Raw genomic sequence first — 115,343 nt, 5'->3', positions numbered from 1 at the left:
TGTTTCCTGCCGTAAATATCTCATCTGGCTGGTCAACTGCCACATCTTGTTCACCAGTATCCATTATGGCGTCACAGGTCGTCCGGTTTATCGTTATCGTATTCAGGCAGAACATTACTCACTACTTAAACAATATTGCCAATAACGATCACGGTTATCTGTAAGTAATAATTATTACAGTAATGCAAAATACCCCTGGCACAAGTTACATCGTTCATCAGTAAAACTTGTGCCAGATCAAATATAATTCCCCCTCTCTCACCGCTGAAAATTAATATCTCTTCGGATGAACGGTGTTTTTAATTTCAAAACGCTAACAAAAGTTAATTAACTATTATGTCGCCCACATTATGTGTATTTTTACCCACAAATGGGTAGTTAAGAATAATCTATAAACCTGATGATACCTACCCTGAGAACAAAAATTATACCAATAAGTATCAATAAGATAGCAGCAAACAAAACATTAACATCTGCGTAGTACAAACTATAAACCCATCGCCAGAGAGTATTTCTCTCTGAAAAAACCGCTTATCACAGTGCATAAATTTGCCGCTGCTTTAATCAGCCAATATTCACTGTGAGGTATTTACTCAAGCCGGTAACGACCAAACGGATATTTAGTCAAGCTCTGAAAACAGTTCATACAAAACAGAACGTGACTGTGATCTATTCAGCAAAAATTTAAATAGGATTATCGCGAGGGTTTACACATGTTATTTACTATCCAACTTATCATAATACTGATATGTCTGTTTTATGGTGCCAGAAAGGGCGGTATCGCGCTGGGTTTATTAGGCGGTATCGGCCTGGTCATTCTGGTCTTTGTCTTCCACCTTCAGCCAGGTAAACCACCGGTTGATGTCATGCTGGTTATCATTGCGGTGGTGGCGGCATCGGCGACCTTGCAAGCTTCGGGCGGTCTTGATGTCATGCTGCAAATTGCCGAGAAGCTGCTGCGCCGCAATCCGAAATATGTCTCCATTGTCGCACCGTTTGTAACCTGCACGCTGACCATTCTTTGCGGTACGGGCCACGTGGTTTACACCATTCTGCCGATCATCTACGACGTTGCTATTAAGAACAACATCCGTCCGGAACGTCCGATGGCGGCAAGTTCTATCGGTGCACAGATGGGGATTATCGCAAGCCCAGTGTCGGTTGCGGTCGTATCTCTGGTTGCGATGCTGGGTAATGTCACCTTTGATGGTCGCCATCTTGAGTTCCTCGACCTGCTGGCAATCACCATTCCATCGACGTTAATCGGTATCCTGGCGATCGGTATCTTCAGTTGGTTCCGCGGTAAAGATCTGGATAAAGATGAAGAGTTCCAGAAATTCATCTCCGTACCGGAAAACCGTGAGTATGTTTACGGTGATACCGCGACGCTGCTGGATAAAAAACTGCCGAAAAGCAACTGGCTGGCAATGTGGATCTTCCTCGGGGCAATCGCTGTAGTTGCACTTCTTGGTGCTGATTCGGACCTGCGTCCATCCTTCGGTGGCAAACCGCTGTCGATGGTACTGGTTATTCAGATGTTTATGCTGCTAACCGGAGCGCTGATTATTATCCTGACCAAAACCAATCCCGCGTCTATCTCAAAAAACGAAGTCTTCCGTTCCGGTATGATCGCCATCGTGGCGGTGTACGGTATCGCATGGATGGCGGAAACCATGTTCGGTGCGCATATGTCTGAAATTCAGGGCGTACTGGGTGAAATGGTGAAAGAGTATCCGTGGGCCTATGCCATTGTTCTGCTGCTGGTTTCCAAGTTTGTAAACTCTCAGGCCGCGGCGCTAGCGGCGATTGTTCCGGTCGCGCTGGCGATCGGCGTTGACCCGGCATACATCGTGGCTTCAGCACCGGCTTGCTATGGTTATTACATCCTGCCGACTTATCCGAGCGACCTGGCAGCGATTCAGTTTGACCGTTCCGGCACCACCCACATCGGTCGCTTCGTCATCAACCACAGCTTTATTCTGCCGGGGTTGATTGGTGTGAGCGTATCGTGCGTCTTCGGCTGGATCTTCGCTGCGATGTACGGGTTCTTATAAATGCACTTTGCGTGCCGCCCGTGACTGCGCGGCACGCCATTTTCGAATAACAAATACAGAGTTACAGGCTGGAAGCTATGTCAAACAAACCCTTTATCTACCAGGCACCTTTCCCGATGGGGAAAGACAATACCGAATACTATCTACTCACGTCCGATTACGTTAGCGTTGCCGACTTCGACGGCGAAACAATCCTGAAAGTGGAACCAGAAGCCCTGACTCTGCTGGCGCAGCAAGCCTTCCACGACGCTTCTTTCATGCTCCGCCCGGCACACCAGAAACAGGTTGCTGCAATTCTTCACGATCCAGAAGCCAGCGAAAACGACAAGTACGTGGCGCTGCAATTCTTAAGAAACTCAGAAATCGCCGCCAAAGGCGTGCTGCCAACCTGCCAGGATACCGGCACCGCGATCATCGTCGGTAAAAAAGGTCAGCGCGTGTGGACCGGCGGCGGTGATGAAGAAGCGCTGTCGAAAGGCGTCTATAACACCTATATCGAAGATAACCTGCGCTATTCACAGAATGCGGCGCTGGACATGTACAAAGAGGTCAACACCGGCACTAACCTGCCTGCGCAAATCGACCTGTACGCGGTAGATGGCGATGAGTACAAATTCCTCTGCGTCGCCAAAGGCGGTGGCTCTGCCAATAAAACGTATCTCTACCAGGAAACCAAAGCCCTGCTGACTCCCGGCAAACTGAAAAACTTCCTCGTTGAGAAAATGCGTACCCTCGGTACTGCAGCCTGCCCGCCGTACCATATCGCGTTTGTGATTGGCGGTACGTCTGCGGAAACCAACCTGAAAACCGTCAAGTTAGCAAGCGCTCACTATTACGATGAACTGCCGACCGAAGGGAACGAACATGGTCAGGCGTTCCGAGATGTCCTGCTTGAACAGGAACTGCTGGAAGAGGCCCAGAAACTCGGCCTTGGCGCGCAGTTTGGCGGTAAATACTTCGCGCACGACATCCGCGTGATCCGTCTGCCACGTCACGGCGCATCCTGCCCGGTAGGTATGGGCGTCTCCTGCTCCGCTGACCGTAACATTAAAGCGAAAATCAACCGCGAAGGTATCTGGATCGAAAAACTGGAACACAATCCAGGCCAGTACATTCCACAAGAACTGCGTCAGGCTGGTGAAGGCGAAGCGGTGAAAGTCGACCTTAACCGCCCGATGAAAGAGATCCTCGCCCAGCTTTCGCAATACCCGGTATCCACCCGTTTGTCGCTCACCGGCACTATTATCGTGGGTCGCGATATTGCACATGCCAAGCTGAAAGAGCTGATTGACGCCGGTAAAGAACTGCCGCAGTACATCAAAGATCACCCGATCTACTACGCGGGTCCGGCGAAAACGCCTGCCGGTTATCCATCAGGTTCACTTGGCCCAACCACCGCAGGTCGTATGGACTCCTACGTGGATCTGCTGCAATCCCACGGCGGCAGCATGATCATGCTGGCGAAAGGTAACCGCAGTCAGCAGGTCACCGACGCGTGTCATAAACACGGCGGCTTCTACCTCGGTAGTATCGGCGGTCCGGCGGCGGTACTGGCGCAGCAGAGCATCAAGCATCTGGAATGCGTCGCTTATCCGGAGCTGGGTATGGAAGCTATCTGGAAAATCGAAGTAGAAGATTTCCCGGCGTTTATCCTGGTCGATGACAAAGGCAACGACTTCTTCCAGCAAATCGTCAACAAACAGTGCGCGAACTGCACTAAGTAACCTCTTCGGCCCAGCGCCTGGCAGCATGCTGCCAGGTGATCCCCCTGGGCCACCTCTTTTGCGATTGTAATTTCACGCTTGCTGGTGAATAGTCAGTATTTTCCCTGACTTGCGAACTCACCATGACCCGCACACTCAAGCCGTTAATTCTTAACACCGGCGCACTGGCGCTAACGTTAATCCTGATTTATACCGGCATTTCGGCCAATGACAAACTCACCTGGCTGATGGAAGTGACACCGGTGATTATTGTCGTGCCGCTACTGCTTGCCACCGCTAAACGTTATCCGTTAACGCCGCTGCTCTATACGCTCATTTTCTTTCACGCCATCATCCTGATGGTCGGCGGGCAATACACCTACGCGAAAGTCCCCGTTGGTTTTGAGGTGCAGGAATGGCTGGGGTTGAGCCGTAATCCGTATGACAAGCTGGGGCATTTTTTCCAGGGGCTGGTGCCTGCACTGGTGGCGCGAGAAATTCTCGTTCGCGGGATGTACGTGCGCGGACGTAAAATGGTGGCGTTTCTGGTCTGCTGCGTGGCGCTGGCGATAAGCGCGATGTATGAATTAATCGAGTGGTGGGCAGCGCTGGCAATGGGTCAGGGAGCGGATGATTTTCTCGGTACCCAGGGCGACCAATGGGACACACAATCCGATATGTTCTGCGCGCTGCTTGGTGCATTAACTACGGTGATATTCCTTGCTCGCTTTCATTGCCGCCAGCTACGGCGCTATGGCTTAATCACCAGAGCGCCGGAAGCGATTACCTCTTAACGGTGTAACCAGCCTGGCAGCCAGTCGCCGTGGGCGGCAATCAGGTCGTCAATAAGAGCATAGATTTCATCAATGCCCAGCACGGCAGCGGTATGTGGGTCCATCATCGCGGCATGGTAAACACGGTCGCGATTTTCTGTGAGAATGGCTTCCGTCAGCAGCGTCTGTACGTTGATATTGGTTTGCATCAGGGCGGCCAGATGCGAAGGTAGCGTACCGACTTTGGTCGGCTGAATGCCATTAGCATCAACTAAACAGGCCACTTCCACGCAACATCCTTGTGGCAGGTTATCAATCAAACCATCGTTACGGACGTTGCCATAAATCACACTCGGCTCGCCAGTCCAGATAGCGTTCATGATTGTGCTGGCATATTCCCGTGACGGTTTAATATCAATCCGGGAGGCGTTCTTATACTCCTCCAGCTCTTTATGCCAGTTTGCCAATTGTTCGACGCAGCGTTTCGGGTACTCATCCAGCGGCACTTTATAACGCTCAATCAAATCCTCACGACCAGGCTTAATAAACCACGGTGTGTATTCAGCAAAATGTTCTGACGATTCCGTGACGAAGTAGCCCAGCTTTTTGAACATTTCATAACGCACAATATTCTGGCAGCGAGTATTGCCATGAATATTCGGCTTCGGTGCCTGCCCTGCGTCATACGCTGCCAGCAGTTCTGGGTAGAGATTCACGTAACTGCCGTCGGCGGTTTTGCGCTCCAGTTCCAGGTAAAACGCCATATGGTTGATACCCGCGCAACGGTAACGCAACGTAGCTGGGTCGATATTGAGATCACGCGCCAGCTCTTCCGCCGTTCCCTGCACCGAATGGCACAGCCCTACCTGTTTGATATGCGGATAGCGGGCATACATCGCCCAGGTATTCATCGCCATTGGGTTAACATAGTTGAGCATAGTGGCATCGGGGCAGACTTCCGTCATGTCCTCGCAAATTTGCCACAGGTGCGGAATGGTACGTAGCGCGCGCATAATACCGCCCGGCCCCAACGTATCGGCAATGGTTTGTTCCAGACCGTGGCGCTTACAGACCTCAAAATCAGTCACCGTGCAAGGTTCATAACCGCCAATCTGAAATGCCACTACGACAAAATCGGCATCCTGTAAGGCTTCTTTCTGTTGGGTGTGGCAGGTGATTTTGCCACTGGCCCCCGCTGAATCCATCAGCTTGCGCACCACAATGTGCGACTCTTCCAGGCGGATGGGATCAATGTCCATCAGGGCAATATGCGCCGTTTTTAGCGCCTCGCGATGGAACACATCACCAAGAATATTTTTAACGAAAATCGTCGAACCAGCGCCGATAAATGTAATTTTAGGTGCAGACATCATGCAGATCTCCTGGCTTGCTTGAATAACTTCATCATGGCAGGCGAATCTGCAGAAAACCTCCGGCTTCCAGGCTGAGCATTCCCATTAACTCAGATCCTGTGTGAAGCATCAGAAAATCTGAGTTTATGGGAATAAATTAGCTGAAAAGCAGAGTTTTCGGCCTCATGGTACTCGGATGATCCCTTCGCCCCTCAGGCAAGAGGGCGAAAACCGTGCTCCCACTCGCAGTCATATTCCTACACTCCTGCCATAATTCTGATATTCCAGGAAAGAGAGTCATCCATGAATACAGATACTTTTATGTGTAGCAGCGACGAAAAACAGACCCGCAGTCCGCTGTCGCTGTATTCGGAATACCAGCGGATGGAGATTGAGTTTCGCGCACCGCATATCATGCCCACCAGCCACTGGCATGGTCAGGTCGAAGTGAATGTGCCTTTCGATGGCGATGTGGAATACCTGATCAACAATGAAAAAGTGAGTATCAATCAGGGACATATCACGCTGTTCTGGGCCTGTACACCGCACCAACTAACAGATACCGGAACCTGTCAGAGCATGGCGATTTTTAATCTGCCGATGCATCTGTTTCTCTCCTGGCCGCTGGATAAAGACCTGATTAACCACGTCACTCACGGCATGGTGATTAAATCACTGGCGACACAGCAACTTAGCCCGTTTGAAGTGCGCCGCTGGCAGCAGGAATTGAACAGTCCGAACGAGCAAATTCGCCAGCTCGCCATTGATGAAATTGGCCTGATGCTCAAGCGATTTAGCCTCTCTGGCTGGGAACCGATTCTGGTCAATAAAACCTCGCGCACACACAAAAACAGCGTCTCGCGCCATGCGCAATTTTATGTCAGCCAGATGCTGGGCTTTATTGCCGAAAACTATGATCAGGCGCTGACCATCAACGATGTGGCTGAGCACGTCAAACTTAACGCCAACTATGCAATGGGGATATTCCAGCGGGTCATGCAATTGACGATGAAACAGTACATTACCGCGATGCGCATCAACCACGTTCGCGCGTTACTGAGCGATACCGATAAAAGTATTCTCGATATTGCCCTGACGGCAGGCTTTCGTTCGAGTAGCCGTTTTTACAGCACGTTCGGCAAATATGTCGGCATGTCACCGCAACAATACCGCAAACTTAGCCAACAGCGCCGCCAGACGTTTCCCGGCTAAAGACGATATCAGTATCAGCCAAAAAAATAGTTTAGCCGTCGATAATAAGCAGTGAAAATAAATCAAAATAATCACATAACATATTGTTTATAAAAATGAATATTTAAAAAATGTTTGTTTTTCATGCGCTTTACAGCCCGAAAAGGCCGGAAGATACTTGCCCGCAACGAAGATTCCTTCATAACCGGGTAAGCAATGATGAAAGTATTAATTGTTGAAAGCGAGTTTCTCCATCAGGACACCTGGGTCGGTAACGCCGTTGAGCGTCTGGCAGGGGCTTTAAGCCAGCAAAATGTTACCGTGATTAAATCCACCTCCTTTGATGATGGCTTTGCCATTCTCTCTTCAAACGAAGCCATTGACTGCCTGATGTTCAGCTATCAAATGGAACATCCGGACGAACATCAAAACGTCAGACAATTGATCGGTAAGCTTCATGAGCGCCAACAAAACGTGCCGGTCTTCCTGTTGGGCGATCGGGAAAAAGCCCTCGCCGCAATGGACCGAGATCTGCTGGAGCTTGTCGATGAATTCGCCTGGATTCTGGAAGATACCGCCGACTTTATCGCCGGACGCGCCGTTGCCGCAATGACCCGCTACCGCCAGCAGCTGTTGCCGCCACTGTTCAGCGCGCTGATGAAATATAGCGACATCCATGAATATTCCTGGGCAGCGCCAGGCCACCAGGGCGGCGTTGGCTTTACCAAAACACCCGCCGGACGTTTCTACCATGACTACTATGGTGAAAATCTGTTCCGCACCGACATGGGCATCGAACGGACTTCCCTCGGTTCTTTGCTTGACCATACTGGCGCATTTGGCGAAAGCGAAAAATATGCCGCACGCGTATTTGGTGCCGATCGCTCCTGGTCGGTAGTCGTCGGTACTTCCGGCTCTAACCGTACCATCATGCAGGCTTGCATGACCGATAACGATGTAGTGGTCGTTGACCGTAACTGCCATAAATCCATCGAACAAGGCTTGATGCTGACAGGCGCGAAACCGGTCTACATGGTGCCAAGCCGCAACCGCTACGGCATTATCGGGCCAATTTATCCGCAGGAAATGCAACCTGAAACCTTGCAGAAGAAAATCAGTGAAAGCCCGCTGACCAAAGACAAAGTCGGGCAAAAACCGTCTTACTGCGTGGTGACCAACTGCACCTATGACGGCGTGTGTTATAACGCTAAAGAAGCGCAGGATCTGCTGGAAAAAACTTCCGATCGTCTGCACTTTGACGAAGCCTGGTACGGCTATGCACGTTTCAACCCGATCTATGCCGATCACTATGCCATGCACGGTGAACCTGGCGATCACAACGGTCCTACCGTTTTCGCCACCCACTCAACCCACAAACTGCTGAATGCGCTGTCACAGGCCTCTTACATTCATGTGCGTGAAGGTCGTGGGGCGATTAACTTCTCCCGCTTTAATCAGGCATACATGATGCATGCCACCACCTCCCCGCTGTATGCCATCTGTGCATCTAACGACGTGGCGGTGTCGATGATGGACGGCAACAGTGGCCTGTCACTGACCCAGGAAGTGATCGACGAAGCGGTTGATTTCCGTCAAGCGATGGCACGGCTGTATAAAGAGTTCACCCATGACGGTAGCTGGTTCTTCAAACCGTGGAACAAAGAAGTGGTCACCGATCCACAAACCGGCAAAACCTACGACTTTGCTGACGCGCCAACCAAACTGCTGACCACCGTTCAGGATTGCTGGGTAATGCATCCGGGCGAAAGCTGGCACGGCTTCAAAGATATTCCGGATAACTGGAGTATGCTCGACCCAATTAAAGTCAGCATTCTCGCACCGGGAATGGGTGAAGATGGTGAACTGGAAGAAACCGGTGTTCCGGCGGCGCTGGTCACAGCCTGGCTTGGTCGCCACGGCATTGTGCCTACCCGTACCACTGACTTCCAAATTATGTTCCTGTTCTCTATGGGCGTGACCCGTGGGAAATGGGGAACTCTGGTTAACACCCTTTGCTCCTTCAAACGCCACTATGATGCCAACACACCGCTGGCGCAGGTGATGCCGGAACTTGTTGAACAATATCCTGACACTTACGCGAACATGGGGATTCACGATCTGGGTGACACCATGTTTGCCTGGCTGAAAGAAAACAACCCTGGCGCACGGTTGAACGAAGCCTATTCCGGCCTGCCGGTGGCGGAAATCACCCCGCGTGAAGCGTACAACGCAATTGTCGATAACAATGTCGAACTGGTATCCATTGAAAATCTGCCTGGACGCATCGCGGCAAACTCAGTTATCCCGTATCCGCCAGGAATCCCGATGCTACTGTCTGGTGAAAACTTCGGCGATAAAAACAGTCCACAGGTAAGTTATTTACGCTCCCTGCAATCCTGGGACCATCATTTCCCTGGATTTGAACACGAAACTGAAGGGACTGAAATTATTGACGGTATTTACCACGTCATGTGTGTGAAAGCGTAACCACTATTCCGCTGAAGGCGTAATTGTTAAATAACATTACGCCGCCTGGCTTGAGGCCCTTTTAGTATGGCAACGTTTTCATAAAAATTGCTGCAAACAAAAATGTCATACTTTTTGCGCGGTCCCACCCCGCGCTTTTTTTCGCCTGTTATTTATCCTGTAAAAAAATATGTACATGAGAAATTACTATAAAAATTTGTAATATTAGTAAAACTCGTTATTTTTATGCATGTTTATATTCATCATACAATTATATAACCATTTCCCGGTATCGCTTTGCTTTAGCGAGAACTGGTCTTTTATTCGCACTCAGGAGTACATGTATGAGGATTTGCAGCGACCAACCTTGTATTGTTTTATTGACTGAAAAAGATGTCTGGATAAGGGTGAATGGGAAAGAACCTATTAGCCTTAAAGCTAACCATATGGCGTTATTAAATTGTGAAAATAATATTATCGACGTCTCCTCTCTTAATAACACTTTGGTTGCTCATATTAGTCACGACATCATCAAAGATTACCTCCGGTTTCTGAATAAAGATCTCTCGCAAATACCAGTATGGCAACGTAGTGCTACGCCCATCCTCACCCTGCCATGCCTGACGCCAGACGTCTTTCGCGTTGCCGCGCAACATAGCATGATGCCCGCTGAAACTGAGTCAGAAAAGGAACGAACACGTGCATTATTATTCACTGTGCTATCCCGTTTTCTCGACAGTAAAAAATTCCTTTCATTAATGATGTATATGTTACGTAATTGTGTAAGTGACAGCGTTTATCAAATTATTGAAAGCGATATCCACAAAGACTGGAATCTTAGTATGGTAGCCAGTTGTTTATGTCTTAGCCCAAGTCTGTTAAAGAAAAAGCTGAAAAGCGAAAACACCAGTTATAGCCAAATAATCACCACCTGCCGCATGCGTTATGCCGTCAATGAATTAATGATGGACGGTAAAAATATCTCTCAGGTCTCACAATCGTGTGGCTACAACAGTACGTCGTACTTTATTTCTGTCTTTAAAGACTTCTACGGTATGACGCCTCTGCATTATGTTAGTCAGCACAGAGAACGCACTGTCGCCTGATTTTTAACCTTAACGAAGAGCTATATTAATAACGGCATCAGCGATAACCCGGTCGATAATAATTCAACTATCGAATGCAGGCGTATGATATGACGTAATTTATTGTCACGAAGCTCGCCTTCGCAGGAGTTTAATTATGTCTTCGGATGCTGATGCTCACAAAGTGGGCTTAATCCCCGTCACCCTGATGGTGTCGGGGAATATTATGGGGTCAGGTGTTTTTCTGTTACCTGCAAACCTGGCCTCCACTGGCGGGATTGCCATTTATGGATGGTTGGTGACGATTATCGGTGCGCTGGGGCTCTCGATGGTATACGCCAAAATGTCGTTCCTCGACCCAAGTCCTGGTGGTTCTTACGCTTACGCCCGCCGCTGCTTTGGCCCGTTTCTCGGTTATCAAACCAACGTCCTCTACTGGCTGGCCTGCTGGATCGGCAATATCGCCATGGTGGTCATTGGCGTTGGATATTTAAGTTACTTCTTCCCGATTCTGAAAGATCCACTGGTATTAACCATCACCTGCGTCGTGGTGCTGTGGATCTTCGTCCTGCTGAACATTGTCGGTCCGAAAATGATCACCCGCGTGCAGGCCGTTGCCACCGTGCTGGCGCTGATCCCCATCGTCGGGATTGCCGTATTTGGCTGGTTCTGGTTCCGTGGTGAAACCTATATGGCGGCATGGAACGTCAGCGGCCTGGGCACCTTCGGCGCGATTCAAAGTACCCTTAACGTTACGCTGTGGTCGTTCATCGGTGTGGAAAGTGCCTCCGTTGCCGCAGGTGTGGTGAAAAACCCGAAACGCAACGTCCCTATCGCCACCATTGGTGGGGTATTGATTGCCGCCGTTTGCTATGTGCTCTCCACCACCGCGATTATGGGGATGATCCCTAATGCCGCACTGCGCGTTTCTGCCTCGCCATTCGGTGATGCCGCACGGATGGCGTTGGGTGACACCGCCGGGGCCATTGTTTCCTTCTGCGCAGCTGCGGGTTGCTTAGGTTCACTGGGCGGCTGGACGTTGCTGGCGGGTCAAACGGCGAAAGCCGCTGCCGATGACGGACTGTTCCCACCGATTTTTGCCCGTGTAAATAAAGCGGGTACGCCAGTGGCAGGGCTGATTATCGTCGGTATTTTGATGACCATCTTCCAGCTCAGTAGCATTTCGCCAAACGCGACTAAAGAGTTCGGTCTGGTTTCTTCCGTGTCGGTCATCTTTACACTGGTGCCATATCTTTACACCTGTGCGGCGTTACTGCTGCTCGGCCACGGCCACTTTGGTAAAGCACGCCCTGCATATCTGGCTGTTACTACCATTGCCTTCCTCTACTGCATCTGGGCCGTAGTAGGGTCCGGCGCGAAAGAGGTTATGTGGTCATTTGTCACCCTGATGGTCATCACCGCCATGTATGCGCTGAATTACAACCGGCTGCATAAAAACCCGTATCCCTTAGATGCACCAATAAGCAAAGATTAATTCCCCTTAGTCAAGCAAACATAAAAGCCAACCTTAAGAACTTAAGGTTGGCTTAATTTTGCTTTGCGAGCATATGCGCACTTTGTTCGATGGAAACACCGTGATGTTGAAGCGCCTACTAAAAAGACCCTCTTTGAATTTACTCGCCTGGCTATTGCTGGCCGCTTTTTATATCGCTATCTGCCTGAATATTGCCTTTTTTAAACAGGTATTGCAGGCGTTGCCGCTGGACTCGCTGCATAACGTACTTGTTTTCTTGTCGATGCCGGTCGTCGCTTTCAGCGTGATTAATATTGTCCTGACACTAAGCTCTTTCTTATGGCTTAATCGACCGCTGGCCTGCCTGTTTATTCTGGTTGGCGCGGCTGCACAATATTTCATAATGACTTACGGCATCGTCATCGACCGCTCGATGATTGCCAATATTATTGATACCACCCCAGCAGAAAGTTATGCGCTGATGACACCGCAAATGTTATTAACGCTGGGACTCAGCGGCGTACTTGCTGCGCTAATTGCCTGCTGGATTAAAATCAAACCTGCCACCTCGCATCTGCGCAGTGTTCTTTTCCGTGGTGCCAATATTCTGGTTTCTGTACTGCTGATTTTGCTGGTCGCCGCACTGTTTTATAAAGACTACGCCTCGTTGTTCCGCAACAACAAAGAGCTGGTGAAGTCCTTAAGCCCCTCTAACAGCATTGTTGCCAGCTGGTCATGGTACTCCCATCAGCGACTAGCAAATCTGCCACTGGTGCGAATTGGTGAAGACGCGCACCGCAACCCGTTAATGCAGAACGAGAAACGTAAAAATTTGACCATCCTGATTGTCGGCGAAACCTCGCGGGCGGAGAACTTCTCCCTCAACGGCTACCCGCGTGAAACGAACCCGCGGCTGGCGAAAGATAACGTGGTCTATTTCCCCAATACTGCGTCTTGCGGCACGGCAACGGCAGTTTCAGTACCGTGCATGTTCTCGGATATGCCGCGTGAGCATTACAAAGAAGAACTGGCACAGCACCAGGAAGGCGTGCTGGATATCATTCAGCGAGCGGGCATCAACGTGCTGTGGAATGACAACGATGGTGGCTGCAAAGGTGCCTGCGATCGCGTGCCTCACCAGAACGTCACTGCGCTGAACCTGCCTGGTCAGTGTATCAACGGCGAATGTTATGACGAAGTGCTTTTCCACGGGCTGGAAGAGTACATCACTAACCTGCAAGGTGATGGCGTAATTGTCTTACACACCATCGGCAGTCACGGCCCGACCTATTACAATCGCTATCCGCCACAGTTCAGGAAATTTACCCCTACCTGCGACACCAACGAGATCCAGACCTGTACCCAAGAGCAACTGGTAAACACTTACGACAATACGCTGGTCTACGTCGACTATATTGTTGATAAAGCAATTAATCTACTGAAAGAACATCAGGATAAATTTACCACCAGCCTGGTTTATCTTTCTGACCACGGTGAATCGTTAGGTGAAAATGGCATCTATCTGCACGGTTTGCCTTATGCCATCGCCCCGGATAGCCAAAAACAGGTGCCGATGCTGCTGTGGCTGTCTGAGGATTATCAAAAACGGTATCAGGTTGACCAAAGTTGCCTACAGAAACAGGCGCAAACGCAACACTATTCACAAGACAATTTATTCTCCACGCTATTGGGATTAACTGGCGTTGAGACGAAGTATTACCAGGCTGCGGATGATATTCTGCAAACTTGCAGGAGAGTGAGTGAATGAAAATTCTGATTGTTGAAGACGATACGCTGTTATTGCAGGGATTGATTCTGGCGGCGCAAACCGAAGGCTACGCGTGCGATGGCGTGACAACCGCGCGGATGGCGGAACAAAGCCTTGAGGCAGGTCATTACAGCCTGGTGGTACTGGATTTAGGGTTACCCGACGAAGATGGGCTGCATTTTCTCGCCCGAATCCGGCAGAAAAAATACACCCTGCCGGTACTGATCCTCACCGCTCGCGATACGCTGACTGACAAAATCGCCGGACTGGATGTCGGGGCTGACGATTATCTGGTGAAGCCTTTTGCGCTGGAAGAGTTACACGCCCGTATCCGCGCCCTGCTACGACGCCATAATAATCAGGGCGAAAGTGAGTTGATTGTTGGCAATCTGACGCTGAATATGGGTCGCCGTCAGGTATGGATGGACGGTGAAGAGTTGATTCTGACGCCCAAAGAATATGCTCTGCTATCACGGTTAATGCTTAAAGCAGGTAGTCCGGTGCATCGGGAAATTCTCTACAACGACATCTATAACTGGGACAATGAACCCTCGACCAACACCCTGGAAGTGCATATCCACAATCTGCGCGACAAAGTGGGCAAAGCCCGTATCCGCACCGTGCGCGGCTTTGGCTATATGCTGGTCGCGAATGAGGAAAACTAATTGAATCTGATGCGTTTTCTGCGCCGACCAATATCGCTGCGCCAACGGCTGATATTGACCATTGGGGCCATTTTGTTGGTGTTTGAGTTGATCAGCGTCTTCTGGCTATGGCATGAAAGTACCGAGCAGATTCAGCTGTTTGAGCAGGCGCTACGCGACAATCGTAACAACGATCGCCACATCATGCGTGAGATCCGCGAGGCGGTCGCCAGCCTGATTGTCCCTGGCGTCTTTATGGTCAGCCTGACGCTATTTATCTGCTATCAGGCGGTACGCCGCATCACCCGCCCGCTGGCGGAGCTGCAAAAAGAGCTGGAAGCGCGCACCGCCGACAACTTAACGCCCATTGCCATTCACAGCGCCACCCTCGAAATCGAAGCGGTGGTTTCAGCGTTAAACGATCTGGTCAGTCGCCTGACCAACACGCTGGATAACGAAAGGTTGTTTACCGCTGACGTCGCGCACGAACTGCGAACGCCACTGGCGGGGGTGCGTTTGCATCTGGAACTGCTGGCGAAAACGCATCACATTGATGTAGCACCGTTAGTGGCACGACTTGATCAGATGATGGAGAGTGTCTCCCAGCTACTGCAACTGGCGCGTGCCGGACAGTCATTTTCTTCCGGTAATTATCAACATGTAAAACTGCTGGAAGATGTCATTCTCCCCTCGTATGACGAACTCAGTACCATGCTCGACCAGCGCCAGCAAACCCTGCTATTGCCAGAGAGCGCCGCCGACATCATCGTTCAGGGTGATGCAACCCTGCTGCGGATGTTATTGCGAAACCTGGTAGAAAATGCCCATCGTTACAGCCCGCAAGGCAGCAACATTATGATTAAGCTGCAAGACGATGGCGGAGCGGTCATGGCCGTTGAAGATGAAGGACCGGGTATTGATGAGAGTAAATGCGGGGAGTTGAGTAAAGCGTTTGTACGAATGGACAGCCGTTATGGCGGGATTGGTCTGGGGTTAAGTATTGTCAGCCGCATTACACAGTTGCATCACGGGCAGTTTTTCCTGCAAAACCGGCAAGAGACTTCCGGCACGCGGGCCTGGGTACGGCTGAAGAAAGATCAGTACGTGGCAAACCAGATATAAAGAAAGCTGCTGACCACCAGCACGCTGAACACGGTAGTTAAACTTTCATAAACACGGTTTTTCATTGCACTCTCCTCCGTTAACCTGGAGGAGAGTATGCGTGTCAGAGATTAAGTGAACCTTAAGAGTCAATTGTTGGCCTGATGAGACAGCATCCCATCAGGCAATTCGTTTCAGCTTACTCATCAATTCGCGGATGCTGCTGCACCAGGCGGGTACGTTTCTCCTGCAAATCGGCAATCTCGTGGTCAATATCATCGATTTTTTGCTCGATATTATCGTAATGCTCGACGAGAATTTCCTTCGCTTCCTGTATATCTGACGCCGCCGGTGTCGCACCTTTCAACGGACGATTCGCCGTCTCTTTCATGGTTACGCCGGTGATTAAACCAACCACCGCCACTACCATCAGGTAATAGGCAGGCATCATCAGATTCTGCGAGCTTTCGACCAGCCAGGCCGCCAACGTTGGCGTCAGACCGGCAACCAGCACCGAAATATTAAATGCCGCCGCCAGCGCGCTGTAACGGATATGCGTCGGGAACATCGCTGGCAAGGTAGAAGCCATAACGCCCGTAAAGCAGTTAAGGATCACCGCCAGCATCAGTAACCCGGCAAAAATCAGGCCGATGACGTTACTGTTAATCAGAATAAACGCCGGGATCGCCAACACAAACAGTGCAACACTACCAAGTAGCACAAACGGACGACGGCCAAAACGGTCACTCAGCAAGCCCATCACCGGCTGGACAAACAGCATACCGATCATAATGGCGATAATAATCAGCACCCCGTGGTCTTCGGAGTAATGCAGGTTATGCGACAAATAACTCGGCATATAGGTCAGCAACATGTAGTAAGTCACGTTGGTGGCAATTACCAGACCAATACATGTCAACAGGCTGCGCCAGTATTTAGTGGCAATCTCTTTAAACGAGACTTTCGGGCCATCCTGCAAACCTTCGCGGTCGCCCTGTTCCAGTTTATCAACATGCTGCTGGAACGCCGGAGTTTCTTCCAGCGCATGGCGCAGGTAAAGCCCGATAATCCCTAACGGCAGAGCAATAAAGAACGGAATACGCCAGCCCCAGTCGAGGAAGTTCGCTTCGCCGACAATGGTCGAAATTAACACCACCACGCCCGCACCCAGCACAAACCCGGCAATAGAACCGAAGTCCAGCCAGCTGCCCATAAAGCCACGTTTACGGTCAGGGGAGTATTCCGCAACAAATATCGACGCCCCGGTATATTCACCGCCGACCGAGAAACCTTGTGCCATCTTACAGATCAACAGCAGAATCGGTGCCCAAATACCAATCGTGTCGTAGGACGGTATTAAGCCAATACAGAACGTACTGATCGACATAATCACAATAGTGATAGCGAGGATCTTCTGGCGACCATATTTATCGCCCAACATACCAAAGAAGAGTCCGCCAAGCGGTCGAATCAGAAAGGGAACGGAGAAAGTGGCAAGTGCAGCAACCATCTGCACGCTGGGGTCAGCCCCCGGGAAAAAAACTTTACCTAATGCGTAAGCAACAAAACCATAAACACCAAAATCGAACCATTCCATTGCATTACCCAGTGATGCTGCGGTAATGGCTTTACGCAGTTTACCGTCATCAATAATAGTGACATCACGAAGGGTAATCGGTTTTACTTTTTTCCTTTTCAGCATAGCTTTCCTCGCAGAGTTGGCCCATTTCCGCAAACGCCAGAAAAATCAGCGCGACGGCCGCAAAAGGGGAGCGGGAATTGCAGGATGCAATCTCTGTAACAAGCGTAGCGGGTTTGCTTACACCCTCCGGTTAAGGAATGTACAATCAAACCAGTTGACGCCTGAATTGGGCAGTTAATGACCTTTTTACCCTACCAGTGTTTAAATTTGTGATCAACTTCACACATGGATTTCGTTTAGGACTCATTGATGTAACTGATTATTTACGCCAAATTTACAGAGAAGATTTCCTCGACCATTGCCCCCACCAAACGCTGCGCTGAACAGAGTCGTGGCATCCCCAGCGCGACAGTTTGCCAGCGTTGGGTCACTGACCAGCAAACGGGTTGTTTATCTGCCGTGGACCACTTTCCCAGCCAACTTAAAAAATCAGCATGATCCCCACCCGTCGGGGCGGTTGAAGAGGTAAACCACTGATGGTAATAGTGACGCGTGGTCGTTGCCGCATTAATACTCTCTGCCAGATGTTGTGTCGCTTTCTCGCGCAAATCACCCAGCAACAACGCCACCGCTTGCGGGCTTCCTAGACGGCAGGCATCGCCAAATGCCCCCCAGCGCAGTTCCTCCAGAACGATAAAACAGCGCCCAGGCAACGACCAGGCGTTATACGCACCAGCACGCCAGCGGGTAAAAATTTGCTCACTCTGATCACCGGCCTGTACCAGTAATCCTCGTTGCGTTAACGCCTTTTCCTTCCAGCGACAACGGGCTGAAAACAACTCATACAAGGCGGCAATTTGCTGGGGGAGCTCCGGGAAAGCAGAGTGCTGGCGGTGATCCATTTTTTGCAGCAGCGCCAGATGCTGCGCGATCTGCGTCAGCGCCAGATGACCGGGATCCAGCATCGACGCCAGTTTTTCCACCAATGTCAGACGCAGGCTAAGCGGCGCATTTAACATGCCGCCGTTCGTCCATGCCTGAAGCTGCACGCGCGCAAGAAGTTCCTGCATCAGTCGTTCACGAAACTGCTGCTGATGGGCTTGTGGATGGCGGGCATCATCGCCCTGCGCCAGATCCACTAAAAAGCGGGAATGAATCGACTCCAGCACGCGACCGGGGCCGTCCAGTAACGTCTTGGTCAATATCGTTCTGCCGTGAAAAGTGTTTGAATATCATCGCGTAACAGCTGAGCGTCGGTGTAAATCCAGCCATGAGTCATCACAGTCTGCTGCAATTGCTGCTGCATCAGCCTGACCACCGATTCATTTTGTTGACGCAGAGCCAGACTTTCGCATAAACGCGTCTGTAATTCCGTCAAACATGAAGCGAACTCAGCGAAAAAAGTATTCATGCCTGCCGTAACAGATTCATCGACCTGCTCTGCCAGAACTTTAGCCATTTGTTGGCAATAAAGATCGACTTCTGCGCTTAATGCTCGTTGCAACGCACTGTAATCAACCGTCTCTATCGGGGATTTCTCATTTCCCCGTCCCCAGTCGGGCTGATTCAACCAGCGCGAAAAAGTCTCACGCACAACGCCTAAACGCGTGCTCTGCTCGTCCATTGCGTCCTGGCGCGAAATGACTTCACTGAACAGCTGGCGAGTGTTGAAGTGGGGAACTGCGCCGTGAAAAACAGGAAAATGAAACCCAGGACGAAACCCTGACTCGCTCAATTCCATTTTGACTTGTTGCTCAATGGGCCGAATAACATCGGTTAACACCCGGCAAAGAGTGGATTCAAGCTCGGCAAAACGCAGCGTAAAGTCGCGACTGATGGTGTTCTGCGCCGTCTGTAACAGTGTCTCACAGCAGGTACGAATCTCGCTTAATGACCCCGAATCATCCTGAAACAACGCGGCTAACTGGGCATTCACCGCATCTTGCTGTTGACGCAGAAAGAGGTTGGCGGAGGTCAGGGCCAGCTCGATTTCATGTTTAATCTCGCCGCTCACCTGAGCCTGATTGAGTTGAAATAGCTGCAAACTTTCTTCGATCTGGTGGATATTTTGCCGCAATTGTTCACAAGCGACGTTTAACCCGTGCGCACGAAAATCCAGGTATTCCCGCGCCTGCTGCGCGTAATTCAACAGTTTATGCGCGGCAGATCGCAGAGCATACAACGAGGCGTTAGCGTAAGCGGCATGAAGCAACGCCTGAATTGGCTGGGCGAACAGCGAATCTTCCCACAACTGATCGGCAGCATGACGAATATGTTCGAGGTCCGCCAGGTCGGCATGACGCCAGCGCCTGCCGAGCGCGGCATGGGCAAAATCTTCCACCCAGCGTTGTTGCTCTGGCGCGGGTAACTTACCGTTGTTGGCTAACTCATTACGCGCCCGATTCGCCAGGTAGCCCCACATCGACGACACTGGAAATATCTGCTGTGGCGTAATACAGCCTTTCATCAGCGTCCCGGAAATCAGTGCCCGCACCTGGTCGGCGTCGTCACTGTTACGATCCTGTTGATCGAACTTATTGACCAGCACATACAGCGGCACCGATTGCCCCACCGCCAAAATCGCCTCACGGACCTCTTCATCGGAGATCGATTTCAGTTGCGTATAATCCAGCACCGCCAGTACCGCCGAGGCGCGAGCCAGCTGCTGGTTAAGCATTTTTTGCAGATGCGGTTGCCCGGCTTCATTTGGCCCAGGGGTATCCAGTAACGTCAACTGACCGGGATAACTCTCCAGCCCCGCCAGATGGACAAACTCCACTTCAATCACGGGAATATGCTCAATGGCGGCGTAAGCAGAAAAAGGAAAATCGACGTCCAGCGCCTTCGCCAGTCGCACCAAATCATTCAAACTTTTCAGACAATGAAAAATAGGCTGGGCACCCAGATAATATTTTTCGAAAGCGACGCCATTTTCGATCCGCTGCATAAGCGCACGCATATCTTTATCTATTTCCAGCACATCGGTCAGATGCTTAATATCGCAGTCACGCAGGCGCTGTTGTAATTGTTGAATTAAACAGTCGATTGGCGCGACATGTGAAAAATGCAGTACCGGTTCTTTTTGCCCGGGCGTATGGCGAATAAGCGTCGGCAGCGCAGTCATTGGGCGATTGCGATTAGGCAGAACCTCCGTACCAACAATGGCATTAATGGTGGTTGATTTCCCTGCTTTCATAGTACCGACAATTGCCAGCACCATTTCCAGTCGGGAAATTTTACGCAACTCATTATTCAGCATCGCGTGACGTTCGGCGATATTAGGCTGACTCCAGGGTAAAGCCAGTTGTGGCGCATCGTCTCCGGGTACAGAGAGAGGCATTTTTTCTAGTAACTGCAACTGTTGGCGAGAAAGCTGTAACAGGCGTTCAGCCTCCTGACTTAACTCATACAGGGTCTGTGTGTACATAGAAAATTTTTCCTTAAAGCAAATTTTATTACTTTTATTTAGCCAGATTGTTTTTGAGTTCTGTTTTCGGCTTTTATAATTACTGCAAGAAATAATTTTATATTTAGAGTGTTGTTTTTTATTAGAATAAATAACGTCTTCCGATACGTTTAAAACGTCAGAAAGATAAAAATATCATTTGAATTAAAAAAAGAACAAGTAGAGCATTAACCTTATCTTAAATAATAAATGGAGGCAAAAAGATTATTTTCTTTTTGCGTTTCCTTTCAAATGAAAACGATCGTCGTCTAAAATCAGCAGTACCCCCGACAAACTCAGGGATTTTGTGTATAATTGCGGCCTTTTTCGGCAATCTGCCGTTTTTTGGCGCTTTTGCCCTGCTGACTTTTGAGGAAATCCACATGTCATTACCACACTGCCCAAAATGCAACTCCGAATACACCTACGAAGATAACGGCATGTACATCTGCCCGGAATGTGCCTACGAATGGAACGACGCAGAACCTGCACAGGAAAGCGACGAGCTGATCGTTAAAGATGCTAACGGCAATCTGCTGGCTGACGGCGACAGCGTTACCATCATTAAAGATCTGAAGGTGAAAGGTAGCTCTTCGATGCTGAAGATCGGTACCAAAGTGAAAAACATTCGCCTGGTTGAAGGCGACCACAACATCGATTGCAAAATCGACGGTTTTGGTCCGATGAAACTGAAATCTGAGTTTGTGAAAAAGAACTGATTGTATTGCTCAATGTAATATTGGCACATGATCGGTAGGCCGGATAAGGCGCTCGCGCCGCATCCGGCTACGGTGCCGACTGCCTGATGCGACGCTCGCGCGTCTTATCAGGCCTACAAATTCTCGCACCATCCGGCAACGGTGCCTAATGCGACGCTTACCGAGTCTTATCAGCCCCCGCTCATCTGTATAATTTTCGAACTACACTTAACTGGCTTCTCTTAACTGAGGTCACCATCATGCCGTTAAGTCCCTACCTCTCTTTTGCTGGTAACTGTTCCGATGCGATTGCCTATTATCAACGCACGTTGGGCGCGGAACTGCTTTATAAAATCAGCTTCGGCGAAATGCCGAAATCAGCGCAGGACAGCGCCGAGAACTGCCCTTCCGGTATGCAATTTCCCGATACCGCTATCGCCCATGCTAACGTGCGTATTGCCGGAAGCGATATCATGATGAGCGATGCCATACCGTCAGGAAAAGCCAGCTACTCCGGTTTTACACTGGTACTCGATTCGCAACAGGTCGAAGAAGGAAAACGCTGGTTTGATAACCTTGCTGCTAACGGAAAAATCGAAATGGCCTGGCAGGAAACTTTCTGGGCGCATGGCTTCGGCAAAGTCACCGATAAATTTGGCGTGCCGTGGATGATTAATGTCGTCAAACAACAACCAACGCACTAACCCGCCGGGAGGCCCGCCCTCCCGCACTGTCATCGAATTCCCGTTAACTCTTCATCTGTTAGTCACTTTTAGTTAACAAAATCGTCACGATAATCCGCCACGATGGAGCCACTTTTTTAGGGAGGCTGCATCATGCAAACGATTATCCGTGTCGAGAAGCTCGCCAAAACCTTCAATCAGCATCAGGCGCTGCATGCGGTTGATCTGAACATTCATCACGGTGAAATGGTGGCTCTGCTTGGGCCGTCCGGTTCCGGCAAATCCACCCTTTTACGTCATTTAAGCGGTTTGATTACCGGCGATAAATCTGCCGGTAGCCATATCGAGCTGCTGGGCCGCACAGTCCAACGCGAAGGCCGCCTGGCCCGCGATATCCGCAAAAGCCGCGCCAACACCGGCTACATCTTCCAACAATTCAACCTGGTGAATCGCCTGAGCGTACTGGAGAACGTGCTGATTGGCGCGCTCGGCAGCACGCCATTCTGGCGCACCTGTTTTAGCTACTTCACCCGCGAGCAGAAACAGCGCGCGTTACAGGCGCTGACCCGCGTTGGCATGGTGCACTTTGCCCATCAGCGCGTTTCCACCCTCTCCGGCGGACAGCAGCAGCGTGTGGCGATTGCCCGTGCGCTGATGCAGCAGGCGAAGGTGATTCTGGCCGATGAACCCATCGCCTCGCTGGACCCGGAATCGGCGCGCATCGTGATGGACACCCTGCGCGACATTAACCAGAACGACGGCATTACCGTGGTCGTCACGCTGCATCAGGTGGATTACGCCCTGCGCTACTGCGAACGCATCGTCGCCCTGCGCCAGGGGCACGTCTTCTACGACGGCAGCAGCCAACAGTTTGATAACGAACGTTTTGACCATCTCTACCGCAGCATTAACCGCGTCGAAGAGAACGCGAAAGCTGCCTGACATCCCCATCATTGAGGAAAACGAATGAACGCTAAGATAATTGCCTCGCTGGCCTTCACCAGCATGTTCAGCCTCAGCACCCTGTTCAGCCCGGCGCACGCCGAAGAGCAGGAAAAGGCGCTGAATTTCGGCATTATTTCAACGGAATCACAGCAAAACCTGAAACCGCAATGGACGCCTTTCCTGCAAGATATGGAGAAGAAACTGGGCGTAAAGGTCAACGCCTTCTTTGCTCCGGACTACGCGGGCATTATCCAGGGGATGCGCTTCAACAAAGTGGATATCGCCTGGTACGGCAACCTGTCGGCGATGGAAGCGGTGGATCGCGCCAACGGTCAGGTCTTCGCCCAGACGGTCGCGGCGGATGGATCGCCGGGTTACTGGAGCGTGTTGATCGTCAACAAAGATAGCCCGATCAACAACCTGAACGATCTGCTGGCCAAGCGTAAAGATCTCACCTTCGGCAATGGCGATCCTAACTCCACCTCTGGCTTCCTCGTCCCCGGCTACTACGTCTTCGCCAAAAACAATATCTCCGCCAGCGACTTCAAGCGCACCGTCAACGCCGGGCATGAAACCAACGCCCTCGCCGTCGCCAACAAGCAGGTGGATGTCGCCACCAACAACACTGAAAACCTCGACAAGCTGAAAACCTCCGCGCCGGAGAAGCTGAAAGAACTGAAGGTGATCTGGAAATCGCCGCTGATCCCAGGCGATCCGATCGTCTGGCGCAAAAATCTGTCCGAAACCACCAAAGACAAGATCTACGACTTCTTTATGAACTACGGCAAAACGCCGGAAGAGAAAGCGGTGCTGGAACGCCTGGGCTGGGCGCCGTTCCGCGCCTCCAGCGACCTGCAACTGGTGCCAATTCGCCAGCTCGCACTGTTTAAAGAGATGCAAAGCGTGAAGGACAACAAAGGGCTGAACGAACAGGACAAGCTCGCGAAAACCACCGAGATACAGGCGCAACTGGATGACCTGGATCGCCTGAACAACGCGTTAAGCGCGATGAGTTCGGTGAGTAAAGCGGTGCAGTAATGTGCTCGATCGGTCCCCTCTCCCTTGAGGGAGAGGGTTAGGGTGAGGGGGGAAATACGCACGCTGATGCCCTCACCCCGGCCCTCTCCCACAGGGAGAGGGAGAAAACATTAAACGGAGCCAAACATGCAAACCATCACCATCGCCCCACCCAAGCGCAGCTGGTTCTCGCTTCTGAGCTGGGCCATTGTTCTCGCCGTGCTGGTCGTCTCGTGGCAGGGCGCGGAAATGGCCCCGCTCACGCTGATTAAAGACGGCGGCAACATGGCGACGTTCGCCGCCGACTTCTTCCCGCCCGATTTCAGCCAGTGGCAGGATTACCTCACCGAAATGGCCGTCACGCTGCAAATCGCCGTCTGGGGCACTGCGCTGGCAGTCGTTCTCTCCATCCCCTTCGGCCTGATGAGCGCCGAAAACCTGGTGCCGTGGTGGGTTTACCAGCCCGTTCGCCGCCTGATGGACGCCTGCCGCGCCATTAACGAGATGGTCTTCGCCATGCTGTTCGTGGTCGCCGTCGGTCTCGGTCCGTTCGCTGGCGTACTGGCGCTGTTTATCCACACCACCGGCGTGCTCTCCAAACTGCTTTCCGAAGCGGTGGAAGCGATTGAACCCGGCCCGGTGGAAGGCATTCGCGCCACCGGTGCCAATAAGCTCGAAGAGATCCTCTACGGCGTGCTGCCGCAGGTCATGCCGCTACTGATTTCCTACTCACTCTATCGTTTCGAATCCAACGTGCGTTCCGCCACCGTTGTTGGCATGGTCGGCGCTGGCGGAATTGGCGTCACGCTGTGGGAAGCGATTCGCGGTTTCCAGTTCCAGCAAACCTGCGCCCTGATGGTGCTGATTATCGTCACGGTCAGCCTGCTGGATTTCCTCTCTCAACGGTTGCGTAAGCACTTTATCTGATAAGCGAGGCATTGATATCTATGCACTTGTCTACACCTCCGACCAGCTACCCAACACGCTATCAGGAGATAGCCGCAAAACTTGAGCAGGAGCTTCGTCAACACTACCGCTGCGGCGACTATCTTCCCGCCGAGCAGCAACTGGCAGCGCGCTTTGAGGTGAATCGCCACACCCTGCGCCGTGCCATCGACCAACTGGTGGAAAAAGGCTGGGTACAGCGCCGTCAGGGCATCGGCGTACTGGTGCTGATGCGCCCGTTCGATTACCCGCTCAACGCCCAGGCGCGTTTTAGCCAGAACCTGCTGGATCAGGGTAGCCATCCCACCAGCGAAAAACTGCTGTCCGTGCTGCGCCCGGCCTCCGGTCACGTCGCTGACGCGCTGGGGATAACCGAGGGCGAGAACGTTATCCACCTGCGCACCCTGCGCCGGGTCAACGGCGTCGCGCTCTGTTTAATCGACCACTACTTTGCGGACCTCACTCTCTGGCCGACGCTGCAACGCTTCGACAGCGGCTCGCTGCACGATTTTTTGCACGAGCAAACGGGAATTGCGCTGCGCCGCAGCCAGACGCGGATCAGCGCCCGCCGCGCCCAGGCCAAAGAGTGCCAGCGTCTTGAAATTCCGAATATGTCGCCGCTGCTGTGCGTGCGCACCCTTAACCACCGTGACGGTGAAAGCAGCCCGGCGGAGTACTCCGTCAGCCTGACGCGCGCCGACATGATTGAATTCACCATGGAGCACTGAATGCACGCAGATACCGCGACCCGCCAGCACTGGATGTCCGTGCTGGCGCACAGCCAACCGGCTGAACTGGCTAACCGCCTTAAAGCGCTAAACATCACCACCGACTATGACATTATCCGCGCCGCCGAAACCGGCCTGGTACAGATTCAGGCGCGAATGGGTGGCACCGGCGAACGCTTTTTTGCTGGCGACGCTACGCTCACCCGCGCCGCTGTACGCCTTACTGACGGCACGCTCGGCTACAGCTGGGTGCTGGGGCGCGACAAACAGCACGCCGAACGCTGCGCGCTGATTGACGCGCTGATGCAGCAATCTCGCCACTTTCAAAACTTATCAGAAACCCTTATTGCCCCGCTGGACGCTGACCGTATGGCACGCATTGCCGCACGCCAGGCCGAAGTGAACGCCAGTCGGGTCGACTTCTTTACGATGGTTCGCGGAGACAACGCATGACCCTGGAAACCGCTTTTATGCTTCCCGTGCAGGATGCCCAGCACAGTTTTCGTCGCCTGTTAAAGGCAATGAGCGAGCCGGGCGTGATTGTCGCCCTGCATCAGCTCAAACGCGGCTGGCAGCCGCTGAATATCGCCACCACCAGCGTGCTGCTGACGCTGGCCGATAACGACACGCCGGTGTGGCTTTCCGCGCCATTAAGTAACGATATCGTCAGCCAGAGCCTGCGTTTTCATACCAACGCCCCGCTGGTCAATCAGCCGGAACAGGCGACCTTCGCAGTGACGGATGAGGCGATTGCCAGCGAGCAGCTCAACGCCCTTTCCACCGGCACCGCCGTTGCGCCGGAAGCCGGTGCGACGTTGATTTTACAGGTCACCAGCCTGAGCGGCGGACGCATGCTGCGCCTCACCGGCGCGGGTATTGCCGAAGAACGGATGATCGCCCCGCAACTGCCGGAGTGCATTCTGCACGAACTCACCGAGCGCCCGCACCCGTTCCCGCTCGGCATCGACCTGATCCTGACCTGCGGCGAGCGCCTGCTGGCTATTCCGCGAACCACTCATGTGGAGGTGTGCTGATGTACGTTGCCGTGAAAGGGGGCGAGAAGGCGATCGACGCCGCCCACGCCCTGCAAGAGAGCCGACGCCGGGGCGATACCGATTTGCCTGAACTGAGCGTCGCCCAGATTGAACAGCAGCTTAATCTCGCGGTGGATCGCGTGATGACCGAAGGCGGCATTGCCGACCGCGAACTGGCCGCACTGGCGCTGAAACAGGCCAGTGGCGATAACGTTGAAGCAATTTTCCTGCTGCGCGCCTACCGCACGACGCTGGCAAAACTGGCGGTAAGCGAGCCGCTCGACACCACCGAGATGCGTCTCGAACGCCGTATCTCCGCCGTTTATAAAGACATTCCTGGCGGCCAGCTGCTTGGCCCGACCTACGACTACACCCATCGCCTGCTCGATTTCACCCTGCTGGCGAATGGCGAAGCGCCGACGCTGACCACCACCGACAGCGAGCAAGCCCCATCGCCGCACGTTTTCAGCCTGCTGGCGCGTCAGGGGCTGGCGAAGTTTGAAGAGGATAGCGGCGCACAGCCGGATGACATCACCCGTACACCGCCGGTTTACCCTTGCTCTCGCGCCTCCCGCCTGCAACAGCTCATGCGCGGCGACGAAGGCTACTTGCTGGCGCTGGCCTACTCCACCCAGCGTGGTTACGGACGCAATCACCCGTTCGCAGGCGAAATCCGCAGTGGCTATATCGACGTGTCTATTGTGCCGGAAGAGCTGGGATTTGCGGTGAACGTCGGTGAACTGCTGATGACCGAGTGTGAAATGGTTAACGGTTTTATCGACCAGCCGGATGAGCCGCCGCACTTCACGCGCGGCTACGGGCTGGTGTTTGGCATGAGCGAGCGCAAAGCGATGGCAATGGCGCTGGTTGACCGCGCTCTACAAGCCCCGGAGTACGGCGAGCACGCGACAGGCCCGGCGCAGGATGAAGAGTTCGTGCTGGCGCATGCCGACAACGTCGAAGCCGCAGGCTTTGTCTCGCACCTCAAACTCCCGCACTACGTCGATTTCCAGGCCGAGCTGGAGCTACTCAAACGTCTGCAACAGGAGCAGAACCATGGCTAATCTGAGCGGCTACAACTTTGCGTACCTCGACGAGCAGACCAAACGTATGATCCGCCGCGCCATCTTAAAAGCGGTGGCGATCCCCGGTTATCAGGTGCCGTTTGGCGGGCGCGAGATGCCGATGCCATACGGCTGGGGAACCGGCGGCATACAGCTTACCGCCAGTGTGATTGGCGAAAGCGACGTGTTGAAGGTGATTGACCAGGGCGCGGATGACACCACCAACGCCGTATCAATTCGCAACTTTTTCAAGCGCGTGACCGGGGTAAACACCACTGAACGTACGGATGATGCGACGCTTATCCAGACGCGCCACCGCATCCCCGAAACGCCGCTGACCGAAGATCAGATCATTATCTTCCAGGTGCCGATCCCGGAACCGCTGCGCTTTATCGAGCCGCGCGAAACGGAGACCCGCACCATGCACGCGCTGGAGGAGTACGGCGTGATGCAGGTGAAACTGTATGAAGATATCGCCCGCTTCGGTCATATCGCCACCACCTACGCCTATCCGGTGAAGGTGAACGGACGCTACGTCATGGACCCATCGCCGATCCCGAAATTTGATAACCCGAAAATGGACATGATGCCCGCCCTGCAACTGTTCGGCGCGGGGCGTGAGAAGCGTATTTATGCGGTGCCGCCGTTTACCCGCGTGGAAAGCCTCGATTTCGACGATCATCCGTTCACCGTTCAGCAGTGGGATGAACCCTGCGCCATCTGCGGATCGACCCACAGCTATCTCGATGAAGTGGTGCTGGATGACGCCGGAAACCGCATGTTTGTCTGCTCCGATACCGATTATTGCCGCCAACAGAGCGAGGCGAGAAGCCAATGAATCAACCGTTACTTTCGGTCAATAACCTGACCCACCTTTACGCGCCGGGCAAAGGCTTCAGCGATGTCTCTTTTGATTTATGGCCGGGGGAAGTGCTGGGCATTGTCGGGGAATCCGGTTCCGGGAAGACCACGCTGCTGAAATCAATCTCCGCCCGTCTGACACCGCAACAGGGGGAGATTCACTATGAAAACCGTTCCCTCTATGGCATGAGCGAGGCCGACCGCCGTCGCCTGCTGCGCACCGAATGGGGCGTGGTGCATCAGCATCCGCTCGACGGCCTGCGCCGTCAGGTGTCAGCAGGCGGCAATATCGGCGAACGGCTGATGGCGACCGGGGCGCGTCATTACGGCGATATTCGCGCCACCGCGCAGAAGTGGCTGGAGGAGGTGGAGATTCCCTCCAACCGTATCGACGACCTGCCGACCACTTTTTCCGGCGGTATGCAGCAGCGTTTGCAGATTGCCCGCAACCTGGTGACGCATCCGAAGCTGGTGTTTATGGATGAACCGACCGGCGGGCTGGATGTATCGGTACAGGCGCGCCTGCTCGATCTGCTGCGCGGTCTGGTGGTGGAGCTGAATCTGGCGGTGGTGATTGTCACCCATGATTTAGGCGTCGCCCGCCTGCTGGCGGACCGTTTGCTGGTGATGAAGCAGGGGCAGGTGGTGGAGAGTGGGTTAACCGACCGCGTACTCGACGACCCGCATCATCCGTATACCCAGTTGCTGGTGTCATCGGTTTTGCAGAATTGAGTTGCAACACTTTGCGCACTGATCCCCTCACCCCGGCCCTCTCCCGGAGGGAGAGGGAGAAAACCGGCGCAATATTCAACACCGTGCACAAGCGGTCCCCTCGCCCCTTTGGGGAGAGGGTTAGGGTGAGGGGCAATGTGCGCACCGCTCCCAAACATGCGAACCACGAGGCGAAAAATGATTAACGTACAAAACGTCAGTAAAACCTTCATCCTGCACCAGCAAAACGGCGTGCGCCTGCCCGTCTTACAACGCGCCTCGCTCACCGTCAACGCGGGCGAATGCGTGGTGCTCCACGGTCACTCCGGCAGCGGCAAATCAACTCTGCTACGCTCGCTGTACGCCAACTATCTGCCCGACGAAGGGCAAATCCAGATCAAACACGGTGACGAATGGGTAGACCTGGTCACCGCGCCAACGCGCAAAGTGGTGGAAATCCGCAAAACCACTGTCGGCTGGGTAAGCCAGTTTCTGCGCGTCATCCCGCGTATTTCGGCACTGGAAGTGGTGATGCAGCCGCTGCTCGATACCGGCGTTTCGCGTGATGCCTGCGCCGCTAAAGCCGCGCGTCTGCTCACCCGCCTGAACGTGCCGGAACGTCTGTGGCACCTGGCGCCATCGACCTTCTCCGGCGGCGAACAGCAGCGCGTCAACATCGCGCGCGGCTTTATCATCGATTACCCCATTCTGCTGCTCGACGAACCTACTGCCTCGCTGGACGCCAAAAACAGCGCCGCGGTGGTGGAACTGATCCGCGAAGCTAAAACCCGCGGCGCAGCCATCGTCGGCATCTTCCACGACGAAGCCGTACGCAATGACGTCGCCGACCGCCTGCACCCAATGGGAGCCTCTGCATGATTATCAATAACGTCAAACTGGTGCTGGAAAACGAAGTGGTACACGGTTCGCTGGAGGTGCAGGACGGCGAAATTCGCGCCTTTGCCGAAAGCCAGAGCCGCCTGCCAGAAGCGATGGACGGCGAAGGTGGCTGGCTGCTGCCGGGACTGATTGAGCTGCATACCGATAATCTGGATAAATTCTTCACCCCGCGCCCGAAAGTGGACTGGCCCGCCCACTCGGCGATGAGCAGCCACGATGCGCTGATGGTGGCGAGCGGCATCACCACCGTGCTGGACGCCGTGGCGATTGGCGACGTGCGCGACGGCGGCGATCGGCTGGAGAATCTGGAAAAGATGATCAACGCCATCGAAGAGACGCAGAAACGCGGCGTCAACCGCGCCGAGCACCGCCTGCACCTGCGCTGCGAACTGCCGCATCACACTACGCTGCCGCTGTTTGAAAAACTGGTGCAGCGCGAGCCGGTCACGCTGGTGTCGCTAATGGACCACTCACCGGGCCAGCGCCAGTTCGCCAATCGCGAGAAGTATCGCGAATATTACCAGGGCAAATACTCGCTCACCGATGCGCAGATGCAGCAGTACGAAGAGGAACAACTGGCGCTTGCCGCACGCTGGTCGCAGCCGAATCGCGAAACCATCGCCGCAATGTGCCGCGCGCGACAAATTGCCCTCGCCAGCCACGATGACGCCACGCACGCGCACGTTGCCGAATCCCACCAGCTTGGCAGCGTAATCGCCGAATTTCCCACCACGTTCGAAGCGGCGGAAGCTTCGCGCAAGCATGGCATGAATGTATTGATGGGCGCGCCGAATATTGTGCGCGGCGGTTCGCACTCCGGCAACGTGGCGGCCAGTGAACTGGCACAGCTTGGTCTGCTGGATATCCTCTCTTCCGACTACTACCCCGCCAGCCTGCTCGATGCGGCATTCCGCGTCGCCGATGACGAGAGCAACCGCTTTACGCTGCCGCAGGCGGTGAAGCTGGTGACTAAAAATCCGGCGCAGGCGCTTAATCTTCAGGATCGCGGGGTGATTGGCGAGGGCAAACGCGCCGACCTGGTGCTGGCGCATCGCAAGGGCAACCACATTCATATCGATCACGTCTGGCGTCAGGGTAAAAGGGTGTTCTGATGACGGGAAAACTGATTTGGTTAATGGGGGCCTCTGGCTCCGGAAAAGACAGTCTGTTGACGGAACTCCGCCAGCGGGAACAAACTCAGCTACTGGTAGCGCATCGCTACATCACGCGCGCCGCCAGCGCCGGAAGTGAAAACCATATCGCCCTGAGCGAGCAGGAGTTTTTTACCCGCGCGGGGCAGAACCTTCTGGCCTTAAGCTGGCACGCCAACGGCCTGTATTATGGCATCGGCGTCGAGATTGACCTCTGGCTGCACGCTGGATTTGACGTGGTGGTCAACGGCTCACGCGCCCATCTACCGCAGGCGCGGGCGCGCTATCAATCGGCGCTGCTGCCCGTTTGTTTACAGGTTTCGCCAGAGATCCTGCGCCAGCGCCTGGAAAACCGTGGTCGTGAAAATGCCAGTGAAATTAACGCCCGGCTGGCGCGCGCTGCCCGCTATACTCCTCAGGATTGTCTTACGCTCAATAATGACGGCAGCCTGCGCCAGTCGGTCGACAAGCTGCTGACGCTGATTGATCTGAAGGAGAAACACCATGCCTGCTTGTGAGCTTCGCCCGGCTACGCAGTACGACACCGACGCAGTTTACGCGCTGATTTGTGAGCTAAAACAGGCGGAGTTTGACCACCACGCGTTTCGCGTGGGCTTTAACGCCAATCTGCGCGACCCGAACATGCGCTACCATCTGGCGCTGCTGGATGGCGAAGTTGTCGGCATGATCGGCCTGCATTTGCAGTTTCATCTGCATCATGTCAACTGGATCGGCGAAATTCAGGAACTGGTGGTGATGCCGCAGGCGCGCGGTCTGAACGTCGGCAGTAAATTACTGGCATGGGCCGAAGAAGAAGCCCGCCAGGCCGGGGCCGAAATGACCGAGCTTTCCACCAACGTCAAGCGCCACGACGCGCACCGTTTCTATCTGCGCGAAGGCTACGAGCAGAGCCACTTCCGCTTCACCAAGGCGCTGTAACATGAGCCTGACCCTCACACTTACTGGCACTGGCGGCGCACAGGGTGTTCCCGCATGGGGCTGTGAGTGCGCGGCCTGCGCCAGAGCGCGGCGCTCACCGCAGTATCGCCGCCAGCCATGCAGCGGCGTCGTGAAGTTTAACGACGCGATCACCCTGATCGACGCCGGGCTGCACGATCTCGCCGATCGCTGGTCGCCCGGATCGTTCCAGCAGTTTTTGCTGACGCACTACCATATGGATCACGTGCAGGGGCTGTTTCCGCTGCGCTGGGGCGTGGGCGATTCGATCCCGGTCTACGGCCCGCCGGATGAACAGGGCTGCGACGATCTGTTTAAACATCCGGGCCTGCTTGATTTCAGCCACACGGTGGAGCCATTTGTGGTGTTTGATTTGCAGGGATTGCAGGTGACGCCGCTACCGCTTAACCATTCGAAACTCACTTTCGGCTATTTACTGGAAACGGCGCACAATCGGGTGGCGTGGCTGTCTGACACCGCGGGCCTGCCAGAAAACACGCTGAAATTTTTACTCAATAATCATCCGCAGGTGATGGTGATTGATTGCAGCCATCCGCCGCGCGAGGATGTGCCGCGTAATCACTGCGATTTAAACACCGTGCTGGCGCTGAATGAGATTATCCGTTCACCGCGCGTGATTCTGACGCACATCAGCCACCAGTTTGATGCGTGGCTGATGGAAAATACGCTGCCATCGGGGGTTGAGGCGGGGTTTGATGGGATGGAGATTGGGGTGGAGTGATGGGTGAGGGGCGATGCCTGCTCTAGACTCAACATCACCGCCCATACTCATCTTCCATTCTCCGCTCTTCATCTTCTAGCTGCCGACGCTCCTGATCCAGCTGGCGCTGGCGATCGTCCAGCTGCTTGCGGCGATCTTCAAACTGGCGGCGGCGATCGTCATATTGTCTGCGCCGATCGTCGTTCACTTCACGCTGCCAGCCGTCGTCGCGCGAATCTTCATAGTCTCGCCCACGGTCAGGGTTATAAGCATCGTTAATCGCCTGCTGAATATTGCCAATGGTGTCGTCGATAATATCGGCCTGGGCCGGAACGGTGGACAGCGTGAGCAGGGTGAATAAAATAAATAGCGGAAAACGTTTCATTAGCCAACCTCAAAAAGAAACTCTATCCACATTAGTCATTACTCATCCATGCAAGTAGTGGATGAATCTCAATTTTTCCGCTGCTCTATTGCCGTAATCGCCTCCACGCGTTGTTGATGACGACCGCCTTCGTACTGCGCGCCCAGCCACGCATCCACAATCATTTTTGCCAGTTCGAGGCCAACCACTCGTGAACCAAAAGCCAGTGCAACTTCACTGGCGTAATGCGGATAATCAGTGCGCTCTGACGACCTGGTTTCTTTATCAATCCCCTCACTCATTGACTATGAATAAAAGGCTGGCACAGCAACGCAGAATCCTGCGGTGCCAGCGACATGACCGCCCATTGCTCCGGTACGTTTTTTAATAAGAAACACCGGTTGCATTGATTAATTGTGCTCAGTATTTGCCGAAGTACAATATATATAATAAATATATAAAACACCTCATATTATTTACAGAGATAATGAATTCGCGTACTTTTCCCTCTTCAGCACAAATGCCTAATAAAATGGCTCGTTCCGCTCACACTTCCACTTATTAAAGTCGCAAATTCCCAATTATGATAACGCCAGCTTTAAATGACGTATTTTGCATGGATTACATATTTACGACATAAATGATAAATGGAGATTTATATGAATAACTCTCGGTTATTCCGTTTGAGCAGGATTGTTATTGCGTTAACTGCCGCCAGCGGCATGATGGTAAATACCGCTCACGCAACAGATGAAGCGAAAGCCGCGACTCAATATACCCAGCAGGTTAATCAGCATTACGCAAAATCATTACCGTTTAGCGATCGTCAGGACTTTGACGATGCCCAGCGCGGATTTATCGCCCCGCTGCTGGATGAAGGTATTCTGCGCGATGCGAATGGCAAAGTTTACTACCGCGCGGATGATTACAAATTTGATATTAATGCCGCTGCGCCGGAAACCGTAAACCCCAGCCTGTGGCGTCAGTCGCAGATCAACGGCATTTCTGGCCTGTTCAAAGTCACCGATAAAATGTATCAGGTACGCGGCCAGGATATCTCTAACATTACATTCGTTGAGGGCGAGAAAGGCATTATTGTTATCGACCCACTGGTAACGCCGCCTGCCGCAAAAGCCGCACTTGACCTTTACTTCCAGCATCGTCCGCAAAAACCGATTGTTGCTGTGATTTACACCCACAGCCACGCCGACCATTATGGCGGTGTGAAAGGCATTATCTCTGAAGCGGATGTTAAATCTGGCAAAGTGCAAGTGATCGCTCCGGCAGGCTTTATGGACGAAGCCATCAGCGAAAACGTGCTGGCGGGTAACATCATGAGCCGCCGTGCGCTCTACTCTTACGGTCTGTTACTGCCGCATAACGCGCAAGGCAACGTGGGCAACGGCCTGGGCGTGACGCTGGCAACGGGCGACCCGAGCATTATTGCGCCAACCAAAACGATTGTCAGAACTGGCGAGAAGATGATTATCGACGGCCTGGAATTTGACTTCCTGATGACTCCGGGTAGCGAAGCGCCAGCCGAAATGCACTTCTATATTCCGGCCCTGAAAGCCCTGTGTACCGCCGAAAACGCCACGCATACCCTGCACAACTTCTACACCCTGCGCGGCGCGAAAACCCGCGATACCAGCAAGTGGACAGAGTATCTGAACGAAACGCTGGATATGTGGGGTAACGACGCGGAAGTACTGTTTATGCCACACACCTGGCCGGTCTGGGGCAATAAGCATATCAATGATTATATTGGTAAATATCGCGATACTATCAAATACATTCACGACCAGACCCTGCACCTGGCGAACCAGGGTTACACCATGAATGAAATTGGCGACATGATTAAGCTGCCACCTGCGCTTGCCAATAACTGGGCCAGCCGCGGCTATTACGGTTCTGTCAGCCACAACGCCCGCGCGGTGTATAACTTCTATCTTGGCTATTACGACGGTAACCCGGCTAACCTGCATCCGTATGGTCAGGTGGAGATGGGTAAACGTTACGTGCAAGCTCTGGGCGGTTCTGCCCGCGTTATTAACCTGGCGAAAGAAGCGAACAAGCAAGGTGATTATCGCTGGTCGGCAGAACTGCTGAAACAGGTGATTGCCGCCAACCCGGGTGACCAGGTCGCGAAGAATCTGCAAGCGAATAACTTTGAACAGCTGGGCTATCAGGCCGAGTCCGCCACCTGGCGCGGTTTCTACCTGACCGGCGCAAAAGAGCTGCGCGAAGGGGTGCATAAGTTCAGCCACGGCACCACCGGTTCTCCGGACACCATTCGCGGGATGTCGGTCGAAATGCTGTTCGACTTTATGGCCGTTCGCCTCGATAGCGCGAAAGCCGCAGGTAAGAATATCAGCCTGAACTTCAATATGAGCAACGGCGATAACCTCAACCTGACGCTGAACGATAGCGTGCTTAACTACCGTAAAACGCTGCAACCTGAAGCCAACGCCTCTTTCTACATCAGCCGTGAAGATCTTCACGCCGTGCTGACCGGACAAGCCAAAATGGCGGATCTGGTAAAAGCGAAGAAAGCCAAAATTATTGGCAATGGCGCGAAACTGGAAGAAATTATTGCCTGTCTGGATAATTTCGATTTGTGGGTGAATATCGTAACCCCAAATTAATGCCACTCACTTTTGGGGGCGCTTAAGCCCCCAAAAGTATTTATTTTAAAAATACATACAACCAATTAATACATAAAATATATAAGTTATGAATGCGGTGGCTGAATAAAGCTATTTTTATTCATCGAGAAAATAGCCATACTGACGCCTTCAATGGATATTGATATTCACTACAGATATTGTTCGCAGCAGACAGGATGTATTTAATATGCCAACAGTTCTCTCTCGCATGGCGATGCAACTCAAAAACACAGCCTGGATAATTCCCGTCTCCATGGTTTCGGGATGCTCATTATCTCCGGCAATCCCGGTGATCGGCGCTTATTATCCCAGCTGGTTTTTCTGCGCCATTGCCAGCCTTATTTTGACGCTCATCACGAGGCGAATTATTCAGCGGGCAAATATCAATCTGGCATTTGTCGGAATTATTTATACCGCCCTTTTTGCTCTCTACGCCATGCTGTTCTGGCTGGCATTTTTCTAATCTATTTGAGACGCGCTCATGGAAAGTACGCCGAAAAAAGCTCCTCGCAGTAAATTCCCTGCTCTGTTAGTGGTTGCGTTGGCGCTGGTTGCCCTTGTTTTCGTTATCTGGCGCGTAGACAGTGCGCCATCAACTAATGACGCCTACGCGTCAGCAGATACCATTGATGTGGTGCCGGAAGTCAGCGGTCGCATTGTAGAACTGGCGGTCACCGACAACCAGGCGGTGAAACAGGGCGATTTGCTGTTCCGCATCGACCCGCGCCCGTACGAAGCCAATCTGGCGAAAGCCGAAGCCTCCCTCGCGGCGCTGGATAAGCAAATTATGCTCACCCAGCGTAGCGTTGACGCACAACAGTTTGGTGCCGACTCGGTTAATGCCACGGTAGAAAAAGCCCGTGCCGCCGCGAAACAGGCCAGTGATACATTACGCCGCACCGAGCCATTACTGAAAGAAGGTTTCGTCTCAGCGGAAGACGTTGACCGTGCAAGAACGGCGCAGCGCGCCGCAGAAGCCGATCTTAACGCCGTATTGTTGCAGGCGCAGTCAGCCGCCAGCGCCGTCAGCGGCGTGGATGCGCTGGTGGCGCAACGTGCGGCAGTGGAAGCGGATATTGCGTTGACGAAACTGCATCTGGAAATGGCGACCGTTCGCGCGCCGTTTGATGGCCGGGTCATTTCCCTCAAAACCTCCGTCGGGCAATTTGCTTCTGCCATGCGCCCTATTTTCACCCTAATCGACACCCGTCACTGGTACGTGATCGCCAACTTCCGCGAAACCGATCTGAAAAATATTCGCTCGGGTACACCCGCAACGATTCGCCTGATGAGCGACAGCGGCAAAACCTTCGCAGGTAAAGTGGATTCGATTGGCTACGGCGTGCTACCGGATGACGGCGGCCTGGTGCTGGGCGGCCTGCCGAAAGTGTCTCGTTCTATTAACTGGGTCCGCGTTGCCCAGCGTTTTCCGGTCAAAATCATGGTTGAAAAACCTGACCCGGAAATGTTCCGCATCGGCGCTTCGGCAGTCGCTAATCTTGAGCCGCAATAATGAGCGCGCTCAACTCCCTGCCATTACCGGTGGTCAGGCTGCTGGCGTTCTTTCATGAAGAGTTAAGCGAGCGGCGACCAGGCCGCGTGCCGCAGACTATGCAACTCTGGGTAGGCTGCTTGCTGGTGATTCTGATCTCGATGACTTTTGAGATCCCTTTTGTGGCGTTATCACTGGCAGTGCTGTTTTACGGTATTCAGTCGAACGCGTTTTACACCAAATTTGTCGCGATCTTGTTTGTGGTCGCCACGATGCTGGAAATCGCCAGCCTGTTTTTGATCTACAAATGGTCATATGGCGAACCGTTGATCCGATTGATCATTGCCGGACCGATCCTGATGGGCTGTATGTTTTTGATGCGCACCCATCGGTTGGGGCTGGTTTTTTTCGCCGTCGCCATTGTCGCCATTTACGGGCAAACATTCCCCGCCATGCTCGACTATCCGGAAGTGGTCGTGCGCTTAACGCTGTGGTGTATCGTTGTCGGCCTCTACCCGACGTTATTGATGACGTTAATCGGCGTGCTGTGGTTTCCCAGCCGCGCTATCACGCAGATGCATCAGGTGCTTAATGATCGGCTTGATGATGCCATTAGCCACCTGACGGACAGCCTCGCACCGCTACCCGAAACGCGGATTGAAAGAGAGGCGCTGGCGCTGCAAAAACTCAATGTCTTTTGCCTCGCGGACGATGCCAACTGGCGAACTCAGAGCGCATGGTGGCAAAGCTGCGTGGCAACGGTAACCTACATTTACTCGACGCTGAATCGCTACGATCCCACCTCTTTTGCTGATTCTCAGGCAATTATTGAATTTCGGCAAAAATTAGCCTCAGAAATCAACAAACTGCAGCATGCCATTGCCGAAGGTCAGTGCTGGCAAAGCGACTGGCGGATCACTGAAAGTGAAGCGATGGCGGCACGGGAATGTAACCTGGAGAATATCTGCCAGACATTGTTGCAACTGGGTCAGATGGACCCGAATACACCGCCAACGCCCGCCGCCAAACCGCCATCAATGGTCGCCGATGCTTTTACCAATCCAGACTATATGCGCTACGCGGTAAAAACGCTGCTCGCCTGTTTGATCTGTTACACCTTCTACAGCGGCGTGGACTGGGAAGGCATTCACACCTGTATGCTGACCTGCGTGATCGTCGCTAACCCCAATGTCGGTTCGTCGTACCAGAAGATGGTGTTGCGTTTTGGCGGGGCTTTTTGCGGCGCAATTCTGGCGCTGTTATTCACGCTACTGGTCATGCCCTGGCTGGACAATATTGTCGAATTGCTATTTGTGCTGGCACCGATTTTCCTGTTGGGCGCATGGATTGCCACCAGCTCTGAACGCTCTTCTTATATCGGCACACAGATGGTGGTCACCTTCGCGCTCGCCACGCTCGAAAACGTTTTTGGCCCGGTGTACGACCTGGTGGAAATTCGCGATCGCGCCCTGGGTATCATCATTGGTACCGTGGTGTCCGCGGTGATTTACACCTTTGTCTGGCCTGAAAGTGAAGCGCGCACACTGCCGCAAAAACTGGCTGGCGCGCTGGGTATGTTGAGTAAAGTAATGCGGATCCCACGCCAGCAGGAAGTCACGGCTCTGCGCACTTATCTGCAAATTCGTATAGGTCTGCATGCGGCGTTTAATGCCTGTGAACAGATGTGCCAACGCGTGGCGCTGGAGCGTCAACTGGACAGCGAAGAACGCGCTTTACTGATTGAACGTTCGCAAACGGTTATTCGTCAGGGCCGCGATATTCTTCACGCCTGGGATGCAACCTGGAACTCGGCGCAGGCGCTGGATAACGCACTACAGCCGGACAGAGCAGGCCTGTTTGCCGACGCACTGGAGAAATACGCCGCCGGCCTGGCAAGCGCACTCAGCCGTTCTCCTCAAATTACACTTGAAGAGACACCCGCCTCGCAGGCCATCCTGCCGACCTTATTAAAACAGGAGCAATACGTCTGCCAGCTTTTTGCCCGCTTGCCAGACTGGACTGCCCCGGCATTAACGCCCGCCACGGAACAGGCACAAGGAGCCACGCAATGATCAATCGTCAACTTTCACGCCTGCTGTTATGCAGCATTCTCGGCAGCACGACGCTGATTTCGGGCTGTGCCCTGGTACGTAAGGATTCTGCCCCGCATCAACAGCTCAAACCGGAACAAATCAAACTGGCCGATGATTTTCATCTCGCCAGCTCCGGCTGGCCACAGGCGCAGTGGTGGAAACAACTCAATGATCCGCAGTTGGATGCGCTGATCCAACGGACGCTAAGTGGTTCACATACCCTCGCCGAAGCGAAACTGCGGGAAGAAAAAGCGCAGTCGCAGGCGGATTTGTTAGATGCCGGTTCACAATTACAGGTGGCAGCGTTAGGGATGCTAAACCGCCAACGTGTCTCGACGAACGGCTTTTTAAGCCCTTATGCTATGGATGCGCCAGCACTGGGTATGGACGGGCCGTACTATACGGAAGCCACAGTCGGTTTGTTTGCCGGACTGGATCTTGATTTGTGGGGTGTGCATCGCTCAGCGGTTGCCGCCGCCATTGGCGCGCATAATGCAGCGCTGGCAGAAACCGCAGCAGTAGAGCTATCGCTGACCACGGGCGTAGCGCAGCTTTATTACAGTATGCAGGCCAGCTATCAGATGCTCGATCTGTTAGAACAAACACGCGATGTGATTGATTACGCGGTGAAAGCGCACCAGAGTAAAGTGGCGCACGGTCTGGAAGCGCAAGTGCCTTTCCACGGCGCGCGGGCACAGATTCTGGCGGTCGATAAACAAATTGCTGCCGTTAAAGGGCAAATCACCGAAACGCGAGAATCTCTGCGTGCATTGATTGGCGCAGGAGCCAGCGATATGCCGGAGATCAAACCGGTGGCATTACCGCAAGTCCAGACCGGCATTCCAGCGACACTCTCTTATGAGTTGCTCGCCAGACGCCCGGATCTGCAAGCCATGCGCTGGTATGTTCAGGCGTCATTAGATCAGGTGGATTCCGCGCGGGCGCTGTTCTATCCGAGCTTTGATATCAAAGCGTTTTTCGGCCTGGATTCTATCCACCTGGATACCTTATTCAAAAAAACCAGTCGCCAGTTCAACTTTATCCCAGGTCTGAAATTGCCGCTGTTTGACGGTGGACGGTTGAATGCCAATCTCGAAGGCACTCGCGCCGCCAGCAACATGATGATTGAACGTTACAACCAGTCAGTGCTAAATGCGGTGCGCGACGTTGCAGTCAACGGCACGCGTCTGCAAACGCTCAACGACGAGCGGGAGATGCAGGCAGAACGCGTAGAAGCAACGCGCTTCACCCAGCGCGCTGCCGACGCCGCCTACCAACGCGGCTTAACCAGTCGCTTACAGGCCACCGAAGCCCAGTTGCCGGTGCTTGCCGAAGAGATGTCATTACTGATGCTGGACAGCCGCCGGGTGATCCAAAGCATTCAGTTGATGAAATCGCTGGGTGGCGGGTATCAGGCGGCTCCCGTCGTCGAGAAAAAATAAAATGTCAGCCGCGTGATGGCTGTCACGCGGTATTTCGTTTCGTCACGTCAAAACTGACGACAGCCTGTTTTTCGTCAGAGTTTTGAATAAATAGTGCCCGTAATATCAGGGAATGCCCCCAAATAAAATGTGGCATAAAAGATGCATACTGTAGTCGAGAGCGCGTATGCGTGATTTGATTAACTGGAGCGAGACCGATGAAAAAAGTCGTCACGGTTTGCCCCTATTGCGCATCAGGTTGCAAAATCAACCTGGTCGTCGATAACGGCAAAATCGTCCGGGCGGAGGCAGCGCAGGGGAAAACCAACCAGGGTACCCTGTGTCTGAAGGGTTATTATGGCTGGGACTTCATTAACGATACCCAGATCCTGACCCCGCGCCTGAAAACCCCCATGATCCGTCGCCAGCGTGGCGGCAAACTCGAACCTGTTTCCTGGGATGAGGCACTGAATTACGTTGCCGAGCGCCTGAGCGCCATCAAAGAGAAGTACGGTCCGGATGCCATCCAGACGACCGGCTCCTCGCGTGGTACGGGTAACGAAACCAACTATGTAATGCAAAAATTTGCGCGCGCCGTTATTGGTACCAATAACGTTGACTGCTGCGCTCGTGTCTGACACGGCCCATCGGTTGCAGGTCTGCACCAATCGGTCGGTAATGGCGCAATGAGCAATGCTATTAACGAAATTGATAATACCGATTTAGTGTTCGTTTTCGGGTACAACCCGGCGGATTCCCACCCTATCGTGGCGAATCACGTAATTAACGCTAAACGTAACGGGGCGAAAATTATCGTCTGCGATCCGCGCAAAATTGAAACCGCGCGCATTGCTGACATGCACATTGCACTGAAAAACGGCTCGAATATCGCGCTGTTGAATGCGATGGGCCATGTCATTATTGAAGAAAATCTGTACGACAAAGCGTTCGTCGCTTCCCGTACAGAAGGCTTTGAAGAGTATCGTAAAATCGTTGAAGGCTACACGCCGGAGTCGGTTGAAGATATCACCGGCGTTAGCGCCAGTGAGATTCGTCAGGCAGCGCGGATGTATGCCCAGGCGGAAAGCGCAGCCATTCTGTGGGGCATGGGTGTTACCCAGTTCTATCAGGGCGTGGAAACCGTACGTTCTCTGACCAGCCTCGCGATGCTGACCGGTAACCTCGGTAAGCCGCATGCGGGGGTAAACCCAGTTCGTGGTCAAAACAACGTGCAGGGGGCCTGCGATATGGGCGCGCTGCCAGATACTTACCCTGGCTACCAGTACGTGAAAGATCCGGCTAACCGCGAGAAATTCGCCAAAGCCTGGGGCGTAGAGAGCCTGCCTGCACATACCGGTTATCGCATCAGCGAGCTACCGCATCGCGCAGCGCATGGCGAAGTGCGCGCCGCGTACATTATGGGCGAGGATCCGCTGCAAACGGATGCGGAACTGTCGGCAGTACGTAAAGCTTTTGAAGATCTGGAACTGGTCATCGTTCAGGACATCTTTATGACCAAAACCGCGTCGGCGGCGGATGTCATTTTACCGTCAACGTCGTGGGGCGAGCATGAAGGCGTGTTTACTGCGGCTGACCGTGGCTTCCAGCGTTTCTTCAAAGCAGTTGAACCGAAATGGGATCTGAAAACGGACTGGCAGATTATCAGTGAAATCGCCACCCGTATGGGTTATCCGATGCACTACAACAACACCCAGGAGATCTGGGATGAGTTGCGTCATCTGTGCCCGGATTTCTACGGTGCGACTTACGAGAAAATGGGCGAACTGGGCTTCATTCAGTGGCCTTGCCGCGATACTTCAGATGCCGATCAGGGGACTTCTTATCTGTTTAAAGAGAAGTTTGATACTCCGAACGGTCTGGCGCAGTTCTTCACCTGCGACTGGGTAGCGCCAATCGACAAACTCACCGACGAGTATCCGATGGTACTGTCAACGGTGCGTGAAGTCGGTCACTACTCTTGCCGTTCGATGACCGGTAACTGTGCGGCACTGGCGGCGCTGGCTGATGAACCAGGCTACGCACAAATCAATACCGAAGACGCCAAACGTCTGGGTATTGAAGATGAGGCATTGGTTTGGGTGCACTCGCGTAAAGGCAAAATTATCACCCGTGCGCAGGTCAGCGATCGTCCGAACAAAGGGGCGATTTACATGACCTACCAGTGGTGGATTGGTGCCTGTAACGAGCTGGTTACCGAAAACTTAAGCCCGATTACGAAAACGCCGGAATACAAATACTGCGCCGTGCGCGTCGAGCCGATCGCCGATCAGCGCGCCGCCGAGCAGTACGTGATTGACGAGTACAACAAGTTGAAAACTCGCCTGCGCGAAGCGGCACTGGCGTAATACAGTCCTTTCTACAGCCTCCTGTCGGAGGCTGTTTTTTTATCCATTCGAACTCTTTATACTGGTCACTCCCTACCCAATCGTATTATCAAAATGAAAAAAATTATCGCATTGATGTTGTTTTTGACATTCTTTGCCCATGCGAACGGCTCCGAGCCTGGCAGTCAGTATCTCAAGGCTGCAGAGGCTGGAGACCGACGCGCACAATATTTTCTTGCCGACAGCTGGTTTAGCTCCGGCGATTTGAGCAAAGCCGAATATTGGGCACAGAAAGCCGCCGACAGCGGTGATGCTGATGCCTGCGCGCTGTTAGCGCAGATCAAAATCACCAATCCGGTCAGTCTGGACTATCCACAAGCAAAAGTTCTTGCAGAGAAAGCGGCGCAAGCGGGCAGTAAAGAAGGTGAAGTAACGCTGGCGCATATTCTGGTAAATACGCAAGCGGGTAAACCGGATTATCCAAAGGCGATTTCGCTGTTAGAAAACGCCTCTGAAGATCTGGAGAACGACTCCGCCGTCGATGCTCAGATGCTGCTTGGTTTGATTTACGCTAACGGCGTGGGCATTAAGGCCGACGATGAGAAGGCAACCTGGTATTTCAAACGCAGCTCTGCGATTTCACGAACCGGTTATTCCGAGTACTGGGCGGGAATGATGTTCTTAAATGGTGAAGAAGGTTTTATCGAGAAGAACAAACAGAAGGCGCTGCACTGGCTGAACCTGAGCTGTATGGAAGGGTTTGATACCGGGTGTGAAGAGTTTGAAAAATTAACTAACGGTTAATGTAGGCCTGATAAGGCGCGCCAAGCGTCGCATCAGGCATTGATGTCGGATGCGGCGTAAACGCCTTATCCGACCTACAAAATCACCCTAAATCAAGCTATTGCGCAGTCTGGCGTAGGCCTGATAAGACGCGGCAAGCGTCGCATCAGGCATCCACACATTGCCGGGTGTATGTCCCCGGCAATCCTCAATTATTGATCCGCAGTTTTATCAAATTTGCCCAGCACTTCGCGCTCATAAGCCAGCGCTTTCTTACGGTCAAATTTGTGTTCCCACTTGGCAATCACCAGCACCGCCAGCGCATTACCCACCACGTTCAGCGCAGTACGCGCCATGTCGAGGATACGGTCAACACCGGCAATAAACGCCAGACCTTCCAGCGGGATCCCTACGCTGCCCAGCGTTGCCAGCAACACCACAAACGACACGCCCGGCACGCCAGCAATCCCTTTCGAGGTCACCATCAGCGTCAGCACCAGAATGATTTCCTGCCAGATGGACAGGTCAATGCCATACAACTGCGCGATGAAAATAGCGGCAATACTTTGATACAGCGTCGAACCATCAAGGTTAAAAGAGTAACCGGTCGGCACCACGAAACTGGTGATCGACGCCGGTGCACCATAGGCTTCCATCTTCTCAATAATTCGCGGCAGCACGCTTTCAGAGCTGGCAGTGGAGTACGCCAGAATCAGCTCATCTTTCAGAATACGAATCAGGATCCAGACGCTTAACCCGCACAGGCGCGCCACAATTCCCAGCACTACCAGCGCGAAAAACAGAATGGCGAAATGCACCAGCAGCACCAGTTTCGCCAGTGGCCACAGAGACGAGAAACCAAAGTTAGCCACCGTCACCGCAATCAGCGCAAACACACCCACTGGCGCATAACGCATCACCATGTGAGTCACTTTAAACATGGTTTCAGAGATGGAGCGGAACACGGTCACCAGCGGTTCACGATGCGTTGCGGGCAGGGAGGAAAGCCCCAGACCAAACAGTACCGAGAAGAAGATGATCGGTAACATTTCGCCTTTCGCCATCGACGCCACAATATTCGTCGGCACCAGAGACAAAATCGTGCCCATAATACCGTGGGAACTGCTCTGTACCGCTTCTGTAGTGCTCTGATATTTCGAGATATCGACGGTTGCCAGCTGCGACATATCCACCCCGGCACCGGGCTGGAAGACGTTCGCCAGGGTGATCCCCAGAATGATGGCGACAGTGGTGATCACCTCGAAATAGATAATGGTTTTCGCGCCAATACGCCCGAGCTGTTTGGCATCACCAACACCCGCAATACCCACCACCAGCGTGGAGATCACAATCGGCACAACAATCATTTTGATCAGATGGATGAAGATATCACCCGCCGGAGAGAGCAAATTGACGACCAGCCATTCGCGACTGTCGCTATGGTAGTGCAGGTAGCTTCCCAGGAGAATGCCCAGCACCATAGCAAACAGAATCTGCCAGGCCAGGCTGAATTTTATATTTTTCATCAGAATAACTTCCTCAATGGAGCGCCGTTCCCGTTCAGAAACGCGAGAACGTGACATACTGCCAGGGCATGAATTGTGTTGCGTTGGTTTGTAGATTTTTTTAACGCTTATAATCAGTATCATTTGCGCGGTATGTTGCGCAACCCTTTAACAACAGAGCTTTTCGCTGCATTAATGCATAATAACGCGAGTTTATGGTAGGATTAATGAATAACCATTTGTTATGGAAAGATTTTTATTTGTTTAATCTGCAATAATACTGATTGGTGATTATTTTTGGTATATGTTCATTCGATTGTTTTTTATGCAGCTCAATAACATAATCTTCATCACCAAATGATTAATCCGATCTTCGCTGCAACAATTTCGCCATATTAATCGACTCGACCAGCTGTGTCCGGTTGATCCGGGGTGAGTTGAGATCCATCACTTTTTGCCATAATCCGATGGCCTGCGCGTAGTTCGCCTGCATAAACGCATCGGAAGCCAGCAGCATCAGAGCGGTGATTTCGTTAGAGTCCAGCGCGAGGGCTTTGTCGATCATTGCGCGAGTCTGGGCGGTCATATGCTGGCTGGCCTGGTAATACAGCACCGTCGCCAGCGCCGCATACAGTTCAGCGTTCTCACCACGTAGTTGCAACGCCTGACGGTACGCCAGCAGCGAATTGCTGTAATCGTTTTGCCACAGATAATACTCGCCCAGTAACGCCCATTGTTCGCTGTTTTGTGGATTAGCGCGGATTTTATCCTGCAATGCCTGAAGCTGCGCTTCCGGGGTTTGCTGGCTGGCAAACTGATGTAGCGGATCGCGCTGACGCTGATACTCCGCACGTACCGCCTGCCATTTTGGGCTTAACAGATAACTGCCGACACAGAGAAATACCATAAATATCGTGAGTGTTGTCAGCATTTTCACCGGTATTTGAGGCTGTTTCATCGCTTCGCCCTTACCCGCCAGAGGATCAGTATCATCAGCAGTAACAACACCACTGGCAGCGCCCACAACATCAGCGTCTGACCGGTTAACGGTGGGTTATAGCGAACAAAATCTCCGTAGCGTTCGGTCATCCAGCCAATGATTTCGACTTCACTTTTCCCCTCCGCCACCATGCTGTAAACCTGATGGCGCATACTGACTGCCACCGGCGCATTGGATTCCAGTAAGTTCTGATTCTGGCATTGCGGACAACGTAACTGGCTGGCAATAGTTAACGCCTGTTCCTGTTGTTGCGGATTGGCGAATTGCCAGGTGTCTACAACCTGAGCGCGCGCAAAACAGGTAAATAACAGCAGTAGCGTGAGAAGCCCTTTATTCATCGCGCTTCCTCCCCCGCCATCCGCTTAACAATGCGCCCGCAATCATCAACAATCCTCCCCCCCAGATCCAGCGCACACCGCGTTGTACATACAAACGAAAAGCGTAACGATCCGGTCCGGTTTTCTCGCCCATGACCGCATACCAGTCATGGATGCCGTTCCAGCGAATTGCCGGTTCCATCATTTGCTGACGACGTGCTTCGTAAAAACGCCGCTCCGGCGTCAGTTCACCAATGCGTTGCTGATGGTCAAACAGCGCCACTATCGCTTTTTCGCTGGTGTAATTACCTTTGGCTTGCAGATCGAGGCGCTCAAAACGGAAGGTATATCCTGCCAGAGTCACCTGCTGACCCGGCTGTAAATTCAGGCTGATCTCCTGACGGCTGACGCTTGAAACCACGATCCCCGCGGCAAATAACAGCACACCCGCATGCGCCAGCAGCGCCGGAAGCTGCACGCGTTTGCCAGAGACAAACGTCGCCAGCACAATCACCACCAGCATCAACAGACCAAACGGTAACGTCGCGCGGTTAAAATACGGCGCGCCAACGGAGAGGCGTCCCCAGCCCAGCAGGCCGTAAATCATCGGATAAAGCGTTCCCACCAGCACGATCAGTAGCACTGCGCAAAACAGCAACAGCGTAGCGAGGATTAACATTTCCCGCGATAACCCCGAAAAATGCACCGCCGGGCCACCGTCCCGCGCTCGCCAGCCATACAGAGCCAGAGACACAAGGCTAATCAACGCAAACAGGCTGAACAACGGCACGGCGCGGACGTTATCCAGTGCGAACGCATGAACCGAAACCAGAATGCCAGAGCGGACAATTAAGGTGCCCAGCAGCGACAGCATCAGAGTAACTATCGCCAGTAACAGCGACCAGTGGCGGAAAATCCCCCGCTGGCGTGTCAGGGACAAACTGTGCAGCAGCGCAGTGGCAGAAAGCCAGGGTAATAAAGAGGCGTTTTCCACCGGGTCCCAGAACCACCAGCCGCCCCAGCCCAGTTCGCAATAGGCCCACCAGGAACCAAGGATGATCCCCGCAGTTAATGCCCCCCAGCCTGGTAGTGCCCAACGCCAGCAAATTCGGGCGCTGGCAGCATCAAACTCACCGCGCAGTAGACTCGCCAGCGCCACACTCGCCGCCACCATCAAACCACCATAGCCGAGATAAAGCAGCGGCGGATGAAAGATAAGACCGGGATGTTGCAGCATCGGATTGAGATCGCGACCTTCGATTGCTGGCGGAAATATCCGCGCAAACGGATCGGACCACAGCACCACAAACAGTAGCAGTGCGGTGAGCATGAGAGATAAAACGGCTAGCGTCAGCGGAAATAGCGGATCGGTTTGCTGCCGATAATGCCAGGCAAACAGCGCACTCCACGCGGAAAGGAGTAGCACCCAAAGTAGCAACGAACCTTCATGCCCTCCCCACACTGCCGCCAGTTTGAGTTCCCACGACAGCAGGCTGTAGCTATGTTGGGCGACATAAATGACCGAGAAATCGCTGATGAGAAAACAATACGTCAGTACGCCAAAGGCGAGCAGCAGGAGCGCGAACTGCGCCAGAGTGCCGATGCAAGTGAGTCGCATCATGGCAGGCCAGCGCAACCGCACTCCCGCAAAGGTTGTCAACGGGGTCAACACGTTGACCCCAAGACTTAACAACAACGCCAGAAAACCGACTTCAGGAAGGAATACGTCCAGAAACCACCTCTTTTCTGGCTTACGCCACCGTCAACTGCCCAGCGTAGAGAATGAAAAAGCGCAGCATCAACACCCCGACCAGGCTGGCCCCACACGCCGCCAGCACGGCAGGAATCCCGGAACTGCGATTGACCCACGGTTTGAGCAACATTGGCACAATCAGCCCCAGCCCGGCGACACCAAGCCAGAACCACCACGTCCAGAAACCGCCGCCCAATGCCGCCACCAGCGCACGCACTTTACCGTCATCGCCCAGGGCCAGACCGACGAAAAACGCCACCAGCAGGAAGATTTCGCCCCATACCACAGGGATTTCCATACGGTGAACAAAGTGCGCTTCCGTGGAATGCGGGTTACTGCGTTGGCGTATCGCCATAGCGATCAACGCCACCGCCGCACCGGACGAAATGCCGGAGAAGAGGAATAGCACCGGCAGGATCGGGTTATTGAGGAACGGATATGATTTCAGCGCCGACAGCAGAAAGCCGGTATAAGCCCCCAGCAGCACCGCCAGCACCAGCATCAATGTTTCCAGTCCGCGATGAACGGGCGTCAGCAGACTCAGAACCTTTTGTACGATCCCCAGCTTCGGCAACCAGCGTTGTTGCAGGGCAAGCAAATCATGTTCAAAGATTTTCGCCAGCCACAGCACCAGCACCACCATGTAGAGCTGAAACAGCATCACCCCCATCGACATCACCGAGGTAAAACTGTAGTGGAACATCAGCTTCCAGAAGGTCCACGGTCTTGTCAGGTGGAAGACGAGGATCAACAGACCGAGGATCACCGCGCCAGGCCCGACAATCAGCGTGGTGCGCAGCAACGTACTGTCTGCACCGCCCGCCTGCGGGTAGAAGCGACGTAACAGCACGGCCAGCGTCACCAGACCGGCAGAAATACCAATCAAAAACAGGTAGATGGCAATCGGCCAGTCCCACACCAGCGATTCAAAATGAAATGCGGAAGTCTGCGTCATTGGCTCACCTCCCCGTATTTAAACGGTACGCGGTACAGCTTCGGTTTGGTTCCCAGCGCCAGCTTGTAGCGGTAAGTGGGCTTCTGGCGTAGCAGTTGTGAAATCTCACTGTTGGGATCGTCCAGATTGCCAAACGTCAGCGCCTTCGTCGGGCAAGCCTCAACGCACGCGGGGAGCTTACCGGCCTGCAAATTGGTCTTACGGCAGAAATCGCATTTGTCCGCCGTCTTCGTGACCGGATGGATAAAGCGCACACGGTACGGACAGGCGGCGATGCAGTACTGACAACCGACGCAGAGATCCGGGTTAACATCGACAATCCCGCTGGCAGCATCGCGAAAAGACGCACCCGTTGGGCAGACGTCAACGCACGGTGCATGGTCGCAGTGCTGGCAAGACTTACGAAAGAAGCGATATTTCACATCAGGAAATTCGCCCTGCGGCTCGCTACGAATAATTGTCAGGCGCGAGACGCCTTCCGGCACCTTGTTCACTTCCCGACAAGCATCCATACAGGCAGTACAGCCGATGCATAACGACTCGTCATGCACCATGCCGTAACGCACCCCATTGATATTCAACGTTTTCGCCACCACGCGTCCTGCGGTGCCGCTGACGGCTGCCAGCACGCCGACGCCGGTGAGAAACTGGCGACGAGACCAGGTCATGGCTGCTCCTTAAGCAACGGAACAGACGCCGGGTTAAAGTTCGGATTGGTGCGCTGATCGCTGTGGCAATCGACGCAAATCTTAATCCGTCCTTTGTCACTTAACGTCTGCATCGTATCTTGCTGTGGATGCAGGGAATGGCAGCTGGCGCACGCCACTTTGGTTACGTGGACATCGTGCGGCCAGAACGCTTTTTGCAACTGTTCCGGCAGATGGCAGGACATACAGACGCTGTTCTGCTCTCCAACCTTGTACATCGGCTCGTTAAAGCGCATCACATCTTTCACCCCTTCGCGGTGTTGCGGTGATGGCTGGCCGTGACAGTTGGTGCAGGTGACCGGCAGTTTGTTATTTGGGTTGATAACAGAAGCATGTTTGCCATGCATACCTTCGGTATCTGGTTTATGACAGTCCAGACAGGCGGCATCCGGGTTACGCTGCTGGGTAACTTCGTAGCAATCACCAGATGCCTGCGCCGCAGGGGTAGCGGTAATTCCGTTCAGGCTCCACAACAGGCCCGACGCCAGCACCCCGGCAGTTAATAACGAACGTAATACGCTCATATTCACTCCATTGTGTTTTCCGCCCCTTGCGAGGCGGAACGGGGTTATTGGCTTAACAGACCGTTTTTACGTGCCTGCTCTTCCCACTGCGGGATCACCGTTTTGATAAAGTCCTGCTTCTCAGCCTTGATTTGTTCCATGTTCAGGCCAATGGCCTGCTGGGCTTTCTCTTTGGTTGAGATATCCGGGATCTGGATTTCATGGGTGATGCCTTTGGTCGCCAGCAGGCGCGCCAGTTTGGTGCGCGCATCCGCCGCTTTATCCATCGCCGTACCGAGCATCCTCAGACCTTCTTCCGGTGCGTGCATATGAATGCCGTGGGAAGCGATCGCCAGATCCCAACGCCACTGAGCATGACGGATATCGTCCTGAATCGGTTTCATTTCGGCTTCCGTCGCGCCTGCATCCAGCGCCGCTTTCGCTTCGAAGTGAGCGTGAACCAGTTGATCTTCAACCTTGATTTTCAGGTCGTTAATCGACTGCTTACGTTCCGCGACCACTTTTTGCAGGGCAGCTTTGTCCTGGGTATGGCAGTTCGCACAAGTCTGGGCGAAGTTATCAAACGGATTACCAATTTTATGGTCGGTGTAGAGTTTGCCTTCAGCGTTCTGCACTTTTGGCATATGGCAGTCGATACAGGTCACGTTGTTTTTGCCGTGAATGCCCACTGTCCAGGTTTCATATTCCGGGTGCTGCGCTTTCAGCATTGGCGTTTTCGACAGGGAGTTAGTCCAGTCAGAGAAGGCAATTTTGTCGTAATACTGCTCCATATTTTCGACTTTCATGCCGTCATCCCACGGGAATTTAACGGCTTTGTTTTTGCCATCGAAGTAATACTCCACATGGCACTGACCGCAAACCATCGATTGCTGGTCGAAGCGTCCGGCTTTCTCAAAAGGTTTACCAATGGCTTCCATCGCGCGAGCCGCATACGGACGGGAAAGGGTTAACTCCGGTTTGCCTTTGGCGAACTCTGGTGAGGCAGTGTTATGGCAATCGGCACAACCTAAGTTGTTGACGATTTCCGGGCCGCCGCGCGCCCATTTACCGTGGAAGTAGCCATCTTCACCGTCTTTCTGGATCAGACGCGCCACATCCGGGCTTTTACAACTCCAGCATGCCATCGGTAGCGGACCATCTTCAGCGTTTTTCGGCGCACCGGTACGCAGGGTTTCACGAACATCGGTTACCGCAAAGGCATGTCCGCGCGGCTTGTTGTAATCGCGCGAGAAAGGATACCCCGCCCACAGAATCACCAGTCGTGGATCTTCCGCCAGGGCGTCAACACGCTCTGACTGTTCCGAGGTGGCTTTCCAGGAGAGATATTGATCGGGATGCTGCGGAGCGAAGGTTTCATTCTTCGCTTCCACGGTTACAGGTTTCGTGGGAGCGGCCGTTTGTTCAGCGTGAACAGAAGTGAAAAAGAAAAAAGGAATCAACAAGCTGAAGATACGGCGTGCGTTTATTTTTATCCTTGTCATAGGGGCTTCATCCGAATTGCGCCATTGTTGCAATGGCGGTTTTTATTGTTTTCACGACAGTAACCGCACCTACACTGCCATGACATTGCTCGCTCCTATGTGTAACAAATAACCACACTGTGAATGTTGTCTTTAATCAATTGTAAGTGCATGTAAAATACCACTTTAGAGTTAGTCAGTATTTTCCTCTTTTTCAATAGCATGCATAACTGCATGTTCCTCAAAGAATTAATCAACTTTTGTTGGTGGCCTTCAAAAATTACCCTGCCGTTTATTTGCACAATTCTACTTTTGCGTGATCTGTCGCCCAAATACTAAACAAAACTGCCAATACCCCTACATTTAACGCTTATGCCACATATTATTAACATCCTACAAGGAGAACAAAAGCATGAGTCAAATTCACAAACACACCATTCCTGCCAACATCGCAGACCGTTGCCTGATAAACCCTCAGCAGTACGAGGCGATGTATCAACAATCTATTAACGCACCAGATACCTTCTGGGGCGAACAGGGAAAAATTCTCGACTGGATCAAACCGTACCAGAAGGTGAAAAACACCTCCTTTGCCCCCGGTAATGTGTCCATTAAATGGTACGAGGACGGCACGCTGAATCTGGCGGCAAACTGCCTTGACCGCCATCTGCAAGAAAACGGCGATCGTACCGCCATCATCTGGGAAGGCGACGACGCCAGCCAGAGCAAACATATCAGCTATAAAGAGCTGCACCGCGACATCTGCCGCTTCGCCAATACCCTGCTCGGGCTGGGCATTAAAAAAGGTGACGTGGTGGCGATTTATATGCCGATGGTGCCGGAAGCTGCGGTCGCAATGCTGGCCTGCGCCCGCATTGGCGCGGTGCATTCGGTAATTTTCGGCGGCTTCTCGCCGGAAGCCGTTGCCGGACGCATTATCGATTCTAACTCACGACTGGTGATCACTTCCGACGAAGGCGTGCGTGCCGGGCGTAGTATTCCGCTGAAGAAAAACGTTGATGACGCGCTGAAAAACCCGAACGTCACCAGCATTGAACATGTGGTGGTACTGAAGCGTACTGGCGGAAAAATTGACTGGCAGGAAGGGCGCGACCTCTGGTGGCACGACCTGGTTGAGCAAGCCAGCGATCAGCACCAGGCGGAAGAGATGAACGCCGAAGATCCGCTGTTTATTCTCTATACCTCCGGTTCTACCGGTAAGCCGAAAGGCGTGCTGCACACTACCGGCGGTTATCTGGTGTACGCGGCGCTGACCTTTAAATATGTCTTTGATTATCATCCTGGCGATATCTACTGGTGCACCGCCGATGTGGGCTGGGTTACCGGACACAGTTATTTGCTGTATGGCCCGCTGGCCTGCGGCGCGACCACGTTGATGTTTGAAGGCGTACCGAACTGGCCGACGCCTGCCCGTATGGCCCAGGTGGTGGACAAGCATCAGGTCAATATTCTCTATACCGCGCCCACGGCGATCCGCGCGCTGATGGCAGAAGGCGATAAAGCGATCGAAGGCACTGACCGTTCGTCGCTGCGCATTCTCGGTTCCGTAGGCGAGCCAATCAACCCGGAAGCGTGGGAGTGGTACTGGAAGAAGATCGGCAACGAGAAATGTCCGGTAGTCGACACCTGGTGGCAGACCGAAACCGGCGGTTTCATGATCACACCACTGCCTGGTGCTACCGAGCTAAAAGCAGGTTCTGCAACGCGTCCGTTCTTCGGCGTGCAACCGGCGCTGGTCGATAACGAAGGTAACCCGTTGGAAGGGGCTACCGAAGGCAGCCTGGTGATCACCGACTCCTGGCCTGGTCAGGCGCGTACATTGTTTGGCGATCACGAACGCTTTGAACAGACCTACTTCTCCACCTTCAAAAATATGTATTTCAGCGGCGACGGCGCGCGTCGTGATGAAGATGGCTATTACTGGATCACCGGGCGTGTGGACGACGTGCTGAACGTCTCGGGTCACCGTCTGGGAACAGCGGAGATTGAGTCGGCGCTGGTGGCGCATCCGAAGATTGCCGAAGCCGCTGTCGTGGGTATTCCGCACAATATTAAAGGTCAGGCGATCTACGCCTACGTCACGCTTAATCACGGGGAGGAACCGTCACCAGAACTGTACGCAGAAGTCCGCAACTGGGTGCGTAAAGAGATTGGCCCGCTGGCAACGCCAGACGTGCTGCACTGGACCGACTCCCTGCCAAAAACCCGCTCCGGCAAAATTATGCGCCGTATTCTGCGCAAAATTGCGGCGGGCGATACCAGCAACCTGGGCGATACCTCGACGCTTGCCGATCCTGGCGTTGTCGAGAAGCTGCTTGAAGAGAAGCAGGCTATCGCGATGCCCTCGTAACTCTCAATTGCCGGATGCGATCCGGGCAACAAGTCGGAAACGATTTGTAGGCCTGATAAGACGCGACAGCGTCGCATCAGGCATTGATTGCCGGATGCGGCGTATAACGCCTTATCCGGCCTACATAAGGCAAGGGTTACCTGGGCGTTAACCCGCTCCCATAAGGGCGCGGGAATTAAAACAATCCCTACATTACCTCTGGAGAATCTGTGATGAATGGCACTATTTATCAGCGGATAGAAGACAATGCGCATTTCAGGGAGTTAGTCGAAAAACGGCAACGGTTTGCCACCATCCTGTCGATTATTATGCTGGCAGTTTATATCGGCTTTATTTTACTGATCGCCTTCGCGCCCGGCTGGCTGGGCACTCCGCTGAATCCGAACACCAGCGTCACACGCGGTATTCCGATTGGTGTTGGAGTAATTGTGATCTCCTTTGTTCTCACTGGTATCTACATCTGGCGGGCGAACGGCGAATTCGACCGTCTTAATAATGAAGTCCTGCATGAGGTACAAGCATCATGAAAAGAGTTCTGACGGCGCTTGCCGCCACACTCCCTTTCGCAGCTAACGCCGCGGATGCTATTAGCGGGGCCGTAGAGCGCCAGCCAACGAACTGGCAGGCGATTATTATGTTCCTGATTTTCGTCGTGTTTACGCTCGGCATTACCTACTGGGCGTCAAAACGCGTACGTTCGCGTAATGACTACTACACCGCAGGCGGCAATATCACCGGTTTTCAGAACGGGCTGGCGATTGCCGGGGACTATATGTCCGCTGCCTCATTCTTGGGGATCTCCGCGCTGGTGTTTACCTCCGGCTATGACGGCTTAATTTACTCGCTGGGCTTCCTGGTGGGCTGGCCGATCATTCTGTTCCTGATTGCCGAACGTCTGCGTAACCTCGGTCGCTACACCTTTGCCGATGTAGCCTCGTACCGCCTGAAACAGGGGCCTATCCGTATTCTTTCGGCCTGTGGTTCTCTGGTGGTGGTGGCGCTTTACCTTATCGCTCAGATGGTAGGCGCAGGTAAACTCATCGAACTGCTGTTTGGCCTTAACTATCACATTGCGGTAGTGCTGGTCGGCGTGCTGATGATGATGTACGTCCTGTTCGGCGGTATGCTGGCGACCACCTGGGTACAGATTATCAAAGCTGTGCTGTTACTGTTTGGTGCCAGCTTTATGGCCTTTATGGTGATGAAACACGTCGGCTTTAGCTTCAACAATCTGTTCAGCGAAGCGATGGCGGTACACCCGAAAGGTGTCGATATCATGAAGCCGGGCGGATTGGTGAAAGATCCTATCTCCGCGCTGTCGCTGGGTCTGGGGCTGATGTTTGGTACGGCTGGCTTACCGCACATTCTGATGCGTTTCTTTACGGTCAGCGATGCCCGAGAAGCGCGTAAGAGCGTGTTCTACGCCACCGGATTTATGGGCTACTTCTATATCCTGACCTTTATTATCGGCTTTGGTGCGATCATGCTGGTCGGTGCGAATCCGGAATATAAAGACGCGGCGGGCCATCTGATTGGTGGTAACAACATGGCGGCAGTTCACCTGGCCAATGCTGTGGGCGGCAACCTGTTCCTCGGCTTTATTTCAGCGGTTGCTTTCGCCACCATTCTTGCGGTGGTTGCGGGACTGACGCTGGCGGGTGCTTCTGCGGTTTCGCATGACCTGTACGCTAACGTCTTCAAAAAAGGTGCGACCGAACGTGAAGAGCTACGGGTATCGAAAATCACCGTGCTGATCCTCGGCGTGATTGCCATTATCCTCGGCGTGCTGTTTGAGAATCAGAACATCGCATTTATGGTGGGCCTGGCGTTTGCCATCGCGGCGAGCTGTAACTTCCCGATCATTCTGCTTTCCATGTACTGGTCGAAACTGACCACCCGTGGCGCGATGATGGGAGGCTGGCTGGGGCTGATTACCGCAGTGGTACTGATGATTCTCGGCCCTACCATTTGGGTACAGATCCTCGGTCACGAAAAAGCCATCTTCCCGTACGAATACCCGGCGCTGTTCTCTATCAGTGTGGCATTCCTCGGCATATGGTTCTTCTCGGCAACCGATAACTCAGCGGAAGGTGCGCGCGAGCGTGAACTGTTCCGTGCGCAGTTTATCCGTTCCCAGACCGGCTTTGGCGTTGAGCAAGGCCGCGCGCATTAATCTCTCCCCTTCCCCGGTCGTCTGACCGGGGAATACTCTTCCTCTCCAATATGCATCATCTTTTCCCATAATATTAAACAAATAAACTCATTAAAAAAATGAGCGATTTTTGACAGTCGTAGAAAATGATAATGCAGAGAATATGCCTTTTCTTTCTTGTTAATTATAAGGATATTTTATGCGCTATAATGGTTTAAATAATATGTTTTTCCCTCTTTGCCTGATTAACGATAACCACCCTGTCACAAGTCCATCACATACAAAGGAAACAAAATCAGATAATTATAGCAAACATCATAAAGACACGTTAATTGACAATAAAGCCCTCTCTCTTTTCAAAATGGATGATCATGAAAAAGTGATAGGCTTGATTCAGAAAATGAAAAGAACTTATGATACTTTACCATCAGGAAAAATCACTAAAGAAACTGACAGGAAAATTCATAAATATTTTATAGATATAGCTTTATATGCAAGTAATAAATATGACGATAGAATTACGAGAAGAGTTTACCTTAATAAAGATAAGGAAGTGTCAATTAAGGTAGTGTATTTTATAAATAATGTCACTGTCCATAATAATACTATCGAAATCCCACAGACAGTAAATGGTGGTTACGATTTTTCACACCTTAGCCTGAAAGGTATCAGGATTAAAGATGAAGATTTATCCAATTCGGATTTTGCAGGTTGCAGACTACAAAATGCTATTTTCCAGGGCTGTAATATGTATCAAACGAATTTTAATTTTGCCATAATGGAAAAAATAATTTTTGATAATTGTATTCTCGATGACTCAAATTTCGCTCAGATAAAAATGACTGACGGAACTCTAAATGCATGCTCCGCTATGCATGTTGAATTCTTCAATGCAACAATGATTAGAGCTAAAATTAAAAATACCTTCCTTGACTATTCAAATTTTTATATGGCGTACATGGCTGAGGTGAATCTTTATAAAGTAATAGCGCCATATGTTAATTTATTTAGAGCCGACCTTAGTTTCTCTAAACTCGATTTAATTAACTTTGAACATGCTAATCTTTCTCGCGTCAACCTGAACAAAGCAACCCTCCAGAATATAAACTTAATTAATAGCAAACTCTTTTTTACGCGGCTGACAAATACGTTCCTCGAAATGGTTATATGTACCGATTCTAATATGGCTAATGCTAATTTTAATAATGCCAATTTAAGCAATTGCCATTTCAACTGTTCTATTTTAACAAAAGCCTGGATGTTTAATACCCGTTTCTATCGGGTTAATTTCGATGAGGCTATCGTCCAGGGAATGGGCATATCCATTCTCCGTGGGGAGGATAATATTCCCATTAATAGTGATATCCTGATAACACTACAGCAACTCTTTGAAGAGGATTGTGCCACTCATACTGGCATGTCACAAACTGAGCATAATATTCAGGAAGTGTCTATGAATACCACTGAAGATACTATGCAATACGCAGATTGAGATTAAGCCGAAGAATAGCCAATGAATTGACTTTAAAAGAGAGATACTCACGGACTTCTGACTTATTTATTTTAGAATCATGAATGTTAGCCCGAGGTAATCTGAAAAAGGTGCAAAAGATTGCACCTTTTTCAGATTACCTCGGGCCTGGTTACGTCGCTTTCGGCTTACTGATTTTCCTCAATCAACAACGCTTCAAGCAAATCGAGATCGTGCAATAATTTTTGCAGCGTTTCATTGCTGATCTCCCGCGTGGCGCGCAGGTGGTACAGTTCAGCACGTTCAGAACGCAATGCCGCCAGACGGAAGCGACGCTCAAGGTTCTCTTCCTGCACGGAACTTTCAACGTCGTTACGTCCATCGGCGCGACGACGCAGGTTACCAATGACGCGAGAACTGACCTCCGTGAGCAGCTGGTTATCGATATTCTCTTCGGTATCCGCCGCCAGACGCTCCTCCATTTTCTGGATTGCCACAATCGCCACTTCTGCCGTTGCCGCTCGCGCAATACGCTCCTCTTTCAACTGCTGCGAATGGTCTGCGACTTCAATGTGTTGCAGCAAAATGGGCAACATCACCACGCCGACAAACAGCGAGAAGAGAATGACGCCAGCCGCCAGGAACACCAACTCATAGCGCGCCGGGAAGACGTTGCCATCCGGCAAGAGCAGCGGGATAGAGAGCACACCGGCTAGTGTGATCGCCCCACGCACCCCGGCAAAAGACGCAATCAGGATTTCTCGTGTGGTCCACGAACCAAACTCCATCGGCTTCTTCTTCAGAAAACGGTTGCTGAACTTTTTCATCGTCCACAGCCAGCCAAAACGGACCAGCATCAGCGCCGCATAAATCAGAATGATATCGGTAAACAGCATCCAGATTTCGACGTTAGGGTCGATTTCTGCCGCCATCAGCGACGTCTCCAGAATACCCGGCAACTGCAGACCTAACAGCAGGAATACCATGCCGTTGAAGACAAATTCCAGCATCGCCCAGGTGCTGTTTGCGCGCAGGCGCATCGCCAGCGGCGCACGGCGCATTACACCGGAGCGGGTGATGGTCATCCCGGCGGCAACCGCAGCAAGAATACCGGAAACGCCAATATGTTCGGCAATCAGATAAGAAGCGAATGGCAGCAGGAACAGCAGTACAATCTGCGTCGCGGGTTCATCACCGCCCCAGCGGCTGAGGAATCGCAGCGAACGACCATACAGCCAGCTCACCACAAAACCGGCGAGAATACCGCCTATTGCCACTTTCATAAATTCCACCGTTGCACCGCCGACGGTGAAGATCATCGTCCCCATCGCCACTGCCACAGCAAACTTTAATGACACCAGGCCGGAGGCGTCATTCATCAACGCTTCGCCCTGCAAAATACCCATGATTTTTTTCGGGATGCGCCCTTCGCCAACAATACCGGAAAGCGCCACAGCATCGGTCGGAGAAAGCACCGCCGCCAGCGCAAAGGCGGGAATCAGCGGAATGCCCGGCACCACCCAGTAAATAAGGAAGCCAATGCCAACCACGGTGACCACCACCAGCGCCAGCGCGAGGCCGAAAATCTCCCGACCATGTTCGAGAAATTCACGGGTCGGCGTTTTCCAGCCATCTGCGAACAGCAACGGCGGGATAAACAAGACTAAAAAGAGTTCAGGATCAAACTCCACATGCAAACCAAACGTCGGCCACGCCAGTAGCGCACCGATGGCGATTTGCATAAGCGGAAGCGGGATCTGAAAGGGCATGACACGAGTGACCACCCCGGACAGCGAGACCACGAGGGTCATTATCAGTATGGTGAAGAAGATTTCCATGCGTTCCCTGTTTGCGATGTTTTTTTATGATCTGAGAAAGGCGTTATGCCTGAATTCTCATTTTTTCAGAATATCGCAAAAGCTCACACAATGTGCGGAGAAAATAAAAACGGGCAGCCATTGCCACCCGTTTTCAGAATCTTATTAAAGCTTAGATAGCCCAGCCGCCCGCATAGAAGGTCACCAGCGCCACGGCGATAACGACCGTACCGATGTTCAACTTGCGCCATTCGCCGGAAACCAGACGACCAATCACCAGAGTCGCGAAGCCGATCATGATGCCTGTTACGATGTTACAGGTCAGCACGATGAATACCGCCGTAACCAGACCCGCCATCGCATCAACAAAATCAGCAAAGTCGATTTTCGCCACGTTGCTCAGCATCAGCAGGCCCACGTACATCAGCGCCGGAGCCGTTGCGTACCCAGGAACGAGGTAAGAGAGTGGAGAGAGGAACAGAATCAGCAGGAACAACACGCCAACGGTGATAGCCGTCAGACCGGTTTTTCCGCCCGCCGCTGTACCCGCCGCAGACTCGATGTATACCGCTGCCGGTGCTGCCCCCACCAGACCAGAGAAAACACTGCTCATGGAGTCGGTGGTCAGTGCTTTCCCGCCGTCGATAATTTGCCCGTCTTTATCCAGCAGGTTTGCCTGGCCCGCGACGGCCCGGATGGTTCCGGTGGCATCGAAAACAGCAGTCATCACCAGTGCCAGCACGCTCGGCAGAACCACAGGGTTCAGCGCGCCCATAATGTCCAGGCTGCCAATCAGTGAATTGCCGTTTTCATCGCTCAATGAAGGCATGGCGAAAACGCCAGAGAAGTGGACGTTAGGATCGAAGATCAAACCGACAATTGAGATACCGATAATGGTCAGCAGAATGCCACCGGGGACTTTCAGTTTTTCCAGGCCAATGATCACAGCCAGACCTACCAGTGACATAATCACCGGGAAGGTCGCGAAATCACCCAGCGCAACAGGCAGACCATCAAGCGGGTTTTTAATCACCAGACCGACACCATTAGCAGCAATCAGCAGCAGGAACAGACCGATACCGATCCCCGTGCCGTGCGCCACACCGTGCGGCAAGTTGCGCAAAATCCAGCTACGGATACCCGTGGCAGAAATTATCGTAAACAGCACACCCATCAGGAACACGGCACCCAGCGCGACAGGTACGCTAATATGTTGCCCCAGTACCAGGCTGAATGCGGTAAACGCCGTCAGGGAGATAGCGCAACCAATCGCCAGCGGCAGATTAGCCCACAACCCCATCACGATAGAACCGAGTCCGGCAACCAGACAGGTCGCAACGAAAACTGCCGCAGGCGGAAAGCCCGCTTTACCCAACATGCCTGGAACGACGATAACCGAGTAGACCATCGCCAGAAACGTTGTTAACCCGGCAACCACTTCCTGACGGACAGAGCTTCCACGTTGTGAAATTTTAAACCAGGCGTCGAGTGAACCGCCGGTACGCGCTGATGGCGTAGACATAAGAAAACATCCCCTGAGAGTTTAATTTTCGTCAAGATGCGTGGCGGACATTCCCCTGCCAGCGAAACGTTATCTTCCTGTTCCAGGTTTGCGACAATTTGGTGCGTCGCAAAAAAGCAAACGTTTAGCTCCGCGCATACAAAACGGGTGGTAAAAAAAGCAAACGATTATCCGGCGATCATAGCGGCTTTTTCAACCGAAGTTTGCTGCTTTTTTCTCTTTTATGGTCTTGACGATGAAAAACCAGGCAATTGATGCGCAAACGTTATCGTCGATGCGCAAGATTGCAGCGTTATCGAGCCGCATACCGTTCAGGATTGCGATAAAAAATCGTCTGAGATGACAAAAATATTGCGGCTAAAAAGTATACTTTTACACTGACGAAGAAACGCCGGTGACATACAATTAAAGCATCAACACCAACCGGAACCTCCACCACGTGCTCGAATGAGGTGTGTTGACGTCGGGGGAAACCCTCCTGTGTACCAGCGGGATAGAGAGAAAGACAAAGACCGGAAAACAAACTAAAGCGCCCTTGTGGCGCTTTAGTTTTGTTCATCTTCCAGCAAGCGTGCGCCTGTGCCTTCTTCTCCTAAGCGGTCGCCCGGGTTACGCAATGGGCAATCACTGCGCGAAAGGCAGCCACAACCAATACATCCGTCCAGTTCGTCACGCAGCGCCACTAAGGTATGAATGCGCCGATCCAACTCTTCTCGCCATTGGGACGAAAGCTGTTTCCACTCTTTCGCACTTAATGTATGCCCTTCGGGCAACACGCCAAACGCTTCACGAATGGTCGCCAGCGGAATGCCAATACGCTGAGCAATTTTGATGATTGCGACATATCGCAACACATCACGTTTATATCGCCGCTGATTGCCACTATTACGAATACTGCTAATCAACCCTTTGCTTTCATAGAAATGCAGCGCCGATACCGCCACACCGCTGCGTTTTGCCACTTCGCCGGGGGTTAGCAGCGCTTTAATGCGGGGTAATTTCTTTTCCATAAATCGCTTTACCTCAAGTTAACTTGAGGAATTATACTCCCCAACAGATGAATTAACGAACTGAACACTGAAAAGAGGCAGATTTATGTCCCATCAGAAAATTATTCAGGATCTTATCGCATGGATTGACGAGCATATTGACCAGCCGCTTAACATTGATGTCGTCGCAAAAAAATCAGGCTATTCAAAGTGGTACTTACAGCGGATGTTCCGCACGGTGACGCATCAGACACTTGGTGATTACATTCGCCAACGCCGCCTGTTACTGGCCGCCGTTGAGTTGCGCACCACCGAGCGTCCGATTTTTGATATCGCAATGGACCTGGGTTATGTCTCGCAGCAGACCTTCTCCCGCGTTTTCCGTCGGCAGTTTGATCGCACTCCCAGCGATTATCGCCACCGCCTGTAGTTTTATTGCCCGCGCGTTAACTCCTGCGCGGGTGATTGCTCCATCCATTGCATGAACACCTGCGGTGGCATCGCCTTAGCAAAGAACCATCCCTGGCAATAGCGCACGCCGCGTTTACGCAACCAGTTAACCTGATCCTCAGTTTCTACCCCTTCTGCAATCGTTTTCAGCCCCAGGCTGTGCGCCAGCTCGATGATGTGTTCCGCAATCAAATGACTGGTTTTATGGGTGGTCAGCGTCTCAACAAACGATTTATCGATTTTCAAAATATCGACATTCAATGATTTAAGGTTATGCAAGTTAGAGTAGCCAATACCAAAATCATCAATTGCCACTTCGTAACCAGCCTGGCGGAAAGCCAGAATAATTGGTGTCATTTTGTCGACATCAAGAAATGCATGTTCAGTCACTTCAAATTTAATTTGCTGTGGACGCACCGCGTATTGCTCTGTTTTCTGATTGGTTCGCGCTATCAACCGTGACGTATGAAAATCGGAGGCCGACAGGTTAATAGAAACATAGCGATCGGCATGTGTTGCCAGGTACGCGCCCAGATCGCGGAAGACATTATCAATAACATAATCAGTTACCTGTCCGATCATTCTCTCCTTTTCTGCCAGCGGAATAAACTCTGCCGGATTCATTACTTGCCCCTGCTCACCAGGCCAACGTAACAATGCTTCAGCGCCGATACATTTTTCTGTTTTGATATCGATTATTGGCTGGTAATAAAGGCAAAGTTGATGTTTTTCGAGGGCGCGTTGCAATTTGCGTTTGGGAGACAAATAGTTTTGTCGAATACGTAGCCAGAGTAATAACAGAACAAGACTCCCCAAAATGCCGGCGGGTAACGCAAAAATAAGATGATTATAAAAATGTGCTATAAGACGTTGATATGAAGTCGCAACAATGGCTGCAATTGGGCGTTTTGTCGAATAAACTGTCGCATATAAATAGCCATTTCTTTGTACGGTTAAATCATTCAAATGAATCAGCGGAGAAAACGTTGCTGCCGAGGCCTCGTTGCTTAACGAGAAAAAGGTTTTCGTTACCGTATCATACACACCCCATTGCAATGTCGGATCATCAGACATCACTTCACTCCAGAATAGAGGGTTGATGACCGCCACATAATTTCCCCGCTGCATATAGGTCATTTTATAGCCAGAGAAAAAAGGCGTATCGCGGTAATAATAGATAGAAACGTTAGGTTCACGCTTATAATCGGCCGGTGCAATCGTATAACCGTTTACAGGCGCTATCAGCGATGAGCATAAAAAATGGTTATCACGGGCATAGATCAATTCATTAATATAAAGATAGCCACGAATAATATTCAACATTCGCTTTTGATGGGCCGGAGTGCAAACTTGCCCCTGATAGCGTTCTGCTGCATCGCTCACTAAATCTGCCTGGCGAATGACCAGCTCGGATTTATCCAGCGCCAGCTGAGCAAAAGTTTGGAGCTGACTATTCACTTCTGATTTTGCCCAAAGGAAGGCAATCCATAGCGACAGAATGATGGGAAAGAGAACTAAAAAGATAATGCCCGGCAACGCCAGTAATTGGTGTCGTGCATGATGACTCATTGCTATCAATTTCCTGCCTGTTTATACCCGGTCATTGCAAGGCGAGAACCCTGGTTATCGACGTCTTTAGATAAATCTTACGGTATAAATAGCACTTTTGCCTGATTTGAAATTGATACCTTTTTAATCGTCACCTGAATAAAAATAATTCATTGATATTCAAAAATTAATTTCCTGCAGGAATGCAGAGGCGGCGGGAAGATATGCCCTTAATGCCGCTGAAAAAACACATAATCTGTACGGCAATAAAAGTCACGGCCTAATCTGGCTAACAAACAATCAATTGTGATATAGTTCACAAAATTAATGAAACAAACAGAGTGTTTCTTTTTTGTGTTTTGCAAGCCCCGCGATAGCCAGATTGTATCACGCCTCCCGTGAACAACGCCGCGCTGTCCAGGGCATCGGCTCTTTTCAGAGGAATTGTTTGATGGCTACCCTCACCACTGGCGTGGTTCTTCTTCGCTGGCAACTTCTTAGTGCCGTAATGATGTTTCTGGCCAGCACGCTCAACATCCGTTTTCGTCGGTCTGATTATGTCGGGCTTGCAGTGATCAGCAGCGGTCTGGGCGTGGTTTCCGCCTGTTGGTTCGCAATGGGGTTGCTTGGCATCACAATGGCGGACATCACCGCCATCTGGCACAACATCGAGTCGGTGATGATAGAAGAGATGAATCAGACACCGCCACAATGGCCAATGATTTTGACTTGATATGTAGAAGCCTCCATAACGGAGGCTTCTTTTTTTATGGCTGGCAGATGCTTTAATCATCCACCTTAAAACAATATAACCTATTGGTTTAATGACAAATCAGAACGGAATGTCGTCATCAAAGTCCATCGGCGGCTCGTTAGACGGCGCTGCCGGAGCGGACTGCTGCGGGCGAGACTGCGCGCCGCCGCTGAACTGATTACCACCCTGCGGCTGCTGAGGCTGACCCCAACCGCCCTGCGGCTGACCACCACCGATATTGCCACCTGCAGGTGCGCCACCGCCCTGACGACCACCCAGCATCTGCATGGTGCCGCCAACGTTCACCACGACTTCTGTGGTGTAGCGATCCTGACCGGATTGATCGGTCCATTTGCGGGTACGCAGCTGACCTTCGATATAAACCTGAGAACCTTTACGCAGATATTCGCTGGCTACTTCTGCCAGTTTGCCGAACAGCACAACGCGGTGCCATTCAGTCTGCTCTTTCATCTCGCCGGTCGCTTTATCACGCCAGGATTCGGAAGTAGCCAGCGTAATGTTGGCAACTGCGCCACCATTTGGCATGTAGCGTACTTCCGGGTCCTGACCCAGATTACCAACGAGAATAACCTTGTTTACGCCTCTGCTGGCCATGTTCGTGTCTCCTGAAAAAAAATCGTTCTGAATAAGTGTAAACGCGCGATTGTACCATTACCAATAGCGCTTTTACTATGTTGTGACCTCGGTTCAGGGAAACAAACCTGGCCAGACATTGTTACACAACACTCCGGGTAATGCATTCCAATACTGTATATTCATTCAGGTCAATTTGTGTCATAATTAACCGTTTGTGATCGCCGGTAGCACCATGCCACCGGGCAAAAAAGCGTTTAATCCGGGAAAGGTGAATGGATAAGATCGAAGTTCGGGGCGCCCGCACCCATAATCTCAAAAACATCAACCTCGTTATCCCCCGCGACAAGCTCATTGTCGTGACCGGGCTTTCGGGTTCTGGCAAATCCTCGCTCGCTTTCGACACCTTATATGCCGAAGGGCAGCGCCGTTACGTTGAATCCCTTTCCGCCTACGCGCGGCAGTTTCTGTCACTGATGGAAAAGCCGGACGTCGACCATATTGAGGGGCTTTCTCCTGCCATCTCAATTGAGCAGAAATCGACGTCTCACAACCCGCGTTCTACGGTGGGGACAATCACCGAAATCCACGACTATTTGCGTTTGTTGTTCGCCCGCGTCGGCGAGCCGCGCTGTCCGGACCACGACGTCCCGCTGGCGGCGCAAACCGTCAGCCAGATGGTGGATAACGTGCTGTCGCAGCCGGAAGGTAAACGCCTGATGCTGCTCGCGCCAATCATTAAAGAGCGCAAAGGCGAACACACCAAAACGCTGGAAAATCTGGCAAGCCAGGGTTACATCCGTGCTCGTATTGATGGCGAAGTCTGCGATCTTTCCGATCCGCCGAAACTGGAACTGCAAAAGAAACATACCATTGAAGTGGTGGTTGATCGCTTCAAGGTGCGTGACGATCTCACCCAACGTCTGGCAGAGTCGTTTGAAACCGCGCTGGAGCTTTCCGGTGGTACCGCGGTAGTTGCCGATATGGACGATCCAAAAGCGGAAGAGCTGCTATTTTCCGCCAACTTCGCTTGTCCAATTTGCGGCTACAGTATGCGTGAACTGGAACCACGCCTGTTTTCGTTTAACAACCCGGCGGGGGCCTGCCCGACCTGTGACGGCCTTGGCGTACAGCAATATTTCGATCCTGATCGCGTGATCCAAAACCCGGAACTGTCGCTGGCTGGCGGTGCGATCCGTGGCTGGGATCGCCGCAACTTCTATTATTTCCAGATGCTGAAATCGCTGGCAGATCACTATAAGTTCGACGTCGAAGCGCCGTGGGGCAGCCTGAGCGCGAACGTGCATAAAGTGGTGTTGTACGGTTCTGGCAAAGAAAACATTGAATTCAAATACATGAACGATCGTGGCGATACCTCCATTCGTCGTCATCCGTTCGAAGGCGTGCTGCACAATATGGAGCGCCGTTATAAAGAGACGGAATCCAGTGCGGTACGCGAAGAATTAGCCAAGTTTATCAGCAATCGCCCGTGCGCCAGCTGCGAAGGAACGCGTCTGCGTCGGGAAGCGCGCCATGTGTATGTCGAGAATACGCCGCTGCCTGCTATCTCCGACATGAGCATCGGTCATGCGATGGAATTCTTCAACAATCTCAAACTCGCAGGTCAACGAGCGAAGATTGCGGAAAAAATTCTTAAGGAGATTGGCGATCGCCTGAAATTCCTCGTTAACGTCGGCCTGAATTACCTGACACTTTCCCGCTCGGCAGAAACGCTTTCTGGCGGTGAAGCCCAGCGTATCCGTCTGGCGAGCCAGATTGGTGCGGGCCTGGTTGGCGTTATGTACGTGCTCGATGAGCCGTCTATCGGCCTGCACCAGCGCGATAACGAGCGCCTGCTGGGTACGCTTATCCATCTGCGCGATCTCGGTAATACCGTGATTGTGGTGGAGCACGACGAAGACGCGATTCGCGCCGCTGACCATGTGATCGACATTGGCCCGGGCGCAGGTGTACACGGCGGTGAAGTAGTCGCGGAAGGTCCCCTGGAAGCGATTATGGCGGTGCCTGAGTCGTTAACCGGGCAGTACATGAGCGGCAAACGCAAGATTGAAGTGCCGAAGAAACGCGTTCCGGCGAATCCGGAAAAAGTGCTGAAGCTGACAGGCGCACGTGGTAATAACCTGAAAGACGTGACGCTGACGCTGCCAGTCGGTCTGTTTACCTGCATCACAGGGGTTTCAGGTTCCGGTAAATCGACGCTGATTAACGACACACTGTTCCCGATTGCCCAACGCCAGTTGAATGGTGCGACCATCGCCGAACCGGCACCTTATCGCGATATTCAGGGGCTGGAGCATTTCGATAAAGTGATCGATATCGACCAAAGCCCAATTGGTCGTACTCCGCGTTCTAACCCGGCGACCTATACCGGCGTGTTTACGCCTGTGCGCGAACTGTTTGCGGGCGTACCGGAATCCCGTGCGCGCGGTTATACACCAGGACGATTCAGCTTTAACGTTCGCGGCGGACGCTGCGAAGCCTGTCAGGGCGATGGCGTGATCAAAGTGGAGATGCACTTCCTACCGGACATTTACGTACCGTGCGACCAGTGCAAAGGTAAACGCTATAACCGTGAAACGCTGGAGATTAAGTACAAAGGCAAAACCATCCACGAAGTGCTGGATATGACCATCGAAGAGGCGCGTGAGTTCTTTGATGCGGTACCAGCTCTGGCACGTAAGCTGCAAACATTGATGGACGTTGGCCTGACGTATATTCGTCTGGGTCAGTCCGCAACCACGCTTTCTGGTGGTGAAGCCCAGCGCGTGAAGCTGGCGCGTGAGTTGTCAAAACGCGGCACCGGGCAGACGCTGTATATTCTCGACGAGCCGACCACCGGTCTGCACTTCGCCGATATTCAGCAACTGCTCGACGTACTGCATAAACTGCGCGATCAGGGCAATACCATCGTGGTGATTGAGCACAATCTCGACGTGATCAAAACCGCTGACTGGATTGTCGACCTGGGGCCGGAAGGCGGCAGTGGCGGCGGCGAGATCCTCGTCTCCGGTACACCAGAAACCGTCGCGGAGTGCGAAGCATCACACACGGCACGCTTCCTTAAGCCGATGCTGTAATCGTTAAGGCCGCTTTCTGAGCGGCCTTTTCCTTTCAGAGTTGCACCAGCAATTTACGTTTTTCTTCCGGCAGTAAATTCACCGCCTGCTGATAAGACGCATCCACCAGATAATAGATTTGCGAATCTGGCAGCGAACCGTCGAGATACACGGTGCTCCAGTGCGCTTTATTCAGATGGCGGCTTGGACGCACATCGCTGTGCTGCTGACGTAGCAGCTCCGCCAGCTCCGGGCTGGTTTTCAGCGAAACAGCTGGGCGATTTTCTACTTCTTTCACCATCGCAAACAGTACATCTTCCACTTTGATCTGCGTCGCTTTCCAGTCGTTATGCACGCTCTGTTCTGCGCCTGGTTTTGCCATGCAATATTGTAGCAACTCCGAAATGGTCATTTTTTACTCCCCTTGTAGTGTCGCGATGATGCGACGCGATCCGCCGTGGATGCGATGTTCCCCCAGCCAGATGCCTTGCCAGGTGCCGGTCTGAATACGCCCTTTATGCACCGGCAATACAAGCGATGTTCCCAACATTGAGGATTTGATATGAGAAGGCATATCGTCGGCCCCCTCATAGTCATGCTCATAATTTCCGTTATCGGGAACGGTGCGGAGGAAAAAACGCTCCATGTCCTGGCGTACGGTGGGATCGCAGTTCTCATTAAGTGTCAGAGAGGCGGAGGTATGTTGCAGCAACAGATGCAGTAAGCCGATGTTAACACGCGGCATATCAGCCAGCTGATGCAGTATTTCATCCGTTACCAGATGAAATCCACGAGATTTGGCGCTAAGCGTGAGCGTCTTTTGATACCACATGTGCTGCTCCTTGATAAAACTCTCTTAATCAGTTTGCAGCAAGACAGCGAAAGGATAAAGGTGTGATTAAAAAAACAGCATTCGGGAGAGCATCACGCTCTCCCGCTCTGTCAGTATTCTGAATTGACGATCACCTCTTCACCAAACGCACCCGCTTGTGGCAAGGGTTTGTAGGTAGAGTTGGAGGCGCGTAGAATGCGGATACCACGAGCGCCGACTTCGCGTGCGGCGGTAATATCGTTATCGGAATCGCCATAAAAAATTCGGATATTTTTATCCTGTAGCCATTGCGATTTTGTATTTTGACCTGGTTTATCGCCTGCAAAAATTACCGGATTCATGTTGGTGGCAGGAATATGAAAATTATCCGCCAGCGTTTTTGAAACCGTTTCTGTTTTCGTCGGGCTACGACCAGTCACAAAGAAGATCGCGTCACCGCGGCGTACATGCATATCAATCAGCTGGCGAGCGACCTCTTTTGGAATGCTGAATTCATCCCAGCCATTGTTCATTTTTTCCCAGAACACAGGATTTTTCAGATAATCTTCGCTTTCTGGCGAGAAGGTTTTTTTGCCGCGCCAGAAGCCCGGACTGGAAAAAAGTACCGTGTCATCGATATCAAACCCCACCGCCATTGGCGGACGCCCTGCGAGGCTATTTTCAATTTGTACGACCGAAACCCAATGAATTGGTGCCTGTTCAGCAAGCCTGGCAACGTTAGTACCAGGATTAAGCGGTGAAGGTGACGAGGCCAGGGCAACAGCGGAACTGTTTAGAGCGAACAATAAGCAAACGGCACTGATTGCCTGTGTGATCTTGCGCATATTTTTCCCTAAATAGTCAGTCTATTGAAACGTTTTATTATGAGATTTGTTGCAAAAACCATCTGACCATAACGCCAGCTGCCAGGGAATAAAAGGATTATCTACGGCTTTTGTTAAGAAAGGGAGCAGGATCACATGCGATCAGACTATGTTTGTTGTATTTAATAACTTAATGGCTCTCTATTGTGTAAAAATATTCGGATATAAAAACTTCTATTTTCTCAGTAGGAAATATCGATTATCAGAACCCATTCCTTTGTACGATTAGCCGAAAAAATACGTATACCCACTTATTGATGATTGAGCAGGCGGCTGTTCATCCGCCTGCCAACGACATTACATCACCGCAGCAAACGCCTTTGCCACACGTTGTACATTTGCCGTATTTAACCCGGCGACACACATGCGACCGCTGGCGATGAGATAGACACCAAATTCTTCACGTAGTCGGTCAACCTGAGCGGCACTTAAACCGGTATAACTGAACATACCGCGCTGATTAAGCAGATAATCGAAATTGCGTTCTGGCATTTCTGTGCTCAATACCTTCACCAGTTCCTGACGCATCGCCAGAATGCGAGTACGCATCTCTTCTACTTCCGCCAGCCAGCTGGCTTTCAATGCCTCGTCATTCAGCACCGCAGCCACCACCTGCGCACCAAAATTCGGCGGGCTGGAGTAGTTGCGGCGAACTGTTGCTTTCAATTGCCCCAGTACGCGGCCTGCGGCTTCGGCATCTTCACACAGCACAGAAAGTCCGCCGACGCGCTCGCCGTAAAGGGAGAAAATTTTCGAGAACGAATTGCTCACCAGAGCGGGTAATCCAGCGCTGGCAATGGCGCGAATGGCGTAGGCATCCTCTTCCATACCGGCACCAAATCCTTGATAGGCAATATCAAGAAATGGGATAAGCTCGCGGGCTTTGAGAATTTGAATCACCGCATCCCACTGGTCATTAGTGAGATCGGCACCCGTTGGGTTGTGGCAACATGGGTGCAGCAACACAATACTGCGGGCAGGTAATGTTTTTAGCGTCGCCAACAGGTCATTAAAGCGCACGCCGTTAGTCGCTTCGTCATACCAGGGGTAAGTACTCACTTCGAATCCAGCCCCGGCGAATATTGCTACGTGGTTTTCCCAGGTAGGATCGCTGACCCAGACGCCTGATTCCGGGAAGTAGCGTTTCAGGAAATCTGCGCCCACTTTCAATGCCCCTGAGCCGCCAAGGGTTTGAATGGTTGCTACGCGCTGTTGTTGCAGTACCGGATGGTCCGCACCAAACAGCAGCGGCGCAATGGCATGGCGATAGCTATTAAGCCCTTCCATCGGTAAATAAAGCGAAGCGCCATGAGGCTGCGCATTCAGGCGCACTTCCGCATCCGCCACGGCTTTCAGTTGGGGAATAATTCCGTCTTCGTTGTAGTACAGACCGATACTTAAATTCACTTTGTCGCTGCGAGGGTCTTCTTTGAAACGCTCCATAAGCGTAAGAATCGGGTCGCCAGCGTAGGCGTCAACTTTTTGAAACACGCGATGGTTCTCCAGGTTTACGAGCAGGTGGTTAAAAACACAATAAACCGGAAGGTGGGGAAGATCGAGAGGATGTTCAGGGGTGAACGACAATTAGCAACAAAAAGTGACCAATGACAAACGCACATTCGCCAGAGGCACGACCTTTATAACAGCATGAAATAATATCAATTTATTGAATTAGTAAGATTTTATTAGCCGGATAGGCATTCATACCACATCCGGCACAGATAATCAGATATTACAGAACGATTAATCCACGTATTTCATCGCGACCCTTGAAGTCAGGCGCGTGATAAGTTCGTAAGCGCTCACTTTCGTCATTTCAGCGATACGTTCTACGGGCAAACCTTCGCCCCATAAAATGACCGGGTCCCCGGCTTTATCCTGCGCCTGTGGACCTAAGTCGACGCAGATCATATCCATCGCGACTCGCCCGACAATCGGCACTTCGCGACCGTTCACCAGCACTGGCGTACCGGACGGCGCGGCGCGCGGATAACCATCGCCATAACCCATAGCGACTACGCCAAGACGGGTATTACGTTCGCTTACCCAGGTTCCACCATAACCGACAGGCTCTCCGGCTTTATGCTCACGCACAGCAATCAGGCTGGAGGTCAATGACATTACCGGCTGACAGCCAAAATCGGCACCGGTGGAGCGATCTTCCAGCGGCGAGACACCGTAAAGAATGATGCCCGGGCGCACCCAGTCAAAATGTGACTGTGGCCACAGCAGAATGCCCCCCGACGCGGCAATGGAACGTTGACCAGGTTTGCCTTCACAAAAGGTATTAAAGATATCGAGTTGTTTCTCGGTTGCACCGCATTTTGGCTCATCCGCGCGCGCAAAATGGCTGACAATATTCACCGGCTGACGAACGTTTTTGCACCGCGTCAGACGATGATAAAACGCCTCAGCCTGTTCCGGCCTTACACCCAGACGGTGCATACCAGTATCGAGTTTCATCCAGACGGTAACCGGCTCGTCCAGGCTGGCCTCTTCCAGCGCAGCAAGCTGTTCTTCGTTATGCACGGCGGTATGAAAATGTTGCGCAGAAATCGTCGGTAGATCTCTGGCATCAAAAAAGCCTTCGAGTAAAAGTACAGGTTTGGTGATTCCCCCCGCACGCAGTCGCAGAGCTTCTTCGAGACGGGCTACGCCAAAGGCGTCAGCATCGGGGAGCGTTCGCGCGGTCTCAAGAAGACCGTGACCATAAGCGTTCGCTTTCACCACCGCAACCATTTTACTGGCAGGTGCCAGTTCACGAAGACGTTGCAGGTTGTGTCGCAGAGCGCGGCGGTTAATCACAACAGTTGCCGCTTGCATTTGTGTTCCTTGATAAGTGTTTGCTTTAATTACCTAATTCATAAAATAATTATTATTCGTCGTCGTACTGCGGCCCCGCATAGTTGTCGAAGCGCGACCATTGACCGTTAAAGGTCAGGCGTACCGTCCCGATTGGGCCGTTACGTTGTTTACCGATAATAATTTCCGCGATGCCTTTTAAATCACTGTTTTCGTGATACACCTCATCACGATAGATAAACATGATCAAGTCCGCATCCTGCTCGATAGAGCCAGATTCACGCAGGTCGGAGTTGACCGGGCGTTTGTCGGCACGTTGTTCCAGAGAACGGTTCAACTGGGACAGCGCCACCACCGGCACGTTCAGTTCTTTCGCCAGTGCTTTCAGCGAGCGGGAGATTTCTGCAATTTCCAGCGTACGGTTATCGGAAAGCGCCGGTACGCGCATCAGTTGCAGGTAGTCGATCATGATAAGCCCAATGCCGCCATGTTCTCGGGCAATACGCCGCGCGCGGGAGCGCACTTCCGTTGGTGTCAGACCGGAGGAATCATCAATATAGATATTACGTTTTTCCAGCAAAATGCCCATCGTGCCGGAAATGCGCGCCCAGTCTTCATCATCCAGTTGCCCGGTACGAATTTTAGTCTGGTCAACGCGCGACAGCGACGCCAGAGAACGCATCATAATCTGTTCTGATGGCATCTCAAGAGAGAAGATAAGTACCGGTTTATCTTGCAACATCGCCGCGTTTTCGACGAGGTTCATCGCAAATGTCGTTTTACCCATCGACGGACGCGCTGCGACGATGATCAAATCCGACGGCTGCAAACCAGCGGTTTTTTTGTTGAGATCGTCATAACCGGTGTTTACCCCGGTAACGCCATCGTGTGGCTGCTGAAACAGCTGCTCAATACGCGCCACGGTTGCGTCGAGCACATCGGCGATGTTCTTCGGCCCTTCGTCTTTGTTTGCACGACTTTCGGCAATTTTAAAGACGCGGGATTCAGCCAGGTCCAACAGGTCTTCGCTGGTTCGCCCCTGCGGATCAAAACCGGCTTCGGCAATCTCATTCGCAACCGAGATCATCTCACGGACAACGGCACGTTCACGCACGATGTCCGCATAGGCACTGATGTTCGCCGCACTTGGCGTATTTTTTGACAACTCTGCCAGGTAAGCAAAACCACCAACGCTGTCGAGTTGTCCCTGACGTTCCAGCGATTCCGCAAGGGTAATCAGATCGATAGGACTACCGCTTTCCTGCAAACGCGCCATTTCGGTAAAGATATGACGGTGTGGGCGGGTGTAAAAATCGTCTGCCACCACACGCTCGGCTACATCGTCCCAGCGTTCGTTATCCAGCATTAAACCGCCCAACACCGACTGCTCCGCTTCGATCGAGTGCGGAGGCACTTTCAGCCCGGCAACTTGTGGATCGCGTTCGCGGGGTTCAGCCTGCTGTTTGTTGAAGGGTTTATTTCCTGCCATAGTGAATGGAGTTACCGAGATAAAGAATGGGTCGAAACTTTACCATATGAAGCAGACCCTGACGATACGTTCTGGAGGACACATGGCAACACGAATTGAATTTCATAAGCACGGTGGCCCGGAAGTACTTCAAGCCGTAGAGTTCACTCCTGCCGATCCGGCGGAAAATGAAATCCAGGTCGAAAATAAAGCCATCGGCATCAATTTTATCGACACGTATATCCGCAGCGGCCTTTATCCGCCGCCATCGCTACCCAGCGGATTAGGTACCGAAGCGGCAGGCATCGTGAGTAAAGTCGGCAGTGGTGTAAAGCATATTAAGGCAGGCGATCGCGTAGTCTATGCACAGTCGGCATTAGGCGCTTACAGCTCTTTGCATAACGTCAATGCCGATAAAGCGGCGATTCTGCCCGCGGCAATTTCTTTTGAGCAAGCGGCGGCATCATTCCTGAAAGGCTTAACGGTTTATTATCTGCTGCGCAAAACCTATGAAATTAAACCCGACGAACAGTTCCTGTTCCACGCTGCTGCTGGCGGCGTTGGCTTGATTGCCTGCCAGTGGGCAAAAGCCCTGGGCGCGAAGCTCATCGGTACCGTGGGAAGCGCGCAAAAAGCGCAGAGTGCGCTAAAAGCGGGGGCGTGGCAGGTGATTAACTATCGCGAAGAAAACCTGGTCGAGCGGTTAAAAGAGATCACCGGCGGTAAGAAAGTGCGCGTGGTGTACGATTCCGTCGGCAGAGACACCTGGGAACGGTCGCTGGATTGCCTGCAACGTCGCGGCTTAATGGTGAGTTTTGGCAACTCATCAGGCGCGGTTACCGGTGTGAACTTAGGCATTCTCAATCAGAAAGGCTCGTTGTATGTGACACGCCCTTCCCTGCAAGGCTATATCACCACGCGGGAGGAATTAACCGAGGCCAGTAATGAACTGTTCTCTTTGATTGCCAGCGGTGTGATTAAGGTCGATGTCGCCGAACAACAGAAATATCCGCTGAAGGATGCACAGCGTGCGCATGCGATTCTGGAAAGCCGGGCGACGCAAGGCTCCAGCCTGTTGATTCCATAAAAGAAATAGGGCTTCCACCTGGGAAGCCCTTTCTTTTTATAGTTCGGCTGTATGTAGGGTACAGCACGATGAATCTGTTAGAGGCGCAATAGTGACAGATTTGATTATCAATTCCTATTTTGTTCTAAGGATAAAACCTTAGGTTGTGATCGTCCGCACAATCCCTTAGTAACGCCAACGGTCATAGCGCTGATATTTCGGCACTTTTGGTGCTTTAATCGCCTTAATAACCCACACCACCGCAATCGCCAATAACAGCCACGGCAGCAACTTAATCATCAATGCCAGCATACCGCCGAGGAACATAATGGCCGTCGCCACAACCAGCGCAGCGATAATACCCAGCAACGAAACGCCGGTGACCATCAGCATGACAAAAAAGCCAATCACAAAAAGTAGTTCCAGCATGATGCTCTCCCAAATATGAAATCTCTTGCTGGCATTACAAGAATCATGCCAAAAATAATCTATTGATTTAACAGCAAAACGCCCCGCGACGGTGCGCAGGGCGTGATGAATTTGACTACTTTTTGGTGAAAAGTTAACGCTTATCTGCCACCAGTTTGAGCGCGTGTTCCAGCACGTTAATGTCAGCACCCGCTTTATGGGCATTTTCACTTAAATAACGCCGCCACTGCCGCGCGCCAGGAATACCCTGGAACAGCCCCAGCATATGCCGGGTAATATGGCCGAGATACGTCCCCTGGCTGAGTTCACGCTCAATGTACGGATACATGGCACGCACCACCGCCACCGGATCGGCATCGGTATCCGAGGAACCAAAAATCTCTCGGTCTACCGCCGCCAGAATACCCGGATTCTGATACGCCTCGCGCCCTACCATCACGCCATCCATATGTTGCAAATGCGCTTTAGCCTCTTCCAGCGACTTGATACCACCGTTAATCGACATCGTCAGATGCGGAAAGTCACGCTTCAGTTGATACACACGCGGATAATCGAGCGGCGGGATTTCACGGTTTTCTTTCGGGCTTAACCCAGAAAGCCAGGCTTTACGTGCGTGGATGATGAACATCTCACACTCGCCTTTGCCGGAAACGGTGTTGATGAAATCGCAGAGAAATTCATAGCTGTCCTGGTCATCGATGCCAATACGCGTTTTCACCGTCACCGGAATCGATACGACATCGCGCATCGCTTTCACGCAGTCGGCAACCAGCTGCGCATTGCCCATCAGGCACGCACCAAACATGCCGTTCTGTACCCGGTCAGACGGGCAGCCGACATTCAGGTTGATCTCATCATATCCGCGCGTTTCTGCCAGCTTCGCACACTGCGCCAGCGCCGCCGGATCGCTACCGCCCAGTTGCAACGCTACCGGATGTTCTTCTTCACTGTACGCCAGGTAATCACCTTTACCGTGAATAATCGCCCCTGTGGTCACCATTTCTGTATACAGCAACGTATTGCGGGAAAGCAGACGCAGGAAATAACGGCAGTGTCTGTCCGTCCAGTCGAGCATTGGTGCAACGCTAAACCGACCACTCCAGTGAACGTCAGTTTTTTCAGGCATTGCGCTGGTTTGGTTGATTTTTTGCATTTCAGAATTACCGTGCATTTTCAAATGTAGAGATTATTTTAACGATATATCATGGAGTTATGTTATTCAGCATCACTGTTCAGGAGGCTCAATAGCGGGGTACTATACCATAACAACAGGAAGCGCCTGGCTCTTTGAAAAAGAAAAATGAGATTCCTTCAAAGCGTGACGCTCTCGCGAATTGAAGAAATAATCTTATTAGATGTTAGCGTGTGAAAAGCAATGATAAACAATTCAGTTTCGACGATAAATAAAAAATCACACATAAAACCGTGTTGAACTATCTCGCGGCGAATGGCATTGATAGATAAAAAAGAACCCAAGCAATGTTGGGTTCTTTTATGTAAAAAATCCCATACTACAGAGAAAATTCACATTTTATTTTTTTAACACAATATCGAATAGGTCATAAATGAACTTAATAATATCTTCGTTAATGAGATCGTTGTCATTTATATCTTTGTCATTCATATCTTTGCCAATTACAATGGGTCCCGTTGAGTCTGGGTCAAATGATTGAACGAATTTAATTAACGTCTCACCTGCAGTCTGCATTTTTGTAATGTCTGTGATGTCTTTATTGTCTTCTTCAGCCTTCTTTTTCCTCTCATTCAGAATTAAATTAAAATCCAGTTCATTTTTATCTACTAATTCTTTCATATCCCTCAGGCTTTTTTTCATCACTTGACGAGATAATATTTTTATCTTACTTGTTATGTGGTTTTCACAATAATCATTAACTCTTCGTGCTGTTGCTATGATATCAGCTGATGCACTACCATATGAGAATGAAAGTAAAAGGGAAGCCAAGGGTTTTAAGCGAGCATCGTTCTTTGCTTTATATGCATTTTCCAAATTTAAAAAACCTTCGCTTACAGTTTTTAGATGTAATGACGCTACAGGTACTTTACCATAGGGTTTATCATAAAATAGCTGAATTGCGGAGGGAAGGTCATTCTGATTTATTACATCGAAAGTACACCTGTCTATTAGAGTTGCATCGCTATTTTCCATTGGATTACAAACAAAATCCATCGCATAATGAAAAATCGCCCGTTCTACAAATGCAGAAATATAGTCACGATCACCTAATTGCTCATTAGTGCACTCTACAATACACTCGTCAACCCAATCTTTGAGAGCATTTATTCGTCCAATTAAGGAAACATTCTTTTCACTTGCAGTCCATAAATTATGGGTAATCCTCTGAATAAACAAATCTATTTTTGCAATAATCGCAGCGCGATTACTCATCGTTGCATAATCAACCGATTTATTATACAGATCCTTAAGTTTTCCCGAGCTTACATCTTTATTATCGTATTGATTTGAGTTGAGGCTTTTATTAAAGTAATCTCTTGAACTTCCTATTATACTTGACATAATTTATCCACCTTTTTACCGAGCTGTATCATTCATATAATTCATTTGACAAAAAGTCACTATCAAAAATCGCTCATAATTTCTGATCTGTAGGCATACTTTCAAACGCATTTAAATAAATAGCGAGTTAACTTCAAGCAATGTATTTAAAAATGGAGTAATAATTATTGTCATGTTGATAATGGTGTCACCTGGCTATACAACACCTTACCTATGAAACAGAAAATCAACATTACAACAACAATAAGGGTTCTCGGTGTTTTTCCTGGAACATGGTAAAGTAAGGACATTCTTAACCCACACCTTGAGGTGCCCGATGGAAAAGACCACAACGCAGGAATTATTAGCGCAGGCTGAAAAACTCTGTGCGCAGCGTAATGTGCGCCTGACCCCGCAGCGCCTGGAAGTGTTACGCCTGATGAGTCTGCAGGATGGCGCTATCAGCGCTTACGATCTGCTTGATTTGCTGCGCGAAGCTGAACCGCAAGCCAAGCCGCCAACGGTTTATCGCGCGCTGGATTTTCTGCTTGAGCAAGGTTTTGTGCATAAGGTGGAATCCACCAACAGTTATGTGCTCTGTCATCTGTTCGACCAGCCCACCCATACTTCAGCCATGTTTATTTGCGATCGCTGCGGCGCAGTGAAAGAAGAGTGTGCAGAAGGCGTGGAAGACATTATGCATACGCTGGCGGCAAAAATGGGGTTTGCCCTGCGGCATAATGTGATTGAAGCACATGGGCTCTGTGCGGCATGCGTGGAAGTGGAAGCGTGTCGTCATCCTGAACAGTGCCAGCATGATCACTCTTTGCAGGTGAAAAAGAAACCGCGTTAAGAGGGCGTACATCCTTGTACACGTCGGGCAGGAGGGATTAATTACCAGCGATATTCATTGCGGGTTTCCCAATCCACGACCTCTTTTTCTGCCTGATCTTTCTGATAACCATAACGTTCCTGGATTTTACCGACCAGTTGATCACGTTTACCTTCAATGATCGTCATATCATCATCGGTCAGTTTGCCCCATTGCTCTTTCACTTTACCTTTAAACTGTTTCCAGTTACCGCCGGCTTCATCTTTATTCATAATCAAGACCTCATCGTTAGGTTGTGAATGAGAGTACGCTCACTTTTCTTCTGAACGTGAGATTAAGTGTAGTCAGGAATTTTACCCAGGATTATTTATTCAGAATTTTTAACCGTCACGTTGCTGCAAACCAGGTACCGTTGCGCCAGTGACGCTGCCAGATAGCTGCCAGAGAAAGCCCGCGCAGCGCCAGAAAGACAGTTAACGCCAACCACAAACCATGATTGCCCAGCCACGGCAGCGTAAGGAGCGTCAGGGCAAAACCTGCTGCTGCTACCGCCATACTGTTACGCATTTCAGCCGCACGCGTTGCGCCTATAAACATGCCATCCAGTAGATAACACCAGACACCGACCAATGGCAAAATCACCTGCCAGATAAGATAGCAGTCGGCCAGCTGCTGAATCTGGGTTAACGACGTCAACAACGCAATGATGTGTTCCCCTGCCAGTAAATAAATCACCGAAAACAGCAGTGCAACGATCCCCGACTGGCGGCACGCTGCGCGCCAGACCTCCAATAGCTGGCTCCCGTCGCGCGCACCGTACGCCTGACCTGAATGCGCTTCAACCGCGTAGGCAAAACCATCAAGCGCATAGGCGGTAAAGGTGAGTAGAGTCATCAGAACCGCGTTTACCGCGATGATGTCACTTCCAAGTCGTGCGCCAAGTACGGTGATCGCACCAAAACAGAGTTGCAGCAACAGCGAGCGCAGCATGATATCGCGGTTAAGCGCCAGCAAACGGCGGAAATTACCTCGCCAGGCTTTTTTCAGCATTTCGCCGGAGATACCGCGTGTTTTGATGATTTTACGCACTAGTAGCAGACCAATCAGCAATGTTGCATATTCCGCAATAACCGTCGCCAGCGCAGCGCCCTGCACGTTCATATGCAGCCCCATCACCAGCCAGACATCCAGCACTATGTTGAGAATATTGCCGACTACTAACAAAATTACTGGCGCACGGGCATATTGCACGCCGAGTAGCCAGCCAAGTAACACCAGATTCGCCAGCGACGCCGGTGCGCTTAACCAGCGGATTTCAAGAAAGCGCCGCGCCTGTTCCAGCACTGCTTCGCTACCGCCAACAATATGCAGCGCCAGATCGATAATCGGCGTACGCAGTAGCGCAATTAACGCCCCAGCCCCCAGAGCCAACAGCAACGGCTGTACCAGCGCACGGGCTAATGCCTGGGGATTTTGGGCACCATAAGCCTGCGCAGTAAGCCCGGTGGTGCTCATGCGCAAAAACAGCAACAGCATAAAGAGAAAGCTGGTCGCCGTTGCACCAACCGCCACACCGCCCAGATAAACCGGACTATCAAGATGACCAATAACCGCCGTATCGACCAGCCCAAGCAACGGGACGGTGATATTGGAGAAAATCATGGGTAAGGCGAGATGCCAGAGTGCTTTATCAGATGAAGTGAGGAATGCCATGCAGACAAGCCTGATGAAGAGAGATGAAAAACAAACCGCGACGCCAGGCGGCATCGCGGTCTCAGAGATATGTCACAGCCAGTCGCCGTTGCGAATAACCCCAACCGCCAGCCCTTCAATCGTGAAGCTTTGCTGACGAAGGTCAACGACAATCGGTTTAAACTCACTGTTTTCTGGCAACAGTTCGACTTTATTGCCCTGTTTTTTCAGACGCTTAACGGTAACTTCGTCATCAATACGAGCGACGACGACCTGACCATTACGTACGTCCTGAGTTTTATGCACAGCCAGCAAGTCGCCATCCATAATGCCGATATCTTTCATCGACATCCCGCTGACGCGCAGCAGGAAATCCGCATTCGGTTTGAACAAGGAAGGATCAACCTGATAATGACCTTCAATGTGCTGCTGCGCCAGAAGCGGTTCACCGGCAGCCACACGACCTACCAGTGGCAACCCCTCTTCCTCTTCCTGTAACAGACGAATCCCGCGTGATGCGCCGGAAACAATTTCAATAACGCCTTTGCGTGCCAGCGCTTTCAGATGTTCTTCAGCCGCGTTTGGGGAACGGAACCCCAAACGCTGCGCGATTTCCGCACGCGTCGGCGGCATACCTGTCTGGCTGATGTGATCACGGATGAGATCAAACACCTCTTGCTGCCTGGCCGTTAACGCTTTCATTCCGCCCCCTGGGTGTATATACAGTTATGCTGTGAGTATATACAGCAAAAGGCGATTTTGGAACCATAAACTGCACAATAAACCAGAGATTTATCGAATTCTGGAAGGGTTATCCAAAATGCGACCATAACAGGATGCACCAGGTAATCACGGCGACGATAATCGCGATCAGTACCGCAGCGGACCCCATATCTTTAGCGCGTCCGGAAAGCTCATGGTATTCAGAGCCAATTCGGTCAACCACGGCTTCAATGGCACTATTGAGAATTTCCACAATCATCACCAGCATGACGGAGCTGATAAGCAGCACGCGAGTAATCGCGTCCACATCCAGCCAGCAGGCGATGACCACCGCCAACAATACCGCTACGCCTTCCTGACGGAATGCCGCTTCGTTGATCCATGCCGCGCGTAACCCCTTCCAGGAATAGCCAGCAGCTTTGATAATTCGAGTGAATCCAGTGGTATTATTGGCCATTGAAAGAACCTTTTTACATTATGAGCGTCAATATCAGTGTACCGTTAAATCCGATGATTCGGGTTTGCGTAACGCCGCGCGAAACATGAGCGGATACCACAGAATTTCCCATGAGTTTCTGCTATCCTTGCCGCGCATTTGCATTATTAACCAGAGGCTTTACATCGTTTATGTCCGGCTGGCCACGAATTTACTACAAATTACTGAATTTACCATTAAGCATCCTGGTAAAAAGCAAGTCTATTCCGGCAGATCCTGCCCCGGAACTGGGACTGGATACCTCTCGTCCAATTATGTACGTTTTACCGTACAACTCGAAAGCAGATTTGCTGACGTTGCGCGCCCAGTGTCTGGCACATGACCTGCCTGACCCCTTAGAGCCGCTGGAGATTGACGGCACGCTACTGCCGCGCTATGTGTTCATTCACGGCGGGCCGCGTGTTTTCACCTATTACACACCGAAAGAAGAGTCCATTAAGCTGTTCCACGACTATCTTGATTTGCATCGTAGCAATCCAAATCTGGATGTGCAGATGGTGCCAGTATCGGTGATGTTCGGTCGCGCGCCTGGGCGGGAAAAAGGTGAAGTGAACCCACCGCTGCGTATGCTAAATGGCGTGCAGAAATTTTTCGCCGTACTGTGGCTCGGTCGCGACAGTTTTGTGCGTTTCTCACCGTCAGTTTCTCTGCGCCGCATGGCCGATGAACACGGCACGGATAAAACTATCGCCCAGAAACTAGCGCGCGTGGCACGTATGCACTTTGCTCGTCAGCGTCTGGCTGCCGTAGGTCCACGTCTTCCTGCCCGTCAGGATCTGTTTAATAAGCTGCTCGCCTCCCGCGCCATTGCCAAAGCGGTAGAAGATGAAGCGCGCAGCAAAAAAATCTCCCATGAAAAAGCGCAGCAGAACGCCATTGCACTGATGGAAGAGATTGCGGCGAATTTCTCTTACGAGATGATTCGCCTGACTGACCGTATTCTGGGCTTCACCTGGAACCGACTTTATCAGGGCATTAACGTCCATAACGCTGAGCGCGTTCGCCAGCTGGCTCATGACGGTCATGAGTTGGTATATGTGCCTTGCCACCGCAGTCACATGGACTACCTGCTGCTTTCTTACGTGCTCTATCACCAGGGGCTGGTGCCACCGCATATCGCCGCCGGGATCAACCTGAACTTCTGGCCTGCCGGGCCGATTTTCCGCCGTCTGGGTGCGTTCTTTATTCGCCGTACGTTTAAAGGCAATAAGCTCTATTCCACCGTTTTCCGTGAGTATCTCGGCGAACTGTTCAGCCGTGGTTATTCCGTCGAGTATTTCGTGGAAGGCGGTCGTTCCCGTACGGGGCGTTTGCTGGATCCGAAAACCGGTACGCTGTCGATGACCATTCAGGCGATGCTGCGTGGCGGCACGCGTCCGATTACGCTGATTCCGATCTACATCGGTTATGAGCACGTCATGGAAGTGGGTACTTACGCCAAAGAACTGCGCGGTGCAACGAAAGAGAAAGAGAGCCTGCCGCAGATGCTGCGCGGTTTAAGCAAGCTGCGTAATCTCGGTCAGGGTTACGTCAACTTCGGTGAACCAATGCCGTTGATGACCTACCTTAACCAGCACGTACCAGACTGGCGTGAATCTATCGATCCCATCGAAGCGGTGCGTCCGGCCTGGTTAACGCCGACGGTCAATAATATTGCTGCCGATCTGATGGTACGCATTAACAACGCAGGCGCGGCAAACGCCATGAACCTGTGCTGTACTGCGCTTCTGGCGTCACGTCAGCGCTCACTCACCCGCGAGCAGTTAACCGAGCAACTCAACTGCTACCTGGATCTGATGCGCAATGTACCTTACTCCACGGACTCTACCGTTCCTTCAGCCAGCGCCAGCGAGCTTATCGATCACGCGCTGCAAATGAACAAGTTTGAAGTCGAGAAAGACACTATCGGCGACATCATCATTCTGCCGCGCGAACAAGCAGTGTTGATGACCTACTATCGCAATAACATTGCGCATATGTTGGTGCTGCCTTCGTTGATGGCGGCAATTGTCACTCAGCATCGCCACATCTCCCGCGACGTATTGATGGAGCACGTCAATGTGCTTTACCCAATGCTGAAAGCGGAGCTGTTCCTGCGCTGGGATCGCGACGAATTGCCAGACGTTATTGATGCGCTGGCAAATGAGATGCAGCGCCAGGGACTGATTACCCTGCAAGATAATGAATTGCATATCAACCCAGCGCATTCTCGCACGCTACAGCTGCTGGCCGCAGGCGCGCGCGAAACGCTGCAACGTTATGCCATCACCTTCTGGCTGTTGAGCGCCAACCCGTCGATCAACCGCGGTACGCTGGAGAAAGAGAGCCGCACCGTCGCGCAACGTCTCTCCGTGCTACACGGTATCAATGCGCCGGAGTTCTTCGACAAGGCGGTGTTCAGTTCTCTGGTGCTGACACTGCGTGATGAAGGGTATATCAGCGATAGCGGCGACGCCGAACCGGCAGAAACGATGAAGGTGTATCAGTTGTTGGCGGAGTTGATTACATCAGACGTGCGTTTGACGATTGAGAGTGCGACGCAGGGCGAAGGGTAATCAGTGAGAATTGCCGGATGCGGCGCAAACGCCTTATTCGGCCTACCATGATCTGCAAATTCAATAAATTGCGATATGTTGTGTAGGCCTGAGAAGCGCAGCGCATCAGGCAGCCCAGAAGAAAGCCGGATGATCATCCGGCTTTTTTACATCATCAGAAATGCCAGTAACTCATTGCCAGCCCTAAAAACAGCACCAGGCCAACATAGTTATTATTCATAAATGCTTTAAAGCAGGCTTCGCGCTCGCGGTTAGCAATCAGTTTTTGTTGATAAACAAACAGCGCACCTGCCACCAAAATTGACCAGTAATATCCCCAGCCTAAGCCATTTAACTCACCGATTATCGCCATCAGCACCAGTACGCCAATCTGCAAAATACCAATAATCAATTTATCGTACTGGCCGAACAAGATTGCAGTGGACTTAATGCCAATCTTCACATCATCATCGCGGTCAACCATCGCATACTGCGTGTCGTAAGCCACCGCCCAGAGAATATTGGCGAGGAACATTAACCAGCAACTCAACGGCACCGACTCACTCACAGCGGCAAAAGCCATTGGAATCGACCAGCCAAACGCCGCCCCCAGCACCACTTGCGGTAGATGGGTATACCGCTTCATAAACGGGTACACCCACGCCAGCGCCAGCGCGGCAATCGACAACAGAATGGTCATCGTATTCAGCGTCAGCACCAGTAAAAACGAAATCAGTACCAGCACGACAAACAGCGCACGCGCCTCTTTCTCCGTTACCGCGCCGCTGGGAAGTGGTCGGTTCGCCGTACGCTTAACATGACCATCAAACTTGCGGTCAGCATAATCATTCACCACACAACCAGCAGCGCGCATCAGCCAGACACCCGCGACAAACACCGCCAGGATCCAGAGCTGGGGAACGCCCGGCGTCGCTACCCACAGTGCCCATAATGTTGGCCAGAGCAGCAGTAACGCGCCAATTGGCTTATCCGTACGCATTAAGCGATGAAACGCCAGCAGCTTATTCTGCGTCAGACTCCACTCCATATTTTTTTCCTCTTAGTACAACGGTGACGCCGGTAAAAACAGTTCGGTTAGCAACAGCGGTTTACCGCTTAATCGCAGGCGGGAACGTCGCCCCCACAGTCCGGCATCACGGCCTATCTCAATAAAGTCCCGGGTTAATGTCGATGATGTGAACAGATAGCGTCCTAACGGCGTTTTACCCAATTTTTGTAACGCCAGCTCCGGCCCGCTTAACGTTGACTCAGGAACGACGGTACGACCGGCAAGCCACGGTTCACCATCGGCACATAACAAAATTTCACGTAACCAGTAACGGGACTCTTTCGGCAACAATGGCAGTTCTTCGTGGATTTCATTCTGCCCGACAAACCCTTCGCGGATCATCGTCACGCTCACTGTTTTTCCCTGCTGCTCAAAACGTTTCGTCATGGAATCTTCCAGCAACAACCAGTCGAGCAGTTGCGGATCCAGGGAAGGGATCTCTGTAAAATAGCGCAGCGCACGCAGTTGCGTTAACGCGGGGTGTGACATGCCGAACTCTCCGTTACATAACGTAAAGGCATTGTATCGCAGAAAAGTGTTTACGGGAGATGTATAGCAAATTAAGTGATCTAATGCGCAACAAAAACGCAACAATCGCATGAAGTGATAAAACGCTGTTGAACCTTACGCTTTGCCGATGCCCGTGCTGGCAAGAGCAACCAGAGGGGCATCACCGCCCGGGACGCCAGGAATGGTGATGTTTTCCTTTACTCACACACCTTTATTCTTTTTATGGATAGCTCGCCAACTTGCAGTAAAAATTGGGAAAAGCGCATGTTCATCATGAGATGTGGAGCCGAAAAGTGTTTCCGGAGTAATATTAACAGGCAGCATTTCATGTCTGGATTTAAAGATATAGGGGGAATTCCAATGGGTATCTTTTGTAGGATTCAACATATCATGTAAGCGCTGGGAGCTTACCACCATAACTGGCCCATCATCGACAGAGGAAAACAAGATAAAGATATTGTCGTTTTGTGTTAATTGCTTGGCGTTAAATGTTCTTAAATAATCGTCAACTTCTTTAAATATAGGTGATATATTATCACTGCGTATCCACTCTTTATAAAGATACCAGGCATTTTCTCTGATAATCTCATCCGATGATCGTAGAGCCTGATCGATAAGTTGGATAAAAAAATTATTATTTTGATCAATCAACCATTTATTCACACGAAATCTATTAATGAAAGTATTCATCTGTGTGACATCAAATTTCACCTTACTAAAACGATGTTGACGCATAAAAATATCGAACTTATCATCTTCATCATGATATAAATAGCTACGTATAATTGGATTGCTCACATAAGGATAATGACTAAATGTGTTTTTCATATTCTCAATAAAGTTTTTATTAACAATATTAAGAATTTTTAATTGTATCACCAGTTTGACTGCCAGAACGGATTTTAATTTCACTGCATTATCAGGCAACGTATTAATCATTTGGATAATGCCATTGATATAACCATCAAGATCTTCATTACCAAATATATCTGAGTAATCAATCGTTAATGCCAATTTCTCTGTAATGCAGTCTTTAAAATTCCCTGTCGACATTCGCACATTATCAAACATAACATTAGTCAGATTCGATTTAATAAATGATATTTCCTTATCAGAAAGAAAATATGCTCTGGTGAAGTGCGAAGCATAAAGATAACAATTATCGAAGTTTGAATTTTTAATCTGACATTCGCGAAAATTACTATGACCAAGTTGACTCTGCGAGAAGTCAACGGTATCAAGAATATTTTGGCTAAAATCAACACATTCGCCACTCGTTTTGAGAAAAATCACATTGTGTAAACGTCGACATTTAAATATGACATTATTAACTGTTGCCTTAGTAAAATTGCAATTCTCAATTTCTTTACATTCGAAAATTGCATGTTGTAGATTTGACGATAAAAAAGACACCTCCGAAATAACGTTACCTTTAAAATGGCAACTTGTTAAATCCAAATCAGACAGGTCGATATACCCCTGCGCATCTTTATCCATCAGAAAATCACAAGCACATTCTATTTCTTCATTTCTATAAAATTTTACGCTTATAATATCATTACTGATTGAGACTTCACGAAACATATTTATTGCATGATTTTTTTCGTTCCGTTGTTTTATATTTAAAAATATATCACTGATATAAATAAAATTTTCTCGATTTAAACCTGGCACCCCATTAAAATTACGTAGTAAATCAAGATCTAATTTATTATTTCCTTGCACCACATCATGTTTCATCAAAGAGTTATTGCCGCCAGAATTTGTGATATGACCTATCATAAAACCTCTGTATTACAGAAATAAAATAACCTGGAAAAGTAGCCTGAGCGTCCAGACACTACCGGCGAAAGGAAAAGAATCTCTGATATGGCATTGAGATAATGCACATTCTTAGTGAAGAAGAAGTGACGTACTATAAAAAATCGCTCATATCCCAGGAAAGAAGCACAAAAAAAGGTGCGCCAGGAGACGCACCAGTTGTTGCAAAATCAGCACTGTGGGGCGTAATTACCCCTTGCCTTTTACACTGCTGATAAAGGTGGAACGGGCAGATGTTGACCCCAGGCGTTCAGCTTCATCAAGCAGTTTTAACGCCTTATCAACATCACCTTTCGCGACAGCGTTTTTGATCGCGGTATTAAAATAACTTTCCGTGTCGTTGAGCATCGGCTCGCTTTTCTTCACCGGTGCCGGAGCGGGTGCGGCCACTGCTGGTGCTGCCGTGTTGCCTACCGTAACCGGAGCAGGCGCGGAAGAACCAAATAGAGGCCCCACCAACACGCTGGAACTGGAGTTCGTTTTCACTTTCAGTTTCAGTAAGCCATCGGTGGTATGACGAGCAACCGGATCGGGAATATCCGGGATCGAGTTACCGACGCCTTTGGCATAGGCTTTTGCCGGGTCGAGCAGTTGGGTCGTCTGCTGGAGATCTTTTTCCGTGGTAAAGACCAGTACATAAAGTTTCTGCTGCCCCAACGCCGGTGTCAGGCGCATAACGCCTTCCAGACGGTCTGCACTCATCACGCCTGGTTCCTGGTAGGTGAAATAACTGCTGGGGAAGAAGGCTGATGGGGTCATGTTCTGATCAAGAATCAGCACGTTCGGCGCAAATACGCTGGTTTGTTTGTTCACTTCGCTGGTCAGCGTTAGTGTCAGTTCGCCAATGTTTGCCGGGACGCTGTACGCAGCAACCGGACCACTGATGCCGGGGACTTTCAGTTGTTGGCCGCCGGTCGCCAGTTGGGTGGTCTGGGTTTTAGATTGATCGACCGGTGTCCAGGTGAGTTGTTGCAGCGCGGCAGATGGAATGGCTGGCGCGTCGCTGGTGTTTTGCGGTACGTAGTTAACATCGGCAAGGCTGATTCCAGGCGCGCTTGCCAGCAACCCTGCTGATAAACAGAGGGCGATGAGACTTTTATTCATTTTCATTGTTTTCACCTCAAAATCTGGAGTTCAGCGGTAGCCAGGCAATAGCGCGCCAAACCCGATAATCAGAGGGGCTTTCGCCCCTTTCAGATAATGACAACCTGTTTTTATGCCGGATGCGGCGCGAACGCCTTATCCGGCCTACATTTGACAGCCGTTGTAGGCCTGATAAGACGCGCAAGCGTCGCATCAGGCGCTGATTGCCGGAAGCGGCGCGAACGCCTTATCCGGCCCAGGTTTTGCTATTACCACCAGATTTCCATCTGGGCACCGAAGGTCCACTCGTCGCTGTCGCCACGTCCGAAGCTGCCGCCGTTGAAATCAGCTGGAACAGCTTTGCCGTAGTATGGGTTGGTTGAAGAGCTACCGTTGTAGTCGTAACCCCATTTCTCATCCCACTTGGCGTAGGTTGCGAAGACACGAATAGCCGGGCGTGACCAGATGCTGTCGCCAGCTTGCCATTGTTGTGCGAGGGTAATTTTGTACTGATTGTTCTTGTCACCAGTGCGCTGGGATTCGACGTTGTCGTAGCCGATTTCCATCACGGTGCTCATGATTGGCGTCCACTTGTACATCGGGCGAATACCAACGGTCCACCATTTGGTGCCGTTGTCGTTATCCCAGTTGATATCCTGGTACATACCCACGTACATCATGTCCCAGTTGTCGCCCATGGAGATCGCACCGTGGTCGAGGATACGAAGCATGTGACCGTTGTTATTGATATTGTAGGCGAATTTCTCGTTATCAAACGCAACGCCAGAACCCTGCGACAGACCTTTACCCTGTGAGGTCATCGAGTCAGTAGCGTACTGAACAACAAACTTGTTAAAGCCCTTCAGGACACTCTGAGTATGTTCTGCAGTGAATAACCAGCCATCTTTCGATGCACCATCAACCAGACGATAGTTATCACGCAGATTGGCACGACCGTAGTCGACACCCAGCTCTAACGTGCCGCCCGGGTTGATTTCCATCTGCGCTAAACGTACGTCGAATACGTCGTTCGCGGTTTCGTTGGTATAGTCATAAATATTATTGCTGGCGAAAGAGGAAGAACCACCAGCTTCAGAGGAACGGGTTGCTGCCAGAGAGAGTTTACCAAACCCAACATCGATGTTTTCCAGACCGGCACCAGGACCAGAAATATCCCAGTAGTAGAAGTCGATCATATGAACGTCATGACGTTGGTAGAAACGCTTACCTGCCCAGATGGTGGAGCCTGGCAGCCATTCAATCAGGTTTTTACCCTGCACGTTTGCTTCACGGAAGGCTGGATCGGTAGCTTCCCAGTCATTTTGTTGCGCGACGGAATAGGCCACGTTAGTGTCGAAATAGAAGCTCTTATCGCCTTCTTTCCACACTTCCTGACCCAATTTTAATTCAGCATAAGTTTCACATTCGTTGCCAAGACGGTATTTACTTTGAGCACCGGTAGTCTGGAAACACTGTTGTTCGCCGCCGCTACCTGTCCAGCCAATACCGGAACGTGCATAGCCGTGGAAATCAACAGCCATTGCCTGAGCAGACATTACGCCCGCTGCGACGGCAACCGCCAGAGGAAGTTTGCGCAGAGTAATCATCATTCTATCTCCTGAGTCATTGCTTTTCTTTTTTCACATCACCTGTGACAGGCTTTGTGTGTTTTGTGGGGTGCTTAAACGCCCGGCTCCTTATGCAGTCGACGACATGCAGTGCCATCCTCACGGAACAGATGGCAACGCTCTGGCGGCAGACCGATAGCGAATGTGGCACCTTCTTCTACCAACACCACGTCGTTCTGGCGGTACACCAGGTTTTGACGAATGGAAGGGATCTGGATATGGATTTGAGTTTCGTTGCCGAGCTGCTCGACGACCTGAACTTCACCCTCAAGGATGACGTCAGCGATATCACTCGGCAGTAGATGTTCCGGGCGAATACCCAGCGACATATTGGCTCCAACCTGGACATCACGGCTTTCAACCGGCAGCCAGACTTGCTGACGATTCGGCATCGGCAGTTCCACCTGCACTTGATCGATTGCGGTGGCGGTCACTTTTACCGGCAGGAAGTTCATCTTTGGCGAACCGATGAATCCGGCGACAAAGCGGTCTGCCGGATAGTGGTACAGCTCCAGCGGTTTCCCAACCTGCGCCACGCGACCGGCGTCCAGTACCACGATTTTGTCGGCCAGCGTCATCGCTTCGACCTGATCGTGGGTGACATAAATCATTGTGCGGCCCAGGCGTTTATGCAGACGGGAGATTTCGATACGCATTTGCACACGCAGTGCAGCATCGAGATTGGAGAGCGGTTCATCGAGCAAAAATACACTTGGCTCGGCCACCAGCGTACGGCCAATCGCCACACGCTGACGCTGACCACCAGAGAGCGCTTTCGGTTTGCGATCCAGCAAATGCGCCAGTTGCAGCACTTCCGCCACCTGGTTGACGCGTTGGTTAATCACCTCTTTTTTTGCGCCTGCCAGTTTCAGGCCAAATGACATGTTTTCTGCTACTGACAGGTGGGGATAGAGCGCGTAAGACTGGAACACCATACCAACGCCGCGTTCTGCTGGCGGAGTGTCATTCATCCGTTTCTCACCGATGAACAGGTCGCCGCTGGTGATCGTCTCAAGCCCGGCAATCATGCGCAGTAAAGTCGATTTTCCGCAGCCAGACGGCCCGACAAACACCACGAATTCACCTTCATGGATGTCGAGATTGATATCTTTCGATACCACGACCTCGCCCCAGGCTTTCGTTACATTTTGCAGCTGTACGCTCGCCATGCCCTTCTCCCTTTGTTACAACCTGTCATCGACAGCAACATTCATGATGGGCTGACTATGCGTCATCAGAAGATGGCTTAAATCCTCCACCCCCTGGCTTTTTTATGGGGGAGGAGGCGGGAGGATGAGAACGCGGCTTCTGTGAACTAACCCGAGACCATGTAAGGAATTTCGTGAAGTTGCTTGCAAAAATCGTGGCGATTTTATGTGCGCATCTCCACATTACCGCCAATTCTGTAACAGAGATCACACAAAGCAACGGAGGGGCGTAGGGGCAAGGAGGATGGAAAGAGGTTGCCGTATAAAGAAACTAGAGTCCGTTTAGGTGTTTTCACGAGCACTTCACCAACAAGGACCATAGATTATGAAAATAAAAACAGGTGCACGCATCCTCGCATTATCCGCATTAACGACGATGATGTTTTCCGCCTCGGCTCTCGCCAAAATCGAAGAAGGTAAACTGGTAATCTGGATTAACGGCGACAAAGGCTACAACGGCCTCGCTGAAGTCGGTAAGAAATTCGAGAAAGATACCGGAATTAAAGTCACCGTTGAGCATCCGGATAAACTGGAAGAGAAATTCCCTCAGGTTGCGGCAACTGGCGATGGCCCTGACATTATCTTCTGGGCGCACGACCGCTTTGGTGGCTACGCTCAATCTGGCCTGTTGGCTGAAATCACCCCAGACAAAGCGTTCCAGGACAAGCTGTATCCGTTTACCTGGGATGCCGTACGTTACAACGGCAAGCTGATTGCTTACCCAATTTCTGTCGAAGCGTTATCGCTGATTTATAACAAAGATCTGCTGCCGAACCCGCCAAAAACATGGGAAGAGATCCCAGCGCTGGATAAAGAACTGAAAGCGAAAGGTAAGAGCGCGCTAATGTTCAACCTGCAAGAACCGTACTTCACCTGGCCGCTGATTGCTGCTGACGGGGGTTATGCGTTCAAGTACGAAAACGGCAAGTACGACATTAAAGACGTGGGCGTGGATAACGCTGGCGCGAAAGCGGGTCTGACCTTCCTGGTTGACCTGATTAAAAACAAACACATGAATGCGGACACCGATTACTCCATCGCAGAAGCCGCCTTTAATAAAGGCGAAACAGCGATGACCATCAACGGCCCGTGGGCATGGTCCAACATCGACACCAGCAAAGTGAATTATGGTGTAACGGTACTGCCGACCTTTAAGGGCCAGCCATCCAAACCGTTCGTGGGCGTACTGAGCGCGGGTATTAACGCCGCCAGTCCGAACAAAGAGCTGGCGAAAGAGTTCCTCGAAAACTATCTGCTGACTGACGAAGGCCTGGAAGCGGTTAATAAAGATAAACCGCTGGGTGCAGTAGCGCTGAAGTCCTATCAGGATGAACTTGCGAAAGATCCTCGTATTGCCGCCACCATGGATAACGCTCAGAAAGGTGAAATTATGCCGAATATCCCGCAGATGTCCGCTTTCTGGTATGCCGTGCGTACTGCCGTGATCAACGCCGCCAGCGGTCGTCAGACTGTGGATGCAGCGCTGAAAGATGCACAGACTCGTATCACCAAGTAATGCAGTGAAATGCCGGATGCGGCGTAAACGCCTTATCCGGCCTACAAAACCGAAACGTATGTAGGCCTGATAAGACGCGTCAGCGTCGCATCAGGCAGTTGTTGTCGGATAAGGCGTAAATGCTTTATCTGTCCTGGAATGAGGAAGAACCCCATGGATGTCATTAAAAAGAAACATTGGTGGCAAAGCGACGCGCTGAAATGGTCAGTGTTAGGTCTGCTCGGCCTGCTGGTGGGTTACCTTGTTGTTTTAATGTACGCACAAGGGGAATACCTGTTCGCCATTACCACGCTGATATTGAGTTCAGCGGGGCTCTATATTTTCGCCAATCGTAAAGCCTACGCCTGGCGCTATGTCTATCCGGGAATGGCTGGGATGGGGCTATTCGTCCTTTTCCCTCTGGTCTGCACCATCGCCATTGCCTTCACCAACTACAGCAGCACTAACCAGCTGACTTTTGAACGTGCGCAGGAAGTGTTGTTAGATCGCTCCTGGCAAGCAGGCAAAACCTATAACTTTGGTCTTTACCCGGCGGGCGATGAGTGGCAACTGGCGCTCAGCGACGGCGAAACTGGCAAAAATTACCTCTCCGACGCGTTTAAATTTGGCGGCGAGCAAAAACTGCAACTAAAAGAAACAGCCGCCCAGCCTGAAGGCGAGCGCGCGAATCTGCGTGTGATTACCCAGAATCGTCAGGCACTGAGTGACATTACTGCCATTCTGCCGGATGGCAACAAAGTGATGATGAGCTCCCTGCGCCAGTTTTCTGGCACGCAGCCGCTCTACACACTCGACGGTGACGGCACGCTGACGAATAACCAGAGCGGTGTGAAATATCGGCCGAATAACCAAATTGGTTTTTACCAGTCCATTACCGCCGACGGCAACTGGGGCGATGAAAAGTTAAGCCCCGGTTACACCGTGACCACCGGCTGGAAAAACTTTACCCGCGTCTTCACCGACGAAGGCATTCAGAAACCGTTCCTCGCCATTTTCGTCTGGACCGTGGTGTTCTCGCTAATCACCGTCTTTTTAACAGTGGCAGTCGGCATGGTTCTGGCGTGTCTGGTGCAGTGGGAAGCGTTGCGCGGCAAAGCGGTCTATCGTGTCCTGCTGATTCTGCCCTACGCGGTGCCATCGTTTATTTCAATCTTGATTTTCAAAGGGTTGTTTAACCAGAGCTTCGGTGAAATCAACATGATGTTGAGCACGCTATTTGGCGTGAAGCCTGCCTGGTTTAGCGATCCGACCACTGCCCGCACGATGCTGATTATCGTCAACACCTGGCTGGGTTATCCGTACATGATGATCCTCTGCATGGGCTTGTTGAAAGCGATTCCGGACGATCTGTATGAAGCCTCAGCAATGGATGGCGCAGGTCCATTCCAGAACTTCTTTAAAATTACGCTGCCGCTGCTGATTAAGCCGCTCACACCGCTAATGATCGCCAGCTTCGCCTTTAACTTTAACAACTTCGTGCTGATTCAACTGTTAACTAACGGCGGCCCGGATCGTCTTGGCACTACCACGCCAGCCGGTTATACCGACCTGCTCGTTAACTACACCTACCGCATCGCCTTTGAAGGCGGCGGTGGTCAGGACTTCGGTCTGGCGGCGGCAATTGCCACGCTGATCTTCCTGCTGGTGGGTGCGCTGGCGATCGTCAACCTGAAAGCCACGCGAATGAAGTTTGATTAAGGGAGATAACAAAAATGGCAATGGTCCAACCGAAATCGCAAAAAGCACGTTTGTTTATTACTCATCTGCTACTGCTACTTTTTATCGCGGCGATTATGTTCCCGCTGCTGATGGTCGTCGCTATCTCTCTGCGTCAGGGGAACTTCGCGACTGGTAGCCTGATCCCGGAACAAATCTCCTGGGATCACTGGAAACTGGCGTTAGGTTTTAGCGTTGAACAGGCTGATGGGCGCATTACGCCACCGCCGTTCCCGGTACTGCTGTGGCTGTGGAACTCAGTAAAGGTCGCCGGAATTTCCGCGATTGGCATTGTTGCGCTCTCCACCACCTGCGCCTACGCTTTCGCCCGTATGCGCTTTCCTGGCAAAGCGACACTGCTGAAAGGCATGCTGATTTTCCAGATGTTCCCGGCGGTGCTTTCACTGGTAGCGTTGTATGCGTTATTTGATCGTTTGGGTGAGTACATTCCATTCATCGGCCTGAATACTCACGGCGGCGTAATCTTCGCGTACCTGGGGGGGATTGCGCTGCATGTCTGGACCATCAAAGGCTATTTCGAAACCATCGACAGTTCGCTGGAAGAAGCGGCGGCGCTGGATGGTGCAACACCGTGGCAGGCCTTCCGCCTTGTCCTGTTGCCGCTGTCAGTGCCGATTCTGGCGGTGGTGTTCATCCTGTCGTTTATCGCTGCCATTACTGAAGTTCCGGTCGCGTCGTTGTTACTGCGTGACGTAAACAGCTACACCCTGGCCGTGGGAATGCAGCAATACCTCAACCCGCAAAACTACCTGTGGGGTGACTTTGCCGCCGCTGCCGTGATGTCTGCATTACCGATCACCATCGTCTTCTTGCTGGCTCAACGCTGGCTGGTCAACGGACTGACGGCAGGTGGTGTGAAAGGTTAAAGATGTTGTTCTGCCAATGTTATGCCGCTACACCCTCAACTTACGTTATCCCAACTTGTGACTGTTATTCGGCGCTCTATGGAGCGCCTTTTTTTACTCCCGCTTCAGCCGTTTCGAATTACACAGCCATAAGGTGATCACCAGTAGCAGGATCGCTGCCGAGTAGATCAACACATCCAGTGGTGATTTATGATCGACGATGATCAAGCGCACAATGGCGGTGATCCCGATATAGACAAAATAACGTAAGGGAAAGTGAAAACCGGACTGAAAGTACTTCACAATCAGCGCGATAAATTCGAAATAGAGAAAGTAAACCACCAGCCCTTCCACCAGCTCATATTTGCTGGCTTGTTCTGGCGCGAACAGCACATCAGCCAGATGCACCGTTTCTTTGCCGAGGAAGACAACCAAAATCAGGCCGAGACACAACAGGCCAAGATTGAGAACGGTCTGCAAAATGGTGGAGATAAACTCCACGCGCGGACGAGAGAGTGACGTCATAGCAGTACCTCCTTCACAATGGCGAGGTTCCTGTATAACCCAAAAATGTGACGGAGATCTATATTTTTTGTGTATGTTTTGTTCAGATCGATTAAATGGGCATCTCCCAACCAACGCCGGATGCGGCGTGAACGCCTTATCCGTCCTACCCGTAGGCCGGATAAGCCGCGCCTGGCGGCGCATCCGGCAAGACAAACCGCACCATAGCCTGTAATGCAAAAATCACCCATTCAGGTGATTCCCAGCCACCAGCAATGCGCGAAAAATCGACAATGTTCCTCTGGAACAAATGAAACGTAACCTGATAAAGGTGGTAAAAATGAAGCCTTATTTTGCTGCTTTGATGTTATCAGTCTCTGTCCTTCCTGCTTATGCTGGTCCGCTCGGTACTGCTGATAAAGCCGACCTACCGCAAAGCAATGTCTCCAGCCCAATGATGGCCCAGTCGCTCAGGCAACCAGACCTGCAACCAATATCGACGGACAGGAAAACAGAATGTTTTCGCCTTTACACACCAGATCGCAAACCGGGGGTGAACTGCGTTCCTGATGGCTCGACAGGCCATTAAGAATGAAGGTGCCAGTGAGTGCGAAAACTGGCACCTTTCCTCTGACTTAGCGGAAATTGACGCTTCGGTCGCTGGTCATGTCATACAACTGGAACTTACGCCCAAGTTGCTGACCACCGTCACGCGTCAGCGGCGTCCAGCCAATTGCCGCTCGGCTACGAGTCGGGCCAGACGAGAAGAGATCCAACGGTACAGAGATATACACGCCTTTGGTGAAGTCCCCTTCGCCGTACTCCTCTTTCGAAACATTCGTGATCGTGGCATACCCACCCACTACCACGCCGCTGTCAAAGCGTTTGGCGATTTCCAGCGTGCCGCCTTTATCCCCTGCCAGATATTGCCCGACGCTGGCTTTCACTAACACATCCTGAGCGAAAGATGGCGTCCAGTAGGCGGTCAAATGACCAGTTTTCACGCTGTAATCGGTGAATTTCATCATATCTTTCGCGCTACGCCAGTCGCGCTGTTTAACGTAGTTAGCATCCAGACCAAACGCCCAGTTGCTATCCAGCGGGCGATACAACACCTCTGCCCCCGCGCCGCCAAACATGGTTTCGAGATAACCACCGTAGACCTGACCGTAGAAGCCGTTGCCCAGATGCTGGAAATAGTTGGCTTGCAGGTTATTCACATAGACATCATTCTGCACATACTCACGCACATGGGTACGAACGCGCGGTAAGTGCGAGTCCTGCGGTGGATTGGTGTAATTAAACTTGTCGTAATTGTTCGCCAGGTTAGCAAACAGGCTACCGGTGGTCAGCAGATGGTCCGTCAGCCACAAATCCGCCGTTCCCATCACGCCCAACTGGTACATGTAAAAGTTTTCCGGGCCCCCGACCGACTGGTTCAGCACCGGATCGATATGGAAATCAAAGCGTGATTTGTCGATATACCAGCCCTGCTCGGTGGACGCAGGAACTACCGGCTCGACGCGTTTTTGCGCCAGCGTCGTTTCGTGGCCCAACGGCTCTCCGGCAAGATGATTTTTCAGGCTGGCGACATCCGTTTCCGTCGTCACCTGCGGCATGTTAAGGCGATTTTCTGTAACGCGGATCGTCTTGATCCCCTCCGGCAGATCGTTCATCACGATCCGATTAGCACGGATGATCCCTTCACGCGAATCACGATATTTCACCTGCTCACCGGTGACGTACAGCGTATCGCCTTTCGTCTGGATCTGCGGATCGGCCAGTCCGGCGTTGTATTTCAACAGCGTTAACTGATTCGCCACCACCGAATGCTGCAAAATGGCATCCTGTGGTTGCGGTTGATATTGCGGACGGGCGTTATCATTGTAGGACGGGCGTAGATCGTTAAAGTTGGTACGCAGCGTGACGCCAAACATAAAGGTGTTACCGCGTTCATAGCTAAGGTTAACGTCGGCCCAATCGGTAACGCGATAAATCGCCCCGACGTTAAACTTACTTTTTTGCTCCAGCTTCCCGGCAAAATCCTGCTGATAATTATTGCCTTCATACTCCAGTTTCAGACGCAGCGGCTGCCAGGACGTCTGGTATTCCACGCCGCCAAACAGTGAGGCCGGACCGTGGAACATCTGGCTGCCGTCGATAGATCCCGCTTGTTTGTAGCTGTTATCGCGATAGCAATATTTGTCACTGGCTGAACAGAGCGGATTTTTCACGTTACCGCTGGTGCCCAGATATCCCCAGCCCAGGCCGAGCGTAAAATCGAATGGCCCCCAGGCTTTGCTGGCGACAAGATATTCCGCATCGAACAGCCCCGTACCGCCGATATCCCGCGCACCAACCGCCACCTGTGGCAGCCAGTAACTCTCTTCCCATAAACGCAGTTTGAGATCGAAGGCTTTATCTTTATACGTTTGATCACCAGAGAACGCTTCGACGCTGCTGTACTGCCGAGTGCGCACGTCGGTATAACGCAGCGTTGTTTCCAGCCACGGGAAGAGTTGCACTGAAGCTGAGTAATAACGGTACTGATCGTTATCGCGATAGTTCAGACTCAACTCCCCTTCCCGCGCCATGCGCGCGGTAGGTGTTTGTAATAATCCTACACCACCGAAATCCGATTGCGACGGACCAATGGGCGCAGGATATGTTTCGCCGTAGCAAGCTGTGCTAATGCCCAGCGCCAGTAAGCTAAGCAGATGTCTTTTTTTCATTATTGCGGTATCCGCTGCGTCAGAGTCTGAAGAATGTCAGCGTTAAGGGCATCAGGTGTCTCACTCCAGACGGAGTCCGCGAGGCCAACATAAATAATGCTGCCGGGCATCGGCTCTACGTGACGCTTGTTCCAGTAAGCCACCGGCGCTTTTTGCGTGCGTCCGTCCGGGTAAACCACCCACGCGTAGCTGCGATCCGCACCGCTGAGCAGGCTCTGGTCAGAGAGATAGCTCGCCACGTCGCGACCGGGAGTGAATGACTGCTTGCCTGGACGACTGATAAGCCCGAACAACGTGACCGTGGACGGCGGTGGTCCGACCCACAGCGTGTAGTTGCCCTGCAACGGCGGGTTACCGCGTTCGGCAACGCGCACGATATCAGAATCAAGATTGATTTTTTGTCTGCCCGTCACCTTCAACGCCTGAATTTGCTGGCGTAAGGCGTTAATGGCGGCAGCATCGTCGGCGCTGGAATCTGCAGCCAGTTCTGCCAGCCGTGTCAGCAACGCCTGCTGCTGACGCAATGCAGCCGCCGTTGCTAGCTCTTCGCTAATCACCGCTCCGGGCCACCAACTGTTTGCGAGCCGCGGTTGACCCACCAGATCAATTAAATGCTCTGCGCCTGTCAGCGTTTTGGCCTCATTGCTGCCATTGCTGAACACTTTGACGGTGCCTGCCGCAAAGACCGATGACGCTCCCACGCTCATAATCAACGCAGCAATAGTTTGTTTAATCATTGTTTTGCCGCCTTGATGAGAGTGGTTTTCACCGGGAAATAATCCGCGCCGAGATACTGTTCCGACTGGCGAATTTGCCCTTCGCTGTCGATCCAATAGCGGTTATGCCAGCGCGCCTGGTCGGTGGAGACTTCTTCGTCCAGCACACGAACCGGAGTTTCATCGCTACCGACTTTGACGGTATCGGTGCCATCCCATTTGAAAACCGAGCGTGCGGTGGCGTAGCGCACCTGCTGGTACTCGGTCCAGCCCATCGTGCGCGTCCAGGTTGCGCCATCAACAATTTGTGCGGGTTTTATCAGCGGGTCGGCGGCAAGGTTATTCACTTCAATCAGGTTATCGCCGCCAAGCAAAGTCTTCACCAGACGACCATGTTGTGTGACGAGAGTGGCCTGATCCTGAGTGACCCATTTTTGTTGTCCATCTTCAGCGAAGGCCAGCACCACAAACAACTGCGGCCCGCCATTAAGCTGCATGTACTGGCTGGCGTAGGGCATATTTTGAATATCATCGTCCGTCAGCTGTACGCCTGGCGTACCGAACAGACTGTCCCACAGTGAATTGCCCAGCTCTTTAGTCGTGGCTGAACAGGCCTGTAATAGCAGGCAGATAAGAATGAGTGCAGGTCGCTTCACGACTCTTCTCCAGAGGGGCAGAATAACCACACCGGAGTGTGGTTATGGTTAATCCCCGTCATACTTCAAGCCACAGATGCGATGACTCAAATTATTTTGGGGATACATACTTTATTACTGGGTACTGGTGGTCGTGGTTGTTGTGGTCCCGGTATTAGAACCATCACCGCCACCGGTTGCCGCGAGCGCGACACCCACCGCCGAGCTTACGGTGCTGACGCTGGTTGCGGAGGAGCTACCCGCCGAAACCGACGTTGCTGCAGACCCTGCCGCTTCGCCCACCTGTACAGGTGCAGCCCACGCAGAAGTCGCCGCAAGCGCAGATATGGCAAAAATGCCATACAGAACTTTTTTCATAACAATTTCCCTTCATTGAATGAATGGAGATTTACCCAAAAACATTTCGGGCGGGATCGAGTATACACAACTAAAGCATGCGAATTACGGCGCGGAGAATTAGTGATGGGGTTTTAGGATAATTGGAATGAATATCAAATATAAGCTTCAGCTTATATATAAATAACACTAAAAATCATAAGCTTAAAATAAAAATAAAAGTAATTAATCTGCGTATTTTCCGAAATCAATCATGATTAAAAATCTATTTTAGGATTAACCTCACGGTATGATTTTCGTTAAATCACAGACAAGGGGATTTATCTGATAAAACAATGCCGACTTATAGTCGGCATTGTTATTAAGGTTATTTAATTAACCGCGCCACGCTTTATAGCGGTTAATCAGACCATTGGTCGAGCTATCGTGGCTGCTGATTTCTTTGTCATCTTTCAGCTCTGGCAGAATACGGTTCGCCAGCTGTTTACCCAGCTCCACGCCCCACTGGTCGAAGGTGAAGATGTTCAGGATCACGCCCTGAGTAAAGATTTTGTGCTCATACAGCGCAATCAACGCACCCAGGCTGAACGGAGTGATTTCGCGCAGCAGGATAGAGTTGGTTGGGCGGTTACCTTCGAACACTTTGAACGGTACCACGTAGTCAAGCGTTGCCGGATCTTTACCCTGATCGCGATATTCCTGCTCAACCACTTCGCGGGATTTACCAAACGCCAGCGCTTCGGTCTGAGCGAAGAAGTTAGACAGCAGTTTCTGGTGATGATCAGAGAGCGGGTTATGGGTGATAGCCGGGGCGATGAAATCGCACGGCACCATCTTCGTACCCTGGTGGATCAGCTGGTAGAACGCGTGCTGACCGTTCGTGCCAGGTTCACCCCAGATAATCGGGCCAGTCTGGTAATCCACAACGTTACCGTTACGGTCTACATACTTACCGTTGGACTCCATATTGCCCTGCTGGAAGTACGCTGCGAAACGGTGCATATACTGGTCGTACGGCAGAATCGCTTCAGTTTCCGCGCCAAAGAAATTGTTGTACCAGATGCCGATCAGCGCCAGCAGTACAGGCAGGTTTTTCTCTGCAGGTGTGGTGGAGAAATGCTTGTCCATCGCGTGTGCGCCGGAAAGCAGTTCAACGAAGTTATCAAAGCCGATGGAGAGAACAATCGACAAGCCAATCGCTGACCATAAAGAGTAACGACCGCCGACCCAGTCCCAGAACTCGAACATGTTGGCGGTATCAATACCAAACTCACCAACGGCTTTGGCATTGGTTGAGAGCGCCGCAAAGTGTTTCGCAACGTGTTTCTCATCACCTGCCGCTTTCAGGAACCAGTCACGCGCGCTATGGGCGTTGGTCATGGTTTCCTGAGTGGTGAAGGTTTTAGATGCTACCAGGAACAGCGTGGTTTCCGGGTTTACTTTTTTCAGCACTTCCGCGATGTGAGTTCCATCGACGTTAGAAACAAAGTGCATGTTCAGGTGATTTTTGTACGGACGCAGTGCTTCGGTCACCATGTACGGCCCGAGGTCAGAACCGCCGATCCCGATGTTCACTACGTCAGTGATTGCTTTGCCGGTATAGCCTTTCCACTCACCGGAAATAATCGCTTCCGAGAAGGTTTTCATCTTCTCCAGCACGGCGTTAACTTCCGGCATGACATCTTTGCCATCAACCAGAATCGGGGTATTGCTACGGTTACGCAACGCTACGTGCAGTACGGCGCGGTTTTCAGTGCGGTTGATCTTCTCGCCAGAGAACATCGACTTAATCGCACTCGCCAGATCGCACTCTTTCGCCAGATCCTGTAATTTCGCCAGCGTCTCTTCAGTGATGCGGTTTTTGGAGTAATCCACCAGCATCTGATCGTCGAAGGTTGCGGAGAACTTAGAAAAACGATCGCCGTCTTTAGCAAAAAGATCGGCGATCGTAACGTCTTTCATTTCATCGAAGTGTTTCTGTAGTGCCTGCCAGGCCGCGGTCTGCGTTGGATTGATGTTTTTCATTAGCAATACTCTTCTGATTTTGAGAATTGTGACTTTGGAAGATTGTAGCGCCAGTCACAGAAAAATGTGATGGTTTTAGTGCCGTTAGCGTAATGTTGAGTGTAAACCCTTAGCGCGATGAAGCATTTATTAGTTGAACTACTGACCGCCAGGAGTGGATGAAAAATCCGCATGACCCCATCGTTGACAACCGCCCCGCTCACCCTTTATTTATAAATGTACTACCTGCGCTAGCGCAGGCCAGAAGAGGCGCGTTGCCCAAGTAACGGTGTTGGAGGAGCCAGTCCTGTGATAACACCTGAGGGGGTGCATCGCCGAGGTGATTGAACGGCTGGCCACGTTCATCATCGGCTACAGGGGCTGAATCCCCTGGGTTGTCACCAGAAGCGTTCGCAGTCGGGCGTTTCGCAAGTGGTGGAGCACTTCTGGGTGAAAATAGTAGCGAAGTATCGCTCTGCGCCCACCCGTCTTCCGCTCTTCCCTTGTGCCAAGGCTGAAAATGGATCCCCTGACACGAGGTAGTTATGTCTGAAATTGTTGTCTCCAAATTTGGCGGTACCAGCGTAGCTGATTTTGACGCGATGAACCGCAGCGCTGATATTGTCCTTTCTGATGCCAACGTACGTTTAGTTGTCCTCTCAGCTTCTGCTGGTATCACTAATCTGCTGGTCGCTTTAGCTGAAGGACTGGAACCTGGCGAGCGATTCGAAAAACTCGACGCAATCCGCAATATCCAGTTTGCCATTCTGGAACGTCTGCGTTACCCGAACGTTATTCGTGAAGAGATTGAACGTCTGCTGGAGAACATTACTGTTCTGGCAGAAGCGGCGGCGCTGGCAACGTCTCCGGCGCTGACAGATGAACTGGTCAGCCACGGCGAGCTGATGTCGACCCTGCTGTTTGTTGAGATCCTGCGCGAACGCGATATTCAGGCACAGTGGTTTGATGTACGTAAAGTGATGCGTACTAATGACCGATTTGGTCGTGCAGAGCCAGACGTAGCCGCGCTGGCGGAACTGACCGCGCTGCAGCTGCTCCCGCGCCTCAATGAAGGCTTAGTGATCACCCAAGGATTTATCGGCAGCGAAAGTAAAGGTCGTACAACGACGCTTGGCCGTGGAGGCAGCGATTATACGGCAGCCTTGCTGGCGGAGGCTTTACACGCTTCTCGTGTTGATATCTGGACCGATGTCCCAGGCATCTACACCACCGATCCACGCGTGGTCACCGCAGCAAAACGCATTGATGAAATCGCGTTTGCCGAAGCGGCAGAGATGGCAACTTTTGGTGCAAAAGTACTGCATCCGGCAACGTTGCTACCCGCAGTACGCAGCGATATTCCGGTGTTTGTCGGCTCCAGTAAAGACCCACGCGCAGGTGGTACGCTGGTGTGCAATAAAACTGAAAATCCGCCGCTGTTCCGCGCCCTGGCGCTTCGTCGTAATCAGACTCTGCTCACTTTGCACAGCCTGAATATGCTGCATTCTCGCGGTTTCCTCGCGGAAGTTTTCGGCATTCTCGCGCGGCATAATATTTCGGTGGATCTCATCACCACCTCCGAAGTGAGCGTGGCGTTGACACTTGATACCACCGGTTCCACCTCCACTGGCGATACATTGCTGACGCAATCCCTGCTGATGGAGCTGTCTGCACTATGCCGGGTAGAAGTGGAAGAAGGTCTGGCACTGGTCGCGTTAATTGGTAATGACCTGTCAAAAGCCTGCGGCGTTGGCAAAGAGGTATTTGGCGTACTGGAACCGTTTAACATCCGCATGATTTGCTACGGCGCATCCAGCCATAACCTGTGCTTCCTGGTGCCCGGCGAAGATGCCGAGCAGGTGGTGCAGAAGCTGCATTTTAATTTGTTTGAGTAAACACAGTATGGCCCGAAAGACATTATTTCGGGCCGTATGTTTTTCTTGTCATTATGCCCATCAATAAACGAGTCTATTTCCTGTTAACCAGCATCTTTATCTGAGAATAATTACCTTTAATTTTTTATCTGCATCTCTAGCTAATTATCGAGAGAGATAAATATTTAAGAGAAGGCAAAATGAATATTATCAGTTCTGCTCGCAAAGGAATTCCCGTACACTGAACTCTCCGGCTCACTGAGGGCACCATCATGGCACTCCCCCGTATTACCCAAAAAGAGATGACTGAACGCGAGCAGCGCGAACTAAAAACATTGCTGGATCGCGCGCGGATTGCGCATGGTCGCGTACTGACCAACTCCGAAACCAACAGCATCAAGAAAGAGTACATCGATAAATTAATGGTTGAGCGTGAGGCTGAAGCAAAAAAAGCCCGCCAGTTGAAGAAAAAGCAGGCTTATAAACCGGATCCTGAAGCGTCGTTTAGCTGGTCGGCAAATACGTCAACACGCGGCAGGCGTTAATCAACGCCCCTTCTTTTTGCGCCCCGGCGAGGTGAAACGTTTACCGTTGGACGCCGGGCGACCACCTTTTTCCGCCGTTTTTTCCATCTTAACGACTGGACGTTTGATGCCCGCCGTTTTCGGTTTGGCTTTCGCTTTAGGTTTTGCCTCGGAAGAGGAATTTTCGATGAGTTTAAAGAGGTCGATTAACTCATCGTCGGTTAAATCGCGCCACTCCCCCAGCGGAATGCCGCTTAAGCTGACGTTCATAATGCGCGTACGCTCCAGCTTTTTCACTTCGTAACCAAAGTGCTCGCACATGCGACGGATCTGACGGTTCAGTCCCTGCACCAGGGTAATGCGAAAAACAAACGGCGCTTCTTTTTTGACTTTGCACTTTTTCGTCACCGTCCCGAGGATCGGCACCCCCGCCCCCATACCACGAATAAACTCATCGGTGACTGGTTTATCAACCGTGACCAGGTACTCTTTCTCATGGTCGTTACCTGCACGGAGGATTTTATTCACCAGATCGCCGTGATTGGTGAGGAAAATCAGCCCCTGGGAATCTTTATCCAGGCGGCCAATCGGGAACACGCGTTTGCTGTGGTTAACAAAATCGACAATGTTATCGCGCTCGCCATCTTCGGTGGTGCTGACAATACCGACGGGCTTGTTCAGGGCGATAAGTACCAAATCTTCGGCTTCCCGAGGCTCAATCAACTGACCATTTACTTTCACAACGTCGCCGGGTTTCACCTGATCGCCAATGGTGGCTCGCTTGCCATTAAGGAACACATTGCCTTGCTCGATATAGCGATCCGCTTCGCGGCGTGAGCAAATTCCGCTTTCGCTGATGTATTTATTTAAACGGACTGATGAGTCGGGCAGCATAAATTCTCCTGTAAAAAACGGAATATACCGTACCTTTGGGTTGATAAAAAATAGTCATGAGCGAACTATTTGTTATTTCCATTGGCTTGAATTCGTTACCTGCTCAAATCACTTTCCAGAAGCAATGTGCGACATCGTGAGCCATGTCAGTAAGCGATTAAAATCACAGTGATAGCATGCCTCCCGTGATTTCTTACTAACCGGAGAAGTAATGGAACTGCTTTTATTGAGTAACTCGACGCTGCCGGGTAAAGCCTGGCTGGAACACGCGCTGCCGCTGATTGCTGAACAGTTGCAGGGTCGCCGTTCAGCGGTATTTATTCCTTTCGCGGGCGTAACGCAGACCTGGGATGATTACACAGCGAAAACGGCTGCGGTTCTCGCTCCGCTGGGTGTTTCTGTCACCGGTATTCATAGCGTTGTCGATCCCGTTGCCGCGATTGAAAATGCTGAGATCGTGATTGTCGGCGGCGGTAATACTTTCCAGTTGCTGAAACAGTGCCGCGAGCGCGGGCTGCTGACACCAATTACTGACGTGGTGAAACGTGGCGCGCTGTATATTGGCTGGAGCGCAGGCGCTAACCTTGCTTGCCCAACCATTCGTACCACCAACGATATGCCGATTGTCGATCCGCAAGGTTTCGATGCGCTAAATCTGTTCCCGCTGCAAATCAACCCGCACTTCACCAACGCGCTGCCGGAAGGCCATAAAGGTGAAACCCGTGAGCAGCGTATTCGCGAACTGCTGGTCGTCGCGCCAGAACTGACGATTATTGGTCTGCCGGAAGGTAACTGGATCACAGTAAGTAAAGGTCACGCTACGCTGGGTGGCCCGAACACCACTTATGTGTTTAAGGCTGGTGAAGAAGCGGTGCCGCTGGAAGCGGGTCACCGTTTTTAAGTGAATTGCCGGATGCATGATCCGGCATCTTGTACATAGTGCCTGATGCGACGCTTTACGCGTCTTATCAGGCCTACAGGGGCACGGTATTAATACTCGTCCCGTCCTTCATCTTCATCCGGCTGTTCCAGCACACTGTAAGCCACCGAACAAAACAGCGAGTTCAGACGCTGCATATCTCCCAGTAAGCCTAAATGAAGCGAACTGGTTTCAATGCTCTGCACGTTTTGCTGATGCAGGCGATCGACGTGGGCGTGGGAATAGCGGCGATTAAGAATGCGAAAACGATGTTTGCTGCGGCGCAAACGACGGGCGCTGGTAACATCGCCAGAGAAGAAAACCGACATTGCCAGTTTTAAATTACTGAGCAATTGCTCATAGAGCGCATCCAGTTCCTTCAAGCCATCAAGCGAAAATGCTCGCCTTGCAGCCAGCGATTTGTCGGCAATTTCACTCCCCATGCGCTCGACGATATCGGAGGCCTGTTCAAGGTTGAGCGACATTTCGATGATCTCCGCCCAGCGGCGCGACTCTTCTTCTGCCAGTTCCTCTTTTGGCATTCGCGCCAGATACAGCTTAATGGCGGTATAGAGAACATTGATATCATCTGCCAACTTACGCAGCTCTTTCTCCTGCCGTGGCTCGCCGTGCATCACTTTATTCAACCCTTCCATCATCTGTTCCATGGCGTCGCCAATGCGCAGGGTTTCGCGGGCAGCGTTCGCCAGAGCAAGCGTGGGCGTATCTAGCGCGCTGACATCCAGATGTTTAGGCCGTAGCTGGGTATCCAGTTCCGGTTCATCGCGAATAATCGTTTTGCAAAACCGTGCCATCGGGTCAACAAATGGCAGCATGACCAGGCAGCGTACAAGGTTGTAGAAGACGTGGAAATAGATCACCAGTTCCGCTTTTGGCAATGACAACTTCCCCATTGTCTCTGCCAGCAAATGAACAAACGGCAGGATAATCAGGCTACCCACCAGCTTAAACAGCAGACTACCCAGCGCGACACGGCGGGCTGCGGCATTGGCGGCACTGTTGTTGAGCATCGCCAGCAGGCCGGAACCGAGGTTAGCACCAATCACCAGACAGAGCGCCACCGGGAAGGAGATAATGCCTGCGGCGGTCAGAGTCGCGGTCAGCAGTACAGCAGCAAGGCTGGAGTAGCTGATAATGGCGAACATCGCGCCAATCAGCGCATCCAGCAGAATATCGCCGGTTAGCGAGGCAAAGATCACCTGAACGCCGTTTGCCTGGGTGATCGGCGTTACGGCCTGCACAATCAATTCCAGCGCCAGTAAAATCAGCCCAAGACCAATACCGACACGGCCTAGTTGCCCGGCGCGTGACTGTTTGCGGCCGAGGAAAAAAATCACGCCGATAAAAATAAGTAACGGTGACAGCCAGGATAAGTCGAAGGTGAGAATACGCGCCATTAGCGCCGTCCCGACATCTGCACCCAGCACAATCACCAGCGCAGGCGCGAGAGCAACCAGATCCTGGGCGACAAACGAGGTCACCAGCATGGTGGTGGCATTACTGCTCTGCACCAGTGCTGTAACGCCGATCCCCGCGCAAAAGGCAAGCGGCTTCTTTTCGACGCTTCGGCTAAGAACAGTACGCAAACGCGCGCCGAAGACGCGCATTACGCCGGTTCGAACAATATGAGTCCCCCAGACCAGCAGGGCGACGGCAGAAAGCAGGTGAAGCAGCGTTAACACGAGTTCAGGTTCTCCTTATCGTTATATGTTCCTGAAGCAATTGAATGACCAAAGGACCGGAAACACGCTGACTGGCATCTTTACTGTGCCTTTTGACCTTCGTTTTTCCGGCTAAGATTATTCCAGCCTGATTCCAGTATAAGTGTTTCATATTAATAAAGAGACAGGGCACTCATTGAGCGCCCTGTTTGTTGTAAGGAAAAGTGACAGATTTGTGAATCAGTCCGCGTCATACCCCAGATTCGGTGCCAGCCAGCGTTCAACATCTGAGACGCTCATACCTTTACGGCGGGCATAGTCTTCGACCTGGTCGCGCTGAATTTGCGCTACCGCGTAATACTTGCTGTCCGGGTGGCTGAAGTACCAACCCGAAACCGATGCACCGGGCCACATGGCGAAAGATTCTGTAAGTTTCATGCCGGTATGTTTTTCCACTTCCAGCAACTCCCAGATGGTGGCTTTTTCCGTATGTTCCGGGCAGGCCGGGTAGCCTGGTGCCGGGCGGATTCCCTGATAGTTTTCGCGGATCAGCTCTTCGTTGCTGAGGTTCTCGTTCGGCGCATAGCCCCAGTAGACTTTACGCACACGCTCATGGAGATACTCCGCAAAGGCTTCGGCTAAACGGTCGGCAAGCGCTTTCACCATGATTTTGTTGTAATCATCGTGCTGTGCTTCAAAGGCATCAGCCAGTGCGTCCTCTTCCAGTCCGCCAGTCACGGCAAATGCGCCGATGTAATCTGCTTTACCAGAAAGCTTCGGCGCAACGAAGTCAGCGAGACAGTAGTTAGCGAAGCCCGTTTTTTCGGTCTGTTGACGCAGATGGTGGCTGACGTTGATCACATGGGTACGCGTTTCGTCACGGTAGATTTCAATGTCATCGCCCACACGGTTTGCCGGGAACAGCCCCACCACGCCACGCGGATTCAGCGTTTTCTCGGCGCTTAATTTATCCAGCATGTCGTTGGCGTCTTTAAACAGCCGCTGCGCCTCTTCACCCACCACTTCATCTTCCAGAATGCGCGGATACTTCCCAGCCAGTGACCAGGTCATAAAGAACGGCGTCCAGTCGATGTAATTACGCAGCGTTTCGATGCTGGCTTCCACTTCCTGCACGCCGAGACGGTGCGCCACCGGCGGCGTATAAGCCTGCCAGTCAAAAGCGAAGTCGTTATCGCGCGCCGCTTCCAGCGTGACTGGCGGTGTGCGCGGTTTCTTGCGCCCATGTTGAATACGTACGGTTTCGTACTCTTTACGGGTACGAGCGACAAAATCATCACGCTGAGTGTCAGAAAGCAGCGCCGCCACCACACCAACGGTGCGTGAGGCGTTCTGCACATACACCGTCGGGCCACTGTAGTTTTGCTCGATTTTCACCGCCGTGTGCGCTTTAGAGGTGGTCGCGCCGCCGATCAGTAACGGAATGGTGAAACCCTGACGCTCCATCTCTTTCGCCACGTTAACCATTTCATCCAGCGACGGCGTGATCAATCCTGAAAGGCCAATCAAATCAGCATTCACTTCTTTGGCGGTACGGAGAATTTTTTCCGCAGGCACCATCACGCCGAGATCAACAATTTCGTAGTTGTTACATTGCAGCACCACGCCAACGATATTTTTACCGATATCGTGGACGTCGCCCTTCACTGTAGCGATCACCATCTTGCCGTTGGTTTTGCCCTGCTCTTTGCTGGCTTCAATAAACGGTTCGAGATACGCCACCGCCTGTTTCATGACGCGCGCCGATTTCACCACCTGCGGCAGGAACATTTTCCCTTCGCCAAACAGATCGCCGACCACGTTCATGCCGTCCATCAACGGGCCTTCAATCACTTCAATCGGGCGCGTAGCCTGCTGGCGGGCTTCTTCGGTATCCTGCTCGATAAACTCGGTAATGCCTTTGACCAACGAGTATTCCAGACGTTTATTCACTTCCCACGAGCGCCACTCCGCCTGCTGGGCGTTAGCGGTGTCGTCGGTTTTGCTGCCGCGATATTTCTCGGCAAGCTCCAGTAAACGCTCGGTGCCATCGTCGCGACGATTAAGAATCACATCTTCCACCGCGTCGCGCAGTTCAGCGGGTAGGTCGTCGTAAATCGCCAGTTGCCCGGCGTTGACGATCCCCATATCCATGCCATTGCGAATAGCGTAGTAGAGGAACACCGCGTGAATGGCTTCGCGCACCGGATCGTTGCCACGGAATGAGAACGAAACGTTAGAAACGCCGCCGGAAATCAGCGCGTGCGGCAGTTCACGTTTGATGTCTTCACACGCGCCGATAAAGTCCTGCGCGTAGTTGTTGTGCTCTTCAATGCCAGTTGCGACCGCGAAGATGTTCGGGTCAAAGATGATATCTTCTGGCGGGAAGCCAACCTCTTCGGTGAGGATTTTGTACGCCCGACGGCAAATCTCGATTTTCCGTGCGCGGGTATCGGCCTGGCCCTGTTCGTCAAAGGCCATCACCACGACTGCCGCACCGTAGCGACGCAACAGTTTCGCGTGATGAATAAAGGCATCGACGCCCTCTTTCATCGAGATAGAGTTAACAATGCCTTTGCCCTGGATACACTTCAGACCTTTTTCAATGACCTCCCATTTTGAGGAGTCGATCATAATCGGCACGCGAGCGATATCCGGTTCACCGGCAATCAGATTGAGAAAACGCACCATCGCCGCTTCGGCGTCGAGCATCCCTTCATCCATGTTGATATCGATAATCTGCGCACCGTTTTCCACCTGCTGACGCGCCACATCCAGCGCCTCGCTGTATTTCTCTTCTTTGATCAGGCGCTTGAACTTAGCGGAACCGGTGACGTTGGTGCGTTCACCCACGTTCACAAACAGGCTATCGTCGCCAATGTTCAGCGGCTCCAGGCCAGACAAACGGCAGGCTACGGGAATTTCCGGCAGTTTGCGCGGCGCTAATCCTTCTACAGCACGACTCATCGCTGCAATATGTTGTGGCGTGGTGCCACAGCAGCCGCCGACGATATTGAGAAAGCCCGCTTGTGCCCATTCACGTATTTGTTTTGCCATCGTGTCGGCGTCGAGATCGTATTCACCAAAGGCGTTGGGCAGCCCGGCGTTCGGGTGCGCGGTGACGTAGCATTCCGCAATCCGTGACAGCTCCTGCACGTACTGGCGCAGTTCATCTGGCCCCAGCGCACAGTTCAGGCCGAAAGTCAGGGCTTCGGCGTGGCGCAATGAGTTGTAAAATGCTTCGGTGGTCTGCCCGGAGAGCGTGCGCCCGGAGGCGTCGGTGATGGTGCCGGAGATCATAATCGGCAGCTCAACGCCCAGCGCTTCAAACTCCGTTTTCACCGCAAAGACCGCCGCTTTGGCGTTAAGGGTGTCGAAAACGGTTTCAATCAGGATCAGGTCCGCACCACCTTCCACCAGCGCTTTGGTGGATTCACGATAGGCCGCCACCAGCTGGTCAAAAGTGATGTTGCGGAATGCCGGATCGTTGACGTCCGGAGAAATAGACGCCGTGCGATTGGTTGGGCCGAGAACGCCGGCAACATAGCGCGGTTTCTCCGGCGTACGGGCGGTCCACTCGTCAGCACAGGCACGCGCCAGCTTCGCCGCCGCAAAGTTGATTTCCGCCGACAGGGATTCCATCTGGTAATCCGCCATCGCAATGGTCGTGGAGTTGAAGGTGTTGGTTTCGATGATATCCGCACCCGCTTCAAAGTAGGCGTTGTGGATAGCGGCGATCACTTCCGGTTTGCTGAGCACCAGTAGGTCGTTGTTGCCTTTGAGATCGCATGGCCAGTCGGCAAAGCGTTCACCACGAAAATCGGCTTCGTTCAGTCGATAGCTCTGGATCATAGTGCCCATACCGCCGTCCAGCACCAGAATACGTTCATTTAACTGCGCACGCAGTTGTTCCACTTTGCTGCTCACACTTGCTCCCGACACGCTCAACCCAGATTTAATAAAAATTCAACAAACCATACTGGCATAAACGCATCTGTGGTAAAAGCGAGCACCACGCAACATGAGATTTGTTCAACATTAACTCATCGGATCAGTTCAGCAACTATTGCATTAGCTAACAATAAAAATGAAAATGATTTCCACGATACAGAAAAAGGAGACTGTCATGGTCGCACCCATTCCCGCGAAACGCGGCAGAAAACCCGCCGTTGCCACCGCACCAGCGACTGGGCAGGTTCAGTCTTTAACGCGTGGTCTGAAATTACTGGAGTGGATTGCCGAATCCAATGGCAGTGTGGCACTCACGGAACTGGCGCAACAAGCCGGGTTACCCAATTCCACAACCCACCGCCTGCTAACCACGATGCAACAGCAGGGTTTCGTGCGTCAAGTCGGCGAACTGGGACACTGGGCAATCGGCGCACATGCCTTTATGGTCGGCAGCAGCTTTCTCCAGAGCCGTAATTTGTTAGCCATTGTTCACCCTATCCTGCGCAATCTAATGGAAGAGTCTGGCGAAACGGTAAATATGGCGGTGCTTGATCAAAGCGATCACGAAGCGATTATTATCGACCAGGTACAGTGTACGCACCTGATGCGTATGTCCGCCCCTATTGGCGGTAAATTACCGATGCACGCTTCCGGTGCGGGTAAAGCCTTTTTAGCCCAGTTAAGTGAAGAGCAGGTGACGAAGTTACTGCATCGCAAAGGGTTACATGCCTATACCCACGCAACACTGGTGTCTCCTGTACATTTAAAAGAAGATCTCGCCCAAACGCGAAAACGGGGTTATTCATTTGACGATGAGGAACATGCGCTGGGGCTGCGTTGCCTCGCAGCGTGTATTTTCGACGAGCACCGCGAACCATTTGCGGCAATTTCGATTTCCGGACCGATTTCACGTATTACCGATGATCGCGTAACCGAGTTTGGTGCGATGGTGATTAAAGCTGCGAAGGAAGTGACGCTGGCCTACAGCGGGATGCGGTGACATTTTCGCCTCTGATTTATACGAATCGCACGCTAAACCGTTGCCTGCGCCGGTACGCATAAACATCTTCCACATGCCCTTCACGTATGCGGTTTTGTAGTGCGCGCCAGTAATCGGCGCGGAACAGGTCGGCGTGCATCTCTTCAAACAGCGGACCAATGCGCGGATCGGCGCAAAGCCAGTGGCGGAATTCTTCCGGGAAAACATCGCCCGGCGAGACGCTGTACCACGGTTCGCTGGCAAGTTCGTCCTCCGGGTAGCGCGACGGTGGGATGTCGCGGAAGTTTACTTCCGTCATGTAGCAAATTTCATCGTAATCATAAAACACCACGCGCCCGTGACGGGTGACACCGAAGTTTTTAAACAGCATGTCGCCGGGGAAGATGTTGGCGGCAGCAAGCTGGCGAATGGCGTTGCCGTATTCTTCAATGGCGTCGCGCAACTGCTGACCTTCCACTTGTTCCAGCCAGATATTGAGCGGCACCATCCGCCGCTCAATATAAAGATGGCGAATCACAATTTGTTCGCCGAGATCGGTGATTTTTTCCGCTGCTTCCTGGAGCAGTAATGCCATTAATGCCGGGGAAATATGCCGCTTCTCCAGCACAAAGTTTTCAAACTCCTGGGTGTCCGCCATTCGAC

At 51.9% G+C, this 115,343-nt stretch carries 101 protein-coding genes, 1 pseudogene and 1 riboswitch (2 of these 103 cut by a window edge); of the genes and pseudogenes, 52 read left to right on the top strand and 50 right to left on the bottom strand.

Annotation, left to right across the window (positions count from 1 at the left end; translation table 11 throughout):
* The 4 genes from dcuR to QUE74_RS25420 form a co-directional block, all read left to right on the top strand.
* Positions 1 to 145 carry the 3' portion of a two-component system response regulator DcuR gene (gene dcuR / locus QUE74_RS25435; RefSeq protein WP_000611290.1) on the top strand. It extends 575 nt beyond the left edge of the window, so the window shows 145 of its 720 coding nt (coding positions 576–720); its start codon lies off the left edge, out of view; its stop codon occupies positions 143 to 145.
* 568 nt (positions 146 to 713) lie between these two features.
* Complete coding sequence (gene dcuB, locus QUE74_RS25430) at positions 714 to 2,054, top strand: anaerobic C4-dicarboxylate transporter DcuB (protein WP_000899522.1); 1,341 nt, start codon at positions 714 to 716, stop codon at positions 2,052 to 2,054.
* A gap of 77 nt (positions 2,055 to 2,131) precedes the next feature.
* Positions 2,132 to 3,778: a class I fumarate hydratase gene (gene fumB, locus QUE74_RS25425; RefSeq protein WP_000066673.1), complete on the top strand. Its 1,647-nt coding sequence runs from the start codon at positions 2,132 to 2,134 to the stop codon at positions 3,776 to 3,778.
* A gap of 122 nt (positions 3,779 to 3,900) precedes the next feature.
* Positions 3,901 to 4,551: a DUF2238 domain-containing protein gene (locus tag QUE74_RS25420; RefSeq protein ID WP_000198764.1), complete on the top strand. Its 651-nt coding sequence runs from the start codon at positions 3,901 to 3,903 to the stop codon at positions 4,549 to 4,551.
* Here QUE74_RS25420 and melA read toward each other — a convergent pair.
* Entirely contained in the window at positions 4,548 to 5,903 is a 1,356-nt protein-coding gene (gene melA / locus QUE74_RS25415; RefSeq protein ID WP_000986594.1) for an alpha-galactosidase, read from the bottom strand. The two genes, QUE74_RS25420 and melA, sit on opposite strands and share 4 nt — an antisense overlap.
* A 258-nt stretch (positions 5,904 to 6,161) precedes the next feature.
* Here melA and melR point away from each other — a divergent pair, with 258 nt between their 5' ends.
* From melR to pmrB, 7 genes are all read left to right on the top strand, one after another.
* The gene (melR, locus tag QUE74_RS25410; RefSeq protein ID WP_255756424.1) at positions 6,162 to 7,094 is read left to right on the top strand and encodes a transcriptional regulator MelR; all 933 of its coding nucleotides are present in this window, start codon (positions 6,162 to 6,164) and stop codon (positions 7,092 to 7,094) included.
* A gap of 198 nt (positions 7,095 to 7,292) precedes the next feature.
* Positions 7,293 to 9,560 (top strand): arginine decarboxylase, encoded by a 2,268-nt coding sequence (adiA, locus tag QUE74_RS25405; protein ID WP_077627045.1) that lies wholly within the window; start codon positions 7,293 to 7,295, stop codon positions 9,558 to 9,560.
* 323 nt (positions 9,561 to 9,883) lie between these two features.
* A complete protein-coding gene (gene adiY / locus QUE74_RS25400; RefSeq protein ID WP_001217059.1) occupies positions 9,884 to 10,645 on the top strand; it encodes a DNA-binding transcriptional activator AdiY in 762 nt (253 codons plus the stop codon).
* A 136-nt stretch (positions 10,646 to 10,781) separates the two neighbouring features.
* The gene (gene adiC / locus QUE74_RS25395) at positions 10,782 to 12,119 is read left to right on the top strand and encodes an arginine/agmatine antiporter (protein WP_000093154.1); all 1,338 of its coding nucleotides are present in this window, start codon (positions 10,782 to 10,784) and stop codon (positions 12,117 to 12,119) included.
* A 103-nt stretch (positions 12,120 to 12,222) separates the two neighbouring features.
* On the top strand, positions 12,223 to 13,866 hold the full coding sequence (eptA, locus tag QUE74_RS25390) for a phosphoethanolamine transferase EptA (protein ID WP_001355091.1): 1,644 nt from the start codon (positions 12,223 to 12,225) through the stop codon (positions 13,864 to 13,866).
* Positions 13,863 to 14,531, top strand: coding sequence for a two-component system response regulator BasR (basR, locus tag QUE74_RS25385; RefSeq protein WP_000697912.1), 669 nt, complete (start codon positions 13,863 to 13,865; stop codon positions 14,529 to 14,531). The genes eptA and basR overlap by 4 nt, the downstream gene beginning before the upstream one ends.
* Complete coding sequence (pmrB, locus tag QUE74_RS25380) at positions 14,532 to 15,632, top strand: two-component system sensor histidine kinase PmrB (RefSeq protein WP_001052126.1); 1,101 nt, start codon at positions 14,532 to 14,534, stop codon at positions 15,630 to 15,632.
* Here pmrB and pmrR read toward each other — a convergent pair.
* The 4 genes from pmrR to crfC all read right to left on the bottom strand — a co-directional run bounded on the left by pmrR (position 15,608) and on the right by crfC (position 20,680).
* Complete coding sequence (gene pmrR / locus QUE74_RS25375) at positions 15,608 to 15,697, bottom strand: LpxT activity modulator PmrR (protein WP_000797657.1); 90 nt, start codon at positions 15,695 to 15,697, stop codon at positions 15,608 to 15,610. The genes pmrB and pmrR overlap by 25 nt on opposite strands.
* A 113-nt stretch (positions 15,698 to 15,810) precedes the next feature.
* Entirely contained in the window at positions 15,811 to 17,313 is a 1,503-nt protein-coding gene (proP, locus tag QUE74_RS25370) for a glycine betaine/L-proline transporter ProP (protein WP_001355090.1), read from the bottom strand.
* 263 nt (positions 17,314 to 17,576) lie between these two features.
* Positions 17,577 to 18,455, bottom strand: coding sequence for a diguanylate cyclase regulator RdcB family protein (locus tag QUE74_RS25365; protein ID WP_000169138.1), 879 nt, complete (start codon positions 18,453 to 18,455; stop codon positions 17,577 to 17,579).
* Positions 18,452 to 20,680: a clamp-binding protein CrfC gene (crfC, locus tag QUE74_RS25360; protein ID WP_000288598.1), complete on the bottom strand. Its 2,229-nt coding sequence runs from the start codon at positions 20,678 to 20,680 to the stop codon at positions 18,452 to 18,454. Before crfC ends, QUE74_RS25365 begins: the two co-directional genes overlap by 4 nt.
* A 401-nt stretch (positions 20,681 to 21,081) precedes the next feature.
* On the opposite strand from crfC, the gene QUE74_RS25355 reads away from it, so the two are divergent.
* The 16 genes from QUE74_RS25355 to phnP all read left to right on the top strand — a co-directional run bounded on the left by QUE74_RS25355 (position 21,082) and on the right by phnP (position 33,134).
* Positions 21,082 to 21,417 (top strand): zinc ribbon domain-containing protein YjdM, encoded by a 336-nt coding sequence (locus tag QUE74_RS25355; RefSeq protein ID WP_001300891.1) that lies wholly within the window; start codon positions 21,082 to 21,084, stop codon positions 21,415 to 21,417.
* Positions 21,418 to 21,656: 239 nt separating this feature from the next.
* Positions 21,657 to 22,100: a VOC family metalloprotein YjdN gene (gene yjdN, locus QUE74_RS25350; protein WP_001131334.1), complete on the top strand. Its 444-nt coding sequence runs from the start codon at positions 21,657 to 21,659 to the stop codon at positions 22,098 to 22,100.
* A 132-nt stretch (positions 22,101 to 22,232) separates the two neighbouring features.
* Complete coding sequence (gene phnC, locus QUE74_RS25345; RefSeq protein ID WP_001193403.1) at positions 22,233 to 23,021, top strand: phosphonate ABC transporter ATP-binding protein; 789 nt, start codon at positions 22,233 to 22,235, stop codon at positions 23,019 to 23,021.
* Between the two features lie 24 nt (positions 23,022 to 23,045).
* Positions 23,046 to 24,062, top strand: coding sequence for a phosphonate ABC transporter substrate-binding protein (gene phnD, locus QUE74_RS25340; protein ID WP_000991974.1), 1,017 nt, complete (start codon positions 23,046 to 23,048; stop codon positions 24,060 to 24,062).
* A gap of 126 nt (positions 24,063 to 24,188) precedes the next feature.
* The gene (gene phnE, locus QUE74_RS25335) at positions 24,189 to 24,968 is read left to right on the top strand and encodes a phosphonate ABC transporter, permease protein PhnE (protein WP_001193496.1); all 780 of its coding nucleotides are present in this window, start codon (positions 24,189 to 24,191) and stop codon (positions 24,966 to 24,968) included.
* 20 nt (positions 24,969 to 24,988) lie between these two features.
* Positions 24,989 to 25,714: a phosphonate metabolism transcriptional regulator PhnF gene (gene phnF / locus QUE74_RS25330; RefSeq protein ID WP_001355089.1), complete on the top strand. Its 726-nt coding sequence runs from the start codon at positions 24,989 to 24,991 to the stop codon at positions 25,712 to 25,714.
* Positions 25,715 to 26,167, top strand: coding sequence for a phosphonate C-P lyase system protein PhnG (gene phnG / locus QUE74_RS25325; RefSeq protein ID WP_000542801.1), 453 nt, complete (start codon positions 25,715 to 25,717; stop codon positions 26,165 to 26,167).
* Positions 26,164 to 26,748, top strand: coding sequence for a phosphonate C-P lyase system protein PhnH (phnH, locus tag QUE74_RS25320; RefSeq protein WP_000171620.1), 585 nt, complete (start codon positions 26,164 to 26,166; stop codon positions 26,746 to 26,748). Before phnG ends, phnH begins: the two co-directional genes overlap by 4 nt.
* Positions 26,748 to 27,812, top strand: coding sequence for an alpha-D-ribose 1-methylphosphonate 5-triphosphate synthase subunit PhnI (gene phnI / locus QUE74_RS25315; RefSeq protein ID WP_001355088.1), 1,065 nt, complete (start codon positions 26,748 to 26,750; stop codon positions 27,810 to 27,812). The genes phnH and phnI overlap by 1 nt, the downstream gene beginning before the upstream one ends.
* On the top strand, positions 27,805 to 28,650 hold the full coding sequence (phnJ, locus tag QUE74_RS25310; RefSeq protein WP_000002286.1) for an alpha-D-ribose 1-methylphosphonate 5-phosphate C-P-lyase PhnJ: 846 nt from the start codon (positions 27,805 to 27,807) through the stop codon (positions 28,648 to 28,650). The genes phnI and phnJ overlap by 8 nt, the downstream gene beginning before the upstream one ends.
* A complete protein-coding gene (gene phnK / locus QUE74_RS25305; protein WP_001075519.1) occupies positions 28,647 to 29,405 on the top strand; it encodes a phosphonate C-P lyase system protein PhnK in 759 nt (252 codons plus the stop codon). Before phnJ ends, phnK begins: the two co-directional genes overlap by 4 nt.
* A 177-nt stretch (positions 29,406 to 29,582) precedes the next feature.
* Positions 29,583 to 30,263 (top strand): phosphonate C-P lyase system protein PhnL, encoded by a 681-nt coding sequence (phnL, locus tag QUE74_RS25300; RefSeq protein ID WP_000611432.1) that lies wholly within the window; start codon positions 29,583 to 29,585, stop codon positions 30,261 to 30,263.
* Positions 30,260 to 31,396 carry an alpha-D-ribose 1-methylphosphonate 5-triphosphate diphosphatase gene (gene phnM / locus QUE74_RS25295; RefSeq protein WP_000586293.1) on the top strand — a complete coding sequence of 379 codons (1,137 nt, stop codon included), beginning with the start codon at positions 30,260 to 30,262 and terminating at the stop codon, positions 31,394 to 31,396. Before phnL ends, phnM begins: the two co-directional genes overlap by 4 nt.
* Entirely contained in the window at positions 31,396 to 31,953 is a 558-nt protein-coding gene (gene phnN / locus QUE74_RS25290) for a ribose 1,5-bisphosphokinase (RefSeq protein WP_000145986.1), read from the top strand. The genes phnM and phnN overlap by 1 nt, the downstream gene beginning before the upstream one ends.
* On the top strand, positions 31,940 to 32,374 hold the full coding sequence (phnO, locus tag QUE74_RS25285; protein WP_001110490.1) for an aminoalkylphosphonate N-acetyltransferase: 435 nt from the start codon (positions 31,940 to 31,942) through the stop codon (positions 32,372 to 32,374). Before phnN ends, phnO begins: the two co-directional genes overlap by 14 nt.
* A gap of 1 nt (position 32,375) precedes the next feature.
* On the top strand, positions 32,376 to 33,134 hold the full coding sequence (gene phnP / locus QUE74_RS25280; protein WP_000059914.1) for a phosphonate metabolism protein PhnP: 759 nt from the start codon (positions 32,376 to 32,378) through the stop codon (positions 33,132 to 33,134).
* Between the two features lie 34 nt (positions 33,135 to 33,168).
* Here the strand turns inward: phnP and yjdP are convergent, their stop codons facing one another.
* Positions 33,169 to 33,498, bottom strand: coding sequence for a DDRRRQL repeat protein YjdP (gene yjdP, locus QUE74_RS25275; RefSeq protein ID WP_000819725.1), 330 nt, complete (start codon positions 33,496 to 33,498; stop codon positions 33,169 to 33,171).
* 68 nt (positions 33,499 to 33,566) lie between these two features.
* Positions 33,567 to 33,884 (bottom strand): annotated as a pseudogene (locus QUE74_RS25270) (RpiB/LacA/LacB family sugar-phosphate isomerase).
* A 252-nt stretch (positions 33,885 to 34,136) separates the two neighbouring features.
* On the opposite strand from QUE74_RS25270, the gene yjcS reads away from it, so the two are divergent.
* The 7 genes from yjcS (at position 34,137) to yjcO (ending at position 44,298) form a co-directional block, all read left to right on the top strand.
* Positions 34,137 to 36,122 carry an alkyl sulfatase YjcS gene (yjcS, locus tag QUE74_RS25265; RefSeq protein ID WP_001355086.1) on the top strand — a complete coding sequence of 662 codons (1,986 nt, stop codon included), beginning with the start codon at positions 34,137 to 34,139 and terminating at the stop codon, positions 36,120 to 36,122.
* 208 nt (positions 36,123 to 36,330) lie between these two features.
* Positions 36,331 to 36,606: a YtcA family lipoprotein gene (locus QUE74_RS25260; RefSeq protein ID WP_001355085.1), complete on the top strand. Its 276-nt coding sequence runs from the start codon at positions 36,331 to 36,333 to the stop codon at positions 36,604 to 36,606.
* A gap of 18 nt (positions 36,607 to 36,624) precedes the next feature.
* Positions 36,625 to 37,656 carry a multidrug efflux transporter periplasmic adaptor subunit MdtN gene (gene mdtN / locus QUE74_RS25255; protein ID WP_000446358.1) on the top strand — a complete coding sequence of 344 codons (1,032 nt, stop codon included), beginning with the start codon at positions 36,625 to 36,627 and terminating at the stop codon, positions 37,654 to 37,656.
* Entirely contained in the window at positions 37,656 to 39,707 is a 2,052-nt protein-coding gene (gene mdtO / locus QUE74_RS25250) for a multidrug efflux transporter permease subunit MdtO (protein WP_001275163.1), read from the top strand. Before mdtN ends, mdtO begins: the two co-directional genes overlap by 1 nt.
* Positions 39,704 to 41,170 (top strand): multidrug efflux transporter outer membrane subunit MdtP, encoded by a 1,467-nt coding sequence (mdtP, locus tag QUE74_RS25245; protein WP_000610545.1) that lies wholly within the window; start codon positions 39,704 to 39,706, stop codon positions 41,168 to 41,170. Before mdtO ends, mdtP begins: the two co-directional genes overlap by 4 nt.
* 197 nt (positions 41,171 to 41,367) lie before the next feature.
* Complete coding sequence (fdhF, locus tag QUE74_RS25240) at positions 41,368 to 43,515, top strand: formate dehydrogenase subunit alpha (protein WP_077627041.1); 2,148 nt, start codon at positions 41,368 to 41,370, stop codon at positions 43,513 to 43,515.
* A 93-nt stretch (positions 43,516 to 43,608) separates the two neighbouring features.
* On the top strand, positions 43,609 to 44,298 hold the full coding sequence (yjcO, locus tag QUE74_RS25235; RefSeq protein WP_000719894.1) for a Sel1 family TPR-like repeat protein YjcO: 690 nt from the start codon (positions 43,609 to 43,611) through the stop codon (positions 44,296 to 44,298).
* A 191-nt stretch (positions 44,299 to 44,489) separates the two neighbouring features.
* Here the strand turns inward: yjcO and gltP are convergent, their stop codons facing one another.
* The 8 genes from gltP to nrfA all read right to left on the bottom strand — a co-directional run bounded on the left by gltP (position 44,490) and on the right by nrfA (position 52,519).
* The gene (gene gltP, locus QUE74_RS25230; protein ID WP_001361135.1) at positions 44,490 to 45,803 is read right to left on the bottom strand and encodes a glutamate/aspartate:proton symporter GltP; all 1,314 of its coding nucleotides are present in this window, start codon (positions 45,801 to 45,803) and stop codon (positions 44,490 to 44,492) included.
* Between the two features lie 340 nt (positions 45,804 to 46,143).
* On the bottom strand, positions 46,144 to 46,740 hold the full coding sequence (gene nrfG, locus QUE74_RS25225) for a heme lyase NrfEFG subunit NrfG (protein ID WP_000812966.1): 597 nt from the start codon (positions 46,738 to 46,740) through the stop codon (positions 46,144 to 46,146).
* The gene (gene nrfF, locus QUE74_RS25220; RefSeq protein WP_001032539.1) at positions 46,737 to 47,120 is read right to left on the bottom strand and encodes a heme lyase NrfEFG subunit NrfF; all 384 of its coding nucleotides are present in this window, start codon (positions 47,118 to 47,120) and stop codon (positions 46,737 to 46,739) included. Before nrfF ends, nrfG begins: the two co-directional genes overlap by 4 nt.
* On the bottom strand, positions 47,113 to 48,831 hold the full coding sequence (locus tag QUE74_RS25215) for a heme lyase CcmF/NrfE family subunit (protein WP_071533219.1): 1,719 nt from the start codon (positions 48,829 to 48,831) through the stop codon (positions 47,113 to 47,115). Before QUE74_RS25215 ends, nrfF begins: the two co-directional genes overlap by 8 nt.
* Before the next feature lie 19 nt (positions 48,832 to 48,850).
* Entirely contained in the window at positions 48,851 to 49,807 is a 957-nt protein-coding gene (gene nrfD, locus QUE74_RS25210) for a cytochrome c nitrite reductase subunit NrfD (RefSeq protein ID WP_000195167.1), read from the bottom strand.
* Positions 49,804 to 50,475, bottom strand: coding sequence for a cytochrome c nitrite reductase Fe-S protein (gene nrfC / locus QUE74_RS25205; RefSeq protein ID WP_000220281.1), 672 nt, complete (start codon positions 50,473 to 50,475; stop codon positions 49,804 to 49,806). Before nrfC ends, nrfD begins: the two co-directional genes overlap by 4 nt.
* Complete coding sequence (gene nrfB, locus QUE74_RS25200; protein WP_001355083.1) at positions 50,472 to 51,038, bottom strand: cytochrome c nitrite reductase pentaheme subunit; 567 nt, start codon at positions 51,036 to 51,038, stop codon at positions 50,472 to 50,474. The genes nrfC and nrfB overlap by 4 nt, the downstream gene beginning before the upstream one ends.
* 44 nt (positions 51,039 to 51,082) lie before the next feature.
* Positions 51,083 to 52,519 (bottom strand): ammonia-forming nitrite reductase cytochrome c552 subunit, encoded by a 1,437-nt coding sequence (gene nrfA, locus QUE74_RS25195; RefSeq protein ID WP_001355082.1) that lies wholly within the window; start codon positions 52,517 to 52,519, stop codon positions 51,083 to 51,085.
* Positions 52,520 to 52,910: 391 nt separating this feature from the next.
* On the opposite strand from nrfA, the gene acs reads away from it, so the two are divergent.
* From acs to QUE74_RS25175, 4 genes are all read left to right on the top strand, one after another.
* The gene (acs, locus tag QUE74_RS25190; protein WP_000078199.1) at positions 52,911 to 54,869 is read left to right on the top strand and encodes an acetate--CoA ligase; all 1,959 of its coding nucleotides are present in this window, start codon (positions 52,911 to 52,913) and stop codon (positions 54,867 to 54,869) included.
* 212 nt (positions 54,870 to 55,081) lie between these two features.
* On the top strand, positions 55,082 to 55,396 hold the full coding sequence (locus QUE74_RS25185) for a DUF485 domain-containing protein (protein ID WP_001014565.1): 315 nt from the start codon (positions 55,082 to 55,084) through the stop codon (positions 55,394 to 55,396).
* A complete protein-coding gene (gene actP / locus QUE74_RS25180; protein ID WP_000832550.1) occupies positions 55,393 to 57,042 on the top strand; it encodes a cation/acetate symporter ActP in 1,650 nt (549 codons plus the stop codon). Before QUE74_RS25185 ends, actP begins: the two co-directional genes overlap by 4 nt.
* Before the next feature lie 178 nt (positions 57,043 to 57,220).
* A complete protein-coding gene (locus QUE74_RS25175) occupies positions 57,221 to 58,513 on the top strand; it encodes a pentapeptide repeat-containing protein (protein ID WP_001270077.1) in 1,293 nt (430 codons plus the stop codon).
* 167 nt (positions 58,514 to 58,680) lie between these two features.
* Here QUE74_RS25175 and QUE74_RS25170 read toward each other — a convergent pair whose 3' ends face one another.
* The 3 genes from QUE74_RS25170 to soxR all read right to left on the bottom strand — a co-directional run bounded on the left by QUE74_RS25170 (position 58,681) and on the right by soxR (position 62,841).
* Positions 58,681 to 60,330 carry a Na+/H+ antiporter gene (locus QUE74_RS25170; protein WP_000402207.1) on the bottom strand — a complete coding sequence of 550 codons (1,650 nt, stop codon included), beginning with the start codon at positions 60,328 to 60,330 and terminating at the stop codon, positions 58,681 to 58,683.
* Positions 60,331 to 60,481: 151 nt separating this feature from the next.
* Positions 60,482 to 61,831 carry a guanine/hypoxanthine transporter GhxP gene (ghxP, locus tag QUE74_RS25165; protein ID WP_000106863.1) on the bottom strand — a complete coding sequence of 450 codons (1,350 nt, stop codon included), beginning with the start codon at positions 61,829 to 61,831 and terminating at the stop codon, positions 60,482 to 60,484.
* Positions 61,832 to 62,376: 545 nt separating this feature from the next.
* Positions 62,377 to 62,841 carry a redox-sensitive transcriptional activator SoxR gene (soxR, locus tag QUE74_RS25160; protein ID WP_000412424.1) on the bottom strand — a complete coding sequence of 155 codons (465 nt, stop codon included), beginning with the start codon at positions 62,839 to 62,841 and terminating at the stop codon, positions 62,377 to 62,379.
* 85 nt (positions 62,842 to 62,926) lie between these two features.
* Between soxR and soxS the strand changes: the two genes are divergently transcribed.
* A complete protein-coding gene (soxS, locus tag QUE74_RS25155) occupies positions 62,927 to 63,250 on the top strand; it encodes a superoxide response transcriptional regulator SoxS (RefSeq protein ID WP_000019358.1) in 324 nt (107 codons plus the stop codon).
* Positions 63,251 to 63,252: 2 nt separating this feature from the next.
* Here the strand turns inward: soxS and pdeC are convergent, their stop codons facing one another.
* On the bottom strand, positions 63,253 to 64,839 hold the full coding sequence (gene pdeC / locus QUE74_RS25150; RefSeq protein ID WP_000017981.1) for a cyclic di-3',5'-guanosine monophosphate phosphodiesterase PdeC: 1,587 nt from the start codon (positions 64,837 to 64,839) through the stop codon (positions 63,253 to 63,255).
* 430 nt (positions 64,840 to 65,269) lie between these two features.
* On the opposite strand from pdeC, the gene QUE74_RS25145 reads away from it, so the two are divergent.
* Positions 65,270 to 65,551: a YjcB family protein gene (locus QUE74_RS25145; protein ID WP_001295689.1), complete on the top strand. Its 282-nt coding sequence runs from the start codon at positions 65,270 to 65,272 to the stop codon at positions 65,549 to 65,551.
* 99 nt (positions 65,552 to 65,650) lie between these two features.
* Here QUE74_RS25145 and ssb1 read toward each other — a convergent pair whose 3' ends face one another.
* Positions 65,651 to 66,187, bottom strand: coding sequence for a single-stranded DNA-binding protein SSB1 (ssb1, locus tag QUE74_RS25140; protein ID WP_000168305.1), 537 nt, complete (start codon positions 66,185 to 66,187; stop codon positions 65,651 to 65,653).
* Between the two features lie 254 nt (positions 66,188 to 66,441).
* Here ssb1 and uvrA point away from each other — a divergent pair, with 254 nt between their 5' ends.
* Positions 66,442 to 69,264, top strand: coding sequence for an excinuclease ABC subunit UvrA (uvrA, locus tag QUE74_RS25135; protein ID WP_000357740.1), 2,823 nt, complete (start codon positions 66,442 to 66,444; stop codon positions 69,262 to 69,264).
* 34 nt (positions 69,265 to 69,298) lie between these two features.
* Here uvrA and QUE74_RS25130 read toward each other — a convergent pair whose 3' ends face one another.
* The 6 genes from QUE74_RS25130 to dnaB form a co-directional block, all read right to left on the bottom strand.
* Complete coding sequence (locus QUE74_RS25130) at positions 69,299 to 69,655, bottom strand: MmcQ/YjbR family DNA-binding protein (protein ID WP_000155657.1); 357 nt, start codon at positions 69,653 to 69,655, stop codon at positions 69,299 to 69,301.
* A gap of 3 nt (positions 69,656 to 69,658) precedes the next feature.
* Entirely contained in the window at positions 69,659 to 70,075 is a 417-nt protein-coding gene (locus QUE74_RS25125; RefSeq protein ID WP_000270365.1) for a secondary thiamine-phosphate synthase enzyme YjbQ, read from the bottom strand.
* A 110-nt stretch (positions 70,076 to 70,185) separates the two neighbouring features.
* Positions 70,186 to 70,899 (bottom strand): acid phosphatase AphA, encoded by a 714-nt coding sequence (aphA, locus tag QUE74_RS25120; protein WP_001226931.1) that lies wholly within the window; start codon positions 70,897 to 70,899, stop codon positions 70,186 to 70,188.
* 336 nt (positions 70,900 to 71,235) lie between these two features.
* Positions 71,236 to 72,429 (bottom strand): aromatic amino acid transaminase, encoded by a 1,194-nt coding sequence (tyrB, locus tag QUE74_RS25115; RefSeq protein ID WP_000486961.1) that lies wholly within the window; start codon positions 72,427 to 72,429, stop codon positions 71,236 to 71,238.
* Positions 72,430 to 72,681: 252 nt separating this feature from the next.
* Positions 72,682 to 73,761, bottom strand: coding sequence for an alanine racemase (gene alr, locus QUE74_RS25110; protein ID WP_001147340.1), 1,080 nt, complete (start codon positions 73,759 to 73,761; stop codon positions 72,682 to 72,684).
* Between the two features lie 52 nt (positions 73,762 to 73,813).
* The gene (dnaB, locus tag QUE74_RS25105; RefSeq protein WP_000918363.1) at positions 73,814 to 75,229 is read right to left on the bottom strand and encodes a replicative DNA helicase; all 1,416 of its coding nucleotides are present in this window, start codon (positions 75,227 to 75,229) and stop codon (positions 73,814 to 73,816) included.
* Positions 75,230 to 75,311: 82 nt separating this feature from the next.
* Between dnaB and QUE74_RS25100 the strand changes: the two genes are divergently transcribed.
* The gene (locus tag QUE74_RS25100; protein WP_000235507.1) at positions 75,312 to 76,295 is read left to right on the top strand and encodes a quinone oxidoreductase; all 984 of its coding nucleotides are present in this window, start codon (positions 75,312 to 75,314) and stop codon (positions 76,293 to 76,295) included.
* A 165-nt stretch (positions 76,296 to 76,460) separates the two neighbouring features.
* On the opposite strand, the gene pspG is transcribed toward QUE74_RS25100, so the two are convergent.
* The 3 genes from pspG to QUE74_RS25085 all read right to left on the bottom strand — a co-directional run bounded on the left by pspG (position 76,461) and on the right by QUE74_RS25085 (position 79,239).
* The gene (gene pspG, locus QUE74_RS25095) at positions 76,461 to 76,703 is read right to left on the bottom strand and encodes an envelope stress response protein PspG (protein ID WP_000891404.1); all 243 of its coding nucleotides are present in this window, start codon (positions 76,701 to 76,703) and stop codon (positions 76,461 to 76,463) included.
* Positions 76,704 to 76,836: 133 nt separating this feature from the next.
* Positions 76,837 to 77,874 (bottom strand): tRNA dihydrouridine(20/20a) synthase DusA, encoded by a 1,038-nt coding sequence (gene dusA, locus QUE74_RS25090; protein WP_001355080.1) that lies wholly within the window; start codon positions 77,872 to 77,874, stop codon positions 76,837 to 76,839.
* 360 nt (positions 77,875 to 78,234) lie between these two features.
* The gene (locus QUE74_RS25085; protein WP_000094901.1) at positions 78,235 to 79,239 is read right to left on the bottom strand and encodes a DUF2713 family protein; all 1,005 of its coding nucleotides are present in this window, start codon (positions 79,237 to 79,239) and stop codon (positions 78,235 to 78,237) included.
* Between the two features lie 316 nt (positions 79,240 to 79,555).
* Here QUE74_RS25085 and zur point away from each other — a divergent pair, with 316 nt between their 5' ends.
* Entirely contained in the window at positions 79,556 to 80,071 is a 516-nt protein-coding gene (gene zur / locus QUE74_RS25080) for a zinc uptake transcriptional repressor Zur (RefSeq protein ID WP_001355078.1), read from the top strand.
* Positions 80,072 to 80,112: 41 nt separating this feature from the next.
* On the opposite strand, the gene QUE74_RS25075 is transcribed toward zur, so the two are convergent.
* From QUE74_RS25075 to dgkA, 4 genes are all read right to left on the bottom strand, one after another.
* Positions 80,113 to 80,322, bottom strand: a complete 210-nt coding sequence (locus QUE74_RS25075; RefSeq protein WP_001030593.1) for a CsbD family protein — start codon at positions 80,320 to 80,322, stop codon at positions 80,113 to 80,115.
* 115 nt (positions 80,323 to 80,437) lie between these two features.
* Positions 80,438 to 81,763: an MATE family efflux transporter DinF gene (gene dinF, locus QUE74_RS25070; protein ID WP_001355077.1), complete on the bottom strand. Its 1,326-nt coding sequence runs from the start codon at positions 81,761 to 81,763 to the stop codon at positions 80,438 to 80,440.
* Between the two features lie 72 nt (positions 81,764 to 81,835).
* Positions 81,836 to 82,444 carry a transcriptional repressor LexA gene (gene lexA / locus QUE74_RS25065; protein WP_000646078.1) on the bottom strand — a complete coding sequence of 203 codons (609 nt, stop codon included), beginning with the start codon at positions 82,442 to 82,444 and terminating at the stop codon, positions 81,836 to 81,838.
* 109 nt (positions 82,445 to 82,553) lie between these two features.
* On the bottom strand, positions 82,554 to 82,922 hold the full coding sequence (gene dgkA / locus QUE74_RS25060; RefSeq protein ID WP_000002907.1) for a diacylglycerol kinase: 369 nt from the start codon (positions 82,920 to 82,922) through the stop codon (positions 82,554 to 82,556).
* A gap of 170 nt (positions 82,923 to 83,092) precedes the next feature.
* Here dgkA and plsB point away from each other — a divergent pair, with 170 nt between their 5' ends.
* Positions 83,093 to 85,516 carry a glycerol-3-phosphate 1-O-acyltransferase PlsB gene (gene plsB / locus QUE74_RS25055; RefSeq protein ID WP_001355076.1) on the top strand — a complete coding sequence of 808 codons (2,424 nt, stop codon included), beginning with the start codon at positions 83,093 to 83,095 and terminating at the stop codon, positions 85,514 to 85,516.
* 154 nt (positions 85,517 to 85,670) lie between these two features.
* On the opposite strand, the gene ubiA is transcribed toward plsB, so the two are convergent.
* From ubiA to malK, 6 genes are all read right to left on the bottom strand, one after another.
* A complete protein-coding gene (gene ubiA, locus QUE74_RS25050; RefSeq protein ID WP_000455230.1) occupies positions 85,671 to 86,543 on the bottom strand; it encodes a 4-hydroxybenzoate octaprenyltransferase in 873 nt (290 codons plus the stop codon).
* 12 nt (positions 86,544 to 86,555) lie between these two features.
* Positions 86,556 to 87,053, bottom strand: a complete 498-nt coding sequence (gene ubiC, locus QUE74_RS25045) for a chorismate lyase (protein ID WP_001353542.1) — start codon at positions 87,051 to 87,053, stop codon at positions 86,556 to 86,558.
* Between the two features lie 222 nt (positions 87,054 to 87,275).
* On the bottom strand, positions 87,276 to 88,856 hold the full coding sequence (locus QUE74_RS25040; protein WP_000579102.1) for a SopA family protein: 1,581 nt from the start codon (positions 88,854 to 88,856) through the stop codon (positions 87,276 to 87,278).
* Positions 88,857 to 89,084: 228 nt separating this feature from the next.
* Complete coding sequence (malM, locus tag QUE74_RS25035; protein ID WP_001355073.1) at positions 89,085 to 90,005, bottom strand: maltose operon protein MalM; 921 nt, start codon at positions 90,003 to 90,005, stop codon at positions 89,085 to 89,087.
* A gap of 242 nt (positions 90,006 to 90,247) precedes the next feature.
* A complete protein-coding gene (lamB, locus tag QUE74_RS25030; protein WP_000973662.1) occupies positions 90,248 to 91,588 on the bottom strand; it encodes a maltoporin LamB in 1,341 nt (446 codons plus the stop codon).
* 71 nt (positions 91,589 to 91,659) lie between these two features.
* Positions 91,660 to 92,775, bottom strand: a complete 1,116-nt coding sequence (gene malK, locus QUE74_RS25025; RefSeq protein ID WP_000179165.1) for a maltose/maltodextrin ABC transporter ATP-binding protein MalK — start codon at positions 92,773 to 92,775, stop codon at positions 91,660 to 91,662.
* Positions 92,776 to 93,139: 364 nt separating this feature from the next.
* Between malK and malE the strand changes: the two genes are divergently transcribed.
* From malE to malG, 3 genes are all read left to right on the top strand, one after another.
* Positions 93,140 to 94,330: a maltose/maltodextrin ABC transporter substrate-binding protein MalE gene (gene malE / locus QUE74_RS25020; RefSeq protein ID WP_000695398.1), complete on the top strand. Its 1,191-nt coding sequence runs from the start codon at positions 93,140 to 93,142 to the stop codon at positions 94,328 to 94,330.
* A 153-nt stretch (positions 94,331 to 94,483) separates the two neighbouring features.
* Positions 94,484 to 96,028 (top strand): maltose ABC transporter permease MalF, encoded by a 1,545-nt coding sequence (gene malF, locus QUE74_RS25015; protein WP_001355072.1) that lies wholly within the window; start codon positions 94,484 to 94,486, stop codon positions 96,026 to 96,028.
* Between the two features lie 14 nt (positions 96,029 to 96,042).
* Positions 96,043 to 96,933 carry a maltose ABC transporter permease MalG gene (gene malG, locus QUE74_RS25010; RefSeq protein ID WP_001252058.1) on the top strand — a complete coding sequence of 297 codons (891 nt, stop codon included), beginning with the start codon at positions 96,043 to 96,045 and terminating at the stop codon, positions 96,931 to 96,933.
* A gap of 93 nt (positions 96,934 to 97,026) precedes the next feature.
* Here malG and psiE read toward each other — a convergent pair whose 3' ends face one another.
* Together psiE and QUE74_RS25000 are read right to left on the bottom strand one after the other, a co-directional pair.
* Complete coding sequence (gene psiE / locus QUE74_RS25005) at positions 97,027 to 97,437, bottom strand: phosphate-starvation-inducible protein PsiE (protein WP_000202899.1); 411 nt, start codon at positions 97,435 to 97,437, stop codon at positions 97,027 to 97,029.
* Between the two features lie 145 nt (positions 97,438 to 97,582).
* Positions 97,583 to 97,726 carry a hypothetical protein gene (locus QUE74_RS25000; RefSeq protein WP_000487760.1) on the bottom strand — a complete coding sequence of 48 codons (144 nt, stop codon included), beginning with the start codon at positions 97,724 to 97,726 and terminating at the stop codon, positions 97,583 to 97,585.
* Here QUE74_RS25000 and QUE74_RS24995 point away from each other — a divergent pair, their 5' ends adjacent.
* Entirely contained in the window at positions 97,727 to 98,005 is a 279-nt protein-coding gene (locus QUE74_RS24995) for a periplasmic protein (RefSeq protein ID WP_001295279.1), read from the top strand.
* 46 nt (positions 98,006 to 98,051) lie between these two features.
* On the opposite strand, the gene QUE74_RS24990 is transcribed toward QUE74_RS24995, so the two are convergent.
* The 5 genes from QUE74_RS24990 to pgi form a co-directional block, all read right to left on the bottom strand.
* Entirely contained in the window at positions 98,052 to 100,148 is a 2,097-nt protein-coding gene (locus QUE74_RS24990; protein ID WP_000745789.1) for a YjbH domain-containing protein, read from the bottom strand.
* On the bottom strand, positions 100,148 to 100,885 hold the full coding sequence (locus QUE74_RS24985; RefSeq protein ID WP_000595512.1) for a capsule biosynthesis GfcC family protein: 738 nt from the start codon (positions 100,883 to 100,885) through the stop codon (positions 100,148 to 100,150). The genes QUE74_RS24990 and QUE74_RS24985 overlap by 1 nt, the downstream gene beginning before the upstream one ends.
* Positions 100,882 to 101,520, bottom strand: a complete 639-nt coding sequence (locus QUE74_RS24980) for a YjbF family lipoprotein (RefSeq protein WP_001296632.1) — start codon at positions 101,518 to 101,520, stop codon at positions 100,882 to 100,884. Before QUE74_RS24980 ends, QUE74_RS24985 begins: the two co-directional genes overlap by 4 nt.
* Before the next feature lie 114 nt (positions 101,521 to 101,634).
* Positions 101,635 to 101,877, bottom strand: a complete 243-nt coding sequence (gene yjbE / locus QUE74_RS24975; RefSeq protein WP_000757333.1) for an exopolysaccharide production protein YjbE — start codon at positions 101,875 to 101,877, stop codon at positions 101,635 to 101,637.
* Between the two features lie 354 nt (positions 101,878 to 102,231).
* Entirely contained in the window at positions 102,232 to 103,881 is a 1,650-nt protein-coding gene (pgi, locus tag QUE74_RS24970) for a glucose-6-phosphate isomerase (protein ID WP_000790001.1), read from the bottom strand.
* Positions 103,882 to 104,117: 236 nt separating this feature from the next.
* Positions 104,118 to 104,314, top strand: a riboswitch (Lysine riboswitch).
* 91 nt (positions 104,315 to 104,405) lie between these two features.
* On the opposite strand from pgi, the gene lysC reads away from it, so the two are divergent.
* Both lysC and QUE74_RS24960 read left to right on the top strand, forming a co-directional pair.
* Positions 104,406 to 105,755, top strand: a complete 1,350-nt coding sequence (lysC, locus tag QUE74_RS24965; protein WP_001290305.1) for a lysine-sensitive aspartokinase 3 — start codon at positions 104,406 to 104,408, stop codon at positions 105,753 to 105,755.
* A gap of 251 nt (positions 105,756 to 106,006) precedes the next feature.
* The gene (locus QUE74_RS24960; protein ID WP_001207638.1) at positions 106,007 to 106,279 is read left to right on the top strand and encodes a YjbD family protein; all 273 of its coding nucleotides are present in this window, start codon (positions 106,007 to 106,009) and stop codon (positions 106,277 to 106,279) included.
* Here the strand turns inward: QUE74_RS24960 and rluF are convergent, their stop codons facing one another.
* Positions 106,280 to 107,152: a 23S rRNA pseudouridine(2604) synthase RluF gene (gene rluF / locus QUE74_RS24955; protein WP_000936380.1), complete on the bottom strand. Its 873-nt coding sequence runs from the start codon at positions 107,150 to 107,152 to the stop codon at positions 106,280 to 106,282.
* 211 nt (positions 107,153 to 107,363) lie between these two features.
* Here rluF and pepE point away from each other — a divergent pair, with 211 nt between their 5' ends.
* Positions 107,364 to 108,053: a dipeptidase PepE gene (pepE, locus tag QUE74_RS24950; RefSeq protein WP_000421766.1), complete on the top strand. Its 690-nt coding sequence runs from the start codon at positions 107,364 to 107,366 to the stop codon at positions 108,051 to 108,053.
* 89 nt (positions 108,054 to 108,142) lie between these two features.
* On the opposite strand, the gene QUE74_RS24945 is transcribed toward pepE, so the two are convergent.
* Positions 108,143 to 109,774, bottom strand: a complete 1,632-nt coding sequence (locus QUE74_RS24945; protein ID WP_000956830.1) for a Na/Pi cotransporter family protein — start codon at positions 109,772 to 109,774, stop codon at positions 108,143 to 108,145.
* A 219-nt stretch (positions 109,775 to 109,993) separates the two neighbouring features.
* Positions 109,994 to 113,677 (bottom strand): methionine synthase, encoded by a 3,684-nt coding sequence (gene metH / locus QUE74_RS24940; protein WP_000096046.1) that lies wholly within the window; start codon positions 113,675 to 113,677, stop codon positions 109,994 to 109,996.
* 199 nt (positions 113,678 to 113,876) lie between these two features.
* On the opposite strand from metH, the gene iclR reads away from it, so the two are divergent.
* The gene (iclR, locus tag QUE74_RS24935; protein WP_000226404.1) at positions 113,877 to 114,701 is read left to right on the top strand and encodes a glyoxylate bypass operon transcriptional repressor IclR; all 825 of its coding nucleotides are present in this window, start codon (positions 113,877 to 113,879) and stop codon (positions 114,699 to 114,701) included.
* Positions 114,702 to 114,717: 16 nt separating this feature from the next.
* Here iclR and aceK read toward each other — a convergent pair whose 3' ends face one another.
* A protein-coding gene (aceK, locus tag QUE74_RS24930) for a bifunctional isocitrate dehydrogenase kinase/phosphatase (RefSeq protein WP_001137226.1) crosses the window boundary here: on the bottom strand, positions 114,718 to 115,343 show its 3' portion. It continues 1,099 nt past the right edge of the window; 626 of the gene's 1,725 nt are visible here — the last part of the coding sequence; the start codon falls outside the window, past its right edge — the gene reads right to left on this strand; it ends in the stop codon at positions 114,718 to 114,720.

This window comes from Escherichia sp. 10290 (assembly GCF_030295155.1).
GTDB classification, from domain to species: Bacteria; Pseudomonadota; Gammaproteobacteria; order Enterobacterales; family Enterobacteriaceae; genus Escherichia; species Escherichia coli_F.
The sequence above is the reverse complement of the archived record's forward strand: the minus strand, read 5'-3'. Positions and strand labels throughout refer to the sequence as shown.

Coding starts and splice junctions, on each gene's coding strand:
- yjcS (WP_001355086.1), top strand. CDS start 34,137: ATGAATAACTCTCGGTTATTCCGTTTGAGCAGGATTGTTATTGCGTTA.
- ghxP (WP_000106863.1), bottom strand. CDS start 61,831: ATGTCTACGCCATCAGCGCGTACCGGCGGTTCACTCGACGCCTGGTTT.
- lysC (WP_001290305.1), top strand. CDS start 104,406: ATGTCTGAAATTGTTGTCTCCAAATTTGGCGGTACCAGCGTAGCTGAT.
- yjbE (WP_000757333.1), bottom strand. CDS start 101,877: ATGAAAAAAGTTCTGTATGGCATTTTTGCCATATCTGCGCTTGCGGCG.
- actP (WP_000832550.1), top strand. CDS start 55,393: ATGAAAAGAGTTCTGACGGCGCTTGCCGCCACACTCCCTTTCGCAGCT.
- ssb1 (WP_000168305.1), bottom strand. CDS start 66,187: ATGGCCAGCAGAGGCGTAAACAAGGTTATTCTCGTTGGTAATCTGGGT.
- phnH (WP_000171620.1), top strand. CDS start 26,164: ATGACCCTGGAAACCGCTTTTATGCTTCCCGTGCAGGATGCCCAGCAC.
- QUE74_RS25145 (WP_001295689.1), top strand. CDS start 65,270: ATGGCTACCCTCACCACTGGCGTGGTTCTTCTTCGCTGGCAACTTCTT.
- soxS (WP_000019358.1), top strand. CDS start 62,927: ATGTCCCATCAGAAAATTATTCAGGATCTTATCGCATGGATTGACGAG.
- yjdP (WP_000819725.1), bottom strand. CDS start 33,498: ATGAAACGTTTTCCGCTATTTATTTTATTCACCCTGCTCACGCTGTCC.
- phnG (WP_000542801.1), top strand. CDS start 25,715: ATGCACGCAGATACCGCGACCCGCCAGCACTGGATGTCCGTGCTGGCG.
- alr (WP_001147340.1), bottom strand. CDS start 73,761: ATGCAAGCGGCAACTGTTGTGATTAACCGCCGCGCTCTGCGACACAAC.
- iclR (WP_000226404.1), top strand. CDS start 113,877: ATGGTCGCACCCATTCCCGCGAAACGCGGCAGAAAACCCGCCGTTGCC.
- QUE74_RS25355 (WP_001300891.1), top strand. CDS start 21,082: ATGTCATTACCACACTGCCCAAAATGCAACTCCGAATACACCTACGAA.
- mdtP (WP_000610545.1), top strand. CDS start 39,704: ATGATCAATCGTCAACTTTCACGCCTGCTGTTATGCAGCATTCTCGGC.
- malF (WP_001355072.1), top strand. CDS start 94,484: ATGGATGTCATTAAAAAGAAACATTGGTGGCAAAGCGACGCGCTGAAA.
- phnJ (WP_000002286.1), top strand. CDS start 27,805: ATGGCTAATCTGAGCGGCTACAACTTTGCGTACCTCGACGAGCAGACC.
- QUE74_RS24990 (WP_000745789.1), bottom strand. CDS start 100,148: ATGAAAAAAAGACATCTGCTTAGCTTACTGGCGCTGGGCATTAGCACA.
- dcuB (WP_000899522.1), top strand. CDS start 714: ATGTTATTTACTATCCAACTTATCATAATACTGATATGTCTGTTTTAT.
- QUE74_RS25100 (WP_000235507.1), top strand. CDS start 75,312: ATGGCAACACGAATTGAATTTCATAAGCACGGTGGCCCGGAAGTACTT.
- QUE74_RS25420 (WP_000198764.1), top strand. CDS start 3,901: ATGACCCGCACACTCAAGCCGTTAATTCTTAACACCGGCGCACTGGCG.
- yjdN (WP_001131334.1), top strand. CDS start 21,657: ATGCCGTTAAGTCCCTACCTCTCTTTTGCTGGTAACTGTTCCGATGCG.
- adiC (WP_000093154.1), top strand. CDS start 10,782: ATGTCTTCGGATGCTGATGCTCACAAAGTGGGCTTAATCCCCGTCACC.
- lamB (WP_000973662.1), bottom strand. CDS start 91,588: ATGATGATTACTCTGCGCAAACTTCCTCTGGCGGTTGCCGTCGCAGCG.
- pdeC (WP_000017981.1), bottom strand. CDS start 64,839: ATGAGTCATCATGCACGACACCAATTACTGGCGTTGCCGGGCATTATC.
- phnF (WP_001355089.1), top strand. CDS start 24,989: ATGCACTTGTCTACACCTCCGACCAGCTACCCAACACGCTATCAGGAG.
- mdtN (WP_000446358.1), top strand. CDS start 36,625: ATGGAAAGTACGCCGAAAAAAGCTCCTCGCAGTAAATTCCCTGCTCTG.
- QUE74_RS25260 (WP_001355085.1), top strand. CDS start 36,331: ATGCCAACAGTTCTCTCTCGCATGGCGATGCAACTCAAAAACACAGCC.
- zur (WP_001355078.1), top strand. CDS start 79,556: ATGGAAAAGACCACAACGCAGGAATTATTAGCGCAGGCTGAAAAACTC.
- adiA (WP_077627045.1), top strand. CDS start 7,293: ATGAAAGTATTAATTGTTGAAAGCGAGTTTCTCCATCAGGACACCTGG.
- mdtO (WP_001275163.1), top strand. CDS start 37,656: ATGAGCGCGCTCAACTCCCTGCCATTACCGGTGGTCAGGCTGCTGGCG.
- QUE74_RS24985 (WP_000595512.1), bottom strand. CDS start 100,885: ATGATTAAACAAACTATTGCTGCGTTGATTATGAGCGTGGGAGCGTCA.
- dnaB (WP_000918363.1), bottom strand. CDS start 75,229: ATGGCAGGAAATAAACCCTTCAACAAACAGCAGGCTGAACCCCGCGAA.
- dinF (WP_001355077.1), bottom strand. CDS start 81,763: ATGGCATTCCTCACTTCATCTGATAAAGCACTCTGGCATCTCGCCTTA.
- phnP (WP_000059914.1), top strand. CDS start 32,376: ATGAGCCTGACCCTCACACTTACTGGCACTGGCGGCGCACAGGGTGTT.
- phnO (WP_001110490.1), top strand. CDS start 31,940: ATGCCTGCTTGTGAGCTTCGCCCGGCTACGCAGTACGACACCGACGCA.
- uvrA (WP_000357740.1), top strand. CDS start 66,442: ATGGATAAGATCGAAGTTCGGGGCGCCCGCACCCATAATCTCAAAAAC.
- phnI (WP_001355088.1), top strand. CDS start 26,748: ATGTACGTTGCCGTGAAAGGGGGCGAGAAGGCGATCGACGCCGCCCAC.
- phnK (WP_001075519.1), top strand. CDS start 28,647: ATGAATCAACCGTTACTTTCGGTCAATAACCTGACCCACCTTTACGCG.
- QUE74_RS25170 (WP_000402207.1), bottom strand. CDS start 60,330: ATGGAAATCTTCTTCACCATACTGATAATGACCCTCGTGGTCTCGCTG.
- nrfC (WP_000220281.1), bottom strand. CDS start 50,475: ATGACCTGGTCTCGTCGCCAGTTTCTCACCGGCGTCGGCGTGCTGGCA.
- nrfB (WP_001355083.1), bottom strand. CDS start 51,038: ATGAGCGTATTACGTTCGTTATTAACTGCCGGGGTGCTGGCGTCGGGC.
- QUE74_RS25085 (WP_000094901.1), bottom strand. CDS start 79,239: ATGTCAAGTATAATAGGAAGTTCAAGAGATTACTTTAATAAAAGCCTC.
- rluF (WP_000936380.1), bottom strand. CDS start 107,152: ATGCTGCCCGACTCATCAGTCCGTTTAAATAAATACATCAGCGAAAGC.
- soxR (WP_000412424.1), bottom strand. CDS start 62,841: ATGGAAAAGAAATTACCCCGCATTAAAGCGCTGCTAACCCCCGGCGAA.
- proP (WP_001355090.1), bottom strand. CDS start 17,313: ATGCTGAAAAGGAAAAAAGTAAAACCGATTACCCTTCGTGATGTCACT.
- plsB (WP_001355076.1), top strand. CDS start 83,093: ATGTCCGGCTGGCCACGAATTTACTACAAATTACTGAATTTACCATTA.
- QUE74_RS25040 (WP_000579102.1), bottom strand. CDS start 88,856: ATGATAGGTCATATCACAAATTCTGGCGGCAATAACTCTTTGATGAAA.
- melA (WP_000986594.1), bottom strand. CDS start 5,903: ATGATGTCTGCACCTAAAATTACATTTATCGGCGCTGGTTCGACGATT.
- QUE74_RS25075 (WP_001030593.1), bottom strand. CDS start 80,322: ATGAATAAAGATGAAGCCGGCGGTAACTGGAAACAGTTTAAAGGTAAA.
- crfC (WP_000288598.1), bottom strand. CDS start 20,680: ATGTACACACAGACCCTGTATGAGTTAAGTCAGGAGGCTGAACGCCTG.
- QUE74_RS25130 (WP_000155657.1), bottom strand. CDS start 69,655: ATGACCATTTCGGAGTTGCTACAATATTGCATGGCAAAACCAGGCGCA.
- QUE74_RS25175 (WP_001270077.1), top strand. CDS start 57,221: ATGCGCTATAATGGTTTAAATAATATGTTTTTCCCTCTTTGCCTGATT.
- adiY (WP_001217059.1), top strand. CDS start 9,884: ATGAGGATTTGCAGCGACCAACCTTGTATTGTTTTATTGACTGAAAAA.
- fumB (WP_000066673.1), top strand. CDS start 2,132: ATGTCAAACAAACCCTTTATCTACCAGGCACCTTTCCCGATGGGGAAA.
- QUE74_RS25125 (WP_000270365.1), bottom strand. CDS start 70,075: ATGTGGTATCAAAAGACGCTCACGCTTAGCGCCAAATCTCGTGGATTT.
- nrfF (WP_001032539.1), bottom strand. CDS start 47,120: ATGAATAAAGGGCTTCTCACGCTACTGCTGTTATTTACCTGTTTTGCG.
- yjcO (WP_000719894.1), top strand. CDS start 43,609: ATGAAAAAAATTATCGCATTGATGTTGTTTTTGACATTCTTTGCCCAT.
- phnC (WP_001193403.1), top strand. CDS start 22,233: ATGCAAACGATTATCCGTGTCGAGAAGCTCGCCAAAACCTTCAATCAG.
- malM (WP_001355073.1), bottom strand. CDS start 90,005: ATGAAAATGAATAAAAGTCTCATCGCCCTCTGTTTATCAGCAGGGTTG.
- malG (WP_001252058.1), top strand. CDS start 96,043: ATGGCAATGGTCCAACCGAAATCGCAAAAAGCACGTTTGTTTATTACT.
- pepE (WP_000421766.1), top strand. CDS start 107,364: ATGGAACTGCTTTTATTGAGTAACTCGACGCTGCCGGGTAAAGCCTGG.
- gltP (WP_001361135.1), bottom strand. CDS start 45,803: ATGAAAAATATAAAATTCAGCCTGGCCTGGCAGATTCTGTTTGCTATG.
- ubiA (WP_000455230.1), bottom strand. CDS start 86,543: ATGGAGTGGAGTCTGACGCAGAATAAGCTGCTGGCGTTTCATCGCTTA.
- aphA (WP_001226931.1), bottom strand. CDS start 70,899: ATGCGCAAGATCACACAGGCAATCAGTGCCGTTTGCTTATTGTTCGCT.
- psiE (WP_000202899.1), bottom strand. CDS start 97,437: ATGACGTCACTCTCTCGTCCGCGCGTGGAGTTTATCTCCACCATTTTG.
- ubiC (WP_001353542.1), bottom strand. CDS start 87,053: ATGTCACACCCCGCGTTAACGCAACTGCGTGCGCTGCGCTATTTTACA.
- dusA (WP_001355080.1), bottom strand. CDS start 77,874: ATGCACGGTAATTCTGAAATGCAAAAAATCAACCAAACCAGCGCAATG.
- phnD (WP_000991974.1), top strand. CDS start 23,046: ATGAACGCTAAGATAATTGCCTCGCTGGCCTTCACCAGCATGTTCAGC.
- malE (WP_000695398.1), top strand. CDS start 93,140: ATGAAAATAAAAACAGGTGCACGCATCCTCGCATTATCCGCATTAACG.
- nrfD (WP_000195167.1), bottom strand. CDS start 49,807: ATGACGCAGACTTCCGCATTTCATTTTGAATCGCTGGTGTGGGACTGG.
- malK (WP_000179165.1), bottom strand. CDS start 92,775: ATGGCGAGCGTACAGCTGCAAAATGTAACGAAAGCCTGGGGCGAGGTC.
- basR (WP_000697912.1), top strand. CDS start 13,863: ATGAAAATTCTGATTGTTGAAGACGATACGCTGTTATTGCAGGGATTG.
- pmrR (WP_000797657.1), bottom strand. CDS start 15,697: ATGAAAAACCGTGTTTATGAAAGTTTAACTACCGTGTTCAGCGTGCTG.
- phnN (WP_000145986.1), top strand. CDS start 31,396: ATGACGGGAAAACTGATTTGGTTAATGGGGGCCTCTGGCTCCGGAAAA.
- acs (WP_000078199.1), top strand. CDS start 52,911: ATGAGTCAAATTCACAAACACACCATTCCTGCCAACATCGCAGACCGT.
- phnE (WP_001193496.1), top strand. CDS start 24,189: ATGCAAACCATCACCATCGCCCCACCCAAGCGCAGCTGGTTCTCGCTT.
- lexA (WP_000646078.1), bottom strand. CDS start 82,444: ATGAAAGCGTTAACGGCCAGGCAGCAAGAGGTGTTTGATCTCATCCGT.
- nrfG (WP_000812966.1), bottom strand. CDS start 46,740: ATGAAACAGCCTCAAATACCGGTGAAAATGCTGACAACACTCACGATA.
- dgkA (WP_000002907.1), bottom strand. CDS start 82,922: ATGGCCAATAATACCACTGGATTCACTCGAATTATCAAAGCTGCTGGC.
- QUE74_RS24995 (WP_001295279.1), top strand. CDS start 97,727: ATGAAACGTAACCTGATAAAGGTGGTAAAAATGAAGCCTTATTTTGCT.
- phnM (WP_000586293.1), top strand. CDS start 30,260: ATGATTATCAATAACGTCAAACTGGTGCTGGAAAACGAAGTGGTACAC.
- pgi (WP_000790001.1), bottom strand. CDS start 103,881: ATGAAAAACATCAATCCAACGCAGACCGCGGCCTGGCAGGCACTACAG.
- QUE74_RS24960 (WP_001207638.1), top strand. CDS start 106,007: ATGGCACTCCCCCGTATTACCCAAAAAGAGATGACTGAACGCGAGCAG.
- nrfA (WP_001355082.1), bottom strand. CDS start 52,519: ATGACAAGGATAAAAATAAACGCACGCCGTATCTTCAGCTTGTTGATT.
- eptA (WP_001355091.1), top strand. CDS start 12,223: ATGTTGAAGCGCCTACTAAAAAGACCCTCTTTGAATTTACTCGCCTGG.
- QUE74_RS25185 (WP_001014565.1), top strand. CDS start 55,082: ATGAATGGCACTATTTATCAGCGGATAGAAGACAATGCGCATTTCAGG.
- phnL (WP_000611432.1), top strand. CDS start 29,583: ATGATTAACGTACAAAACGTCAGTAAAACCTTCATCCTGCACCAGCAA.
- pspG (WP_000891404.1), bottom strand. CDS start 76,703: ATGCTGGAACTACTTTTTGTGATTGGCTTTTTTGTCATGCTGATGGTC.